The following is a 115,343-nucleotide window of genomic DNA, read 5'->3' on the forward strand; positions in this document are numbered from 1 at the left end:
CGGGATTGGAAAATCCACTTTCGTGAAGGTGCTTGCAGGAGAAATTAAGCCTGATGAAGGAGATCCCGGAATTGACGTTAAGATTTCGTACAAGCCCCAGTACATCAAGGCTGACATCCAGATGAACGTGCGGAGCTTCCTGCAGGGAATTTCCAGAAAGTTCGGGACCAGTTACTATGAAGTGGAGATTTCAAACCCCTTGCAGCTCGAAAAGATTTATGAGCGCATGCTGGATGACCTGAGTGGAGGAGAACTCCAGCGCGTGGCAATTGCGGCCTGTCTCTCCCGGGAAGCCGACCTCTATATTCTGGACGAGCCGAGCGCCCATCTGGACGTGGAACAGCGCTCCATGGTCACGAAGGTCATTAACCGCTTTGCCGAAAACAACCAGAAGACCGTCATGGTGGTTGACCATGATATCTATATGATCGATATGCTCTGTCACCGCCTCCTGGTCTTTGAAGGAAAACCCGTCGTTTACGGGGAGGCCCACGGGCCCTTCAGTATGCAAAACGGCATGAACAGGTTCCTGAAAAATCTGGGAATCACCTTCCGCCGGGATGAAGAAACCAAACGCCCCAGGGTGAACAAACAGTCTTCAAGGCTTGACAGGGAACAAAAGGAAAACGGCAACTACTATTACGCAGCTGCCGAGTGAAGCCCGCATTGCACTGCCCGAGTTGTAATGCCCGAATTCCGATTCGCCCGAATTCCGATTCGGGAGCTCGGGGTCCGTTTCGCTCGCTTCGCTCACTCAAGCGGACTATTAACGTATATTTAGCCTGGTTGCGATGAACTCTCAACAGCCCGGGGTCCTTCTCGCTTCGTTCGAGAGGACTTTTAGGAAGCATCGATTTTAGTTCCTTTAGTTCACTTCGTTCGAGGGGACTTTCAGGAAGTATCGGATTCAGTTCCCGAAGTTCGCTTCGTCTGGGAAGACTGTCCGCTTGCTTCCGATCTCTAATTACTTTTTTATCTGATGCGGGAGTTTCTGATTTTATGAAGATTGAGAGCCTCGACCTGCCGGAAGTTGTGAAGCGTTTTTATATTGAGTCCGGGATTGCGGAACTTTATCCGCCCCAGGCGGAGGCCGTTGAGAGGGGACTTTTGGAGGGGAAAAACCTCCTTGCGGCTATTCCTACGGCCTCGGGAAAGACTTTGCTGGCCGAGCTTGCGATGTTGAAGTCCATTCTTGGGGGAGGAAAGGCGCTCTATATAGTGCCCCTCCGGGCTCTGGCTTCCGAGAAGTTCAGGCATTTTCAGGAGTTTGCGGAACTCGGGGTAAAGGTTGGAATTTCCACGGGGGACTATGACCAAAGGGATGAGGGGCTCGGGTCAAACGATATTATTGTGGCAACTTCGGAGAAGACGGATTCTTTGCTCCGGAACGAGACTGCCTGGATGCAGAAAATTTCGGTGGTCGTGGCCGATGAGGTCCATTTGATTGATTCTCCCAACCGGGGGCCTACCCTGGAGGTCACACTTACAAAACTCAGAAGGATAAACCCGAAATGTCAGATCCTGGCCCTTTCGGCGACCATTGGAAACGCGAAGGAGCTTGCGGGCTGGCTGGAGGCGGAACTCGTCCTGAGCGAGTGGAGGCCCACGGAACTGCGGGAGGGGGTCTTCCTGGACGGGACCTATTATTGCAGGGACTTTGAAAGGCCTGTCCGGAAGGAGGACCCGGACGATGCGGTATCCCTTGTGCTTGACACCCTTCAGGAGGGAGGGCAGTGTCTGGTTTTTGAGAGCAGCAGGAAAAACTGTACGGGTTTTGCCAGGAAGGCTGCTCCCAGGGTTGGAAAGCTCCTATCTTCCGGGGACCGGAAAGCCCTTGCCCTGCTCGCGGAAGGGGTCCTGGACTCCAGTGAGACCGAAACCGGGGCTGAACTGGCCTCATGTATCCGTTCGGGGACGGCTTTCCACCACGCGGGCCTGAACACGGCTCTGCGGGATATTGTGGAAAGGGGATTTCGGGAGGGCAGGATAAAGCTGATTTCAAGTACCCCCACTCTGGCAGCGGGTCTGAACCTGCCGGCAAGGAGAGTTATTGTCCGGAATTACAGGCGCTATTCCCCGGGGGCCGGGATGCAGCCCATCCCTGTCCTGGAATACAAGCAGATGGCAGGAAGGGCAGGGAGACCCAGGCTTGACCCTTACGGGGAAGCTGTGTTGCTTGCAGGTTCGAATGAGGCGCTTGTGGACCTTTTTGGGCGCTATATAGAGGCCGGGCCTGAAGAGATCTGGTCCAAGCTCGGGACCGAAAACGCACTCCGGACGCATGTGCTGTCCACAATCGCAAACGGCTTTACCCGGACGAGGGAAGAGCTTATGGGCTTTCTGGAAGCGACCTTTTTTGCGTTCCAGTACTCGAATTTCGGGCTGGCCTCGGTTGTGGACGAGTGCCTATACTTTTTGAAGAATGAAGGGATGCTCGAGGACTCCGAAAGCCTCAGGGCAACCAGTTACGGGGTGCTGGTTTCAAGGCTCTACCTCGACCCCCTCTCCGCATCGATTTTAGTGAACGGGCTGAAAAAGGCGGGGCGTTTGACCGACCTGACCTTTCTCCACCTGGTCTGCAGCACCCCCGATATGCGGCAGCTCTATATGCGCCGGCCCGATTATGGGCCTGTAAATGACTTCGTGGTCTCCCACATTAAGGAGTTTGCGGAGGTCCCAAAGCCCTTCAAGAATGCGGAATACGAGTGGTTCCTGGCCGAAGTCAAGACCGCCCTTATGCTGACGGACTGGATTCGGGAAAGGCCTGAAAACGAGATATGCGATAAGTTCGGGATAGGAGAAGGGGACATCCGGGCAATTGCAGATATCGGGGAATGGATCATGCACGTCCTTTCTCAGCTTGCGGGCCTGCTGGACCTGGAAGGGGCGGAGAACGCAAAGGAACTTGAGAAGAGGCTCCATTACGGGGCAGGCCCTGAACTCATGGAACTGCTCGGCATAAAGGGCGTCGGACGGGTCAGGTCCCGGAAACTTTATTCCGCAGGTTTTACCACCCTTTCCGGTCTCCTTGAAGCGGACCCGAAAACGGTGGCTGCAGTCGTGGGGCCACGAGTCGCTGCAAGGATTTTCAGGCAGCTCGGCCGCCCTGAGAAAGCAGAGGAAGCATCCAGGAGCCGGGAAAAAACCGGGCCTGAAAAAAAGTTAGGAGAAGAACAGAAAAACATTAATGATTTCTGAAACGCCCGAGTTCCGCTTCGGCACCCGAGTTCCGCTTCGGGAGCACGGTGTCCGTTTCGCTCGCTGCGCGAGCTCAAGCGGACTATAAACCTTATTTTGGAGATCCTTTTTTCTTTTTCCATTCTCTTTTCTTTCAATTTTTCCTTTCTCTATTCTCTTTTCTTTTTTTTCGTTCTCTTTTCTCTTTCTCTTCCTCTTTTTTCTTTCAATTTTCCCAATTTATCCCATCTTTCCATCCATTTTTTTTAGAATTAAAGTCATGCAAACGGCCCGGAGTGAAAATATTAAATTGGATCAGGGGTTTTATGGTTGCAGTCAACATAACATCTAAAATAAAGATTAATCAAAAAATTAATTTTAAGCAGGAGACAATGGGCATGTTATTTAAAAAATTATCAGATGTATCGGAAGCTGAAATGCAGAACTTGCTCTGCCGGGAAGCGGGGCTTGCCGATGTGGGAGAAACGGTTGCAGGCGTCCTTGCGGATGTACGTACAAAGGGAGACGAGGCCCTGCGGGAGTATACGAAGAAATTCGATAGGGTGGAGCTTGAAAGCTTTGAGGTGAGTAAAGAGGAAATCGAAAAGGCTGTCCGGGAAATTGACGCGAAACTTCTGGGACACCTTGAGAAGGCAGCAGCTAACATCCGGGCCTTCCACGAGGCGCAGCTTCCTGAAAAGATCTGGTTCATGGAGTTTTCCCCCGGGATTGAACTGGGACAGAAGGCGACTCCTCTGGAAAGTGTCGGGGCTTACGCTCCCGGAGGCCGGGCTTCTTACCCATCAACCGTGCTCATGACCGTGATTCCGGCCAGGGTGGCAGGAGTTGAAGAGCTTATTGTCTGCACTCCCCCACGGGCTGACGGGTCTATCCTTCCCCTGACGCTTGCTGCGGCGAAGGTGGCGGGAGCCAATAAGGTCTTCAAGCTCGGTGGAGTCCAGGCCATCGGAGCCATGGCCTACGGGACAGAGTCCGTTCCGAAAGTCCAGAAGATTGTGGGACCTGGAAATGTCTTTGTAACGGCCGCCAAGATGCAGGTCAGAGACGTTGTGGAAATCGATTTTCCAGCTGGTCCGAGCGAGGTTTTGATTATTGCGGACGACACAGCGGAACCTGTAATGGCGGCTGCGGACATTATCGCCCAGGCCGAGCACGACCCTAACGCCGTATCCGTCCTGGTAACTCCCTCAGAAGCTCTCGCGGAAGCTGTTAAGAAAGAAGTCTTTTTACAGGCCGGAAAAACAAAAAGGAGTGAAATCGTAAAACTTTCCCTTGAAAATGCCGCAGTCCTTACACTTGAGTCTCTGGAGGCATGTATTGACTTCAGCAACAAATTCGGGCCGGAACACCTTGAAATAATGGTCGAAAATTCGGATTTCGTGCTTGACAGGATTAAAAATGCCGGATCTATCTTTGTGGGGAACTATGCTCCAGTTTCGGCGGGAGACTATGCGTCCGGTACCAATCACGTGCTGCCAACTGCAGGGTATGCGAAACTCTACTCGGGACTCAATATAAACCACTTTATAAAGTATTCAAGTATTCAGAAAATCAGCAAGGGGGGACTTGAAAGTCTGAAAGAAACTATAATCGCATTAGCCGAGGAAGAAGGCCTGCAGGCACACGCCGATGCTGTGAGAGTCCGGTTCGCCGAGCAACCTTATAAATAATGTTATCGCTAATCGATACTTATATAAGAGGTTAAACCGTAAGAAAATTTGTTATATTAATAAATAAGGAGTAGTGGGGATTGGTATGAAAATCAGAGTAGTTAGTTCAAGGGAAGAAATTCCGACCTTAAATCCAAATGAAAAGGTAGTACATCTTGCGTTTCGGCCTTCCAACAGAGACGTGTTCACGCTTGCGGAAACATGCCCGAAAATCGAAGCGATCCAGCTTCCGAAATCTTACCGCCGGACCGTCTCGAAGTCAATAGAAATGTTCCTGGACATGCAGAAAATCAACCTCCTCGAAGGGGATGTATGGGGACACAGGAAGGACATAAACGAGTACTACAATGTCTCTCAGAACGTGCTGGGAAAGCTTCAGGAACTGAAAGCTGAGCGCTTATCAAATGATCTGATCGCTGAAAAGATTTCAAGGGAGAGCAAACTCAATACGGACATGATTCTCTATATCCTGAGCAAGAAATCTATGGAATGATCCGGGGGAGGATTTACCTATATTTTAAGCGGTTTGTTCAGGGCCTGTTGTCTTCAACATTTCCTGTTGACTCAGGAGTGAGGCCTGAATGGCCTCAGGAGCGTACAGATTTTAAACCTGTCCGGCCTTCTTAAAAATACTTTTACCAGGGGGTTTCATTAAAAGGGGGAACCGAAGAAACCTGAGTAATCTGTTTTTTGGATTCGGCCCTTTTTTTATCGGAAGCCTGCAGCCAGTTCACACCCTGGAACCGGAAATCTCCGGAACCGGAAATAACCAGACACCCAACTCCATTAATTAACCCTTACTTAAAAGGCTGCAGTCTTTATAAAGTGTGTCGTTGATTGTAAACCAGTACTCAGTCAGGGGCGCCCATACTTCTTTTATTAATTATTTATTCAGGGCTTAAACCCACACTTAACCATAGAAAATTATTTAAAGATGGCCGCAGTATAAATTTTATTTGATTTAAAATAAGGCAGAAGATTGGGGGATTGTTATGAAAATAAGAGTTGTGAGTTCAAGAGATGAGATCATTTCTTTGAACCCAAACGAAAAGGTCGTTCACCTTGCGTTCAGGCCTTCCAACAAAGATATCTTTTTGTTAGCGGAGACCTGTCCGAGGCTTGAGGTAATTCAGCTTCCCAAGTCCTACAAGCGCACGATTTCCAGATCGATCGAAATGTTCCTGGATATGCAGAAAGTCCAGTTGGTGGAAGGAGATGTGTGGGGGCACAGGAAGGACATCAATGAATACTACACTGTACCATCTCAGGTAATCGAAAAGATCAAAGAAATGAAAGCTAAAGGCGTTCCTGCAGAGGAAATCTCGGAAAAAATACCGAGGGAAAGCAAGCTTAACTCGAAGATGGTCATGTACATTCTGAATAAAAAAGAAATCGAATAAGTTCATTTTTGATTTAAATGAGATGGGGAGGCCGGGAGGAGTTTAAAACTCCTCTAGCACCTGCTTTTCAGAACCTGGAAGGTCCTTTTTTAGAACCTGTAAGACCTGTTTCCAGCCTTATGCCCCATTCCTTTTCTCCTTTTTCAAGTCATTTCTTCAAAGTATATGTCATAGGCAGTCATGTCAAAGTGCCCGTGTCCGCTCAGGTTAAAGAGGATGGTCTTTTCTTCACCTGTCTTTTTGCACTTCAGGGCCTCGTCGATTGCACAGCGGATTGCGTGGGCAGACTCGGGAGCCGGGATAATTCCTTCCGTCCGGGCAAACTGCACCGCCGCATCGAAGATCACTTTCTGGTCGTATGAAACGGCTTCCATCAGGCCTTCGGCGTAGAGCTTACTGATGATTGGAGAATCTCCGTGGTAGCGTAGGCCTCCGGCATGGATTGCGGGCGGGACATGGGTGTGGCCCAGGGTGTACATCTTGAGCATGGGGGTCATTTCGGCCGTATCCCCGTAATCATACCTGAAATCGCCCTTTGTGAGGCTCGGACAGGACGAAGGCTCAACCGCAATGACCCTCGGGTCGTGCGTTCCTTCAAGCTTGTCCTTGATGTACTCAAGCCCTATACCACCCAGGTTACTTCCACCTCCGCAGCAACCGATCACGACGTCCGGATAGGTATCCTCCTGTTCAAGCTGTTTTTTGCTTTCCGACCCTATGATGGTCTGGTGCAGCACAACGTGATTTAAGACACTGCCGAGAGCATACTTTGTGTTATCATGGGTTACCGCATCCTCCACCGCCTCACTGATCGCAACGCCAAGAGTTCCCGGGGTGTCAGGCTGCTCTTTTAAGATCGTCCTCCCGAATTCCGTATCAGGGCTCGGAGATGGGACAACTTTTGCACCCCAGATATTCATCAGGGATTTCCGGTAAGGTTTCTGGTAGAAACTCGAGCGGACCATGTAGACCTTGCATTCCATATCGTAATAGTTACAGGCCAGGGCAAGGGCGCTTCCCCACTGTCCAGCTCCGGTTTCGGTGCTTATCCTCTCGGTTCCCTCTTTCATATTATAGTAAGCCTGGGCAATCGAAGTGTTGGATTTGTGACTGCCTGAAGGACTTACCCCCTCGTACTTGTAGTAGATTTTTGCAGGGGTCTTGAGGGCTTTTTCCAGCATGTGAGCCCTGTACAGGGGGCTTGGTCTCCAGAGCCTGTAAACCTCACGCACTTCTTCCGGGATGTCGATGTAGCGTTTGTCGCTCATTTCCTGTCTGATGAGCTCTTTAGGAAAAATGAGCTCAAGCGCCTTAGGGTTCAGTGGTTCCTTTGTCTGCGGGTCAAGAGGAGGGTCAAGCGGAGTCGGAAAGTCAGGCAGCACATTGTACCATTTCTTCGGCATTTCGTTTTCGTCAAGGATGATTTTTGTCTTTTCCATAAGTCAAATCCCCTAAAAACATTATGTATATATTTGTACTTTGATGTATTTAAATGTGACATATATGACATGGATGAGTATCACATAACGTATATGTACTTTACGGATTTTATCCACGAGATTATACAAATAACTGGCAAATAATATGAAAAAAAAACGGAAATGAATATGGAAAAATGAATGTGAAAAATGGAAAAAAAATGGAAAAAGTAGATGTGGAATTTTTAGCCCAACTTTTCCGCAAGCTTGAGAGCGGTTTTTGCGACCACCATTGCGCTTGAACCCAGAACCCGGACCATGGGTTCTTTTCCAACCCCGCCCCTGTCATAGATGATCTCCGGAACCCTTCCACAGGCCTTTATAGCTTCCGAAGTCCCCCAGTCCATACTGCTCACGGCCCCGGGTTCATCAGCCCTGTCAAAGGAAGATACGGAAAGTTCCAGGGCCATGCAGGCGGAAATGACCTCATCCGAGAATTTCACGTTTACGGCGCCCCTCATACCGGGATCATACCGAAGAGCCGCAAGGATTATCCCTGCCACATGCTGGCTGGCCCCAAACTCCACGCAGCCCACGGGCCTTGCCCTTCCCCTGTACCTGACAATCCTGCCCTCCACTGCGGCAACGTCTCCGTAAGCTCTGGCCCCGGGAATTGCCATGCCTATATTGCAGCCGACTTCCGGGATGAGTTCTGCGAACTTCGGGCTGGCCTCAAGGAGGGTCAGGGCTTTTCTGGTGTTTTTGAGGACCTCATAGCGGCTTTCCCTTTCCAGAGTCGCACCCAGGGGATTTACCGGAGAAACGCCGTGTCCCACGGGGATGCTGTGTCTTATTGCCTCTACCACAAAGCGTTTCGCCTCCCCTGCGGCCTCCTCGAGGCTCAGGCCCCGGGCCAGGCAGGCGGTCAGGGCCGAGGAATAGGTGCAGCCTGTGCCGTGGGTTCCCCCTTCCACAAACTCTCCGGAAATAACAGTAAACCTGTCCGGAGCAGCTTCGTATAAGAGGTCCGAAGCGTCCAGGTGCCCTCCGGTGACGATCACGGCTTCAACCCCCAGGTCTGCAATTTTCCGGGCGGCCTTTTTCGCGTCTTCCCTGTCATTGACAGGCAGGCCTGCCAGGGCCCCGGCCTCGATGGAGTTGGGGGTTGTGACCTTGCAGAGGGGGAGCAGCTCCCCCCTCAGCACCTGCAAAGCCTCCTTTCTCAAAAGCTCACCTCCGGCTTCTGCGGCCATAACCGGGTCTATCACGAGGGATAAACCGTATTTCCGGACCTGCTTTGCAACCTCCCTTACGATTTCAGGGCCCGCAAGCATCCCGGTCTTTGCCCACCTGACATCCATATCCGTGCAGACCGCCTCGATCTGCCTGGCAACGGCGGCCGGAGACAGGTCAAAACTGGCTTTCACTCCAGTGCTGTTCTGGGCTGTCACAGAAGTTATTGCACAGGTACCGTGGGCCCCGAAGGCCGCAAAGGTCTTCAGATCAGCCGCGAACCCTGCTCCTCCTCCCGAATCCGAACCTGCAATTGTCATTACGATAGGTTTCTCGATCATAATTATTAGCCCTATTTTTTAGTATTTCCTTATAACTGAATAATTCGGCCCGTTTTTCAGTATGAATATAATAAGGTTATTATGAGGTTTTCAACTCACTCAGCAGAAGAGGTCCCCTTTTTCAAAAATCTGAACTTTCAGGCGAAGGTTTTAGGAAGAAGTGCTTGATTCTTCGATAGCTTTATATATTGTTTTTACGACTTTGTTGCGTATAACATATATTGTGTTTACAGACCTTAGTACAAAAGATGTTACACAGAATATCATTATTAGCAGCGATTGATTTAACTCTGGATTAACTATTTATATTGATATAGAGAATGATTTGATTTATAATATTTTAAGGGGATTTCAAGGATGGCAAATCGACCTCTGGACATACTGAACAACGCACTGGATACGCCCGTTATTGTCAGGTTGAAAGGCGCACGCGAATTTAGAGGCGAACTGAAAGGTTACGATATTCATATGAACCTCGTACTTGACAATGCTGAAGAATTAAAAGAAGGAGAAATCGTAAACAAGTTTGGAAGTGTTGTCATACGCGGCGATAACGTGGTATATGTATCCCCGTAAGCTATATCAAGCACTTCATGTATTACTGTTAATCTCAGGTGCCTGAAGGGCCTTCCATAGGCCCTTGAAAACAGGTAGTTTCACTAATAAAAGCTGCTTTTCTCAAGGCAGGTTTTTCAGATTAAAAAGCAGGATACTCAAACCATTTTAATTTTTTATAAGCAGGAGACTTGAAAATGAGTAAAGGCACAGCATCAATGGGAAAGAAGCAGAAGCACACGCATATCAAATGCAGGAGATGCGGCAGCGTTTCTTTCAACATACACACAAAACAGTGCACATCATGTGGTTTTGGAAAGTCCACCCGCATGAGAAGTTACAAGTGGAAAGCAAAGTGCAAGTACTAATTGCAATTGAAAACCCTCAATTGCAATTTAACCTATTATTATAAATTAAAAAATGGGATTAGCCCTCAATTCACTATTTTTACTACACCGGAGGTCTATATTGAAAGAGGAATGCGGGGTTGCAGGCCTTGTTATCCCGGAATGCAAGCCTCAATCAAGTACTGTCGCTTTCAAACTTTATTACGCCCTTTATGCTCTCCAGCACCGGGGTCAGGAATCGACAGGTATAATAGTGTACGACGGCACGTCCCCCTATTCCATTAAGGGTATGGGGCTCGTAGCGGATGTATACTCAAAGGAGTCACTGGGCCGCCTGAAGGGAAACGTCGGGATAGGGCACGTACGCTATTCGACTACAGGCTCTTCCAGGATCGAGAACTGCCAGCCTTTTATCCTGAATTTCAAGGGTGGAGTTATCGCTCTTGCCCACAACGGGAACCTGGTAAACGCCACGGAACTAAGAGATGAACTTGAGTCCGAAGGCCGGATTTTCGTAAGCGACTCCGATACCGAGGTCATTGCTCATCTGCTCGTAAAGGAACTGATAAAGCATGAACCTGTGGAATCGGTCCGGAACGTCATGCACAGGCTCTCGGGTTCTTATTCCCTGGTAATTCAGATAGACGACGTCCTGATCGCAGTCAGAGACCCCCTGGGACTCAAGCCTCTCTGTTACGGAGAGGTGGACGGAGGATATGCCATTGTTTCGGAAAGTGTTGCAATTGACACCCTGAATGGGAAACTGATCAGGGACGTGAGACCCGGTGAGGTCCTGGTATTCAGGAAAGGTGAGATCGAAAGCCACCAGGTGGCAAACGAGCTGCGCCCGGCCCACTGCGTCTTCGAGTACATCTATTTCGCAAGACCCGATTCCATTATCGACGGCAAACTCGTCTACAAGGTAAGGAAAAGAATAGGCAGGGAACTTGCAAGAGAACACCCTGTGGATGCGGATATAGTGTCCCCTGTTCCTGACTCAGGGATTACCTCGGCCATCGGCTACGCCCGGGAATCCGGAACCGAATACCTTGAAAGCCTCATGAAAAACCGTTATATAGGCCGCACCTTTATCCTTCCGGGACAGGAGATGCGGGAAACAGCGGTCAGGCTCAAGATGAACACGATTCGGGAAAACATCGAGGGAAAGCGCGTGGTCCTTGTGGACGACAGCATCGTCCGGGGCACAACCTCAAGGCGGATCATAGACATGGTCCGGAAAGCCGGCGCATCCGAGGTGCACGCAAGGATAGGAAGCCCTGCGATCATAGCCCCCTGCTATCTTGGGATCGACATGGCCACCAGGAAGGAATTGATCGCTTCCGAAAGAAGCATACATGAAGTTACGGGCCTGATCAATGCCGATTCCCTGGGCTACCTGAGCATAGAAGGACTCATGAGAGCTCTGGGATGCGATAGAAATAATATGTGCGTGGGCTGCCTGACCGGCGAGTACCCGGTGGAAATTAAGGGAGAAAACTGCCGGAAGGGACAGTTGAAGTTGAAAGATTTTGAATGATTTGTAGAATAAGAGCCTGCGGCAAAAAACCTGCTAATAATTCTGGTTTATTAACAACTTTGTTGTTAATGTAAAGCCCCGCAGAGGCTCTTATTTCTTTTTTTTAGTGCTTCTTTTTTAGTGCGTATTTTTTAGACCTGTACTGTGCAAATTATTTTTTTACACATTCGGCCCCAAGCAGGGTAATGTTCACAACCCTTTCCCTCGGCCCGTCCATCTCTGCGAAAAACACACTCTGCCAGGTTCCGAGTTCAAGTTTCCCGTCTGTTATGGGCAGGGCTTCACTTGAGCCCAGGAGCAGAGCTTTCAGGTGAGCATCGGCATTGTTATCTGTCCGGTTGTGCAAGTAACCGGCCCCGTCCGGGACAAGCCTGTTAAGGAGAGCCAGGATATCTTTCCTGAGACCACTTTCGTTTTCGTTGATAATTATGCTCGCTGTGGTGTGGCGGGTACTGAGAATACAGATCCCATTTTCTATGCCACTTTTTCTGACTGCTTCCTCTACATCGGCCGTGATATCAATCAATTCGATACGTTCCGAGCTTCTTAGTTTCAGGTTTTTGCCTCCTGTTTATATTTATAATGTTTTTAAAACAGATAAAGTATCGGAATCAAACACATATAGAAAAGTAATGCTCAGAATTTATGATTTTCCGGGCCGGGAAGGCAATTTTAAAAGAATGTAAAAGGAGGTTATGCGGGGGCCAGAGAATAACCCCTGCTTTAATAAGGATTACGGACTCAGGTCTTAAAGGAATGCTGCTGGAGGAAATTCTGGGAGATTTTCGACAGAGAAACGCTCTCTCAGATATTCCGAAAACGACTGTTTCCGGTTTTCCGGGATCATGCTCTTGAAATTTTTAATATTTTCCGGAGCACTCCGAATTTTTCCATGATTATCACTTCTTTACGGGAAACAAAACGGCGGTCGCATAAGAGAAAGCCATGTAAAACAGGTCTTAAGGTTTCTTTTTGTGCTGGTTCGTGCATAAATTATTTCTCCTTCCTGAAGCGCGATTGTTAAAAGGTGTACGGAATCTTATTACCTATTCAATATTATTAATTGTTTCCTATTCTGGACCGATATAATCCTGGAAAATAGAAAAGTGAAGAAAGTTTAAAAAATTAAAAAAAAAAAAATTGGATTGAGCTGCGAAAAGCACGAAAGGTCGATTTCCCTTCAGGCCCCGCACTCCACCGACCTGACTACAGGCTCTGTTTTCAGAAGCCTGTTCAGGAAGAGCTTTGCCCAGACAAAGGCAACCATTGCTCCAATCCCGTTTCCTGCCACGAGTCCCCACCAGATGCCGACGGTCCCCATGTCGAACACAAAAGCGAAAAGGGCCGCAAAGAGGGGGGTCATCACAATGGTTCTGAGAATCGTTGCGGCAAGGGCGTTCATGCCTTTTCCCGCCCCCTGGAAGAGGGAAGACGAGAGCATCCCGAAAGAAACGGTCGGGTAGAAGATGCATATAATCCGCAGAAAGACTGTCAGGTCCCCTGCTATATGGGCCGCACCTTCGGCCTGGGTAAAGACCGAGGCAATCCAGGGGGCCAGGACAAAGGTCGCAAGGGCGAGTACAGTCTCGATCAGGAGCCCGAGTTTGATCGAGTAGGAATGGGCAGCTTTCGCTTTTTCAAAATCCCGGGCCCCGAAAGCGGCTCCTGAGACTGAGACCATCGCCATTGAAATTCCTATCAGGGGGGCGATTGCGATTGTTGCGACCCTCCAGCCCGTGGAATAGACCGCGACTCCGTCCGTATTGCTGACCACAACGATAATGAGGTTTATGATAAGGGCTGTCAAAGCCATGGTAATCTGCTGGACGGAAGCGGGAACTCCTACCTTGAAGATGTCCCGGACAATGCCCCTGTCAAAGCTGAAGTTTCCGAAATCGAAAGAGAGGTAACTGTCTTTTTTGACAAAGAACCAGTAGAGCATCATAATGCAGGAAAGCCCGAAGGAAATAAGCGTCGCCCAGGCAGCTCCCGCAATCCCCATATCCAGCCTGTAAATGAAGATCGGGTCAAGCACGATATTCAGGGCGGAGCCCATAACCATGGCCAGCATGGCCCGTTTTGAGTCTCCCTCGGCCCGGAGAATGGCATTTCCCACGTTTGCAAAGAAGACTATGAGGCTGCCTCCGAAAAGCACCTTCGAGTAGGCGACCGCAAGGGCTGTGGTCTTTCCGGCTCCACTTAGTATGAAGAGATCTTCCACAAAGGCAAGAGATAACACGGTAAAGACGGCCATGACCAGGAGCATTATGACAAGCGTATGCACGCCCACATTGTCGGCCCCGACCTTGTCCCTGGCCCCGATTCTCCGGGAGATTGCAGCTCCCCCCCCTACTCCCAGCCCGTTTGTGAGGGCCATCTGAATAAAAAAGAAGGGGAAGATGAAACCCATCGCAGCCAGGGCATCAGCTCCGAGCCCCGAGACCCAGAAGGTGTCCACCAGGGTGTAAATGGTCTGTATGGACATGGCCACTATCATGGGGATCGCCAGTTTCACTATGGCCTTTTTCGGGTCTCCCTGAAGGGTCTTTACGCCCTTTGTATCTTTATTTTCGGTTTTATCGGCCGAAACCGTATCCTTAAATGTTTTTTTAGTCATTTCCCTATCATCTCTTAATAAAAATCAGCGCTTGATTACGGTTTCCTTTCGTCAAGCTTCTTAAATACTTTCAAAAGGCTTTCCAGACTGGCCTGGTATTCAATTATATCCTCTTCATCAAGCCTGTTCAGAATTTCGGATACGCTTTCTTCAGTCTTTTCCATGAGCCAGGCCCTGTACTCCATCCCTTTTTCCGTAAGGGACACTAGAGTCTTTCTCCTGTCCCCGGGATCCCCATTCCTGTACACAAGCCCTTTTTCTTCGAGCGCATCAACCATGCTGGTGAGGCTTCCTTTTTGCAGGTCCAGATATTTTCCCAGCATTGAGGGCATGACCTCTCCTTTTCCCCCAATGATCATGACGGCCCGGTTCTGGTTTTTGTTCAGGCTGTAGGGGCTCTCCTTTATCTGGTGAAATATGCTTGCGAAATGTTTGTGAATGAGGTGAAGCACTTCAAATTGTAATCTTACGGCATCTTTTACCTTTTCGTCTTTCATTTTTTACACCCCTATCAGCGATTTTGGTGAATTGTTTAATTTAAAATAGTTTGATTCTTTATAATTCGTATATAATTTGTTAGATTTCTAACTAAATACCATGGTTTCTATTTATAGTTTCTTGTTTTGGAAGAGTGGGAAAAATAGCATTGTATTTTTTGTCTTTATCTCAGGCTGATCCGGATATCATATAAAAAATAGAAAAAGTCCGATAAAAAAATAGGAAAAGACAGATGTGAAGCCATCCGTATTTAACTTTAGGAAGTTTTTCAATCTTGCTTATTCCATGACTTCCTCATTTTCCACTGACCAGGCCGGCTGCTCTATGGCAAGGAAACAAAGGGATAAATTTCCAGTATTTTCGAGATACTGAACCTCATTTGCGGGGACATGGATAAGCTTTCCTTCGCGGAGGGGCACGGGCACATCATCGATAGTTTCAATCCTTGTTTTAGTGGATCTTGCCCGCGGACCTATCTAACCCTTTTCAAAAGCTGGTTGTCAAGTTGTTTCAATCCTTGTTTTAGTGGATCTTGCCCGCGGACTACTGACCCCGCTTTTTTCCGTGCTCTTTGCCTTGTTTCAATCCTTGTTTTAGTGGATCATGCCCGCGGACTACTGACCCCGCTTTTTTCCGTGCTCTTTGCCTTGTTTCAATCCTTGTTTTAGTGGATCTTGCCCGCGGACTTTGATGTACTCTCGTAGAATCGCAACGATACAACGTTTCAATCCTTGTTTTAGTGGATCTTGCCCGCGGACTATTTATAACCTCGTTGATTCATCTGCAACCGGGGGGTTTCAATCCTTGTTTTAGTGGATCTTGCCCGCGGACAGGTATTTCATCACTTACCACTGAAATAGCAGTTCCGTTTCAATCCTTGTTTTAGTGGATCTTGCCCGCGGACCGGAAGCTCTTGGACCTGGAGCCGCTGGAAATCCTGTTTCAATCCTTGTTTTAGTGGATCTTGCCCGCGGACTTCACGCGGTCCTTTTTCAGGTTGAAGTCCACGTTTGGTTTCAATCCTTGTTTTAGTGGATCTTGCCCGCGGACGCATGATTTATTTTCCGAAGGGTGGGAAATACTCGAAGTTTCAATCCTTGTTTTAGTGGATCTTGCCCGCGGACAAAATCCTTTTGATTTCATACACGCCATCGTGTTAGTTTCAATCCTTGTTTTAGTGGATCTTGCCCGCGGACGAGATCAGTGCAATAAATTCAATGATATGTTATAAGTTTCAATCCTTGTTTTAGTGGATCTTGCCCGCGGACACGGGACTAGGGGAGCCGTCAGAGTTGAACCTTCTAGTTTCAATCCTTGTTTTAGTGGATCTTGCCCGCGGACTTCCCCCAACCTCTTCCGGCCCGGATATTCCAGAGTTTCAATCCTTGTTTTAGTGGATCTTGCCCGCGGACGCGACCCTCATAAAAATGGGGATGTCAACCCGGCAGAGTTTCAATCCTTGTTTTAGTGGATCTTGCCCGCGGACAAGGTCGAGAAGAAAGAGATGGTAGAGGATGGATGCAGTTTCAATCCTTGTTTTAGTGGATCTTGCCCGCGGACCTAACTCAAGCGTGCGCTCGTCTCCAAGCTCACGAGTTTCAATCCTTGTTTTAGTGGATCTTGCCCGCGGACAAACGCACAAAAAAAGAGCTATTTGATACAAAACTGAAGTTTCAATCCTTGTTTTAGTGGATCTTGCCCGCGGACTTTCTCCGCTCACGATTTCGCCTCCAGGAGTTCGGGTTTCAATCCTTGTTTTAGTGGATCTTGCCCGCGGACAAACCCTGCTTTATCTACATCATTTCCGGTCTTGGGTTTCAATCCTTGTTTTAGTGGATCTTGCCCGCGGACTGGGTCGGGCGGAAGCGGGATTGTGCCCGTGACCAGTTTCAATCCTTGTTTTAGTGGATCTTGCCCGCGGACGAAAATTTATACAGATGGATCAACCACACTTATATGTTTCAATCCTTGTTTTAGTGGATCTTGCCCGCGGACAAGACTGCTCGAAGAGCAGAAGGGGCATTTGAAACGTTTCAATCCTTGTTTTAGTGGATCTTGCCCGCGGACGACACTCCCCCCGGTTTCTCCAGAAACGGGAATGATAGTTTCAATCCTTGTTTTAGTGGATCTTGCCCGCGGACGGCTCCTGCCATTCATGTGTTTTATTGTGATCAATGGTTTCAATCCTTGTTTTAGTGGATCTTGCCCGCGGACTCATTTCCAGCAGTAAGATCAACGGTAGCCGTTTTTGGTTTCAATCCTTGTTTTAGTGGATCTTGCCCGCGGACCCAGCAACCCCTCTCAGAAGCTTTGTAATAGTTCTCGTTTCAATCCTTGTTTTAGTGGATCTTGCCCGCGGACAGCAATACAAAGTGATTGAAGGGACTTCCCGCTTAAGTTTCAATCCTTGTTTTAGTGGATCTTGCCCGCGGACGTGCGGACACCGGAGGATATGGCAACCGTCTGTTTGTTTCAATCCTTGTTTTAGTGGATCTTGCCCGCGGACACGGTTAGGACTGATTGATTATGTTTGAGCACTCGAGTTTCAATCCTTGTTTTAGTGGATCTTGCCCGCGGACACTGGAAAACCACGAGGAATAATCATGAATAGATTGTTTCAATCCTTGTTTTAGTGGATCTTGCCCGCGGACAGCGAAGAAGATGCGGAAGAGTTCGAGAAATTCAGTTTCAATCCTTGTTTTAGTGGATCTTGCCTGCGGACTTAGATTTGTAAGAAATATATAGTTCCTATAATTCTGTTTCAATCCTTGTTTTAGTGGATCTTGCCCGCGGACACACGCTTATATCATTTAATACTTTTGGCATTATTAGTTTCAATCCTTGTTTTAGTGGATCTTGCCCGCGGACATATCAAGCCAAGACACGACACCTACCGGGATTGTTTTGTTTCAATCCTTGTTTTAGTGGATCTTGCCCGCGGACCATCAACATAGGGCTTTTGTTCAGTAGATGTCATTTATGTTTCAATCCTTGTTTTAGTGGATCTTGCCCGCGGACACTTCTGGCCGGGTATACGTTCCAAAGAGTTGGATAGGGTTTCAATCCTTGTTTTAGTGGATCTTGCCCGCGGACTAGTTATACTGTTACACGATGTTAATCCAACTACCGGTTTCAATCCTTGTTTTAGTGGATCTTGCCCGCGGACGTTCTGTTATCTCCCCAGATACCTCAGTGTCCTTGGTTTCAATCCTTGTTTTAGTGGATCTTGCCCGCGGACTGGTGAGTTTGTGGCACTGTTTATAATATAGCCCTCTGTTTCAATCCTTGTTTTAGTGGATCTTGCCCGCGGACTAATGATCTCCCGCCCGATACTACGGTGCTCCTCGTTTCAATCCTTGTTTTAGTGGATCTTGCCCGCGGACAAGTATATACTTTTCGGGGGCAGTGCGCTCCCAACCGTGTTTCAATCCTTGTTTTAGTGGATCTTGCCCGCGGACGGGTCAACCTGGACTCTCACAACATCCATTATATAAGTTTCAATCCTTGTTTTAGTGGATCTTGCCCGCGGACCTGCGCCAACTTCGAACATTTTAGACCCATCTCCATGTTTCAATCCTTGTTTTAGTGGATCTTGCCCGCGGACTCTTAATTTATCAAGTACCGCAGACCCAACAAAAGGGTTTCAATCCTTGTTTTAGTGGATCTTGCCCGCGGACATTGCGCGCGAATGTACAATTTACAAGCATTGCACGGGTTTCAATCCTTGTTTTAGTGGATCTTGCCCGCGGACATGACGCTGAAACCGTTAAAAATCATGTAGCCGAGTTTCAATCCTTGTTTTAGTGGATCTTGCCCGCGGACAAACCGGCGCGGCGTTACTGTGAGAAAAGTAACCAGTTTCAATCCTTGTTTTAGTGGATCTTGCCCGCGGACCAAAATCGGCACCAGCGAAGCCGTTATACGCTGGAAGTTTCAATCCTTGTTTTAGTGGATCTTGCCCGCGGACAGAGTATAAATTAGAGTATAAGTTAAATTGTTAATCGTTTCAATCCTTGTTTTAGTGGATCTTGCCCGCGGACGGGTCCTGGAGGAGTGACGCGGGCAGGTTGGGCTTTTGTTTCAATCCTTGTTTTAGTGGATCTTGCCCGCGGACCATTCTTATTTTATCGTTAGGTAGATGTTTACGAGTTTCAATCCTTGTTTTAGTGGATCTTGCCCGCGGACAATTGAGAAAGGGATCGAACTATTAAGAGGGATGTTTCAATCCTTGTTTTAGTGGATCTTGCCCGCGGACACAAGGTTCTTAGATATGTTTATAGATTAGCAATTGCGTTTCAATCCTTGTTTTAGTGGATCTTGCCCGCGGACTGGGACTGCGTGAATATAAGCCCACGGTCCACAGTATGTTTCAATCCTTGTTTTAGTGGATCTTGCCCGCGGACAACGCTTACGGCCTGGGAGGCTGCGCCCTGGGTAAGGTTTCAATCCTTGTTTTAGTGGATCTTGCCCGCGGACTATTATTAATTGCGGGAATGCAGTTTGGAGCTAAGGTTTCAATCCTTGTTTTAGTGGATCTTGCCCGCGGACTACTACGTTGTAGTATCCCAAATAAGAAACATTGTGTTTCAATCCTTGTTTTAGTGGATCTTGCCCGCGGACTTTTCCCTTACTTCATTTTCCCATATAGAACCGGGAAGTTTCAATCCTTGTTTTAGTGGATCTTGCCCGCGGACTAATGTACGGGGACTGTGAGATGTGCGGAAAGGAAAGTTTCAATCCTTGTTTTAGTGGATCTTGCCCGCGGACTCTTCGAGGCTGTGCGGGGTTGTTTTCGCCAAATTGAGTTTCAATCCTTGTTTTAGTGGATCTTGCCCGCGGACTCTGAAAAGTAATGAACTTTCAGTCCTTCTGTTGTTTCAATCCTTGTTTTAGTGGATCTTGCCCGCGGACTTCATTATATGACAGCTTCCGGCTTTACTCTCAAGTTTCAATCCTTGTTTTAGTGGATCTTGCCCGCGGACTCTTTAACGGACACCATTCAGGCACGTCAACATAGTTTCAATCCTTGTTTTAGTGGATCTTGCCCGCGGACCGTTCTTCTGTTTGTTTTGTCGGTGAAGTTGACCCGGGTTTCAATCCTTGTTTTAGTGGATCTTGCCCGCGGACATGAAGCTCCCGAAGCTGACGCACTACCTGACAGCGGTTTCAATCCTTGTTTTAGTGGATCTTGCCCGCGGACGATTAGATTGGGATATGAAGAAAACCAATCAGACAGTTTCAATCCTTGTTTTAGTGGATCTTGCCCGCGGACTTCAAAAACGATTCCCACAAAAACAAGAGAAAACAGTTTCAATCCTTGTTTTAGTGGATCTTGCCCGCGGACAATGGCGCGGGTATAGGTTGAGATATCCACGGACAAAGTTTCAATCCTTGTTTTAGTGGATCTTGCCCGCGGACGATAGTTTCTTCTAACCCTGTTTTTGAATATAAAAGGTTTCAATCCTTGTTTTAGTGGATCTTGCCCGCGGACCCCCAATAACACGAGCTCAGCAAGCACACCGAAAATAGTTTCAATCCTTGTTTTAGTGGATCTTGCCCGCGGACTCGGCCGGGTTTCGGCTGAGGATATGGCAGCAGGTATGTTTCAATCCTTGTTTTAGTGGATCTTGCCCGCGGACAGTTCTGCTCATTATTTCACACCCTTATTAATTTGTTTCAATCCTTGTTTTAGTGGATCTTGCCCGCGGACTGCTTAGGATGAAGGGGGAGAAGGGGGAAGAAAAGTTTCAATCCTTGTTTTAGTGGATCTTGCCCGCGGACCCGGACCATTCAGGGCAAGCCTGGAAGATCTATGTTTCAATCCTTGTTTTAGTGGATCTTGCCCGCGGACTACTACTGCGACATATGCGGGGCAAGATGTGGAATGTTTCAATCCTTGTTTTAGTGGATCTTGCCCGCGGACAGAGTGCAAAAACGAAGTAAAAGCATATTATATTTAGTTTCAATCCTTGTTTTAGTGGATCTTGCCCGCGGACAGGGGCTGGGGGAAGCCATCCTCCTGACGAACACCGGGTTTCAATCCTTGTTTTAGTGGATCTTGCCCGCGGACACGGATCAGTGTGGTCAGCCGGTGCAATCGGACCGACGTTTCAATCCTTGTTTTAGTGGATCTTGCCCGCGGACACGGTAGCCCTAAGGGAAGGCGCAGGATGAGAAAAAGTTTCAATCCTTGTTTTAGTGGATCTTGCCCGCGGACTCGCAAGTTCTCGAAGTGATACTCTGAGATACCGAACAGTTTCAATCCTTGTTTTAGTGGATCTTGCCCGCGGACATGATAACCTGTGAGAATCCAGAAGAGCAGAACCGAAGTTTCAATCCTTGTTTTAGTGGATCTTGCCCGCGGACTTGAATTTAGATATACACTTTGCAAAGCTCTCTGGGTGTTTCAATCCTTGTTTTAGTGGATCTTGCCCGCGGACCTGAAGCATACAGATGCCCCGAGTTGAGACTGAGAGTTTCAATCCTTGTTTTAGTGGATCTTGCCCGCGGACATGCGGAAGGAAAAGTATCAAGCGTAGAAAATCAAAGTTTCAATCCTTGTTTTAGTGGATCTTGCCCGCGGACATTTCTCCGCTCATTCCTTCGCCCCCTCGTAGCAAATGTTTCAATCCTTGTTTTAGTGGATCTTGCCCGCGGACTTTATAAGGAAGTATAATCATGAGTGAACACAAAAGTTTCAATCCTTGTTTTAGTGGATCTTGCCCGCGGACGGTTAATGCTCCAAATGATGCTCGGACGAGCGTTAGTTTCAATCCTTGTTTTAGTGGATCTTGCCCGCGGACTGGAATGTTTACATCATGCTTGTCTAAATCTACATGGTTTCAATCCTTGTTTTAGTGGATCTTGCCCGCGGACAGCAACCAGGGAAACCAGACCAGCCCGCTATTTCTGAGTTTCAATCCTTGTTTTAGTGGATCTTGCCCGCGGACTTAGAAAATTAATGTACCAAGGCCGAAGTAGAGGTAGTTTCAATCCTTGTTTTAGTGGATCTTGCCCGCGGACAACGGTTCTAGTTCGGTTGTAGACTGCACAAACCAGCAGAGTTTCAATCCTTGTTTTAGTGGATCTTGCCCGCGGACCAACAGGCCCGGAAAGCTCAATCATCCCTTCCATGTTTCAATCCTTGTTTTAGTGGATCTTGCCCGCGGACATTTGCTGTTCACATCCCGCAAAAGTGGACCTGTTTCAATCCTTGTTTTAGTGGATCTTGCCCGCGGACAATTGGTTAGGGAAATCTATTATAAGGACCCGTCTTTGTTTCAATCCTTGTTTTAGTGGATCTTGCCCGCGGACGAAGATCTCCTGAGCTTGAAGCCTGGACCTTGCAGGGTTTCAATCCTTGTTTTAGTGGATCTTGCCCGCGGACATGTTTTATTTGCTGAGTATGCCGGAGAGCTCTTAAGTTTCAATCCTTGTTTTAGTGGATCTTGCCCGCGGACATCCCCCCAGAGAAGCCGAGAAGGAAAGGTATAGTAAGTTTCAATCCTTGTTTTAGTGGATCTTGCCCGCGGACTGATCCCTTAATTTTGGAGAATGCATAATATCAAGTTTCAATCCTTGTTTTAGTGGATCTTGCCCGCGGACGTGTCTGAAGAGAGGGCATTAAACCGCCCCCAACGGTTTCAATCCTTGTTTTAGTGGATCTTGCCCGCGGACAGATCAAACTCAGCTTTCAAAGAAGAGCTATTTTTGCCTTGATTTGCCACAAAAATCAGTGGCAAGGAAGATCCGTTAAAAAAAATATTTGTAAGGCCTAAGTTCTAAATTACATTTAAAAAGCCTATTGTATCTGTTTTTTGAAGAAATATCTTTATATACGTAGAACCTAAATTTATATCATGGTTTTTTTAAAACAGAAAATAATCAACGGTAAAAAATACTGGTATATTATTAAAACTGGCAGAATTGATGGAAAAGTGAAAACTATATTTCAGATATATTTAGGCAATGCCGAAAAAATATTTGAAATGAAAAAACAGAGTGAATCATTGCCCTACATGAAACTGAAATCTTTTGAGTACGGCAAACTTGCCGCACTTCTTCATGTGAATGAAGAGCTTGGATTCGTTGACATAGTGAACAAGCACACTATGAAAAAATCAATCGATGGTTTAAGTGTCGGAGAGTATCTTTTACTTGATATAGTGGGGAAATCTCATGGAGTTTTAAGTGAAAACGGTATTGGGGAATGGTTCAAAAAATCGGCCTTATCTTTTAAGTGGAAATTCCCTCATAAATTAAATTGTCAGAATTTTTTGAATCATATGAATTACATTGATTCCGACACAATGAAAAATATTGAAGACGATTTGTGCCGAGTTCTCATCGAAAAAGGACTAACCCCTTCAGTACTGTTTGTGGATGAATCAAACTGGTTCACTTATGCTACCAATTATGATGAAAAAAGTGAATTGCTTCATAAAGGGTATAACAAAAAGCATCGTAAAGACAAAAATCAGGTATCTGTAGCGCTGGCTGCTAATGATTACAACTTACCTTTTATTCACGAGACATATCCAGGAAATGTGCATGATTCAGAGGAATTTTCAGGTCTGGTTGACAAAATAGTAAACCGTCTAACCGAATTGAATATTTGTTCGGAAGACCTTGTTCTTGTTTTTGATAAGGGAAACAATTCAAAGGACAACATTGAAAAAGCAACTTCAAAGATGAATCTTACATTTCGACCCACCCTTGATTTTTCCACTTAATATTGATCCAATAACCATACTTTCTGGTTAATCCAGTAGTTCAACTTATCAAAATAGTTATATTTTCGTCCTTCATTAACCAAATTGTCAGCAAAAAACGTATAGCTACCGCTACAAGTTTACTTAGGTTTAACCTTTTATCCCTTTTGATTTAATAAGATCATCCAGGTTCAAGATTCAATCCCAATAGCCGTAGCAACTTTTGCAAGTGATCGACTTTACCGTTTTTTGCAAAAACTATATGTTTCCCACCCATAGTGATAACATTATGAAAGGAAAGTAACCTCAATAATTTTTCAGCGGTAGGATTTTTCAGGATATTCCTGCCAAAATCGATACGAAGAGGGTCTTTTTCGGTTTTCAAATTATTTCTTGCAATAATCCTCATAAGTACCCTTACTAACAAGGAAACATGCAGCAGCATCAGCAATGCTTCAATACGCTCTGGTTTTTTCAGAAATATACTGTAAAACATAGAAGGTTTTTTCAATTCTTCAAAATTAGTCTCAACGACATATTGACCTTTATATAACTGAAAGATTTTTTTATCATTTTTTGTTTTGGGTAGAACATTTGTAATCAGTACTACCGTTTCCAATGATCGCTTGCGTTTTTCCACTTTTTCTTTGTTTTGTTCAAGGCTTTTGAGTTTTACATGGAATTTACTGATGATTTCAAATATTTCTTGACTCTTTGATGGCCTTCCCCTTGGTCTTTTTATAATTGTTTCTTCCTGGATTTCGAATTTGATATTGAATAATGAGTTTTTATATTTTTTAATGAACTCATCAATTTCTTTCTGTGCATCTGGTTCACAGGAATAAGGGTCTTTAAAATTCTTCTTTATATCTGCTTCAATTATTTCCCTTTGTTTTTTAATCTCATAAACTATCTTTTCATTGTCACCGATGTCCCTATAAACAATCACACGACACTCTTTTTCATGAGCAATTTTATTAAAACTCTGTGCTTCATACTCCATTGCTCTTTTTGATTCTTCATCTTCACAGCAGGCCCCTATGTATTTCCATTTATTCTGAGAATAAGCTTCATTTATTGTCTTTTCTGCAAGTCTTGCACTGAATTTTTCTGGACACCTGGAAATAAAAGTGATTGGATTTGTTTTATCATAAAGAATTTTAAAATTGTTTTTACTGATCAGCTTACAATCTGCTATGAATATTGATTCATCACACATTTTACCAAAGAATTTTCTAAAATTGCGTATTGCATTTGGGATCCAAACAATGTCAGCAGTATTTCCATCAAGTGCTTCTGTATAAAGAGGAAATCCTGAAGAATCTGTGATCATACCACTCATTATTTGTTTTTTATCAGAACGATGAGCTTTGCTATGGCCGTAAGTGACTTTCAGGCCTTCATAATTTTCCTGTTCACATGCCTTATAATCCCCATAGCAAACGTGGGAAGTAGTATCCGCATGAAATACATTATCAAAAGGAATTTTGAATTTTACAAAAGTTTGCAATACAATCATGCTGAAAAGGCTAGAACACCCTGCTTCGTGAATTCGATCCAACAGCAAGCCTAAACAATCATCATTGAAGTAAAAATTGGGATATTCCTTACCAAAAACGAGTTTAGAATCCATGAATTCAACAATTTCTTCGACACTGCACAAAGGATATCGTTTATCTGTTCGAAAAAAAGGAGTTAACACTATACTCAATGCAAGTGTTCCTGGAGAAATTCTCCACTGATCTTGATCCCATCGAATATTGTCATTGATAATGGATTCAAAATTCATTTTATCCAAATAATTTTTGGAGGCCATAACTGTAAATGGGGTCGTTTTTGTCTGTGGAAATTCATTTGCATTCAAGTGTTTTGAAATGTTATTACAGTTGTAGTCCACTTCCATAGAAGATATCGCTTGTATTTTATTAAGAAGTGGAAGTGATTTATTCATCATGTGAATATATATCAATCACGTTTTATAAAAATCGTTTCTTATTTAATAAATTGTTATGAAGGGGAGCTCAAAATACTTATTTAAAAAAGAAATTATGTTTTATTGAAGGGTGGGGTCGAAATACGAGTGAATTTTGTAGGGGCTGTAAAAGCAAATCAGGCAGATGATCTTCTTGAAGTGCCATTATCTAAATATCAATTTTTATATGAAAGCTCAGAAGGCCACAAAATTTATGGCTATCGGACAAAGCATCAGTTTTACGGGACAGAATTTACAACAGTAATTACTTTCAATGAAGGAACTCACAAACTTCAAAAAAGAACTTGTGAGTCAAATATGTCAAAAATAACTGAGAATCTGGAAGACCTACAGAGGAGACTGGAAAGCAACAGAGGAAAAGCAAGAAACAGGAGCAGTGTAGAAAAAGAGGTTGCAGACATTATTATCAAAAAATACAGAAGTATGGTGAAATATGAAATTACTGATGCTCCTGAAGGTAAGAAAAAACCTCAGTTAAAGTTCTGGATTGACGAAGAGAATAAAAATAAGCGCGAAAATTCATTAGGAAAAAATATACTATTTACAGATAAGCACCGTTGGCACACTAAAAAAATTGTGCAAACATACAACAATAAAGGCGCTATAGAGGATGATTTTAAGCTATTGAATGATCACCTGCTTGTCCCTGTGGGACCGGTGTACCACCACAAAGATGAAAATATCAAAGTTCACGTATTTCTGTCTATAATTGGCTTACTTTTCTACAGATATTTAGCCTGGGAGACAAAGAGATATGGTCTTTCTATGAGAAGACTAATTGAAAATTTGTCCGAAATTAGGCTGGCAGTTATCCAGGATAAAGAATCAAATAAGTGTAATATTATTCTGGAAGAGATGAGTACAAAGCAAGCATCATTATTTTCTTTCTTGAACTTGGGTAATTACCTGCCACCCCAATAAAAACGTCATCAGTAGGATTATTCATTCCTTAGGCCCACACAAACAAAGCCGCTTGATAACGGAAAAACATGCATCTTTGAAAGTAAAGTCAAAGTCTCGTTCCCCCCTGCGCCCGCCTTTGGTGTTTCAATCCTTGTTTTAGTGGATCTTGCCCGCGGACAATGCAGACTAAGCCCTGATAAGGAAGCGCTCATTATGTTTCAATCCTTGTTTTAGTGGATCTTGCCCGCGGACCATTCAACCTACTAAGCCCAACCCTTGAAGTAATTTAGTTTCAATCCTTGTTTTAGTGGATCTTGCCCGCGGACCTTTTACAGTTTTTACAATAATGTTTATCTTCGTGTTTCAATCCTTGTTTTAGTGGATCTTGCCCGCGGACTTCAATTGCCGGATACTGCTAAGCTAAGGGAGGAGTTTCAATCCTTGTTTTAGTGGATCTTGCCCGCGGACGTTGAGGTGCGCTATGCTACTCGGCAGCAATTGGAAGTTTCAATCCTTGTTTTAGTGGATCTTGCCCGCGGACTGGATCACTCCGACCAGACAGCAGACGACGGCCTGGAGTTTCAATCCTTGTTTTAGTGGATCTTGCCCGCGGACCCTCCCAGACCCTCAACTTTGAAGAAGTGGATTAGTTTCAATCCTTGTTTTAGTGGATCTTGCCCGCGGACAGTGCGGGCTGAGTTGTCCGGGCTGCGACTATATAAGTTTCAATCCTTGTTTTAGTGGATCTTGCCCGCGGACAACTCGCCCAAATTCTTACAACTGCCGTCACAGGTTTCAATCCTTGTTTTAGTGGATCTTGCCCGCGGACCGACATCATAATGAAACACAGCCGCACACATGGGATGTTTCAATCCTTGTTTTAGTGGATCTTGCCCGCGGACTCCGTATGATCAAAGGCAATGCTCTTGGCATGGTCACGTTTCAATCCTTGTTTTAGTGGATCTTGCCCGCGGACAGATTCGCCGGAGGGAACAACAGCATGATTATCGAGTTTCAATCCTTGTTTTAGTGGATCTTGCCCGCGGACAAGGCGTATAAGGACGCTTTGCGGCAATGGTGCAGTTTCAATCCTTGTTTTAGTGGATCTTGCCCGCGGACGCCCTGACGATGTGGCAAGAAAAGAGATTCTGAAAAGTTTCAATCCTTGTTTTAGTGGATCTTGCCCGCGGACAACTTGAAAAGGAAGTGTGCCTGGTTGACAACGAAAGTTTCAATCCTTGTTTTAGTGGATCTTGCCCGCGGACGCCGGAGAGGTAAACATACTCCCGGTGTTTGAGAGTTTCAATCCTTGTTTTAGTGGATCTTGCCCGCGGACAGGCCGCAAACAGGGCCGGGGCTCCAATATTCTTTATGTTTCAATCCTTGTTTTAGTGGATCTTGCCCGCGGACTAGGCCAGGAGTTCGTCAAGTGTGTCTTTGTCAATTTGGTTTCAATCCTTGTTTTAGTGGATCTTGCCCGCGGACACCTGAGCGACCTGGACCACTGGCTCAAAGAAGGTTTCAATCCTTGTTTTAGTGGATCTTGCCCGCGGACTATTAGATATGTCATCCGGGATCACAAAGCGCAGGTGTTTCAATCCTTGTTTTAGTGGATCTTGCCCGCGGACTTGTGGTAGAGCCCGCCGCCCCGTACTTTTTTTAAGTTTCAATCCTTGTTTTAGTGGATCTTGCCCGCGGACAAATCCTGTCATCTATCAATTCCCTCATTGAGCTCTAGTTTCAATCCTTGTTTTAGTGGATCTTGCCCGCGGACTCCTGCTCTTTGAGAAAGGAAGGAAAGAATCATTAGGTTTCAATCCTTGTTTTAGTGGATCTTGCCCGCGGACATAGCTGAGACGAGCAACCTCCAAACGGTGACTTTGTTTCAATCCTTGTTTTAGTGGATCTTGCCCGCGGACTTTTCCAAAAATGACTATAAGGCTATATATGGGTTTCAATCCTTGTTTTAGTGGATCTTGCCCGCGGACGGGGATAATCTGCAACGCAACCCGGTTATTATCCGGGTTTCAATCCTTGTTTTAGTGGATCTTGCCCGCGGACATGGTGGTTCAGCTCTTTTTATCGTGGGGGAAATCGGTTTCAATCCTTGTTTTAGTGGATCTTGCCCGCGGACACTGCAACTTTCTACCCCTATTTAGGAAAATAAGGTATATTAAACCTTCTTTTTTGGCACCCAAATTCTTGTTGCTTTTTTATCAAACCCTTTATAAAGGGAAGAAAATCGACGTCAAAAATAGCATCAAACACAGATATTTCTATAACAGCAATCTATACACTTTCTTGAGGATCTTGTCGCCTTTGGATACATGCCCTTTTGCATAACGTCCAGCACTTCCTGTACTATTTTCAGGGATTTGTCAAAATCAGATGGTTTGATATCAATTTCTTTGACCAGGTTGTTGCTCCGGGTAAAGCAGATGTATGCACGATTTACCTCTATATTATAATTCTCTCGGATCAGAAGTGCCTGTAAAATTAACTGGTTTTTATACGTTTTGAAGATCTTTTCTTTATACTCCGCAAACTTGTATTCCAGGGGTGCTGCGGTTCCGTCTTCGAGAAAAAGGATTTCATCAACGATGCCTTTTATGTGGTTGCTTTTGGAGGCTATAAATACTTCACTCTCTTTTCTTATACAGTTTAACTTTTTTCTTGTATAATCTCTGTTAGTGAGTTGTCGGGTTTCGTGTACATCCCGACCTTTCAGGACCTTGAAGCGTTTTTCTTCGTGCTGCGGGATGTCGAGACAATACATAAAAAATGTGAAGCGAGGGCAGAAAAGATATTCAAGTACATCTGAAATCGTGATAATTATTTTTTCATTATTTTCTTTTTGAACTTTCTCGGTGGGCTGCATAACTTCCTCAGAAAAATTTAGTAATGATTTCATCACTGACGAGATCTTTGTCAAAAGCCTGCCCAATTAGCTGGACTTTGCTAAATGATTGTTCATCCATTGGGAAAATATACACAGAATCTCGTTCGGTGTCAACAAGTTCTTCGCATTCAACGGCTAAAGAGTCCCTGTCATTGGAGTTCAGGTCTCCTAAAAACACACTTTTCTGAACCCTGTAAAGTCCATAGTTTTTGCAGCGGTCGCTTACCTTCTTACGAGGCTTGTTTTCCGTGATGTCGTATATCACCCAGACGAGCAGATTATCTCCTCCAATTTATGTTCTTGATCTTCTTGATAGATTATTTATTTTTTAATAAGGTCGTTTGCGATCCTATGGCAGTCAAACTGGATAGTGTTCCCAATTTTTATGTTTCTTCCATGATAGGTGATACTTTTCTCAAAAGTTTCGTTCACTGCCGTTATGAGTACGGCTTTTCCTTCTTTGTTAAGTGTCAGGCCACCCGGGATTTCATCAAAAAAGCTTTCTTTGACCTGCTTCTTTGAAAAAAGGTTGAATACACTCCTGTCCACATGGATACGGTACATCTCTATCAGGTCAAATACCAGGGATTTTTTGTTGTAGTTGTCCGTATGATTGAAGCCCACATAAGGGTCAAGTCCCGCTATGATACAGGCTTTTTCGACTTTTGAATAGAGGACCCCGTATCCATAATTCAAAAGACAGTTAAATGAGTCTTTTGCAGGATTTCGGCTTCTTCCCTCGAACCTCCATTTTTCAGGCATAAGGAAGTTAAGAGTTTCAAAATAGTACCTTGAAGCCATTCCCTCCAGTCCCATTATGTTGTTGCGTTTTTCATCAAGAGTACCTTCCAGGTCCTCAAGTTTGGTCTTCAGGGTTTCAACATCATCAATGTAAGCTTCGAGCTCGTCTTTTTGTTCCGGCCGATTCTTTTTAAGGTCCTTTAATAATTGGATCTGGTTCTCAACCTTCTGTATGATCCATCCCTTTGCCAGCTTGAAACCTTCCGGTTCACTTGAAATTTCAAGCTGCCTTCTCCTGATATAAGTCGTACTTCCCAGTTTCGAGTGCCAGACCCGGCCGTAGGGGTCTCCGAAGTTGTCCAGAAAAATAATCTCGACATTGTTGTCTACGGCGAATTTGATCGCATCGGTGCTTATGGTTGCCGAAGTCGTAATCAGTATGCTTTCAACTTTTTTTTCTGAGACTTCAAAGACTTTATCGTCGATTTTGACCAGGAAACAATTGTTTTTTTTCTTCAGGTAAGAACCACGGGTGTTGATTACAAGTTGCATCTTTTCACCGTTCCGAATCCACGAGAAACGGATTTACCAAGGCCGAAGTAGTCAGGAATCAGGAAATTTACCATGAATTCCCCCTTGAATGTGGCAATCTTAACCCCCTTCATTTTTCCAATCCCCGCCTGCACATTCGTTTCACATTTGATCTGTCCCGGGACCATGTATCCAAGGGACTTTGACATTGAGAGAATGTTTCCAACAAGGGTTCTTCTAAGAAGTTCCTTCTGTTCGACAGGGTCTGCTTTTTTATATTTGTTTGTGAAATTTTCCTGATTAAGGGCAAACCAGGGGGTTTCAAACCTGTAGGTGTAGAATTTGTCTGAAAGGCCGAATTCCTCTTCTTTTACGGATATTTTTTTCTCTAATATTTCATAACTGGTTTCAGCCAGCTTTATCCGGTCATATTTGGTATAAATTTCCTGAAGGACTTCTATCCCCTCATTGATCCCAATGACCAGGGGAATTCCCTTCAATATTTTATACTGAACTACTGGATATCTATAAATCACCTTGTCACAATTGTGCTGGTGCAACAGGATATATTCGTTAAACCTCGTAGCAAAAAAACCACGTAATTTTGAGGCATCCACACCTACTTTTTTGTCCGGGACGAGGGTTAAATTGAGTGTTTTTACCTTCATATTTTTCACAAAACCATGCTGGATTTTTGTTCAAAAACAAAGCCGGTATCAGGATCGTAATAATATTCGATCTGTTCAAAAGGAATGTACCCGATATCGAGGTCTTCAGGCTCTTCGCAGAAAAAGTCTTTTTTGGGAACGGAAATTATGTATTCATTATATTTTTTCCTGATTTTTAAATACCTCTCTTTTTTTTCGAAGGGATTTTTAAGGGATTTTATTATGAGGTATTGTTTCCATATTTCAACTGCTTCGGAGTCCATTTCAACATATACGTCTATCTTTTCGTACCCTTTTTTATCATCGATTAATCTGAAATCCGATGAAAGGGTTTTAAATTTAAGCTCGTTAATGTATGACAGTAACTCTTTTGATTCATCTTCACTGGAAGTCGTTTTTACTTTCCTGAAATAACTGTTATTCAGGTCCAGCAGGTCTTTTTCATAAATTACTGAGTCATATTCTTTTAAAACTTCCCTTGTTTTATCCATTAGAAAACTTGAATATATGTATTGATTGAATTCCTTCCGTTCATCCTGAAGGACCACAATCCTCACTTCTCCCCTCTCATTCTTTGAGGAATTCCTGTTACATCTTCCTGCTACCTGGTTTATTGAGTCGAGCGTGGCAAAGTCCCTGTAAACAATATCAACATCTATATCCACACCGGCTTCTATAAGTTGGGTGCTTACAATAATTTTCCGATTGTTTGATTTTTTCTTAATTTCCTTAATTTTATTAAGTCTCACTTTCGGGACTATGTTTGTAGATAAATAATAATAGTCGCTGTTTTCAAACTTCAAATCCTTTAAATGTTTATATACGTCAAGGGAGGTTTTGATGGTATTCAATACAATTAAAAAGTCCTTGTTTGGATTTTCATAAAGTTCCGCTTCAAGGATTACCTTAAACTCATCAAGGTACATCGGGTTCAGGTCAGTTTTCAATTTAATGCGATCAAATTCGCCAAAATATTTATCTTTGTTTTTCACCAGCTCAACAATATCTCCTTTTTCAGGATCAAAAATAAGCGGTTGAGTTGCTGTCACAAAAACAAAATATGTATTTAAGTACTCGGCAAAACCTGAAATAATCTGTTTCAGCATTAACCAGTATTTATGAGGAATAGACTGGACTTCATCAAGTATTACAATAGAATTTGCAATATTGTGAAACTTCCTGAGAGAGCGGTTTTTATTGGATACGATTGTATGAAAAAACTGGACAAAAGTCGTAACAATTATTTCTGAGTTCCAGCCTTCAATTAAAAACAGACTTTTAAGCCCTTCAAACTCTTCGTCCCCCTGCGTTTTGTAAAAAATATCTGCAAGGTGATGATGCTTAAGGAGTATGTCATCCGTAGGGTTTACATTTTCAACGGTTTTAAACACATCTTCGAATACATCGTAATTCTGATCTATTATGCTCAGAAAAGGTAGTGAATATATTATTTTTGCCTTAACTCCGTTTTCTTTTTTTAATCTTTCTTTCAGTTTTAAGGCAAATGAGAGAGAAGTAAGTGTTTTTCCGGAGCCGGTGGGAACATTTATCGAATATACTTTATTCTCAAGGTCCAGTGTTTCAACACTGTCTGTAACTTCCTGATATATGTCGTTGCGTATCTGATTAATTTTATTATCATTCCTGTGGAAACCTTTTATTTTTTTGTATTTGTCCACAAGTTCAGGTGAAATATCTATATCGCTGGAGATCTCAATAGAAGACGCATCAATTTTGTCGGAGTTTATAAGGATCGAATATAGAACCAGTGTAATGAGGTAGTAGCCGGTTAATTGATCATCCCTGACAACCTTTATGAATTTCCGCCGATCTTTTAAAATTTCCTTCATTACCGAATCATATTCATCACAAAAAGTATCTATGTCAGCAGAAAATCCATGTATGTCAGAGGAAAAGCCATAATCACTCAATAATTGTTTGTATATTTCCCCAAGTTCCTGTTTTTCCAGGGAGTCTATCTGAAGGCCGATAATCTTATGGGTATCTTCATCCATTAAATCTCTGATTTCGTCTTCAGCATCTTTCAAGTTCCCATGGTGCCTTTTTACTATAAGGTACCCTAATGTAGGTATAAATTTAAGATTATTTCCATTATTGAGAGTGTTCAAATATTTTTTCAATATGTAATACGTAAAAATCGCAGAAATAAGGCCGTGGTGATATTCTCTTTTATTTTTCAAACTTCGCTGTTTTACTGGATCTGTCTCAAAAAGATAGCTTTGAAAGTATCCGGTCCCTTTCCCAAAATCATGGCAGATCCCTATAAGATACGAAATTTTGACTCAGCTTTCAAAGAAGAGCTATTTTTGCCTTGATTTGCCACAAAAATCAGTGGCAAGGAAGATCCGTTAAAAAAAATATTTGTAAGGCCTAAGTTCTAAATTACATTTAAAAAGCCTATTGTATCTGTTTTTTGAAGAAATATCTTTATATACGTAGAACCTAAATTTATATCATGGTTTTTTTAAAACAGAAAATAATCAACGGTAAAAAATACTGGTATATTATTAAAACTGGCAGAATTGATGGAAAAGTGAAAACTATATTTCAGATATATTTAGGCAATGCCGAAAAAATATTTGAAATGAAAAAACAGAGTGAATCATTGCCCTACATGAAACTGAAATCTTTTGAGTACGGCAAACTTGCCGCACTTCTTCATGTGAATGAAGAGCTTGGATTCGTTGACATAGTGAACAAGCACACTATGAAAAAATCAATCGATGGTTTAAGTGTCGGAGAGTATCTTTTACTTGATATAGTGGGGAAATCTCATGGAGTTTTAAGTGAAAACGGTATTGGGGAATGGTTCAAAAAATCGGCCTTATCTTTTAAGTGGAAATTCCCTCATAAATTAAATTGTCAGAATTTTTTGAATCATATGAATTACATTGATTCCGACACAATGAAAAATATTGAAGACGATTTGTGCCGAGTTCTCATCGAAAAAGGACTAACCCCTTCAGTACTGTTTGTGGATGAATCAAACTGGTTCACTTATGCTACCAATTATGATGAAAAAAGTGAATTGCTTCATAAAGGGTATAACAAAAAGCATCGTAAAGACAAAAATCAGGTATCTGTAGCGCTGGCTGCTAATGATTACAACTTACCTTTTATTCACGAGACATATCCAGGAAATGTGCATGATTCAGAGGAATTTTCAGGTCTGGTTGACAAAATAGTAAACCGTCTAACCGAATTGAATATTTGTTCGGAAGACCTTGTTCTTGTTTTTGATAAGGGAAACAATTCAAAGGACAACATTGAAAAAGCAACTTCAAAGATGAATTTTGTAGGGGCTGTAAAAGCAAATCAGGCAGATGATCTTCTTGAAGTGCCATTATCTAAATATCAATTTTTATATGAAAGCTCAGAAGGCCACAAAATTTATGGCTATCGGACAAAGCATCAGTTTTACGGGACAGAATTTACAACAGTAATTACTTTCAATGAAGGAACTCACAAACTTCAAAAAAGAACTTGTGAGTCAAATATGTCAAAAATAACTGAGAATCTGGAAGACCTACAGAGGAGACTGGAAAGCAACAGAGGAAAAGCAAGAAACAGGAGCAGTGTAGAAAAAGAGGTTGCAGACATTATTATCAAAAAATACAGAAGTATGGTGAAATATGAAATTACTGATGCTCCTGAAGGTAAGAAAAAACCTCAGTTAAAGTTCTGGATTGACGAAGAGAATAAAAATAAGCGCGAAAATTCATTAGGAAAAAATATACTATTTACAGATAAGCACCGTTGGCACACTAAAAAAATTGTGCAAACATACAACAATAAAGGCGCTATAGAGGATGATTTTAAGCTATTGAATGATCACCTGCTTGTCCCTGTGGGACCGGTGTACCACCACAAAGATGAAAATATCAAAGTTCACGTATTTCTGTCTATAATTGGCTTACTTTTCTACAGATATTTAGCCTGGGAGACAAAGAGATATGGTCTTTCTATGAGAAGACTAATTGAAAATTTGTCCGAAATTAGGCTGGCAGTTATCCAGGATAAAGAATCAAATAAGTGTAATATTATTCTGGAAGAGATGAGTACAAAGCAAGCATCATTATTTTCTTTCTTGAACTTGGGTAATTACCTGCCACCCCAATAAAAACGTCATCAGTAGGATTATTCATTCCTTAGGCCCACACAAACAAAGCCGCTTGATAACGGAAAAACATGCATCTTTGAAAGTAAAGTTTGACAAAGATCCCATCATCAAACCCAAATTTGCTTACCGACAGGTTCTTTTCCCCGCCGGTTGATGCAGATTTCGTCCCCACATTGAGTAAATGCCTGTACAGTACCTTCTCTGGATGAGAATAAAGCAGGAAATCACATGAAGATGATTCCTTCTCCATTTTCAAGCCTCCAGACATTATTTACATTCGCAAGAATGCTTTTTGCATTTCTTTCAAACAAGACTTTTCCGTATTCCACAACTTCTCTATTTGAAAGCATCTCAATGGGAATTGTCTCTGAAAAATACTCTTTATCACTTTCGAAATTTATATTTACAAGTTCTCTTTCTGGAATTATTGAATGAATTTCAACTTCAGAATCTGCAAATTCACTTTCTGCTTCCATTTCTCCTATAAATTCATAATTTGCGATGTGTTCACTCAGACCAAGGCACAATGTATATACGGATTTGTGTTCTTTTAAGAACTGGTGAAGCTTATTGTATAGTTCTTCTGATGTGTGTGAAAAATAAATTCTATATTTCACATCTTTCAACACTTCAAATCTTATCTGAGTCCTGTTTTTGATTCTGCTCATCATCTGGGCTTTTTTGGTGTCGATGAGGTTTTCTGCAATTCTGGTCTTCTTGATAGGGTTGATTATTTTCACTGCAATATTTGCCTCATTTTTTGAAAAATGCTGCAGATATTCATCTTTTCCAAGCCCTATTATTGCTCCAACCATTCCGGTAATTGCAGTTCTTGGAGGTATGGAAAAGGAAAGGGGAGATGTTGTAGTATAGTGCTTTCGAAAATGTCCGAATTCTCCCCATACATCGAATACTAACACCTTCATGCTCTCGACTCACATTGTTAATTTCTCGGTGTCGATCCCGGCTTCGTTAAGGCATTTTTCAAGTTCAGTCTTTTCTCCATTATACATGAATACAAGAGAACTGTCTATACAGAACTGAACATTTTCGATTTTGCCACTGTTTTCAGCCAGTTTTTCAACCAGCCGCTGGAGATCTATTCTTACCTGAGTGATATCCCGAATTTCTTCGTCGATCAGGTCAGACTTCAGACTGATCAGGTTATTCAGGTCTCCAATATGATAATTGCCTTCTTTGTAGTTCACTTTAAGCAAGAAACGCGGAATTTGCCCCACCTTTGACCTTGAAATTAGATTTTTGGTCCCGTTCCACATTCCGTCAAGCAGAAGGTCCACATCTTTCTCTGAAAGTTTTGTGTCTTTTGCCGCATTTTCGTTTATTATTCCGTAAAAATTAATCAGAGAATAGGTATCTATTCAGGGTAAGGGTGGCACATTTTCAATCGCCGCATGAAGTGAACTTATAGTAGGTATATTATTCTTTATTAGTGTAGATATGTATCCCCTAATTCTAAAGAAAACATCTGCTCCATGGGGTTTCCTAAAATCTCCCGATATTTTTTGCTGAACTGTTATCATTCTGAGATCTCTTTCTGCTTGGTTGTTACTGAAAGGAACTCTTAGATCCGTAGCAAACCTCAAGATTTCTTTTTCATACTTTGAAAGTCTATCAAGGAGATTTTTTGCATCGCTCTGCGCTTTTCTTCCTCTTTTAACCCCATTGTCTTTCGAGATTTCAGGTGGAGGATTGTCCTCAAATCCTTTCATTAGTATTGACTGATACTTTTCTTTAAAGGTCTTGAGCGTATCTTCATCTATTTGTATGCCCTGTTTTCTGGCAAAGTCTGCGCATTTTTTAATTTCATATAGGAGATCAGACATCTCCTCAGCCCACACTTGCTTGAATATGTTATAAATGTCTTTAAGTTCTCTTTGAATGTGGACATTACATGCCGCATGTTCACATTTGTATTTAAAATAGGGTTTCCAGAAATCGTGGACTATAATTCCTCTATATTTAGGCAACACTCCCATTTTATTCATTGCTTTTGATCCTCGACTCCTATTATGGAAATAGTATGTATATTTTTTTGTAGAGATTAAATGGCAGTATTCCCCTTGACCACCAACGTCGATTCCAGTTTCATCACCATGGATGACATTTTCTTTTATCAGTTGCTTCTTGATGTGGTTTGTAGCACCTTTCAACTTGTGAAATAACTTATTTTCTGCCCTAATTATTGTACCAACGCTTATATCAAATCCAAAGGCATCTTTAAATAATTTCTTGATTCGGTCATAGGGAATCAATTGGTAGTTTCGGAGGTAAATTGCAATTGTTAAAACCATATTGCCATATTGGACAGGTTTTGTAATTGATTTCGGAAAAGCAGCTTTGTTTTTGCGGTTACAATAAGGACATTTTTTGATCTCAGCACGATGTTCGGTCACTTTACGCCTTACAATTATTTCAAATTCTTGTCTCTTCTCGTAATTTATAACTTCAATCTTCTCAATGTTACAACCACAATGTTCACATTTATGTAGCTTATAAATGATTGTTTTATCAGGATTTTTAATCATCCTTAATGTAGAACCAGGATGCCCTTTTTGGCCGCCAGGACGTCTAAAACTTCCTTTTTGTGAACCTTTTGATTGAGGTATTTTATCAGTAGAATTGTTAGTAGAGGGAAGTCGATTTCTTTTTTGGTTTTGGTTATTCTTTTTTAGGCGAGATTCTAACTCATTAAGTCTTTCTCGAAGTTCGGTGTTTTCGGATTCAAGATTTTCATATCGAGATTCAAGCTCTTCGTGTCGAGATCCAAGATCTTCATACCGAGATTCAAGCTCTTCGTGTCGAGATCCAAGATCTTCATACCGAGATCCAAGATCTTCATACCGAGACTCAAGATCCTCAATATATGAAACAATGGATTCAGGGTCTGAACGGCATTGAGTAAGAATCTCTTCACATTTCATAAACCTCATTCCAAAATCCGATGATTTTTATATTAATCTATATGAAAAAAGTAATTGTTGAGTTTATACGAAATATAAGTTAGAAACAGAGGTAGCTGAATAGATACGAGAATAGAGCAAAAAGTCCTCTTCACGGAAGGTCTTTTGGCTTGCTCCTTCTTTAGAAGCAAAAGCTCCGGTTCCCCGGAAATGTTTTACAGAAACCTTGTGCATCGATCTGCCTATCTTGAACTGTACCGGTCCCGTATGGGTTATCGACCCACTACCTTTATCTTTTTTACTCTTAACTTTAATATCAAGAGGCACGGTGCATCCAAACAAACGAACATCAATACAGCTGTTCAAAATGGCTTCATCAATATTCTTTTTTCCCGATTCAAAATTATCGAGAGGTTCATCGATGGTTAAAAAATCTTTGGCTCTCAGTTTTGCGTCCTGGATTGCTCCCTTGTCATCTGATATTTCTCTAACAAATATTTCCTCATTTTTAAATTTGTAGAGGAAATCTCTGATAGTTCGCTTGAGGCGAACATCGGTTACAAGGTTTATACCGGTTTCTTCGTCGATTCGCGGCTTGTTCTCGTCAAGAGGATCTCCATTAGGGTTCCCGTCCTTTATGTCATACAAAAATACGATTTCAGACCTTCTGCTTATTTCAGTCATCTTTTACCTCCTTGCTTTGATGAACCGGTTTCAGATTATTTGATAAATTCATTCCAAGAACAAAGTAGAAACTGATTTCATCATTTGACATTCTCCAGCCAGAACCCGATTGAACCATATATTTTGCGATAACGGATTCCAGTTCCCTGTAATAGTTTGAATCATACTCTTCAAGTTTATTCTGGATCTCTGGCAAAAGTTTTTTTACATAGCGTTCATCAAGCTTTAATCCTCTTAGCCTTGTTCTGAAAGGTGCATTATCACGCTGGTATTTCTGAACGTTTAGCAGGTATTGGGTAAGTACTCCTTCTAAAAAAAGAGCTTTCTTTTCATCACTGTTGAAAAAATCGTCAAACTCCGAAAAGATCAATTCTGCCCGTTTTTCGTAGCCATCAGTCTCTTTTGAATCGAGGTCACCAAATAAACTCGACAGATCCTTAGAATCTATACTCTTACCTCCTTTGTAATTCCCAAGTAAGCATAATTGATTTAAGAACCCCAGCATCTGAAGTCCCAGAAGCGTGGAATACCTTGTGGATTTATCATTCCTGAACTCCTTTCTTATATGCTGTATTACGTGCTTTAATAAAAAATTGTAATCAATCGATATCCCTGTAAATATCCCGTTTGTAATTTCCAAAAAATACTTATTCAAATCAGGATCGTCAAGGGTATTGGGGAAAAACCATCTTACGCTGCCCAATGTGAACTTTAGAGACTTTTTTTCGGTTTCAGTAATATAGTAATCACTGAATATTTTCTTATTGTCAACAATTTCTTTTGCCTGAAAAAGTTTTTTTAACCTTGACGGCAGGACATCTTCGATATACAAAAGGATTCGATAGGCAGCATTCGATTTTTCGTAAAATTGGATATTGAAATTAAGGTAGTTATCCTGTTCACTTAGAAGACCCAGAATATCCTCTTCGTTAGCCTGTAGAAAATTCCTGTATTCTTTGGATAATTTGAAGTTTTTATCTTTGAACGTTTCAAATACTTCAAAAATTTCATCTCGATTGCCTTTGCTAAGGAATTTTGGGATTAAAAGATAATTGAATCCATAGAGATTAAATGACATATGTTTCTCAATGTATTCTTTTCCGGCTATGATTTTCAAAGCACATTCAAGGCAAACTGGATTGTTTCTCCATGCCTTGGTCTGGTCAAATCCCCCACTTACAAATCCAGGTTTATCTACAGTATAAAATTCATACGGGGTAACAAAGCCATACACTTCTTTATTTCCTTTGCAAACGCTGCATGTTTTCCCATTTTCTTTAGAAGTGACTCCGTATTTTTTGTAAAACTTAGATGCTCCATTATTTTCCAGAATTTTCCTGAATTCCTGGAACTCTCCAATATATTTATTGCACTCCTCTTCTTCAAATATTATAGTAAGAATCGAGTTTTCTTTGGAATCAATGTGACTTATTTTATCTCCAAGTTCGGAAACTATTGCTTCTTTGTTATCCTTTATGCATTTTTCAATGCTCTTTAAAAACCTGAACTCTTCTTCGTCGAGTATGGCTTTTGCTTCCTTCAAGGGTTTTGAAAACCAGCCTTCTATTTTGTTATCAAATGTTTTTTTGATTTCTGTGACTCTGGTTGTAGGAGTTATATCAGGGCCGTTTGATGACCCTCTTTTATAAAGATACTTTGAAATTTTTTCTTTTGAATACTCCTGCTGTTCAATCCCCTTAAACTCGAAACCCTCTTTATTTTTACTTAGTTTGATTCCGAATACATGTTTATACGTATCATTACTTGCGGGATTCTCTGATAAAATGCCTACAATATCATTAAGATCTGTGTTTTCTCTTTCAAGTGTGTATTCGCCAATTTCTTTCATTGATTCAATCACAGAATTTACACCCTCACAAAACAATATATTTCTAATAGTACTTATTAATTTATAATAAATGATTTGATTTTGAAATAACATGCTTCTCTGTGAATACTAACTATTGATCAAACTACAGATTATATATACTTTTCTAATTAAATCTTGCACCAATATATACGTAGTACTAATAAATTAACATGTACTATGTATGGCAAAACATATATGAAAACCTAAAAACACTTATTGTATAATGTCAAATCTCACGCTCATCTCCACAATCTATTCACTTGAACCAGTAATTGTCTGTGTAACGAGACTTTCCCCTTCAAAAATAATACTTTTAACTGAAGAAGAGGCCAATGAAAAAAAAGTGCAGTCAGAAAAAACCATCGAACAAACATTTGGAAGAGCGCTCGGAGTCGAGAAAAAAATAACATCTCTCTACAATACGGTGCAGGTTGCACAGGACGTTGCGGATCTGATCGAAGAAGAACACTCAAAAGGCAATCAGGTAATTGTCAATGTTTCAGGTGGGAGGAAAACCCAGGCCTTCGGAGCTCTTTTCGGGGCTTATGCCAGAAACGATATGGTTCAAAGAATCGTGTACGTAACTGAAGAGGACAGTCTTATAATTGATTTTCCGGTCCTGAGCTTTAACATATCGAATACCAAAAAAATCATCCTGGAACAGATTCAGGAAAGGGTTCCCTCAGTTTCCAAAATTGCGGCAAATGTCGGTATTTCAAAAGGAATGACCTATAACCATTTGAGAGAACTCAAGGCAATGGGATATATCACTGATGGGGATTCCGGCTACATGATAACTGATGCAGGAAAAATTGCTATGATATGAATTTCGTTTTTCCTCTTTTTCCCTGCAAGACTCCCATTTTCATTTAAGTTATAAACAAATTCGATATATAGTCCTCACAGTAATAATTGATACTTCCTAAGTGAGAATAAACCACGGATGGACACAGATAAACATGGATGACCTAAATCCATGTCCATCCGTGGTTCTTTACCTTTGTACGAATATAATCTGTAATCACTATAAATACAATATCAAAGGGGCCTTTTTATAAAACGATATCATGTCCGTTTGCTGCGTTTAATGTGGGGCCTTTTCCTTTACTCGCTCGGGATCGTACTTACATTAAATGCCCATATAGGATACGCTCCCTGGGATATTTTCCATGCCGGACTTTCAAAAACCGAGGGGATAAGCTTTGGGAATGCTTCAATCATAGTTGGAGTGTTTATCGTGGCAATAACCCTTTTACTCGGGGAAAAACTCGGGATAGGTACCATTCTAAACATGGTAGTTATCGGGGTGTTTATTGACGTTATTCTTGAATTGCGTATAATACCGGTCATGGACAACTTCGTTTTTGGAATTATAATGCTCGTTTCGGGCCTGTTCGTAATATCTCTGGCCTCATACTTTTACATGGGGTCAGCTTTCGGGGCAGGGCCGAGGGATAGTTTGATGGTTGCACTTATCCGTAAAACAGGACTGCCGGTGGGGGTGTGCCGGGGGACAATCGAACTTTTAGCGGGTTTTGCCGGATGGAGACTCGGGGGCATGGTAGGTATCGGAACGATTATATCGGCTTTTTTAATAGGATTTTGTATTCAGACAACCTTTAACCTGCTTAAATTTGATGTAACGGCGGTTGAACACGAAACCCTGGGTGGGACATATAAAATGTTTTTTAGTGATAAAGAAGAGCAACAATTAGAAGAAAAAGTTCCTTTGGACCCCCAATAAGACACTCATTCTTTTGCAGATTTGTTAATCCTCAGGATATCTTACTGAAAACTTTTAGGATTTCTCCTGTTTGAGCAGGCAGTACCGCACCCATTTTAACTCAAGCAATCAAAGAAAAGTTTATAATACAAATTGTAATAGTTTGTGATATAATTGATACTTATCATATCAGATTCTAAAAGCTCTTATCCTAAAAGCACTTAACCTCCTCCATATTATACATATATTCAAAATAAAAAAGGAACCGTTTTCATATGTCACAAAAATACGGGAAAGTTTATCTTGTCGGATCGGGCCCGGGCGATCCCGAACTCCTTACTCTGAAGGCCCGCAGGCTTATCGACACGGCCGAAGTCATCATCTATGACCAGCTCCCCGGAAAAGCCATCCTGGAATCCATGCCGGAAAGTGCGGAGAAAATCGATGCCGGGAAATATTCGGGAAAGCACACCCTTGCCCAGGGCAGTATCAATGACGTGCTTGTCGAAAAGGCAAAGGAAGGCAAGATGATCGTCCGACTGAAAGGCGGGGACCCTTACGTCTTTGGAAGAGGCGGAGAGGAAGCCGAAGTCCTTGTAGGAGAAGGAATCGAATTCGAAATCGTTCCCGGTATCACCTCGGCAATCTCGGCTCCGGCCTATGCGGGAATTCCTGTTACTCACAGGGATGACACCTCCATGGTGACCTTCATCACAGGACACGAAGACCCAACAAAGGAAGATAGCGGACTTGACTGGGAAACCCTCGCAAAGTTCCAGGGAACAATCGTCGTCCTGATGGGTGTGAAGATGCTCAGAAGAAACACCAAAGCCCTGCTCAAATTCGGAAAGGACCCCAAAACCCCTGTAGCCTTAATCGAACGCGGCACCCGGCCGGACCAGAGAGTGACTGTGGGAACCCTTGAGGACATCGCGGACCTTGCGGAAGAAAGAGAGGTCAAGGCCCCGGCAATCACAGTCATTGGAAAGGTTGTCCGGCTACATGAAATCCTCGGGGAACAAATTGTTAATGCGGAGTTTTAAGGAGGAGACAGGATGGATGCTTCAAACCCCCCCCTGCTTGCCCTTATGAGACCCGCAAGCTACAGGGAAAAGTCCGAGAAAATTGCCCGGGATTTCGGCTTCGAGCCGGTATATGCCCCCATGATAAGGCTTGAAGGCATAAAAGATGAGGGCTTCGAGCCCTTTATCAAAAGAGTTATCGAAGGTAGCTCCGACTACGTGATCTTCACAAGTGCAAACGGGATCATTTTCACCCTGGACAAGCTTTCAGATTCTGAAAAGAAGAGCTTTACAGAGGCTCTCAAGCAGAAGAAGGTGCTTGCCATCGGGCCAAACACGCAGAGGGAACTTGAAAAAATCGGAATTCCCGACTCCTTCATGCCCGGAGACTACAGCTCCACCGGAATTGTGGAAATCCTCGGACCGGAAGTTAAGGGAAAGACCGTGGACATTGCCCGGAGCGCTTACGGAGCAAAGGTCCTTGTGGAAGGGCTCAAAGCCTGCGGAGCCACCGTCCACGAAACCCATGTCTACACCCTCGGTATGCCCGAAGGTCCCCTCCAGCAGGAACTGATCAAACGCACCCTTTCAGGCGAAGTCCGGGTTTTTGCCTTCACAAGTTCCATGATGGTCCGAAACTTCCTGAAACACGCGGAAAAAGCCGGGGCCGGAGAATCCATAAAGGAAAACCTTTCCAAAGCCCTTGTAGGAGCCATCGGGACCCCCACCGCGAACACATTAAGGAGTTACGGGGTTAAGGTGGACGTGGTCCCTGACGAGTTTACCTTTGACGCCCTCCTTGCGGTGTTGAAAAAGGAGTTATGAAGGCTCTAAAAGGCCCTGAAAAGATTTGAACATCTCTTAAGGAATGAGTCAATAACCCCCCACTAAAGTGGGAGGCTTGTTTCGGCAAGCCTTGATTGACCAGCCTAAGTCTTAATTGACTACGTTGGATATGTCAGTGCGACAAGAAAGCTATAATATGAATTGCGGTAACGCTATCCCTTCCATTTGGGATAATCCTACTATGACATGCGTTGATGGTAACGTCAAGGTGTGAAGCTCATATGACAATATGGAGAAGTTTAGAAATCTAATCTAAACCATCTGTTAGGATAAGAATTCTAAGAAGAACGTAATGTGAACCATTGTAAGAATCGTGACCAACAACAAGCGAAATTAGATTGATACGCTTGAACCAAAATGGTAATGAAATCAGACCAATAAGGCTTGACATACTTATTGGGAAATGGACATATGATTTTCGGTTTAAAGATGGCTTCTAAGGTATTCACAATTATTCATTTTATAGAACTTGGTAAGCCCTATATGTTCCCCTCGGGGTAGGAATCCTGCAAAGGATGACAATGACATAGAGGGTAAAGGAAAGGAGTAGAAAGCGAATGACAATTTGTAATGAACTGTATAGGGGTTCTAAATTTGCCCTAATCCAAAAGGATGCAGACTTACTCCGTGGTATCAAAACGTAAGAATGAAGGTATGACCTATGAATGTAAGTCATTCAAATACGCTGATCGAGAAATCAATCCGCGAGAAGCTTACAAACAAAACACATGTTAATAGGCTGCAAGTCATGACTTACGAAAGCAGTTATTAACCAAATAACTGCTGCCCTAACGGGTTAAGAGATGCTTGAGCTGTATGAGGTGAAAGTCTCACGTACAGTTCTTAGGCGAGAAAGAGGGAGTAATCCCTCCGACTTAGCCGACCGATACATTTGGATGCTTCCTCAGTCCAATTCCCTATCGTGTAGCATTAAAAGTCCTGAAAACCAGGAGCGGTGTGCTACATATAACAAGCATATTCAACATTGGCGAGGGGAGATAGTTTAAAAAACTACGTTACCTGCTACGAGAACTTGTTTCAAAAGCAGAGTGGAGAAATCCAAACATGGAACAGAATGCCTGAAAGTTGACGGCGTTCCTCCCACGACTAAAGTCGCAGGCATCCTGCTTGAGGAATCGTGAAATATAATATCAAGTATTTTTGTTTACCATTCCTTAACCACGGAAAAGCACGGAAGGACACGAAAACCGGCCTGAGAGCCGGCGAGTACGTCGGGACTTTAAATAATCGATCAAAATCCATTGTGAACAAAACGTCAGAGAAACCATAATTGGCATCTCCCTGCGTTCTTTTTTCCGTGCTTTTCCGTGACTTTCCGTGGTTTGAATGATACCCCTAACGTCTCCACCAACAAAAACACAATCTTATGAGTATAGAGCAATTCCCGAAATAAAATCTGAACTTATATTTTTTACCATTCCTTTAAACGGCTGATTACCATGATAGGCATTTCAAAACTGTACTGCGGAACTGTGGAACCTTCCGATGCCCTGCGCTACGGCCGGGAATCAAAGAGGCTTCCCTCTCATTTGCTGCAGTTCTCAATAGACAAAAAACCGGTGGTCGTCTGGAATATGACCCGCCGCTGCAACCTCAAGTGCGTCCACTGCTATGCCCAGGCAAAGGATCTTGAGTTCAAAAACGAGCTTACGACCGAAGAAGGAAAAACCTTAATCGACGACCTTTCTGAATTCGGAAGCCCGGTTATGCTCTTTTCCGGAGGAGAGCCCACAATGCGAAAGGACCTCCCCGAACTTGCGGCCTACGCAAGGGAAAAGGGCATGAGGGCCGTAATCTCGACAAACGGGACCCTTATTACCCCGGAACTAGCAAAAAAGTTCAAAGAAGTAGGGCTTTCCTACGTAGGAATCTCCTTTGACGGGGTCCGGGAGACCAATGATAAGTTCAGGGGAGTCAAAGGGGCCTATGATGCCGCCCTCGAAGGCCTCCATAACTGCCAGGCCGAAGGCATCAAGGTGGGCCTGCGCTTTACCATCAATAAACAAAACGTTCAGGACATCCCTGCCATCTTCGACCTGCTCGAAAAAGAAAATATCCCGAGGGTCTGCTTTTACCACCTGGTCTATGCGGGCCGGGGCTCGAAAATGGTTGAGGAAGACCTTACCCATGAAGAGTCCCGAAAAGCTGTGGACCTCATCATGGACAGGACAAAGGCCCTTCATGAAAAAGGCAACCTGGTGGAAGTCCTGACCGTGGACAACCACTGTGACGGCCCCTACGTCTATCTTCGGCTCCTCAAAGAAAACCCGGAAAGAGCGGCTCAGGTCTTCGAGCTCCTTTCCATGAATCAGGGTAACTCCACCGGTATTGGCATCGGCTGCGTCTCCTGGGACGGAAAGGTCCACGCCGACCAGTTCTGGAGACACCACTCCTTCGGAAACGTCCGGGATAGGCCCTTCAGTGAAATCTGGACCGACCTTTCCGATGAAATAATGGCAGGCCTCAAGGACCGCAAAACCCTTATTCGGGAACACGCCGACCGCTGTGCCCGCTGCAAATGGCTTGACATATGCAACGGAAACTTCAGGGTCAGGGCCGAAGCCGTAACAGGAAACGTCTGGGCCGATGACCCGGCCTGTTACCTTACGGATGAAGAGATAGGGTACGACGAATCGGAATAAAAAACTAAAAAAACAAAATAATATAAAAGTATAAAAAAGTAGAAAATCAGGAAGGGTAACAGAAATGTTATCCCGCCTCGATTATTTCATCTGGTCACTCTGTTTTTTCTTTCTTTTTTTGGTTTTACTCTTCTTCGGGGTGAACCGCCAGGTCGTTCAACCAGTAATAGATAATCTGCTGGAGTTCGGCCGTTGTGATCTTTGTCCCTCCATCAGATTCGGGATCGTCCCAGGAAATCCAGTTTCCACCGGATGATCCGCTTCCAGAAGAACTTCCACAACCTGCAAATGTCTTTTCAATGAAGGGATAGAATCTGAGGGTATTGTTGTCTGCAACCCTAAAATACATATATTCAGCGATCTCCACGGTATCGTCCATTTCGAGATTGAGGGGATTGATGTTTTCAAAGACCAGGCAATCGGATATACTTACTGCTTCAAGATTACCAAATTCATCACCTGATTCAATCGTGAAGGCGTTTTCATAATCAATTAGCCAGAGGGCACCAATTTCTACAAAATAGTAATCTCCATCATGGTAAACATTTTCAACGTTTACCTTCATTACTAGGACGTCATCTTCTCCTTCAATGTCATCAAGTTCCACATCCCAGCTGTCCTCATATGAAAGATCAATTACTTCATCATCAACAAATTCCCCGTCCTTTGTAAACTCAAGCCAGACCTTATAACCATCAACATCAACCTGCTTTACTTCAAGGCCGTACCCTGACCCCAGGTCAAGGGCATCTCCATTCTTTATCCGGTATTCTTCGTCGTCATCTAGAAGAAGATAAGCAAGTTTATCCGCATTTTGTGGGTCCAGAGTGACAAAAGGTTCTCCGAAAAGAACTTCCATGGGGTAGCCACCGATATACTGCCCCCCTTCATCATCATTATCGTAATTCCAGTTCCCGTATTCGTAGTCAACGAAAATTATTTCTGTCGTATATATGAGGCCTTCTTCGGGAATTGTCCGGGCTTCAAGTCCCTCTATAGAAAGGGTCTCTGAGTAGAGGTTTTCATCAATTTCATAGAAAAACGCCGGGAAATTCGAATAATCCCATTCAAATTCAGTAACGTTTTGGACAACTTCCCCCCGAATTTCGTAAGTTCCCGGCTCGTCGTATTTTCTCATAACATAAAAACGGAGCTGCTCCGGGTCATCTGCAACGACAAAAGCTAACTCTTCCGTAATTTCCTGTTCGGAATCCATTTCGAGGTATATGGAATCAGGGTTTGTGAACTCAAGAGAATCCCCCAGGAGACTTACTTCAAATTCTCCGTATTCCATATCATTTTCAAGGGATGTCGCATTTTCATAATCAATCAGCCAGAGTCCTTCAAGCTGGGCAATACTATCTACTGCACCCTGGAATACCTGGTTTACATGGACTCTCAGGACGATGACATCATTTTCTCCTTCAACATCGTCAACATCGACCTGCCAGACAGACTGAGAGGAATCACTGGAAATAAAAATGTTTTCATCGTCTACATATTCACCGTCCTTGCTGAATTCAAGCCAGACCCTATTACCATCAACATCGACCTGCTTGGCTTCAAGGCGGTACCCTTCTCCGAGGTCAATAATCTCGCCGGTCCTCAAAGTGTATTTGTCGTCATCATCCAGTAGAAGAGGGACGAGTTTGTCCGGACTGTTTGAATCCAAAGGGACATAAGGCTCCCCGAAAAGTGCGAGCAAAGGATAATTTGAAATGGTGTTTCCGTTTTCATCCGTCCAGGCCGCATCCTGATAGGCAAATTCAACAAAATTAATACAGGTGCTGTAGATTAAACTGTCCTCCCAGATTGTTCTGCCATTTCCATCACAGATTACAAGGCTTTCGGTTGAAATGTCATCATCGACGTCGTAATAGAATGCCGGAAAATTCAGGGCGTTCATTTCAAGCTGGCCACCTTCATTAACCAGAATTTCTTCCAGATTCATACCGGAGTAAACCGCCCCCCGGATTTCTAGCGAGTTTATTTCTTCAGCCTGCGCATTCAGGCATCCTGCTGAGAGCAGCAATAATAAGGCAACTGTCTCTAAAATAAGCTTATTGACTTTTGAAAAACGCATAATACATCTCCTATTTTAATACAGACATTGATTATTTTCTTAAGTATGTTTAATAACTATAAATGTTTGTATCTTATTAATTTTTGTTAAAATGGAAAGTAAAATATACTAAGAAACATACATCATATATTAAATATGTTAATATCTTTAATCTTAAAAAAATGAAAATGTGTTTTATGCTCTACTCTAAAATTAAAAAAAGAACTTTATGGTGTTTGGGATGGGATTTAAAATACAGGAGTGTATAAATATAAAAACAGGAATAAATACAAACTCGTTTTTTTTGCTCTTGTGTTTTTTCCTGTTTTCATCCATTTTATTGCCCATAGCCGGGGCCGTCTCAGATGGTTTCGTGGTAAGCCGCACGCTTTCCGGGGATGTGGTGAATCCAGGAGATACTTTTTCCGTAAATCTTGAGATTTCGGCCCGGGACAGGGTATATGCTCCGGCAATCACCGAAAAGTTTCCTGAGGGCTGGACTCCTGTGCCGGTAAAAAAAGCCGGGGCCATTTTTAAAGCTTCAACGAACGAATGGATCTGGCTGGGATGCCTGGGTCCAGAGGAGGACAGGGTACTCGTCTATAATGTAAAAGTGCCGCAAAATTCGTTGCCCGGAGTTTATACCCTCAAGGGCAGTTTTTCTGCAGGCAGAGGTTCTGAGGCCGGGGGTTTTGTGGGCCCGCTTGAGATTTCAGGGACCTGCAAAATTACGGTTGAATCCGGAGAGCTTCCGGTTAATTCTCCCGCTGAAAGCAAGTCATTTGACAGGTCACAAAGCTCTCAGACTAAAAAAGAAGGTCTCAATCAATCTCCTCTCTTTAAACTTGATTCCGGGTCTTTGAATGAGGAAGCTGAGATTTACAGAATTGATGCAGGTATTGATGCAGGGGTTGATATTGAGATTTCAGAAAATGGTACAGGTAGCGCAGGTTCTGATAACGATTCCTCTGAGATAGTTACTGCTCCCGGTTTTTGTTTCTCAGTTTCATTGATTTCTTTACTAATATATTTAATAGTTGTGAAAGGATATTATAGTTAAACTATTATGTAAGTATTCAAGAAAATATTAACAAATAATTTTATATGTTTGATGCTTAGTTTCTATAGTTATGTGAAATGTCTGAAATTTTTGTTTTCAGGGTGAACAGTTCCAAAGTTTAGTACTACATATAGATCTGTAATAAAACAAAGGAAGTTTGGATTTATGATATCCAGAAAAAGAAATACAAGGAATTTTACTTTTAGATTGCTATTATTTGGGCTAATCGCACTTTCGATTATAACGATTGCAGCACCTGCTGTTTCTGCAGTTAATGAGATCAGTGCGGAAAGGAATATTCTGCAGGATCAGCCTATCAAACCAGGTGAGAATTTCACCGTCGTTGTCAACATCTCTTCAAACCAGGAAGATTTGTGTGCCCTATCTCTTAACGAAGAGCTGCCGGATGGATGGACATTAAACCCTGTAGATGATGACGGAGCAGAATTTAACGGAACGTCTTTGTTTAAGGCCTCAACAAATGAATGGGTCTGGGCTGAAAACTTTTATGCAGGAAGTCAAAAGACCGTAACCTATGAAGTAAACGTTCCATCAAACACTGTGTTAGGGAATTATACAATTAACGGGGAAGTCTCGGCTTATGGAGTAGATTATATAGAAATCTCAGGAGATACCGTTGTTAGTGTAACAGATGACGGGGATGCCTGCATGGTTTCTTTCTCAGTCGAATCAGCTATGCTTATCCCTGGTTCTAGCGAGGACCTTCAGTTAATAGTAGATGAGTTGCCCACAGGCCTTGCGGGATACAATATAACAGTTTACGTTCAGGACCCTTCAATTGCTGAAATTAACGCCATCTCTTTCCCCTCCTGGGCAGTTTTGAACAGTAATTCTTCACTCCCATCGGATTCGTTATTGATTACAGCCGTGGACCTGATATCTGGTGTTAATGAAGGAGATTCAAATGTGGAACTGGCCACAATCTCTGTGGTTGGCAAGGAGATAGGGGCCACGGATGTAAAAATCATAGTAACCCAGATGGACGATGATGCTGGAAATATGGTTGTTCCGATAGTAATATCCTGCAAGGTGGAAGTTACAGTTACCATCTTTCCGGGATGCTCTAACTACCCAACCGACGTTGACGGAGACGGCCTCTACGAAGACATTAACGGAAACGGCAGAAAAGACTTCGACGACATTGTGAAGTATTACAAAAACATGAGTTGGATTCCAGCCAATGTCCCTGTAGCATTTTTCGATTATAATGGAAATGGTAGAATCGACTTCAATGATGTCGTAGAACTGTATGAACTGATGTGAAGGGAAATTTGAAAACCGAGATTTCTTAATCCCTTTTTTTATTTTTATAACCATTTCTACAAGATCTATTTCTGCGACCTAAATAAATGCAGATTATATATGTGTATTTAAGAGATGATTTTATGAAAAACATATGGAAAATTGCAGGTATTTTTTTGATTGTTCTTGGGTCCTTTATTCCCTGTGTATCAGCAACGGTTCTGTCATTAGATCCACAGGAAATTAAATTGGATCCAGGCTCTGTTCAGAAATTTCAGTTAACAGCAGATACTTTTCCAGATGGTCTGGCAGGATACCGGGTCACAGCCTCAATTGCGGATCCGGAAATTGCGGAGGTCACCAATGTGTCTTTTCCAGATTGGGCCGTATTGAACGATAAATCAGACCTTCCAGCAGGTTCTTGCCTTTTCAGTGCAGTCGACCTTCAAGATAATATCAAAGAAGGCGATTCCAATGTCCGGCTTGGAACGATTGAGGTCCGAGAAATAAAACCTGGGACAACGGAATTGAGCATCTTAATAGAGCAGGTCGATGCTGACAATGGAAATCTGATACCCTGTGAGGATATCAAGGCTAAAATTACCACTGAAGGATCCGGGGCAGAAACTGAAGAAAACACCGAGGAAAGATCGGAAGAAAATACTGAAACGAAATCAGAAACTTCATCCGAAGCAGGTGGTTTTGGTTGTTTTCTGGCAGTAGCAGTTTTAATTACATCAGTAGTTATAAAAAGAGGAAAACATTTATAAAAAATTACAGGGTATAGATATAACACTCATAAAAAACAAACAATAATTATTTATGTTATATGAGTGGAGAACAAACTGACTTCCCAAAGTTCTCCAATAGCACATGTGAATATATGTCAACTACCCCTCCCTAAAACCTTCGCCTAATGGCTCAGGTTTTTGAGGAAGGGGCTTGCTTCGGTAAGCCCTAGTTGAATAGCCTTTCGTTATACTGGTCATGATATTCGAGGATACTCCACACGTTCTCGGAGATATCGATTTGGATTAAACATCCCTGAGAGGTAGGGGAAGTGTTCAGGTCATTAACAAGCCAGTATAACAGTGGCGATGTGGACCCACTCCTGCAAAGGAGGACAGAACATAAGGTCACTGTCAAACAACATTAAGGTCTCCTGTTAAACAACATTAAGGTCTCCTGTTAAACAACATTAAGGTCTCCTGTTAAACAACATTAAGGTCTCCTGTTAAACAACATTAAGATCTCCTGTTAAACAAAAAATGGGGGCCTTAGTCTCGACGCATTCATCTCCCACCTGCCAGTTCCTCCAAAGTCGGAACTGTCGAGGAAGGAGTCTTCTGCTGTCTGAGATAAATACCCGAACATGAAATATTAAAAGGTGTTCCTATGAAAAATGTATCGAAATTAGTGCTTGGACTTACACTGTTTCTTATGCTTGGAATAAGCTGTGCATCAGCGGAAACGATTTCATTCGACCCCTCTAATATAACTGTTAACCCGGGCTCGACCCAGGAAGTAGACATTCTGATTGACGCTCTTCCATATGGCCTTTCAGGATATGCCATTGAAGTTACAGTTCAGGATTCATCAGCCGCAGAGATCACAGCAGTTTCATATCCAGGCTGGGCTGTGTTGAACGGGGGGACTCTTGCAAGTCCCGCAAGTTCTGTGGACCTTTCGGGTGTGGATCTGATGGACGGTGTCAAGTCAGGAGGAATTGTTCTTGCAACTATCACAATTTTGGGACTTGAGCCAGCAGAGACGGAGATAGGCATCACAGTGTTCCAGATGGACGACGATAACGGTGGCATTATTAACGCACCCGTTATTAACGCCACGGTTCTGGTACAGGATGAGCCTACTACAGTTGTCTTCGAACCGGACAATGATTCCATGATAATTGGCTGTTCTGTAGACTTTGAACTCATTGCCGATATGTTCCCAAGTGGTCTTGCAGGATATAATGCTACGATTTCAGTTGAGGATTCGACCATCGCCGAAATTACCGAGGTGTCCTTCCCAGGATGGGCAGTGTTAAACGACTTCAGTGACCTGCCTGCTGCTTCAGTCGACCTAAGTGCCGTGGATATGGGTAATCAGGTGGTTGCTGGAAATATGAACGTGTACCTTGGATTTGTCACTGTTGAAGGACTCCTGCCAGGAACTACCAACATCACCCTTCAAATAACACAGATGGACAGTGACAGCGGATGGGACATTACAACAATAGTGTTGCCGGCTACCATTGAAACGTACATGCCGATATTGCCGGGATGCACCGCATCTCCAACCGACCTTAACGGAGACGGAGTCTACGAAGACATCAACGGAAATGGAAGAATGGACTTCGCTGACATTGTGAAGTTCTATGAAAATATGAACTGGATTACAAACAACGTCCCCGCAGAGTTCTTCGACTATAATGGAAACGGAAGAATCGACTTCAATGATGTCGTAAATCTCTATGGACAGATGTAAACAGGATGAACAAAATTCCTGAGAAATACGGAGAACAGGGCCTGTCAATAACCCCCACCAAAGGGAAAGGCTTGCTTCGGCAAGCCCTTATTGACCAGCCTAAGTCTTAACTGGCTACGTTGGATATATCATTGATACATTTGGACGCTTCAACGGTCCAATTCCATATCTTCTGGCATTAAAAGTCCCGATGGATAGGGGCGAAATGCTATACATAATATCCAGCACTGGTGAGGGGATATAATTTCAAGAACTGCATTATCTGCCAGGGAAATTCTTTTCCGAAGGTGGAGATACAACATGAAAAGGAATGTCGAAAAGTTGGCAGCATTCCTTCAATAACCAGAGTCACGCATCCTGCCTGAAGAAGGAATGCGAATTAAAATAATTCCACATGCATACCCATTTTCTTCCGTGAATATTAAAGATAATTTTTATTGATCTAATTCTGGATATTCACGATTCTGAAATAATATAAAAAGGGAAAACAGGTGTTGATATGAAAAAAATATGTAAACTTTTACTTGCATTTACATTATTTCTTGTTTTTGGGATAAGTTGTGCATCAGCCGAGGAGATATCATTTGATCCCTCAGAAATATCAATTGACGTAGGTTCCACCCAGGAAGTAGACATTCTGGTTGATAGCCTTCCCAAGGGCCTTTCAGGATATGACATTACAGTTACAGTTGAAGATCCTTCTGTTGCTCAAATCACAGCAGTTTCATATCCTTCCTGGGCAGTATTACACGGTGAACTTCTTGCAAGTCCCGCGAGTTCTATAGTACTTTCAGGTGTCGACCTGATGTCCGGCGTTGGGATAGGAGATAAAACTGTTCTTGCGACCATCACAGTCGAGAGACTTAAGCTGGCAGCTACGGAGATAGACATTGAAGTAAACCAGGTGGACGACGATAACGGCAACGTTATAGATCCAACATTAAAGAACTTGAAAATTACCGTAGCAGACGCATTGGTGGCTGATTTCACAGCAAACGAGACCGAAGGGGAAGCACCATTCACTGTCCAGTTCACGGACGCCTCTTCAAATGCGGTTAAATGGGCCTGGGACTTTGACAACGACGGTACTGTGGATTCTACAGAACAGAATCCAAGTTTCAATTACGACACTGTTGGAACCTACACTGTGAACCTGACTGTTACTAACAAAGACGGTTCTGACACCGAAATTAAGGCTGACTACATTACCGCCAATTACGTTCCTGTATACCCTGTAGCCTACTTTTCAGCCGACGTTACTGAAGGAGATGCTCCGCTAACAGTTACCTTCACTGATGAATCAAGTGATGCAACTGGCTGGGCCTGGGACTTTGACAACGACGGTACTGTGGATTCAACAGAACAGAATCCAAGTTTCAACTACGACATTGTTGGAACCTACACTGTGAACCTGACTGTTACTAACAAAGACGGTTCTGACACCGAAATGAAGGCTGACTACATTACCGCCAATTATGTCCCTGTATACCCTGTAGCCGACTTCTCAGCCGACGTTACTGAAGGAGATGCTCCGCTAACAGTTACCTTCACTGATGAATCAAGTGATGCAACTGGCTGGGCCTGGGACTTTGACAACGACGGTACTGTGGATTCAACAGAACAGAATCCAGGTTTCAATTACGACATTGTTGGAACCTACACTGTGAACCTGACTGTTACTAACAGCGACGGTTCTAACACCAAAATTAAGGCTGACTACATTACCGCCAATTACGTTCCTGTATATCCGGTCGCAAACTTCTCAGCAGACGTTACTGAAGGAGATGCTCCGCTGACAGTTACCTTCACTGATGAATCAAGTGATGCAACTGGCTGGGCTTGGGACTTTGACAACGACGGTACTGTGGATTCAACAGAACAGAATCCAAGTTTCAATTACGACACTCTTGGAACCTACACTGTGAACCTGACTGTTACTAACAACGACGGTTCTGACACCGAAATTAAGGCTGACTACATTACCGCCAATTACGTTCCTGTATACCCTGTAGCCGACTTCTCAGCCGACGTTACTGAAGGAAATGCTCCGCTAACAGTTACCTTCACTGATGAATCAAGTGATGCAACTGGCTGGGCCTGGGACTTTGACAACGACGGTAATGTGGATTCCACAGAACAGAATCCAAGTTTCAATTACGACACTGTTGGAACCTACACTGTGAACCTGACTGTTACTAACAGCGACGGTTCTGACACCGAAATTAAGGCTGACTACATTACCGCCAATTATGTTCCTGTATATCCGGTCGCAAACTTCTCAGCAGACGTTACTGAAGGAAATGCTCCGCTAACAGTTACCTTCACTGATGAATCAAGTGATGCAACTGGCTGGGCCTGGGACTTTGACAACGACGGTACTGTGGATTCAACAGAACAGAATCCTAGTTTCAATTACGACACTCTTGGAACCTACACTGTGAACCTGACAGTAGAAAACGAGCTGGGGACCACAAACACAACAACGGAAACAATAACCGTTTACGGTCTTCCTGTTGCAAACTTTACGGTAGATGACAACAAAGGGGAAGCACCATTTACGATCCAGTTCACGGATGCCTCTGAAAATGCGGTTGCATGGTTCTGGGACTTTGGAGGAGAAGGCAGTTCAACAGACCCGAGTCCGGAATTCACATTTGAGACCCCAGGAGAATACACTGTAACCCTGACGGTCAAAAATGGGATGGAAACTGAAGACAATACCACAAAAACAATAACTATTTACGGTCTTCCAGTATCTGATTTCGAGGTAAACGCATCTTCAGGAATCGCGCCTCTTACCGTTAACTTCACAGATCTGTCCGAAAATGCAATTGAATGGTTCTGGGACTTCGGAGATGAAAGCACTTCCAATGACCAGAATCCAATACACCAATACACATCTCCCGGATGTTACGATGTTAACCTGACGGTAAGCAACGGCTGGTCAGATAATTTGTCCACATTGGAAATTGTGGTTACCAAAAAGATTGAATCCTCACTCAATATCAGTGCGGAAATAAACGAAACAAAACAGGAGATTACATTCAACGACAATGCTAATGTAACTGTTAGCAGAGATAACAAGACTGTTATTATAAAGAATGACGGAATAAACATTTCCATACACTCTGATGAGAAGGGTTTCAATAATACCGAAGGTTATAACTGGACAGGAAATTACAGCTCCGCAGAACTTGAAAAGGAGACTGAAAACTTCACTCTCGGAGGAGATCTCGGAGACATCAATGTTTCTTTCAACGCCAGCCTGGAAGAAAAATTATCAAACCTTAAGAATGCAAGCATTACGGTAACTGTAGTTCCAGGAGTTCCTGAAAACGTAAATGAATCCGACTTCCAGCTTGCAGCGCAGGACTTCGCCGAAGGAAACGTGGATATCATCTATTCCATGTCCATAGAAAAGGTAGGCCTGGAAGGGACTGAGGTAAAGGACGCCTGGATTGTCATGACTTTGCCCGCAGCTTATGTGAATAACAGCACAGGTGGACCAGATTCATTCACTATCATGAGCCGGAGTGATGACGGAAAGGTGACAGAACTGGATACCACATGGACCCTGGAAGGAGATGTCTATGTCTTTACCGCATACTCTCCGGAAGGTTTCTCTGTAAAGGCTCTGGTGCACTTCACCCTGAAAGATGACACAGTTAAGACATCTTCAAAAGGTGGAAGCGGAACAGGAAGCTGCACAATAATAAGCAAGACTGAAACACCTTCTGAACCTGAAGTAATTGGAGATGTATCTAACCCAACGTCCGGTGAAGAAGACGTTGCAGAGACCAACACAGGATCAAGCACAACTCAGATCATAACACCTAAGGAAACGGAAACCCCCGATGAGAATATACCTACATCCGAGGAAGAGACAGAAACTGAAAAACAGACCCCTGGATTCGGGCTCGTATTCGCCGCTTTCGGACTTGTTTCCATGCTGTGCCTGTTGAAAAGGAGTAAAAAAGAGTAAAGAAAAGTTAAAAAAGACAGAACGGAATTAAGGGTGTCGAAGGCTTCCTGTCTTCATACCCTTCTGATATCATTTTTCAAATATGTTTTTATTTTTTTATATTTTATATATGTATCAGATCATTATTTTTGAGACTTGTTTAACTCCTTCTTCTAATATATTTTTCCTTAGGAACGATTCAAATATAATATCAAGGATTTTTGCTAACAAGAATGATTATTAGGGAAATAAACAATTGCATCGATTCCAAAATTAAAGAATAAACCACGGATAAACACAGATGATTTTAATCCATGTCTATCCATGTCTATCCGTATCCATCCGTGGCTCTTAAACGGAAAACTCGTTGACCTACAGGCCGTCCTTAATATAGAGCAATCCCTGAACTGAAAAATTGAAAATATAGTTCGACCATTCCTAAAGCATTGGGACTTTTTGCTGCGTCCATGTAAGTATCAATTTGGGACGTTGGCTAATATGAGTCCATTTTAGCAAAAAAAACCGACCCAGAAAAAAAGTCCGCTTGAGCAAAAAGAAACCGATCCTAAAAAAGTCCGCTTGAGCAAAAAGAAACCGATCCCGAAAAATAGTCCGCTTGAGTGAGCGGAATTAGGGGTGGAAAAAAATACATGGAAAGGCTGCGAGAAACTCCCACTCCTTCCCATAAAAATTTAGAGTGCTTCTTCTACTCTTTTGTAGATGAGGTCTGCGACCAGCTCGTCGGCCCCAAGGGGTTTTGCATAGCAAAGTGGCACTTCTTTACCGTCGATTGTAAGGTTTCCGTGTCCGTTTTCGTCCAGGCCCAAGATTCCGGGGATGTCCTTTGTGATGTGGACTCCGGAAGCCAGGAAGACCGGCACCGCAGCGATTTTCGTAACCCCGGTCCCGGCGAATCCTGCAATGGCCTCGTCAAGAGTAGGCTTACTGTTCTCCATAAAACCGGCCCTGACAACAATGTCAGCGTGCTTTCCTGCAATGTAGTCCGCAATCTTTGTCACAACTTCCTTGTTAAAAGGCAGTTTACTTCCGTGGCCAATAGCTAAAATTCCGAGTTTTTCTGTCATTTTTAAAACCTCTCATTATAATCTTATTATTATAATTCTTGTTTGTGTTATTTAATAAAAAGTGTTCATAGTAAGAGATAATATAATATAATCTTTTTGAGCAAACTGGGTTAAAAAAAGTATATTTGAGAGGTTGAAATAGAACTATAGATTATTATTTTCAATCCCTGTTTCAGCTCAGGCAGCAGGAGCCCCCTTCCTCGATGTTTCTAATTGAAAATTAGAAACTCCTGTTAAACCTAAGGGTTTAACACGACAGTTCCGGCTTTGGCGAAACTGGCAGGTGGGGGAGGAATGCGTTCAAACATTCACAGCCTGAATTAAAGTTGTACCATGCGTCTTCGGTTAAGTGAAGAATCGTGACAAATTGCTTCCATTTCTTCAACAGTTATCATAAGTTTCAATGTATTGTGGACTGGAACAAGGTATCGATTTCATGCAGAGAGGCCAAATTTAAGGCAGGCTTCTGGTACAAAATCGATAGCTATCAGGCAAGAAAATTCCTTAACCGATGACCAATGAAAGTTGTACTGCTTGCTCTTAATCTAATGCAGTTTTTCTTAATATTGACACTTGTAGTTATCATGTTACCGAAAATATCACACAACGTGAAATATCCAGTTGATCTTTTGCCCCTGATAAAACCGGTCCCTTTTTCTGTTATTACAAGATCGAACTTCCTAAGGCCAAACACTTTTCCAGTAGGGATTTTTTTCTCTGATCGCTTACCCCTTGTTTGCTGGAAGTCCCCGGCAGAAACGTGTTTTTTGTGGTAAACCGTATTATCCAGCTTTACCGTTTGCCCGTCCTCGCAGCAGATAGCAACAGCATCATTATAGTGGGTTTTTGGAAGTTTTAAAAACTGTTCTCTCTTAAACTTGGTCTCAAAACCAAAATATTCCTCAAACTCCCAATCGGACTTTTTAAGCTGGCTTTTGATAATACCCATGTGGGTTGCATGTTTGGTTTTCGATCTTCTTTTCTTTAGCTCAAACTCTCCGGCATGGAGAGCCTGGTGGCAGGTTCGGCATAAAGTAATAAGGTTCTCTGGAGTATCGGGGCCTCCATCAGACCTGAAAATGATGTGGTGACACTGCAAATGCTTATCCTTTGATTTACCTTTGCAGTGCTGACATGTGTACCCGTCCCGGTCCAGTACGAAAGCCCTGGCGTTGTAGGCATCCTTCAGTGGACCTTCCTGATACTCAATACCTGAAACTCCGGATTCGTTATTTTGTGAATGTCAAAGGAAGCCGTTTCGACCTTCCACTTCGTAACCGGTAAGATGGATTCCACAAAGTTCTTTTCTCTGATGTGAAATTCCAACTTACTCCTGATTGAAGGCGCAAGCCTTCCTTCTCTCCTCAAAGCTGCCCTATTATTGAACCTTGCGGGCCTGTACCTTGTTTTCCGGCCTCTCCGGTTTCTTCGGTACATTCTCCGTTGATCCATCTTTTTAGAAACATCTTGCCTTAATTGAATTTCTGACTGATAAACTACCTTTCCGTTAGCAATAGCCGCACAGCCAACAACTTTCGAGCCTGAGTCTATGCCTGCTATCACGGGCTGAGTGTACCCCCCACTTCCGAAAATCATTTTAATCGTAAATGGTGTAGTTCTCAAAACCCTGGCCTTGCCTTCCCTCAAAAGCTTTCTGGCCTTTGAAGGTTTACAGGGCATTAGTGGTTTTCCGTTCTGGTTTTTAATGTAAACTAATATAGAGTTCACCTCCATTTTTTGGAGTTATGCGTATTGGGGGCTATGGAGTCAACCCACCAAATCCGGCTTCCTCTCGATCTGATACTGAAAGGTTTGTATGATGCAAGCACTGTCCCTACCTCTCAGGACTGTTTAACCAGCATCCTTAGAGCCTGAAACTGAGGCGGCATTCCAGGGTAACTATAATATTCTTTCGTATCGGCTGCCAGTATTACAAAGCTCCTTACTGGCGATCTGGTCAACCAGGGACTTGCCGAAACAAGCCCCTTACTCTAAAATCTTAGCCTGAAGGCTAAGATTTTAGGGAGGGGTAATTGACATTAATTAATCCAACTTCATATCAACCCGACAGCCTGAAAAATGCTTGTCCCGACCCAGACCACCATAAGGTTGCTGACAGTGAGCACAAGGCCTGCGAGTTCTATGAAGTGTTTTGTAAAAACCCATCTGGAAGGAGAATTTTTAATTATACTGGCGCAGAAAAAAAGAATGAATATGAAAAAAATTTTCAGGTACAGGAGGTGGAAGATCCCGTATTTTTCCAGAACCATGGCAGGTATGGGGTTTCCTTCATAAGCGTAGGGCATTGCATACCATGTGGTCAGCCAGTCCCCTAATACATAAAACAGAATAATAAAGCGAGCCTCGTACAAAAAATCCAGAAAAGAACTTAGCGAGTAATACCCAGAGCTTATTTTTGTTTCCATACCCAGCTTTCCCCTATATAAGGGACCTCCCAAAACTAAATTTATTTTATCTCATTATATACTTACAGGAAACAAAAATCTCAAAAAATAAGTTATAACTTAATAAATACCGTAACTTTATAGCCAGGTCGCAAAATTATAAACTAATCTCGACCGAAGATTTGAAACAAGGAAGTTCCATTCAGGAATGATTCAAATATAATATCAAGGATTTTTGTAACAAGAATGATTATTTAGGGAAATGGAACTATACTCACCCAGCTTTATCGTTTGAAGTTCTCGATCAAAAATCACTAACAAGAGGACTTTCAACCACGGAACACACGAAAGGACACGGAAACCGGCCTTCAGCACCCGAGTTCCGCTTCGGGATCACAGGAAATCAAAGATTTCCTGGGAGTTGCACTGCAAGTGCAACAGCAAGGTGTCCTTTTCGGGAGCTACGCTCCCTCAAGAGGACGAAGAAATACCAGCACAACCTTAAAATCGTCTACCTGCACTATTTTTTCCGTGTGTTCTGTGTGTTCCGTGGTTTGAGTGCACACACCAAACGTCTCCACCAACAAAAAAACAACATGTATGAGTATAGAGCAATTCCCGAAATAAAATCTGAAGTTATATTATCACAATTCTTCAACAGTTTTTCAATCGAAGCTCTACTCGCACTCAAAACCATCCACTCAAACAGGCCTGAAAAAAATGAACGAAAAAAACCCTTCCTGCCCCGAAACCTATCCTCTCCTCGAACTCAGAAACGTAAGCGTTGTAAAGGGCGGAAAAAAGATCCTGGACTCCGTATCCCTTTCCTTAAACCCCGGCGAAAACCTTGCCATCATAGGCCCGAACGGCTCGGGCAAGTCTTCCCTTATCAAGACCTTCACAAAAGAGTATCACCCCCTCGCAGGCGAGGAAGAAGCCGCCTTAAGGATCATGGGAAAATCGAGCTGGAACGTCTTTGAGCTTCGAAAATTCCTCGGAATCGTCTCCGGCGACCTTCAGCAAACCTGTGTGCGACCCATTCCGGTGCTCGACGTCGTACTCTCGGGCTTCTTCAGCAGTATAGGAATATACTATAACCACAAAATCACACAGGAGATGCGGGCCCGGGCCCTTGAGGTCCTGGACTTTCTGGAAATCCCCCGGCACTCCGGCAGGCTGATGAACGAAATCTCCTCGGGAGAGGCCAGGCGAGTCCTCATAGGCCGAGCTCTTGTACACGACCCGAAGGTCCTTGTCCTGGACGAACCCGCAAACAGTCTGGACCTTCGAGCTCTGCATTCCTTCAGGGAAAGTGTCCAAAAAATTGCAGCCTCGGGAAAAAGCATTATTCTCGTAACCCACAACCTCGAAGACATCATCCCCGAAATCGGGCGGGTCGTCCTCCTCAAAGATGGAAAAGTCCTCAAGGACGGGCCAAAAGAGGAAATCCTGACCGAAGAAAACCTCTCAGAACTATTTTCCCTTCCGGTCAGCGTCCGGGAAAAGGGCGGCTACTACAGGGCCTGGTCCTGAATATATTTCAGGTAAAATAGCCGATTTTTCCGAGAATAATTACCAGCGTGTTCCCCGCAAAAGCAAGAAAACCTATAGCTGTAACCATCCATTTGGTAAAGTTCCAGAAGGCCGGGTATTTCTTTATTGCCCGATACTCAAAAAAAAGCAGGCCCAGAGTCAACTACCCCTCCCTAAAACCTTCGCCTAATGGCTCAGGTTTTTGAGGAAGGGGCTTGCTTCGGTAAGCCCTAGTTGAATAGCCTTTCGTTATACTGGTCATGATATTCGAGGATACTCCACACGTTCTCGGAGATTTCGATCTGGATTAAACATCCCTGAGAGGAAGGGGAAGTGTTCAGGTCATTAACAAGCCAGTATAACAGTGGCGATGTGGACCCACTCCAATCAAGGAGGACAAATCTATGAAAATATTTGTCATCAATATACACAACGAACCATTAATGCCCACGACCCCTAGGAAAGCAAGAATATTACTTAAATCAGGTGGGGCAAAAGTGGTACAAAGGAATCCATTCACTATCAAACTTTTTTATCCTTCGGGAAAAAATACTCAGGAAATAACCCTGGGAATCGATAATGGGTTCCTTAACATAGGATTTTCGGCAGTTTCCGAAAAAGAAGAACTTATTTCAGGAGAGGTAAAACTTCTTGCTGGAATGCCAGAGCGAAACGATGAACGGAGAATGTACCGAAGAAACCGAAGAAACCAGATAAGACACAGGAAACCGGGGTACAACAAAAACACCAACAAAGAAGATTGGTTGGCTCCATCTATCAAACATAAGCTTGAAAGCCATATCAGATTAATAGAGGATCTTGCCGAAATCTTGCCCATAACAAAAATCGTTGTCGAGGTTGCGAACTTCGACATTCAAAAAATCAAAAATCCGGAAATTGAAGGCAAACAGTATCAGGAAGGGGAACAGGCAGGCTACGATAACGTTCGGGCCTATATTTTGCACAGAGACGGATACTCTTGCCAGAACCCGGACTGCAAAAACACATCAAAACAGCCTTTGCTCCAGGTGCATCATATCCAGTACAGAAGTAACAGTGGTTCTGATCGGCCTGATAACCTGATCACACTTTGTAATAAGTGTCATACTCAAAAAAACCACAAAGGGTTCCTTTTAACATGGAAACCAAAGGTAAGAGGCTTCAAAGATGCTACATTCATGAATATAGTACGCTGGAAGCTCATTGATATTATAAAAGAAAAGTATGATGTTGAGCACACTTTCGGATATGTCACAAAAGCGAAAAGGTACGAGCTTAATCTTGAGAAAACTCATTCAACCGATGCCTTCTGTATTGCTGGAGGGGGAACTCAGGTTCGATGTGCTCCCCATGAAATACGACAAATAAGAAGAAATAACAGAAGCCTCTCGAAGTTTTACGATGCGAAGTATATTGATTTGAGGGACGGCACTCAAAAAACCGGACAGGACTTAAATTCTGGAAGAACTACCAGAAACAAAAATCTTAACGGGGAAAATTTGAGAGTGTATAGGGGTAGGAAAACAAAGAAAGGAAGATACAGCATAAGGAAAAATCATTATCCAATTCAGCCAATGGATTTACTTGAGTACGAAGGAGAGTTATATTATGTAGCTGGAGCACAAAATTACGGAAAGTATGTGAAACTTCGTGCCTCAGAAATTAAATCATCCAAAGTAGTAAATATTCAAAAAGTTAAAATTGTAAAGTACGGCAAAGGATTCTGTTGGATTGACCAATCAGTACCACGTTAAAAAAAATATAGAATCCGGCCCCCGTAGTCTATACGCATTCATCTCCCACCTGCCAGTTCCGGCAAAGCCGGAACTGTCGAGGAAGGAGTCTTCTGCTGTTTGAGATAAAAAGCTTAAGAAAAATTATGTAAAAGGCCCCGTATTTATCAATCACGAAGCGTAGCAGGACGTTCACCTCACACCCGTATTCCAGGGCATACATAGTGCTGATCCAATCCCCGAGGACATAAAAAAGGATAAGGTACCGTGTTTCGTGTATGAACTCGCTTATATCCTGCCTTCGAAGCCCCAGCCATAATATCCTCATAATATTCCTCTCAACCATTAAGATGGAGCCAGTCCTGGAGCAGGTATTTTACCGTGCCTGCGGACCCTTCCTCCGTTATCTCATATCAAAATTATTCTATTCTAAAACCCTGATTTTTTTATAAAACTTATTGAATTTTGTTGGCAGACTTACCCCCCAACATATATATGATTTTTCGTATCAATTTTCCGGATAGTTTTTTAAGGAATGGTAAAAATATAACTTTAGATTTTATTTTGGGAATTGCTTTATACTCATACATGTTGTGTTTTTGTGTGAGGGGTGTTTGGTGTGTGTGCATTCAAACTTTACTTTCAAAGATGCATGTTTTTCCGTTATCAAGCGGCTTTGTTTGTGTGGGCCTAAGGAATGAATAATCCTACTGATGACGTTTTTATTGGGGTGGCAGGTAATTACCCAAGTTCAAGAAAGAAAATAATGATGCTTGCTTTGTACTCATCTCTTCCAGAATAATATTACACTTATTTGATTCTTTATCCTGGATAACTGCCAGCCTAATTTCGGACAAATTTTCAATTAGTCTTCTCATAGAAAGACCATATCTCTTTGTCTCCCAGGCTAAATATCTGTAGAAAAGTAAGCCAATTATAGACAGAAATACGTGAACTTTGATATTTTCATCTTTGTGGTGGTACACCGGTCCCACAGGGACAAGCAGGTGATCATTCAATAGCTTAAAATCATCCTCTATAGCGCCTTTATTGTTGTATGTTTGCACAATTTTTTTAGTGTGCCAACGGTGCTTATCTGTAAATAGTATATTTTTTCCTAATGAATTTTCGCGCTTATTTTTATTCTCTTCGTCAATCCAGAACTTTAACTGAGGTTTTTTCTTACCTTCAGGAGCATCAGTAATTTCATATTTCACCATACTTCTGTATTTTTTGATAATAATGTCTGCAACCTCTTTTTCTACACTGCTCCTGTTTCTTGCTTTTCCTCTGTTGCTTTCCAGTCTCCTCTGTAGGTCTTCCAGATTCTCAGTTATTTTTGACATATTTGACTCACAAGTTCTTTTTTGAAGTTTGTGAGTTCCTTCATTGAAAGTAATTACTGTTGTAAATTCTGTCCCGTAAAACTGATGCTTTGTCCGATAGCCATAAATTTTGTGGCCTTCTGAGCTTTCATATAAAAATTGATATTTAGATAATGGCACTTCAAGAAGATCATCTGCCTGATTTGCTTTTACAGCCCCTACAAAATTCATCTTTGAAGTTGCTTTTTCAATGTTGTCCTTTGAATTGTTTCCCTTATCAAAAACAAGAACAAGGTCTTCCGAACAAATATTCAATTCGGTTAGACGGTTTACTATTTTGTCAACCAGACCTGAAAATTCCTCTGAATCATGCACATTTCCTGGATATGTCTCGTGAATAAAAGGTAAGTTGTAATCATTAGCAGCCAGCGCTACAGATACCTGATTTTTGTCTTTACGATGCTTTTTGTTATACCCTTTATGAAGCAATTCACTTTTTTCATCATAATTGGTAGCATAAGTGAACCAGTTTGATTCATCCACAAACAGTACTGAAGGGGTTAGTCCTTTTTCGATGAGAACTCGGCACAAATCGTCTTCAATATTTTTCATTGTGTCGGAATCAATGTAATTCATATGATTCAAAAAATTCTGACAATTTAATTTATGAGGGAATTTCCACTTAAAAGATAAGGCCGATTTTTTGAACCATTCCCCAATACCGTTTTCACTTAAAACTCCATGAGATTTCCCCACTATATCAAGTAAAAGATACTCTCCGACACTTAAACCATCGATTGATTTTTTCATAGTGTGCTTGTTCACTATGTCAACGAATCCAAGCTCTTCATTCACATGAAGAAGTGCGGCAAGTTTGCCGTACTCAAAAGATTTCAGTTTCATGTAGGGCAATGATTCACTCTGTTTTTTCATTTCAAATATTTTTTCGGCATTGCCTAAATATATCTGAAATATAGTTTTCACTTTTCCATCAATTCTGCCAGTTTTAATAATATACCAGTATTTTTTACCGTTGATTATTTTCTGTTTTAAAAAAACCATGATATAAATTTAGGTTCTACGTATATAAAGATATTTCTTCAAAAAACAGATACAATAGGCTTTTTAAATGTAATTTAGAACTTAGGCCTTACAAATATTTTTTTTAACGGATCTTCCTTGCCACTGATTTTTGTGGCAAATCAAGGCAAAAATAGCTCTTCTTTGAAAGCTGAGTCAAACCACGGAACACACGGAATACACGGAAAAAGAACGCAGGAAGATGATAATTACGGTTTCTCGGGCATTTTTTAGTCCTCTTGAGGGGGCGTAGCTCCCGAAAAGGACCCCGTGCTGTTGCGATTTCATCGCAACTCCCAGGAAATCTTTGATTTCCTGTGATCCCGAAACGGAACTCGGGTAGTGCAACTCGGGTAGTGCACAATTATCCGAAAGTATATTATTAACCGTGTCCTTTTGAGTACTGCAAAAGCTTTTTGCGTTGCTGACAGGAGGGCAATTTTGTATTTTGTCCACGGCGCAGTTGACGTTTAACATTTACCAAAAGATCTCAATTCGAATCTGGCAGGCCTCTCTGGCCGGCTAACATTATACCGGATATGTCACTGAGTATAATGTTATACATCGTTTATTCTTTTAGAATCTGGTGATTTATCATGAAAACACGTGAATACATGCTTGGAAATGTGGCAATCGCCCGGGGCCTCCTTGAAGGAGGGGTTCAGGTTGTGTCCGGTTACCCCGGAACTCCTTCCTCGGAGATTGTTGACACGCTTGCAGCCCGGAAAGAACGGGACTACTATATAGAGTGGTCCGTCAACGAAAAGGTGGCAATGGAAGTAGCGGTCGGAGCGGCCTGGGCCGGGGTCCGGTCGGCCGTAACCATGAAACACGTAGGCTTAAACGTGGCAGCCGACCCCTTCATGACCCTTGCCTATGCGGGAGTCAAGGGCGGCATGATCATAATCGTTGGCGACGACCCTTCCTGCCACTCCTCCCAGAACGAACAGGACACCCGACGCTATGCTCAATTTGCCCTCGTGCCCTGCTTTGACCCCTCAACTCCCCAGGAAGCCAAGGACATGATCCCCTATGCTTTCGAGTTTTCCGAAAAGTTCGAGACCTCTGTTATTTTCAGGGCCACTACCCGGATCTCCCACGGAAAGGCCGACATCGAACTCGGAGACATTCCGACGGAAAAACCCTGCTGCAATTTCGAAAAAAGGCTCGAACGCTGGGTTATGCTCCCCAAACATGCCAGGCCAAATCATACCCGGATCCTCGCGGCCCAGGCCGGCATCGAAGAAGCCCTCGCCGGAGCCCCCTGGAACTCCCTTGAAATCAAAGAGGGAGCAAAATTCGGAGTTATCGGGGCGGGAATCGCCTCAGTCTACGCCAGAGAGGCCCTTGAGGAACTCGGGATTGAAGCGTCTTTCCTGAAAATCGGGGCCTACCCTATCCCTAAAAAGCTTGTCAGAGAACTCCTTGAGACCGTGGACACCGTGCTGATCTTCGAGGAACTCGAGCCTGTAGTTGAAGAACAGGTCAAAATGATCGTCCAGGAAACCTGGCTCCCTGTCCGGATTTTCGGGAAAATGGACGGGACTGTCTCCCGGGAAGGGGAGCTGAACGTAAGTGCCTTCCTGGAATCTCTCAAAAAAGTCTTTGACCTGCCCGAGGTCGCTGAAAGCGGAGAAGGAGTAGAGGAGGCCGAGGAAGCAGAAGAAGGAATCAGACAGCTCGAACTTGCCTCCAGACCACCTGCGCTCTGTGCCGGCTGCTCGCACAGGGCGACCTTCTATTCCATGAAGAAGGTCTTTGGAAAGGATGCCGTCTACCCGAGCGACATCGGCTGTTACACCCTGGGAATTCAGAACGGGACCGTTGAGACCACACTCTGCATGGGAGGTAGCATTAGTGTCGCCTCAGGGATCTACCATGCCGGGGAAAAGCGGCCCATTTGCTGCTCCATAGGAGATTCTACCTTCTTCCACACAGGGATGAACTCCCTCTTAAACGCCATCTACAATAAAGCCAACATCACGGTCGCAATCCTGGACAACCGCATAACCGGTATGACCGGGCACCAGCCAAACCCTGGCATGGGCCTGACGGCAACCGGAGAACCAACGGTGGAAGTCTCCCTGGCTGAAATTTGTAAAGCCATGAAAGCCGGATTCGTAACCGTTGTTGACCCATACGACCCAGCCGAGACCCAGGAAGCTTTCAGAGCCGCAAAGGATTTCGAAGGGACCGCCGTGGTCATCGCAAAACAGCCCTGTGTGATTTCTGCAAAACGGGCAGGAGTCAGACGCATGCCCTTTGTCGTTGACCCCGAAAAGTGCGAAGGCTGCAAGCAGTGCGTGAAGTTCGGCTGTCCTGCAATCGAGTTTGACGAGGAGAAAAAGGTCGCGCTAATCACTACCCTTTGCAGTGGTTGCGGGGTCTGTGCCCAGATATGTACGTTTGATGCCATCCAGGAGGTGAAGAGATGAGCGAAAATGTGGCTGAAAATGTGGCTGAAAATGCGGCCAGGAAGCAGAAGCAGAAATTCGACCTCCTGATTACGGGAGTCGGGGGACAGGGGGCCATTCTGGCCTCGGACATTATCGGAAAAGCTGCGGTTTCCGCAGGTCTTCCCATCCGGGCGGCCGAAACCCACGGCATGGCCCAGCGTGGAGGTTCCGTGGAAAACCATATCAGAATAGGGACGAAACTCGGGCCCATGATCCCGAAAAAAGGTGCTGACCTGCTGCTGGCCCTGGAGCCCATGGAAGCTGTCCGCTACCTGGACTACCTCAAGGACGGAGGAGTCATAATCGTAAACACCGAGACCATCATCCCGATAACCGTAACCTCCGGCCAGGCAAAATACCCCGAGGTCTCGGAAATCCTCAAAGCCCTGGAAAAGAAGTATGATGTAAAGGCATTCAATGCGGACGACGTGGCGGTTGAGGCCGGAAACAGGCTTGCCATGAACGTGGTGATGGTGGGAGCGGTTTCGAATTACCTGCCTATCCCGTTCAAGGTCCTGCTTGAAAGCGTGAAGGGACTCGTGCCTCCGAAAACCGTTGAGGTCAATGTGAAAGCCTTTGAACTGGGAAGAGAAAAAATAGAGAAAAATTAAATAAGGTCAATAATCCCCCACTGAAGAGGCTGTCCGACAACTCAATCAGTCCCCTTCCTCGACGCCGAAGGCTGGCAGGTGGGGGTTTTCTGCTGCCGGAGATAAACACCGGGATTTCCTACAAGAAAAAATTAGAAGAACAGGTTCCGGGAGTTTTCCAAACTCTTCGATTTTGAAATCGATGTCCTCGACGGAACTTCGTAACTTGTTAAAAATTGATATATAAAAGCAAAGAAGGAAACCCTCAGATATCTTAACTAAAACCTTTTTTTTTCACTTTTTCCTTTTTCAGTTTCTTCTCTATTTTTCCTTTTTCAGTTCCCCTTTTTTCCGTTTGCATCTGTTTCATGCCTGATTTATCTTTTCTGGACGCACATGTTTTTTGCCCCTTCCAGACATATTTCTAGGATAGGTACGTACTGGTAGATGGTAAAGGTGATAGAATTGAGTCCTGAGTTGAGTCCCAATCCGAATTTTAAAGTAAATAATGAAAAGAGTTATATTGTGATCGCAGGGGAAGAAGGGGGGCCCCGCTCGAACAAGATGGGCGGGATCTGGAACGTAATCGATGCCGAAGCCCAGACCCTTGCGTCCCTCTCAGGTTCCGGGAAATTTGATGATTGTCCCGTCCCTCAAATCCTGGTCGCAGGTCCTTATTACGGGTACAGGGGAGCTGACTGGAATAAGGGCCTAAACCGGATTACCGGGATGGAGGAATTTGAGCCCTTCCAGCCGGACGAAGCCGTATCCACAGCCCTTAAAGCCCTCTCGGAGGAGGGAATCAATGTTTTTACGGGGGAAAAAAGGGTAGGGGACGTAAAAATAGGCTACCTGATGTTTCAAACGGATAATTTCGGAAGGGTCCGAACAAGCTACAAAAACGCCGGAATCACGCTCGAAAACCGGGTCAAGGGCGAGGCCTATGAGCTCCTGGACCTCGACTCTATGAAATACGAAATGATGGGAAACGGACCCGAATACACCCATTACCTTTCCCTCTCTTATGCCATCTCCGAATTTATTAGGGCCCTTATCGGGACGAATGGAGAAATCATGGCCGTGGATAAAGCCAGTCCCTCTTCCGGGCCGGACCGGGCCATTCCCTGTACGAAGGTTGCCCTACACTGCCACGAGTTCGGGACATTTCATGCAATCGCAAGGCTGAAAAAACTGGGTGTCCCCGTAAATACAGTTGCGACCTTTCATGCCACTCTTCCGGGCCGGACCGCGGGCAGCGGGGCCATCACAAAACTCCGGAACAACGACAGCACCTGGCCTTCGGGAGTTTCCGAAAACATGGCAGCCCTCGAAGCCCTGGCCTCCTGTGCCGACGTGGTCACAGCGGTCGGGGAGTCCACAAGGCAGGAAGCCAAGCTCTTTTACGGGATTGACGGAATCGTTGTCCGAAACGGGATTTCCATCGATTCCGAAAGAATCGATTGGGGACGCAAAGAACGCTGCCTTGAAAAAATCCAGACCTTCCTTTCGGAAAAGCTGTACACGCACTACAGAGGGGAAAAAATCGAGCCTGAGAAGGTCATCCCCATTTTTACAATCTCTCGCATAGAACTGGATAACAAGGGCTATCCGGACTTGCTTGATGCCCTTGTGGGCCTTGAGCACATCATAAAAAACAGCGTCCTTGAAGGGCACCTTGAAGAAGGGATCAGGGTCGTATGTTTCCTTGTGACAGCCGAGGGCCCCAAGTCCAACCTGCCCGAAGGTTTTCCCGTCAACCTGCCCAGGGACATTCTCGTAGGAAACGAACTCCTCCTCCAGAACATGATTGAGGAGAAAGGGCTGGAATGTTCCAGGCTTGCCAGGGGCAGGCATTACGTGGCGGCCGTCCTCTACCCCCAGATCATTTCGGCTCAGGCCGGGGGGCTCGAAATGGAGGTTGGGGATTTTATGGCCGGCTGCTGTGCCGGGATTTTTCCTTCCCGCTATGACCCCTTCCTGCTTACGGGGCTCGAGGCTGGAAGGGAGGTTACTCCCTGCGTGGTCAGCCGGGTCTGCGGGTTCAGTGATGCGGTCAGAACCAACGAGTCTCTGATTGAGGGACTGGGCGGGGTGATAATTGTTGATAATATTGACCTTTCTTACTATGAAACGGTCCTTGAGTATGCCCTGGCGATGAGTTACTTTATCCGCAATTTTATGGATGACCGGGTTAAGTACAAGTTGCTCTGCAGGGAGGCTTACCTCCTGGCAAAGGACATGGACTGGAAAAAGCCCGTGGAACAGTACTATGAACTCCTGACAGCGAGGAGGTTCAGTAGACAGGTGGGGCCAGGCGGCAAAAAATCATAATTTACACGGGGTTTTTCTAAAATGTCAGAAATTCGAAAACACTATTTTCTCTCCGATTACTGCATCATCGCCGAGGATAGGGCAAAGAGACCCTTTGAGTTTGTTTCTGAACCGCAGGAGACGGATACGCGGACTTCTTCTCCCGGACCGGAGTCTAAGTTGAATTCTGATTCTGGTTTGGATTCTGATTTGGAAGCTTCCTCTCTCCTTTCTTCCTCCTGTGTTTTTTGCGCAGGAAATGAAGGCAGGACCCCTCCGGCCTCCGCGATATATAAAAATGGGGCTCTTTTTGAAAAAGGCGCTGAAAGGGTACAGGGCTGGGATATAAGGTGTTTCCCTAACCTTTTTCCGGCCCTTTCTCCGTCTCCCACCCTCTCTTCGTCCCCATCCTTCTCTCCGTCCCTTTCCCAGGGCCCTGCTTTTTCCGGGCTTCCGGGTTTCGGGTGCGAAGCTGTTCCCGGTTTTGGTTTTCATGAGGTGATTGTCGAGTCTCCTGTCCACGGCAGGAACCTTGAGGATTTTTCCGATGAGGAGTTAAGGCTGCTCATGCAGGTTTACAGGGACCGGGTGGCCCACTACCGGCGGCATGATAAAATCCGTTACGTCTCTTTGTTCAAAAACTTTGGAAAAGCCGCCGGGGCCTCTCTTGATCACTCTCACAGTCAGCTTCTTGCCCTGCCCCTGCTCCCTCCCCTGTTTGAAAAGGAACTGCGGGCAATCCGGGAACTGGATAGTTGTCCTTATTGCGCTATTCTTGAAAAGGAAATCCGGTCTGAGCGCCTTATCCTGGAGAACAGGGACTGCATAGCCTTTGCCCCTTACTGTTCCAGAGTCCCCTTTGAAGTCTGGGTCCTTCCGAAAAAACACGTATGTGGACTTGAGGCCTGTTCCGAAGATCTCCTTTTTTCTCTTGGGGATATGCTCAGGGCCGTTGTTTCAAAATATAGGGAAAAACTCGGGGGACCGGCCTATAATTGTATGTTCCACATCTCCGAAGCTCAGGAGTATCACCTTTCCCTCAGACTTGTGCCCCGGCTTTCTCTCCCCGCGGGCTTCGAGCTGAACACTGAAATCTATATAAATACCGTTTCTCCGGAGAAGGCTGCTTCCTTTCTGAGGGTGAAATGAGTCCCGGACATTATTCAAAAAACAGGGAATTTTTTTACAGATATGTTTATCTATTATTAACAAGAGAATAAAATTATGGGATGTGTGTATTGGTGGTAAATGAGTAATACTTTAAGCAGGTTAATTAACAAGATATTTTTGCAGGATATAATCTTTTGAGGTCCACGTCTGTCTGGAATTTATAATAATTACCGGTATTGTGTGGGATTCTTTCGGTTAAACGGCTTTTCAGGCCCTGCATGGATCTACTTTCATGCAGAAACTATTTGAGCAGGGTTAATAAAGGCCCGGGTTTAACTATATCCTGATTTATATGCCAACTCTTTAAAATTAAAGGTTATGTGAGTTTATGAAAAAGCTTCGTATCGGAATGTTTGCATGGGAAAGTCTGTATTCTATCAGGGTCGGAGGGATTTCGCCGCATGTCTCCGAATTATCTGAAGCTCTTGCGGCGAAGGGCCAGGAGGTCCACCTTTTTACCCGAGACCTTGAAAACGGGGAGGAAGTGATTGAGGGGGTTCATTACCATAAGGTAACTTTTGACCACTCCGGAGGGGTCGTGGAGCAGATGAACCGTATGTGTGATGCCATGTACTGCCGGTTTCTGGAGGTGCAGGAAAGTTTCGGAAAGTTCGATGTCCTGCACGGGCATGACTGGCACCCCGTGAATGTGCTATGCAGGATAAAAACCAGGTTCGTACTACCTTTCTTGCTCACCTACCACAGTACGGAATGGGGGAGAAACGGGAACCGCCACGCGGACTGGTGGGAAGCCCGGGAGATTTCGCATAGGGAATGGCTCGGAGGCTATGAATCAGCTGAGGTGATTGCAACCTCTGATATACTCAGGGATGAGATCCAGCATATCTACGGGGTCCCTGACTACAAGGTCTCGAAAATCCCTAACGGACTCTGGGTTGGAAAAATCATGAAAAAACTTGACCCCGGGGCCGTTAAAAAGAGTTTCGGAATACACCCCTGCGTTCCGGTCGTGCTTTTTACGGGCCGTATGAGCTACCAGAAAGGCCCAGACCTCCTGGTCGAAGCTGCGGCTCGGGTCCTGAAAAAACGCCATGTGCATTTCGTCTTCATCGGGGAAGGGGAACTCCGTTCCGGCTGTGAACGCCGGGTCCATGAACTCGGGATTACGGAGGCCTGCACTTTCTTAGGCTATGCCCCCGACGGGACGGTGATTGACTGGTTCAATGCCTGCGACCTTGTCTGTGTGCCGAGCAGAAACGAACCCTTCGGAATAGTGGTGCTCGAAGCCTGGGATGCGAAAAAACCCGTGGTTGTGACCGATGCGGTTGCCCTTGTGGACAATTTCAAGACAGGGGTCGTTGCCTACAAGAGTCCGGAATCAATTGCCTGGGCCCTCGATTACGTGCTCGATGGATTTGGCCGGAACCGGATGGGAGAAAAGGGATTTTCTCTCATGAAATCAAAATATAACTGGGACTTGATAGCCTCGGACACCCTTAAAGTATACGAAAAAGCTATCGGAAAGTAATCCCAAATCAAAAAATAGTTTGTATCACAAAAATAAGAAAAGAAAAGAAAAGAAAAACCCCGGGGGTTTCCGGAAACCTGATTTTAGAGTCCTTTTATCCCCGGGTCCGGTAGATAAAGAATCAATCGTCTCCTTTTTCGTCAAATTGTTTGTAGCTGTCCGTACCTACCATGGCCGCTGCTATGGAGTCAATCCCGTCAAGCCATTCTGTGACGAGTCCGAAGGGCAGTTCGGCCATTATTTCATCGGGCAGGCTCTCTCCTTTGATAATGGATGCCCCGCAGCGAGCGGTAAACTCCAGAGCTATCTGGAGTTCTTCATCTTCCTCGGCTTCCAGAGCTGCTTTTATGAGGTCGGTGAGGTTTTCACCCGCCTCATAATCTCCCAGGACAAAGCACTCGAAGGCAGCAAGTGTGCCCACAAGGGAGTTTTGTACGGAGTCAATCATAAGGTCGATATCATCGGAAATCGGATCAATCTTTGAAAGCACGATCTCCCTTATTTGTTCAAAGATTTCCAGGGCCCCCTCATCGGAGATTGCGCCTTTTTCAAACCGGGCTATGACCTTCAGGCAGGCGAGGATAACATCGTCTACCATGTTCACGAATATTGCGCTTTCTTTCCCGGGCTGGTCCTCTGATTCCGATTCCTTTATCTCAAAGCCGCTGTTCTTTGCCTGGGCAAGCCAGTTATCCCAGCGTTTCTGAGTATAAAATTCGTAAGGGGATTGATTTAGTTCCTTCACAGGCACGAGTAACACCACATATAACATTTTTTACTTATTTATCAATCATTCTTTTTATTACTAAAAGGTGTTGTTGAGCTTACCAGGCTAGTTTCACTTTTTTTAGTGAGTGGCCGGCCGTGCATTCCGTATCGATGTTTTCCAGGACCTCTACGATTTTGCACTTGTCATCTTTTAAAAGCTCTTCGGGGTGGCAGGTCTTATATTCTTTACAGTCCCTGTTGTCGCATTTCGGGGGTTCGTACACGAATGTTGCCCCTTCGATGGCTTTTCTGGACTCCACAGTTGCCGGAATAGGGGCCCTGCTGACATCCACGGCCACAACCCCGCCGTCGTGGAGGAAACACTGGTGAATTTCATTGTTTCTGATCCTTTCAATCCGATACCTGCGCCCGGATTCAAGGTTTAGACAGGTGTTTCTCAACCGGCATCTCTCACATTCCGGCATCTCTCCCTTGAATATGAACTCCAGGCCCTCTCTTGCAAGACGTGATCCGATAAGAGTTATTTTTGTATCGCTTTCTGCCATGGTATTTCCTTCCATTGGTCATCGGTTAAGGAATTTTCTTGCCTGTATGCTATCGATTTTGGAACCGAAATTAATTCATAATTTGGACTCCAAACCTAAAATCGATACCTTGTTCCACCCCCGCATCAACGTATATTATATACAATTGTTGCAAAGATGGATGCAATTTATCACGATTCCTCACTTAACCGAAGACGCATGTATTTCCTTCTGATGTATTTTTGGGATTTTCTTTATTGTAAATTCCTGATTTACGGAAATCCCTGAATCGATAAATCCAGATGATTGTGATAGTTGTATAATGTTGAACATTGAAAACTATGATATGCAATCCCTGTTTATACAGGTCTCTTCTATTTTCGGAAAACCGGTTTCCCGAATACTTCCGGACTGCACTTTTTGAATCCCGGCGGGGTTTAGTTTACCCTATGACCTTCGTGACTTTTGCGACCTTTTCCGCAGCGGAAGGGGTAAGCCCGCTTCCCAAGATGGTATAACGGTCCGGACGGATTGTATGTGCCTGTAACAGGGCTTCTACTATATATTTATCCTCTATTCCCAGCTCTTCCGCACTTGTGGGGGCCCCAATCGTCTTCAGGGCGTTTCTGATCTCCTGCCAGTCCCCTCCATGCAGGTACATCATCATGATGGTTCCCACTCCACACTGCTCTCCGTGCAGGGCCGGTTTCGGGGCCAGCCTATCAAGAACGTGGCTAAACATGTGCTCTGAGCCGGAAGCAGGTCTTGAAGAACCTGCAATACTCATGGCAACCCCGTTTGAGACAAGAGCTTTTACCACCAGGCGGGCCGAGGTCTCCAGTTCGGGTTTGATGGAGCCTGCAGACTCGATGATTACCCTGGCTGCCATGCGGGAAAGAGCCGCCGCGTATTCTCCGAAGTACTCGTTCCTGAGCCTGCCCGCAAGTTCCCAGTCCAGGACCGCCGTGTAGTTCGATATAATGTCCCCGCAGCCCGCTGCAAGGAAACGGTAAGGGGCCTCCGAGATAATTTCGGTATCCGCAACAACGGCCATCGGGGCGTTTGCTTCGGCCGAGGCTTTCCTCCCGTTGTCCAGGATCGAGGCCCGGGAAGATGCAATCCCGTCATGAGACGCAGCCGTGGGCACACTGATATAGGGGAGCTGTAGCCGGGTGGACGCAAGCTTGGCAATATCAATGGACCTGCCACTACCAACTCCCAGGAGGTAAGACGCGTCTATTTCCAGGGCTATTTCCCGGACACTTTCCACCTCTTCTATTGTGGGACTGCTGGTAAGCACCATTTCGGCATTGTTTCCGGAGTCTTTCAGAAGGTCCATGACCTTTTTACCCGCAACGTCCTTTGTGGTTTTGCCAGTTACTATAAGGGCATTTCCCCGCAGTTTCAGGTCTTCGCAAACTCTTCCAATACTTTCGATGACCCCGTGCCCTATCAGCACGTCTCTTGGCAACTGCATCCATTTCTCACTGTTTTTGCTTCCGCTCAATTTAATACCCGCATAAATTTATATTTGTGACCCCGGTTTTCTCTGTATTATTTAAACCCCAGGTATTTATACATATGATATATATAAAATAACACTTATAAATAGGACTGGTCAACTTATAAATATAACTCATCAATTTATACAGGAACCTTCAAGTGAACTGCCCCCAGCTGTCAGCCTTCAGCTGTCGTGTTAAACCATAGGTTTAACAGGAGTTTCTAATTATCAATTAGAAACATCGAGGAAGGGATCTTCTGCTGTCTGAGATAAATGTTCTTGAAGATGGATAATTTCCGAAAAAGGTATTTCCGGAAAATGAATTTTTTAATTCCGAAAATCGGTTTTCTCGAAATCGGTTTTTTCGAAACCGGTTTCTCTGTTTAAATACAGTAGGTATTAATTGTATTAGGATATTGCTATTCTGAACAAGTGATAAGGATGGACTCTCTTATAGATAAAATTTCGCAGTTTATTCATGTTTATTATCTGGACCCGATAATGAATGATTCAGGTTACAACGTGGTAAACACTCTTACCTGGGCTTTGATTCTGGGAATCTGTATCTTCGGAGTCTACAGGCTCCTGAACACCCTTAAAGTGAGGGTAAACCCCCGCTTTATCGCTTCTGTCCTGCCCTTTGTGCTTGCGGGCTCCTCTCTCAGGGTTCTTGAGGATTCCCCGGCCGGGATTTTCGATGCTCCCTGGAGCTACCTCTTAATAACCCCCAATATTTACTTTTTGGTCTTCGCGGTTACAGTGGTCTGCCTCTGGCTTTCACTACGCTTACACAATGCCGGATTCATCAACTTCCATGTTGCCTTTGCGGGTTTTGGGCTTCTCTGGTTCCTGGGAAACCTGGCCACCCTGCTTTATTTTGAAGATGTGGTCCTGGCCTACGTGCCCTTCTTCGTGCTCGGAGCAGGGGGTGGGATGACTCTTGTTTTCTTAGGAGTGGCCCGGGTCCTGGGATCAAGGATCTTTACCAATCCCCTGAACCTCTCGATCCTCATGGCCCACCTTCTCGACGCTTCCTCCACGGTAATCGGGATCGAGAAGCTGGGTTACTACGAAAAGCATGTGCTACCCGCCTACTTAATTAAGCTGACAGGCACCGCGCTGGTTATGTACCCTTTGAAGCTTATAATCTTCATAGGAGTCCTTTACGTGCTCGACACCCAGTTTGAAGACGACGAGGAGACTTCGAGGCTCAGGATGCTGATCAAAATGGTGATCCTTATCCTGGGCCTTTCCCCCGCTTGCCGGAATACCATCCGGATGACGCTGGGGATTTAAGAAAATGTCGGGATTTTTTAGGGAGTGAAATATGTCTATGAAAAGTGACGAAGCCTCTAATAAAACCGGTCCTGAGCTCCCAAATGAAACCAGTCCTGAGTTCCTAAATGAAACTGGTCTTGAACCCCTGAGTGGGCCCGATATTAATTTCCCTGATAAAACCGGTCCCGACTCGGCATCTTTTCCCTCCGGTGGAGAAAATGCTGCTTTTCCTCCTGCAAGCCCCGGTGGATACGGTAATAAAGGATGCTGTAAGCAATCGGAGGCTCTGGACTACCTGCGGCTTATCCGCCCTTACGTCCTGTTCATGTTCCTTATTTTTATCCTCTCGGCCTTTGCAGGATATGTCTCTTTATCTTATTTCCCGGAACTGGCCGATATGATCACTGAAAGCTTCGAAGCCAGTTTCGGCTCGATCCTGGACATGCACCCGGTTTACATAATGTTCTTCATCTTTTTGAACAACTCCTTTGTGGGCCTGCTTTTAGTGATCCTGGGGCTGGTCCTGGGAATTGCTCCACTCCTGATTATCGTCTTCAACGGTTTTGTGGTGGGTGTAATTTCGCGTGTCGTGGCCGATGAAATAGGGATTTTCCGCGTTCTGCTGGCCCTCCTGCCTCATGGAATCGTGGAACTCCCCATGATCTTTTTAGCGGGAGGAATCGGGCTTCGCCTGGGGCACCAGGTGCTCCTCTCCCTTATCGGGAAGCAGGCCGGGGTGAAAAAAGAAATCAGGCGGGGAATTATTTTCTATTTCCGCTGGGTCGTGCCCCTCCTCTTTGTGGCAGCCGTAATTGAAACATTTATAACTCCCCTCATTTTCCAACTCTTTCGGAGTTGAGAGCTTTCGGAGTTGAGAGGGATTTACTCGCCTGTGATGGGAATAGCCAGATGGAGCGCAGGCTGGATTGAAGACCGCAGGCTTTTTAAGGCTATTTCTGATAATGAGCGTTTTCATTAAGGCTAGTCTTATAAATGATCGCTTTTATTAGTCAAAGAAATATCCGGAATTTAACGTTTAATTTGTTGTCCAGGGCTCCTCAGTTAAGGTCTTAGGAATGGGTCAAATATAATATCAAGTATTTTTGTTTACCATTTATTAACCACAGAAAACACAGAACAGACACGGAAACTGGCCTGTGGCCGGTGAGTAAATTGGATATTAATGCAATCGAATTCAAAAACGACCCTGGATTCATTAAAAATGACTGAAAAATGCCGGAAAAACCGTAATTGCCGTCTTCCCCGAGTTTCGCTTCGGCACCCGAGTTTCGCTTCGGGAGCACGAGGTCCTTTTCGGGAGCTACGCTCCCTCAAGAGGACTAAACAACACCAAAGCAGCCTTCAATGGCGTCTTCCTGCCGTCTTTTTCCGTGTATTCCGTGTGTTCCGTGGTTTGAATGCACACACCAAACATCCCCTCACACAAAAACACAACATGTATGAGTATGAAGCAACTCCCAAAATAAAACCTGAAGTTATATATTCATCATTCTTAATTTGAGATTTAAAACTTATTTATTCAGAAAAATTGATTCCGAAATTTGAGGGCATTATACATGATTGACCGAAAAGAAATACAGGAAATTACCGAAAAATATTACGAAAACGCTGACCAGATCAAGGTGGGAGCCGTGGCCTCTCACTCCGGACTCGACATCTGTGACGGGGCCGTTGAGGAAAACTTCAAGACTCTCGCCATCTGCCAGGCTGGCAGAGAAAAGACCTACACGGAATATTTCAGGGCAAAGCGGGACTCCTACGGGAGAATTGTAAGAGGGGTTGTGGACGAAGCTCTGGTCTTCAACAAGTTCAACGAAATCCTGCTCCCGGAAAACCAGCAGAAACTGGTCGATGAAAACGTGCTTTTTATCCCGAACCGCTCCTTTACCTCCTACTGCAGCATTGATGAAATCGAAGACTCCTTCAGAGTCCCGATGGTGGGATCCCGGAGCCTGCTTCGGAGTGAGGAAAGAAGCGAGGAGCAGAGCTACTACTGGATTTTAGAAAAGGCAGGCCTTCCTTTCCCGGAAAAAATTGAAAACCCGGAAGACATCGACGAACTGGTCATGGTAAAGCTCCCTCATGCTGTAAAGAAACTGGAAAGAGGATTTTTCACGGCCGGGACTTATAAAGAATACCAGGAAAAATCCGAAGCCCTTATCAGACAGGGAGTAATCACCAGGGAAGCCCTTGAAACCGCCCGGATCGAGCGCTACATCATAGGCCCTGTCTTTAACTTTGATATGTTTTACTCTCCTCTCGAGACCGAGATGAGCCCTCTGGAAATTCTCGGGGTGGACTGGCGTTTCGAGACCAGCCTGGACGGGCATGTCAGGCTTTCGGCCCCGCAGCAGATGACCCTTTCCGAGCAGCAGCTCACCCCTGAATACACGGTCTGCGGGCACAACTCGGCAACCCTTCGGGAATCTCTCCTCGAAGAGGTCTTCGAGATGGGCGAAAAATTCGTGGAAGCTACAAAGAAACACTATGCTCCCGGGATTATCGGTCCCTTCTGCCTCCAGACCTGCATTGACAAGGACCTGAACTTTTATATCTATGATGTGGCCCCCCGGGTGGGCGGCGGGACCAACGTGCACATGTCGGTCGGGCATTCCTACGGAAACACTTTATGGAGGAAACCAATGAGTACGGGCAGGAGAGTTGCCTTAGAGATCAGGCGCGCTCTGGAAATGGAAAAGCTCGACATGATCGTCACATAAGTTTATTAAGCCTTTCCGGCATTAGTAGATATGAATATTGCAGTTCACCGCAAACTTTAAAAAACATGGCTGGAATCTGCAACCTTTATATCACTATCTAAAATTTATATCAAGCTCTTTCCCGGCAGCCAGATCCGGGCCCTTAATGAGCCAGGCCTGCTTTCCTTTATTAGGGATTCGGGATTTTCCCTGTTCATACCTGGTTACATCTTAATATCTTTATCATCATTTTAGTGGAGGAAATCATAACTTGAGTCAGCCCTGCGTTAATATCGGCATGGTAGGTCATGTCGATCATGGAAAAACCACGCTTGTCAAGGCCCTTTCAGGCGTGTGGACGGATACACACAGCGAAGAAGTAAAAAGAGGTATTTCAATCCGCTTAGGGTATGCGGATTCCGTATTCAGGAAGTGTCCCAAATGTCCTGAACCTCAGGGTTACACGGTTGAAAAGACCTGTCCTAACTGTGGGGAGAAAACGGAAGAACACAGGACCGTGTCCTTTGTGGACGCTCCGGGGCACGAGACCCTGATGGCCACCATGCTTTCCGGGGCTGCGATTATGGACGGAGCGGTGCTGGTAATAGCCGCAAATGAGGACTGTCCCCAGCCGCAGACCAAGGAACACCTGATGGCTCTTGACATTATCGGGATCGAGAACATCGTTATTGTGCAGAACAAGATCGACCTTGTCCCAAGGGAGAGACTGATCGAGCATTACAAGCAGATTAAGGAGTTCGTGAAGGGCACAGTTGCGGAAAATGCGCCAATTGTCCCGATTTCGGCCCAGCAGAACGTTAACATCGACGCTCTGATCGACATGCTGGAAACCAGGGTCCCCACTCCGGTCCACAAGGTGGACAAACCGGCCCATATGCTGGTCGCCAGGTCCTTTGACATCAACAAACCCGGGACAGATATCGAGGGTATCCACGGGGGAGTTATAGGAGGCACGCTTACGGAAGGAGCGTTACACGCCGGAGACGAACTTGAAATCCGGCCCGGGCTTAAGGTAACGAGCGAGGGCAGCACGAAATGGGTCCCAATCCTCACAAAGATTTCTTCCGTACATGCAGGAGCCTCAAAGGTCGATGAAGCAACCCCCGGAGGACTGCTGGCCGTAGGAACTCTCCTCGACCCGGCCCTTACAAAAGGTGACTCTCTAACCGGTCAGGTCGCTGGCGTTCCGGGTACCCTTCCCGACACCAGGCACCAGTTCACAATGGAACTGCACCTGCTTGAAAGGGTGGTGGGCGTAACCAAAGACGAAATTGAGATCAATGAGATCAAGACCAGCGAACCCCTTATGCTGAATATCGGGACTGCTACCACCGTGGGAATCGTCACAAGCGCAAGGACAAAAGACGCCAAGGTAGTGCTCAAGCGTCCGATCTGCGCAGCTCTCGGGGCAATGGTCGCAATAAGCCGGAGGATCGATTCTCGCTGGAGGCTTATCGGAGTAGGGGTTATCAAGAGTTGAAGGTCATTCTCGATACAAACGGGCTCATGATCCCCGTCCAGTTCGGGGTGGATATTTTCGAGGAACTGAAACGGCTCGGTCTCTACGAGTTTTTTGTTCCGGAAGCGGTATTGAAAGAGCTTGAGATGCTGGTAAAGCGGGCAAAGGGTTCGGACAAAAGGGCTGCAAAAGTCGCCCTTTCCATGGCAGGGCGCTGCGTCCTGCTCGATGGCACCGGCCCTGCAGATGACGTTATCCTCAGGCTTGCGGAAGATACGGGTGCGGCTGTCCTTACCAATGACATTGAATTAAAGCGCAGGCTGAAAGCGAAAGGAATTTCCGTGCTTTCTTTGCGGCAAAAAAACCGGCTGGACTTTGATTAAGGAAGTCGGTTTTTTAAGTCTGGCGTTTTTAATAAACGTCAGTTTAAAAATCCGGCGTTTTTTAATAAACGTCTTTTTGAAAATTTGTCGTTTCCTTACAGACATTGGTTTAAAAAATCCACCGTTTCCGGGTACCATTTTGAATATCGTGCTTTACGGGTCAATAACCCACCTCGAAAGTGGGGGATTTGCTTCGGAAAGCCCTGATTGACCAGCCTGAGTCTTAATTGACTACATTGGACATGTCATGATAACTGCAAATGATTCAAATGCTTCTTCAATTTGTAGCTCTATCGTGCAATATTAAAAGTCCTGAGAGCCAGGGGCGGTGTGCTGTGCTTGACTAAGCATATTCAACATTGGCGAGGGGAGATCGTTAAAAACTGCGTTACCTGCTACGGGAACTTGTTTCAAAAGCAGAGTGGAGAAATCCAAAAGTGGAATGGAATGCTTAAAAGTGTACGGCATTCCTCCCACGACTAAAGTCGCAGGCATCCTGCCTGAGGGGTCGTGATTAATAGATGTATAAAATGATGAGGCTTATTGATACGATCCGCATCCCCCCTACTCAGCTCGGGGAAGATGTGGTCTTTACTGTGAAAAATTTGCTTCGAGAAAAGCTTGAGGGGCAAATTGATAAAAAACTTGGTGTCCTGGTCGCCATATACAAGATTGACGAAATAGGAGAAGGGCACATCCTGATAGGAGACGGGGCCGTTTTCTATGACGTGACTTTTGAGGCCATTATGTTCTTGCCCGAACTTCAGGAGATTATCGAGGGTGAAATCGTCGAAACCGTAAGTTTCGGGGCTTTTATCGGGATCGGACCTATGGACGGGCTTCTGCACGTCAGCCAGATTACGGATGACTTTATTTCCTACGACGCCAAGAACGCAAGACTTGTTACAAAAGGCGGAGGCAATTCTCTCGGGGAAGGAGACCATGTAAGGGCCAGGATCGTTGCGGTAAGCATTAACGAGAGGGAACCCAAAGAAAGCAAGGTCGGGCTTACCATGCGCCAGACTGCGCTTGGGAAACTTCAGTGGCTTGAAGAGACCCGCAAGAAAAAACAGGCTCTTTCCGAAGATATCTGAGTTGCTAATGCCTGTAAATCATGATTTAAATATATTAAAAGAAAAGAGGATTGGCCATGGCAGATAAAGCATGTCGGCACTGTTTGAGGATCCTGGAAGGACTTAATTGCCCTATCTGCGGGACCTCGGACCTGAGCGAAGAATGGACTGGGCTTGTGATTATCCTGGACCCTTCACGTTCGGAAATCGCTAAAAAACTCGGGGTTGACATCCCGGATAAATTCGCTCTGAAGGTGCGCTGAATTGAGCATTGGGTTCGAACTTCCTGAGGAGCTTCGCCCCCTCATGAAAAAACCCCTCGGAACCCTATATAGGGGAAAGGGAAAAGACACTATAGAGAAGTTCGTCGGGCGGCTTGAAAACCCCACAAAACTTATATCCGTGGGGGATGTTACTACCTTTCACCTGCTCGAAGCCGGGATTATTCCGGACATCTGCATTGTGGACGACCGGACCAAAAGGCTACCGGTTTCAGATGACGTCTTGATTCGGACAAAGGACCGGCTGTACAGCGAGGTTCTGGTGGATAACCCTGCCGGGCTCATCACCGATGAGCTTATCAGCACTATTGCAAAGGCCGTCAGGGCTCAAACCCCGACCCGGATCTTCGTCCGCGGGGAAGAAGACCTTGCTACCCTTCCCGTGATAGTTATGGCCCCTCTGGGCACGGTGGTCCTTTACGGACAACCCGATGAAGGAGTGGTCTTTGTGGAAGTCACGGAGGAGACAAAGGCCTTTATCCTGAAGCTTTTCGAGAAGATTATCCCGGGAGAACCCCGGAATACTGAAATAAACCATATATGGAGAATTTTAAATGGATATATTGATTCGTGAAGATAAAAACAACCCGCTTTTAAATAGAAGGGAACTGGATTTCGTTGTGAAATATGAAGGTTCGACCCCCTCCAGAAGCGATGTCAGAAATAAGCTCGCAGCAATGTTGAACGCACCCCTTAAACTGCTGGTCATCCAGAGAATGACTCCTATTTTCGGAATGCAGGAAACTAAAGGGTATGCCAAGCTCTATGAAGAAGAAAGCTACATGAAGAAGATTGAGCTCGAGCACGTCCTGAAGAGAAACCCGGACCCCACCTCCGCAGAGAATGCTGAGGGAGAAGAAAGCACAACTGAAGAGTGAGGTGAAAAAATATGGCAGTCAAAAATTACTACAAGGTCGAGGGCGATTCCGTAACCAGACTCAAACAGTTCTGTCCGAGATGCGGTCCCGGGGTATTCTTAGCTGATCACAAAACCCGTCTGACCTGCGGCAAGTGCGGCTACACAGAATTCAAGAAATAATCTTCACCCTGATATTTATCAATCTTTTTTTCAAACGGGCTACAGCTTTCTGTGGCCCCCGTTCACTCTTTTTACAATTTATTACTTTTTTTGTCTGTTTCTGTTTTTTCTCCGATACAGGAGCTTAGGGATAGGGATGGTAAAAAGAGAGTGAATATTTAACGATAGTCCGTTTTTAAAATAGGATATTTGATAGTCAAATTGCGTGCGGCCACCCCGCCCTAAAGAAGCTGTCCGACAATTCAATTTCAGGACAAAAATAGGTAAAAAAAAGGCATATAAAACCTTTAAATCGAAAAACACGGAATTCAGATATTACTGATAGTAATTGTCGGACAGCCTGTAAAGGACGGGGTATTCATGACCCTCCGCGCTCCCAAAGTAATAAAATAAGGTAAAAAGGAAATCAGGCAGAGGAAAGTGCCACAATGGCTTCTGCCAGATCTCCATTTGAATTTTTAAGGGCTTTAAGGGCCGCTTCTTTGGAAACGCCGGTCTGCTCCATGACAAGCTGAACGTCCTCTTCGGGAATTTCAACTTCCTTAGGGACTACCTTTACATCACCCACGATCTGGTAGGTGTCGGAGCCCTGGGCCCTCATGATCGTGACGTTTGCATTTTCGATGATTATATTGGAATCGGCGGTTTTTATAATGACTTCTTCAACGTCATTGACTTCTTTAATATTGATTCCCATCTGTTTCATCATCTGTTTCATTTTGGTCGGGTTCATTCCCCGGCCTCCCATTCCTGGAAGCATAAGATTCCCACCTCCTATTTGTCAGTATTCTTGTGAACTACCGCTCGGCTAAAGACCTACCGGCTTCCTGCTTCATACCCCGGAGTAACCTCCATGAGTCCACAGGCTCTTCCCGCCGTCCCGGCGGTGTATCTTTAAATAGTTCTCTTTCGCTTGGTTATTTTCCAGTTACACTGGAAATCCCACAAATTTTCAATTTGTGCGATCGCAAAAGTGAATATTTATAAATAGTTCTGTTAATATCTAAATGTTTTGTTATTAAATATTATATCGGAAAGTGGACGCTTATATCCCCTGAGCTAAGACTCAGGGGTTTTACGCTTCTCCAGATAAAAATGTAATAGAAAACCCCAGAGTCTTTAACTCAGGGGTATTTAACATGCATTCCGGCAGGCTTAATGGCAACTACCGCAGGTTCCGCAGCCACCCGCATTGGGGTTGCGTATCAGGAATCCTTTTCCGTTTTCGTCCTCAACGAAGTCGATCTTGCCCTCGGCCAATCCCTCTTCGACGTCCTTTGTCATCACGAGTTTGATGCCGTTACTCTCCATCTTTATGTCACCTTCTTTTTCTTCTTCATCAAGGGCAAGCCCATACTGAACTCCACTGCAGGCCACTCCTGCAATATAGATCCTGAGGGCTACGTCTTTTTCGTTTTGTTCGTCGCTTTCAAGTATGGCTTTCAGTTCTGCAGCGGCTTTGTCTGTTACTTCAATCATTAAATTACCTCTTTATTTTTTTGAATTAAAGATTAACTAATTAATTAAGATTAATAAGCTTGATTAAGGATTATTTAAAGAGTATTTTTTGCCTTATCAGGCACGTTTCACGATGTTAACCCTAAATGTTGATATAGTCTTGCATTTAATACATTATAACGCTTATGCGGGATTGACATCTTTTTTTCGATTTGAGATATATTCTCTTTAAATATAATATATTAAGATATGCCTCTTCCCGGGAGATTATTTTGGAAATCTTCCTCTTCTCTATCGGAAATCCGCGTAATCATAATTATTTCTTATCATTTATATATTTTTCCACTCATAAAAATAATTATATAGGGAAGATAGTTTCTCCTTTATCGCTCCCCTCTACCTCATCTGCCTGTCGGAAAATAACAGTCGCAGCTGTGATTCACAGGAATTCAGCGTCTTCATCCATGGGTTCTTCCAGGATCTGGGCGGTACAGGCATTGATCTCAAGGGAGTTTCGCTTGCCCTTTACTTCCCAGATCGGGACATACACAAGCTCCATTTGCAATTCAATGTCTTCAGGGCGTGGTTTTATGCACCTCTGTTCATAGATGATAGTCTGTCCAGTGGTGTTGTTGAAGCGCATCTCCCGGGTGTTTTCTTCAATTATCAAATCTATAAGTAACTATTCAGCCTACTGATAAAAAAAGCATAGTTTCAGCTAATGTTGCAACTATCGGATAATAGCGGCGCTCCATTGAGCGCCGCTCGAATAGCATCCATGACATTCAAGCTATTCTTTCTAATAGTGGATATGTATCCCCGAATTCTGCAGAAAGCTACCGCTCCTTCGATGCTTCGGAAAGTTCCCGAAATCTTCTGTTGTAGCTTCATCATTCTGATGTCTCGCTCTGCTTGATTATTATCAAATGGAACTCTCAGGTCATTGAGGAATTTCAGAATCCTATCCTTGTATTTTATGAACCTATCAAGGAGATTCTTTGCTTTTGTTTGTGCTGGTCTTCCTCTTTTTTTAACCTGTTTTGAGAGGTCAGGAGGTGGATTTTCTTCAATTCCCTCTTTAATTATTTTATCGTATATTTCCTCGAATGCCCTGACTTTTATTGGATCTATTGGAATTTCCATTTCTCTGCATTCGTCGGTATATTTTTTTACTTCACTCAGAAGTTCATTTACTTTTTTAGCCCATTGCTGCTCAAAATTCTCTTCAACTCCAGTGAGGTCCCTCTTAAGATGAGCATTGCAGAGAGCATGTTCACATCCATATTTGTTGTATGATGCCCAACCATCATGAACTACTACCCCCTTGTATTCTGGAAGAAAACCCAAAGCATTCATTGCCTCTGATCCTCTTTTTGGATGTACAAAATAGTATGTCCACAGACTGTTTGAAACAACATGGAGCCACCATTTTGTCCCTAAAACCCTCATTCCTGTTTCATCACAATGTACAGAATAGGCTACCCGTAGATGTTCGAAAACAGCTTTTTCGAAAGGTTCCAATTTCTGGAATAATTCCTTTTCAGCTCTTTTTATGGTAGCAGGGCTGATACGTATTCCATAAAAGTCCTCTGACAAATCACAAATCCGTTTATAAGGAATCAATTGAAAGTTCCTTAAATATACAAGAGAGGATAAAAGGCGAGGTCCATATTGAATAGGGAATTTTATAGAGTCTGGAAAAGTACCTTTGTTTATTTTCCCACAGTGAGGGCATTTCTTGGACTCAGCACGATGTTCGGTAAATATGATGTTCACAGGAGGAATATCAGCTTCTTGCCTGCGTTCACAGTCCCGAACTTCAGTATCTTCAAGATCATGACCACAATTTTCACAGCAGTGAGGGGAATGAAATATTATATGGTCAGGATCCCCAACCATTTCGAAAGTACTTCCAGAATGACCTTTTTGACCACCAGGTTTTTTCCCACTTCTTGTGCGGCTACTCTTAGGTTTAGGTTTTTCATTCACAAAAACGTCAGTAGAAGGAGGTTTACTGCTGTTTTGGCTGTTTTGATTTAGACGAGCCTCTAAAACCCTTACACGTTCCTCAAGTTCAGCAATTTGAGAAGCCTGTTTCTCTATGATAGTCTCAAGTCTCTGAATTACAGCAACGACTGCTTCAGGGCCTTCTTCATAGATTTCAAGAATCTCTTCACGTGTAAGCATGATACTGAAGAGATAGAGTTATTTTATATGCAATTTTTCCTCGAAACGAGGAAAAATTGCCTTTGTTCAAAGTATGGCTGAATAGTTACATCTATAATATGTCTTCTTGCCTCTTTTTTATCAACCATGGGCCTTTTAATCTCATATACAACAGGCGGGACCCGGGTGGGGTTTTCCATCTTTTCAAATTCCATCTCTTCCTTTCTCTTGTTCAGAGCATTAAGGTAGCCTTCTCCGTCCCCCACAATGCTCAGGACCTTGGACTTAATCCGTTTTTCAGCTTCGACGCTATACCCATACTTCCAGAAAGGCACAAACTTCAGGATTGCGTCTTTTGGATTGCTCAGATGAGCCTTTGCAAGGTTAATAGCCTGTTGTTTTGAAACACTCGGTTCAACCGATTTTATATTCAAAACTTCACAGGACTCTTCGGAAGACCTTTCGACATTTGCCGGTATTTTATGTTCATTCTCGTCCTTTACCTCCCACCTGATTCCCGGTGTATCCTTATCCACTGCGCTTTTCAACTCTGGCCTCTCTCTCCCGGAGTCCATATTTTCCAGCGGCGTAAGCCCGGTCCCGAAATCAGCCTGCAATTTTTCTCCACTTATCGCGTATCTCATTTTCCCGTCAGGGGAGGCCGGGATGTTCCTATCCTTTTCCTCAGGAATTTCGGACCCCTGAAGTTTACCTGCCTTTTTTTCCATGTTTTGCAGAAAAGCCTTTCCTATTTGCAGGGACAATTCGTCCCGATCCCATATCTGTATATGGAGATCATTTGCATATTCGTTCAGTTCTTTCGTGGCCTTCCGGGTTATTACATAGATTCCTGTGTTTTCTTCAATTTTTCGAGAAAAGGTCTTTATTTCCTCGTAGTCAGGTTGCAGGGAACACCTTACAAAGGCCCGGTACCCGTTTTTCTCAACAACGATGTCACATGGGCCGGATTTTGTGACGTTGAATTCGGATGATTTGAAAATGTACTCAAGGAGTTTTAGAAGGTCTTCTTTCATAATTCTCATTTGCTTATATCTTACAAAACTAAAATACTTTATGTTTGAGACCCCGCTTTCCGGAAATTTTGGGATCTATTCCGAAAGTTTTGGAATATTTGGAATATTCGATTTTTGAAAGTCCTTTTTCCATGTACTTGAGAGTATGTCAGACCTGTGGATGACAGGTATATAAGAAATCAGTACATAATCTGATAAATATGAGCGGGAATCGGTTGGGGTCTGAGGCCTTTTCCAATTATGAAAAGGGAATTGAAAAGGAGTGGCTTGTAGGAAACGGGCTCGGTGGGTATGCCTCCTCCTCTATTATAGGAGCCAATTCCAGGACCTACCACGGCCTGCTCGTTGCCGGTTTCAGGGAACCTCTGGGAAGAACCCTTCTATTTTCCTCTCTTGATGAAGACCTTTCCCAGGAAAAAGAGGTCTTCCATCTGGCGGCTCACAGGTATCCCGGCACGGTTTACCCCACAGGCTTTCAATACCTTGAAAAGTTCACCCTCGCTCCATTTCCAGCCTGGACCTTTCAGGCAGGGGCCTTTACGGTCAAAAAAAAGCTTTTCCTGGTCCACGGCAAAAACACGACAATACTTCTCTATGAAATCAAAGACAGAAGATGTGAAAATGCAAGGGAGGAGAGAAAGGGGGGGGAGTCCCCCCGTTCCCGTATAAGGCTTAATCCTCTCGTAAACGCCCGGAGCTTTCACCGTACAACCCGTTCGAAAGACCTAACTTTTTCCGAAAAGCCTCTGAAAAACGGGGTAAAACTGGAAAGTTCAAACGGTTTTTCCTTTATGCTTTTTTCCAGCCTTGATTTTCACCCGGACCCTAAATGGTACTACGACTTTGAGTACGATATGGAGCGGAAAAGAGGCCTCTCTTTTCAGGAAGACAACTATATCCCGGGCTTTTTTGAAACTGAACTCAAAGCAGGAACTTTACGTTTTTTCGTTGCAGCATCCACGGAAGACATCTCCTCCCTTTCCCTCGAAAAGGCCGAAGACCTCTACACAAAAGCGGTCTACCGGAAAAACCTCCTGGCCTTCAATTCGAAGCTTTCAGACCCTTTTGCGCTCTCCCTTCTCAGGGCCACGGACCCCTTTATCGTGAGGCGGCCGGCAATCGACCGAAAAACTGTGATTGCAGGCTACCCCTGGTTTTCCGACTGGGGCCGGGACGCTATGATTGCCCTTCCCGGCCTCTGCCTTATCCCCCGCCGCTTCGAGGACGCGAAAGCAATCCTTGCGACCTTTGCCGCTTACAGTAAAAACGGGCTTATTCCGAACCGTTTCCCTGATTTTGATGTGGAACCGGACTACAACACCGTGGACGCTTCCCTCTGGTTTGTCCATGCACTCGGCCGCTATTATGCCTATACGAAGGATGTCGAATTTCTCAAAGAGGTCTGGAAAAGCCTGGAAGCAGTCATAGAGCACTACCGGAAAGGCACGGATTTCGGAATCAAAATGGACTCTGACTGCCTGATCCGGCAAGGCCCGCAACTTACCTGGATGGATGCGAAAATAGGTGACCTGGTGGTAACTCCGAGGGCCGGCAAGACCTGTGAGATCAATGCCCTCTGGTACAACGCCTTAAAGACCGCCTCAACTCTCGGGAAACTGCTCGGGAAGGATTCCGACGTTTTCGATTCACTTGCCAAAAAGGCCGCCGAAAACTTCGAGGACCTTTTCTGGAACCCGGAGGAAAACTGTCTCTTTGACTGTGTATTCGAGGACGAAGAGGGCAGGCTTATCAAAGACCCCGCCATTCGCCCGAACCAGGTCCTGGCAGTCTCCCTTCCCCATACCATGCTCCCTTCTGAAAAAGAAAAGGCCATCGTGGACCGGGTGGAACGCGAGCTTTTGACCCCGTTCGGACTCCGGACCCTTTCCAGAGCTCACCCTGACTACAGGGGCCGCTACCACGATGGCCCGGAGGAAAGGGACCTTGCATACCACAACGGCACGGTCTGGCCCTGGCTGCTCGGCCCCTTCGTTAGCGCTTACATGAAGGTCAACAATTACTCTAAAAAAAGCAGGGAAGACATGAGGGCCCTTCTTCTGGGCTTTGACAAACACCTGGAAGAAGCCGGAGTCGGCAGTATTTCCGAGGTCTTTGACGGGGATTTTCCTTACACCCCCGGAGGCTGCATTGCCCAGGCCTGGAGTATTTCGGAAGTTTTGCGGGCCTATGTGGAAGATGTACTCGGAACCAAACCCTGATTTTGATCTTTCAGGCATTTTTTCTGGCTCACTCTCTTTTTTTCTCTTCCCCTATTATTTTTATACTACAGCACTAATCTAAGGCACATGATCGACTTTGACAGCCTGAAGTACGAAAACGGCCTTATCCAGGCCATAGTCCAAGACCACGTAAACAAAGAGGTGTTGATGTGCGCCTATATGGACCGGGAAGCCCTTGAAAAGACCATTGAGACAGGGCTTGCCCATTTCTGGAGCCGGAGTCGGCAGAAGCTCTGGAAAAAAGGTGAAAGCTCGGGGCATGTACAGAAAGTAAAGGAAATCCGGATCGACTGTGACCTGGATTCCGTGCTTCTCCTGGTCGAACAGGTGGGAGGAGCCTGCCACATGGGGTACAGGTCCTGCTTCTTCCGGACCCTGGAAGGGGTTGTTGTCGGGGAGAAAGTCTTTGAGCCCGATGATGTCTACTGAGCCTGATAAGGCCTACTGAATCGGATAAATAGATTGAATCGGACAGGGATACCTAACTTTTTTTAAAAATATTGGGTTTTACCGGGACTTTGAAGGGCTAAAGTCTCATCTTCCCGGCTTTCAACGCCGGGAATATTGATAATAATCTCTTTTTCTACTCCTATCCTCAAAAAAATTGTCCCAGAAGTTTTATTATATACTTCCCGGCTCAATATCCCTTTATATGACTGATGAAAAGCAAATAGAGATAATCGTTCCGGATACCAGTGTCATCATTGACGGCCGGATATCCGTGAAAATAAGGAGTGGAGAATTCCGGGGAGCGGAAATTATCATTCCGGAAGCGGTTGTCTCGGAACTGGAGGCCCAGGCTAACAAGGGCAAGGAAATAGGGTTCAAGGGACTGGATGAACTTTCTGAATTACGCAGACTGGCAGACAGAGGTGAGATTAGCCTGAGTTTCAGGGGGGTTGAGCCCACCCTTGAGGAAATCAAGCTTTCAAAAGAGGGCAGGGTCGATGCCCTGATTCGGAGGACTGCCCTTGAGGTGGGGGGACTCTTCGTAAGTGAAGACAGGATCCAGTCCATTATTGCAGGGGCAAAGGGGCTTGAGGTCATGTATATACCCCCGAAGGTCGTGAACCCTTTGGAACTGGGCCCTCTCAGGATCGAAGAGTTCTTTACCGAGGATACCATGTCCGTGCACCTGAAAAACGGGGTTTCTCCAATGGCTAAAAAAGGGCCTATAGGGAATGTGCGCTATGTAAAAATCAGGGATGCTACCGCCACCTTTTCGGAGCTCCAGAGTATTTCGAGGGGGCTTATTGAGAGGGCCAGGGTCGATCCCGAGTCCTTTATCGAGATGTCTTCCAACGGGGCGACGGTTTTGCAGATCCGGAATATGCGGATTGCAATCACGCACCAGCCTTTTTCCGACGACCTGGAGATTACGGCGGTCAGGCCCACCGTTATCGTGGACCTCGAACAGTACCACCTGAGTGACAAACTCGAAGAGCGTATCCTGAGCCAGCGGGGCGTCCTCATTGCAGGTCCACCGGGCGCAGGCAAGTCCACCTTTGCGGCCGGAGTCGCACGTTACCTGAATGACCATGAGCAGGTGGTCAAGACCATGGAGTCCCCCCGGGACCTGCAGGTGCCTCCCGAGATTACCCAGTACGCCCCCTTAAACGGGCGGATGGAGGATACGGCCGACCTTTTGCTCCTGGTCAGGCCTGACTACACCATCTATGACGAGGTCCGGAAGACCGCGGACTTCCTGATTTTTGCGGACATGCGTCTGGCAGGAGTCGGGATGATCGGGGTAGTACACTCCACCCGGGCCGTGGACGCAATCCAGCGCCTGATCGGAAGGGTCGAACTCGGGGTAATCCCCCAGGTCGTGGATACGGTCATCTTCATTGACGGGGGAGAGGTCGCAAAGGTCCTCATCCTCGCGTTTACGGTCAAGGTGCCCCACGGGATGATAGAGCAAGACCTTGCCCGCCCTGTGATCACGATTTCGGACTTCGGGACCGGAAAAGTCGAACACGAGATCTACACCTACGGGGAGCAGGTTGTTGTCATGCCCATAGGGGTCGAGCGTGAGGCCCGGAAACCTGCCTGGAGGCTTGCGGAAGAAGAGGTGAAAAATACCATTTCAAAGTACGCCAAAGGACCCGTTAAGGTCGAAATGACCTCAGACGACAGTGCAATCGTCAAGGTGCTGGCCCCGGAGATGCGCAAGGTTATAGGCAAAGGCGGAAGCGTCATTGACCGGATAGAAAAGACGCTCGGGATCCATATTGATGTCCGGGAGCTTGAAGCTGAGAGCCCGAAGAAGGGCACCAGGTACGAGGACAGGTACGAGCCGGACAGATACGAAGCCGGGGAAGCCGGAGAAGTTGGAGCTAAAGGGGCCGAAAGCTCTGTTTCCGGACATCCCATGCTGGAAAAGACCCGCAAACACCTGATCATGAAGACCCCGGACCTTGCCGGAGAAGATGTGGAGGTCTATGTTGAAGAGGAATACCTCTTCAGCGCGACCGTCAGCCGGCACGGAGATATAAAGGTCCGGATAAATTCCGATCTTGCCCAGGCTATTGGAAATGCCGTGGAGAATGGAAAACTCCTTGAGATACGGAAGATGTCAGCTACCTCTTCCTAAACTCTTCCTAAAACACTGGTTTTTGAGTAAAAAGGGGGTTCCTGCTGAATGGACTGAATTGGCTGAATTGGCTTAAAGCCTGGAAGTCCTGAAGCTCTGGAGCCCTGAAAATCTTGAAAGCTCCAGGACTTCCATTTTTTTCTTTTTACGGCCTGAAGGATCAGAATTGTCTGTTTTGCTTTTTTTCCTATTTTTCTTGCTTTTTATCTTCCTTTATTTTTTAATATTTTTGTTATATATCCAAAATTTTATATTCTGTCTTTGCCTGATTCTATGTAAGGAATTTTTGGGGATTTCAATTTAATTTAAATAACTTTATTTTTGGGGTATTGGGGGTATGTACAGGTGAGCAGATTTAATCTGAATGGGACCGGTCGGGAAGACCAGGAAATAAAAGAAGACCTTTGCGGACGAATCGAGCTTTTTGACCAGAATGTCCGGAGTTTTGAGATGCGGCTGCGGGCAGTGGAGCGGAGGATTTCCCTTGAGACTCCTCCCAGTTCCGGGGCGGGCTTTTCCAGTTATTCAGATCCTTTTTGTGAGGCCGGGGGTCAGGGAGTTTCCTCTTTATTGTCTCCCGAGGGGCCTTCGGTTTCCCCTGTCGATGTCCTGGATTCCGGGGTCGGGACTTTGGGTTCGAATTTAACTTCTCTGGAGGGTTCTGAAGTCTCTCCTCTTCTTTCCCTTTCGTCTTCCAGCAATCCTGTGGTTTCCTCCTCTGCTTTTCCGGGCGTCCAGGCCGGCGGCGGCGGAGGTCTTTCTTACTCCCAGGCAAGTGCTGAAAAAATAAAGGAAATGAACGCCCTCATTGAAGGCTTTTCAGAAAGCCTGCAGGTTCTTGAAGCGGCCCTGATCGAACTCTCGGATTTTGTGCATAATCAGCAGGCCCCCGAAATACAGCGGCTTGACGCGGAACTTGAAGAAAGAACAGCGGTCGGGAAGGATGCGGCCTCAAAACTTGAAATACGTCTTGGAGAAGTTGAAAACCAGAGCAGACTGACCTTTGGTTCCATAAAAGTCCCGGTAGAGGTCTCGGGAATTGCGGGGGCTCTGGTCCTTTTCCTTACAGGCTCCCTTGTCTGGCTTGGTCGATGGGACATTATAAGGTCTCCTTTTTTTCCCACAGGCCTTGCGGTCCTGATGGCCCTGACCGTGCTTTTCAAATTTTACATGATTAACCGAAAAAAAGAGAATTCAGGGCCGGAAGCTTCCTGAAAAAGAATACAGGTTTTTGAAAAACAGTGTCTGAAATTTAGGAGGGAAAAAGATCCCTCCCAACTCAGACCCCGGTAATTTTTACAAAATATTCGTCCGTATAGTCCCGGTGATCTTCTTTCATAACCTTAAGTGCAAGGTAACCCTCGTTTTTTCCCGCAGGCAGGGAAAGGTTCAGGAGTTCTATCCGTAGCTCTCCCGCTGCATTTGTAACTCCTGAAAAAGCGGCTTTTCGGTCCGGGCTCCGTATAATTACGTTCGCGTTCTCTATTCCCAGGTTTTCCCGATCAAGCACCGTAATTAAGAGGCCTGCCGGGACGGAAGAAAGGGGCAACTCGCTTATGTTTGCCATTGCGTACATTGGTTCCGGAGGGGCCGGAGTTTCGGAGACTGCCGCAAGGGTTGCGGCAAAGCCCGCCATTCCGACAATGGTCAGGACCACAATCCTCAGAGGAAGGCCCGCCGTCCCCTTTTCATTTTCCAGAAGTTTTTTTGAAAACATAGTTTGAAACCTTATCTACTTTCGAAGTCGTAACAGGTCTTTGCAGATCCAAAATCAGCGGGTCTTGATGATCATGACCGCGTCTGCCCTTTCGTAGTCATAGAAACCTTCTGCGCTTACCGTCAGGTCCAGGGTTCCTTCGTTCTGGTTCGGGCTAAGCCTTAACTGGGCCCCTTCGCTGTTTTCAAGGACCGAGTACCCGGTTATGTTCGTTATATTCGAGGCAACTCCCCCAAGCCCCCTCAGGACAACGTTCGCGTCCCTGACAGGGTTTCCATCCCCGTCGGTTGCCTTTATTTTTACCATTATGTCAAAATTATCTGCGTCAGTGGCGTCCACTATTATGGAATTTCCTGGGCTAAGGGTAGCACTGTCCAGCCCCGCTTCTTCTATAAATACGGACATCTCTTTCGTTGGTGTCGGAATTATTGAAATAAGGGTCGCCAGGGCCACCATCCCTACCACAAGCATCACCACAATGTTTATGGGAAGTTCCATGGCCGCCTCATCTCTCTTGAAAGCTTTCATTCTGTACTTATACCCCCAAAATATATTAATTAATTTTTAAAAAAACTTTATGATGTTTCTGTTTTCTGGTTAATCTTATATATACTTATTTACTTTTTTCTCCGCAGGCTGGAAGACCCCTTCCTCAATGTTTCTAATTGAAAATTCAAAACTCCTGTAAAACCTATGATTTAACAAGATTCCGAAAGAGGCAGAAGGGATAGTTCACTAAATGATGTCTCAAATTGCAGGACGAAACTGCAACTCTTATATATTCTCACGATGATAACTAAAATACTACATCATTAATCATTACTTTTCAGGGGAAACAGCTTTTTGAAGCAAAACATCTCGGAAACTCGATCCGAAGCGGTTGATAAAAAGAATTTTTTGTGTTTTTTAGGATTGCACAAATGGAAACGAAAGGGCGGAGCAATTTGTTTTTTTGGGAATATGCTTGAAAAACACTACGAATGCGAACACTGCGGGAAATCAAAAGTCTCTTTTGAGCACATCTCTAAAAAATAAATGCTCTAAAATTCGTTACGTAACATTAATCTATTTTAACATTATTTTTTAGGACTATGGCAAAAATCGTGATTATCGATTATGGGCTCGGGAATCTCCGAAGCGTGCAGAAAGGGATCGAGCACGTGGGAGCCAGCCCCGTTATCTCAGGGGATCCTGAAGAAATCCTTTCCGCCGACGGCTTGATCCTGCCCGGTGTAGGGGCTTTCGGGGACGCAATGAAGCACCTGAACCCCATGAAAGAGACCATCTATGAATACGCGAAGTCAGGAAGGCCCATGCTCGGGATCTGCCTGGGCCAGCAGGTCCTCATGAGTAACTCAGAGGAAGGTGGGCTTGCCGATGGGCTTGACCTGATTCCGGGAAGAGTACTCCGTTTTCCCAGGTCCGAACTCAAAGTCCCCCACATAGGCTGGAACAACGTAAAAATCAGGCAGGACCACCCCCTCTTCGAAGGGCTTCCGGAAAATGCCTTTGTGTACTTCGTCCACTCCTATTACGTGGACACGGCCCCGGAACACACCCTCTTGAGTTGTGAATACGGACTTGAATTTGCAGCTTCCGTTGTGAACGCCGGAGGCAACGTAATGGGGACACAGTTCCACCCTGAAAAAAGCGGAGATGTGGGCCTTCGGATTTTGAAAAACTTTGTCGGAATGTGCTGAAAAAATTGAAAAGATTACCTTCGTTTTTCCCTTTTTTCGCAGGCAGTCCAGAGGCGGCAGGTACATGTCCTGCCGGGCTTTCTGTAAGAAAACTGTTTCTTTGAGATCAATCACACACTTTGAAATAGCTTAGATATAATTTCCTTATACCGAATTTCCTTATACCGAATTTCCTTATACCGAATTTCCTTATACCGAATTTCCTTATACCGAATTTCCTTATACCGAATTTCCTTATACCGAATTTCCTTATACCGAATTTCCTTATACCGAATTTCCTTATACCGAATTTCCTTATACCGAATTTCCTTATACCGAATTTCCTTATATCGAATTTCCTTATACTTAATTCATTATCGTTTAGTTCTGTAAGAAGATGATATTATGGATATAGAAGGCTATGCAAAACGGGCTCTCCGGAAAGACCCTGAAAACGAATCCAAAATCGAAGCAAAACTGGTCGAGAGGATACTTGAAATCAAGGACATAAGCCCCGAGAGGGCCAGGCAAATAGCGGGGGCCGTCGTCACCGAAGCAAAAGCGACCCTGAACGTGAAAGGAGAAGTACTGGAATCCACCCTGTCGGGAGTTTCCATGGGCCAGTTCGGGGTAGGCTCCCGGGGCACAGGAGACTTTTATGTGCACTCCAAACTGGGAGAAGTCATAGGCAAAACCGGGGCCGTGGTGGACAGTTCCCAGCTTGACGATTCCGGGGTTGTGCAACTGGAAGACGGTACATTTCTTGTTCTCACCAACGACGGAATACATTCCCGTTTAAGTGATTATCCATTCCTTTCGGGGTTCCATGTGGCCAGGGCTGCGCTTCGGGATGTCTATGCCATGGGGGCCCGACCCCTTGCAATGCTTTCTGACATCCACGTCGCAGACGACGGGGACATTGCCAGGATCTTTGACCACATAGCGGGCATCACCACGGTCTCCGACCTCATGGACATTCCTCTCATCACGGGCAGTACTCTAAGGATCGGCGGGGACATGGTCATAGGCGACCGGATGACCGGAGGGGTTGGGGCCGTAGGGGTTACGACTTCCCTTACCTCCCGGAACCGGACAAGAGCCGGCGACCTGATCCTCATGACCGAAGGAGCAGGCGGGGGCACGGTCTCCACGACAGCCCTTTACTATGGAATGCATGAAGTCGTGGAAGAGACCATCAATATCAGATTCTTGGAGGCCTGTGAGGCCCTGCTGGAGTCCGGACTCCACGAGAAAGTCCATTCCATGACCGATGTGACAAACGGGGGAATCCGCGGGGACGCAAAAGAAATCTCCGGGACCGCAGGAGTAAAACTCGTCTTTGAAGAAAAAAAGATGCGGGCCCTTGTAAACCCGAAGGTCCTTTCCATGCTCGAAACCCTGAAAATCGATTATCTGGGTGTCTCCATTGACGCACTCCTGGTAATCACGCCTCCGGAGTTTGCGGAGGCTATCATGGAAACCATCCGGGCTGTAGATGTCGAAATCGATATCATAGGACATGTCGAGGAAGGCAGTGGAGCTGAAATTCTGATTAACGGGGAACTCCGGGACTTCTCTCCGAGGTTCAGGGAATCGGCCTACACTCCCGTAAAGAAGGTGCACGGAGAAGAGATGCCCCGGGACTTTGAGGAAATGCGGGCCGCCGTTGACCGGGCCGCGGCCGAAGCCATCGAGAAAAAGCAAAAAGTCCTCGAAGCAATCCGGAAGAAGCAAAAAAGCTGAAGGATTCAAAAAACGTTTTTTAAAAAATAGAAGTTGTGGGCAGGTTTCAGGTTTTATCCAGAACACAGGCCCACATTCTTCTTTTTAATTTCCAGAACTTTTTTCTTCCTCTTCTTCTTTTCTTTTTACCAGAAGGAACTCCTCTTCCTTTCCCGTAATTTCCACAGTTTCCCCTTTTTCTATCTCTTCATTGGCCCGGGCTTTCCAGTACTCACCCCTATAGCGGACAAAGCCCGGTTTTTCAGGCCCTATCGGGTCTATTGTATGGGCCGTATCCCCTGTGAAAGCTCCGATTACCGGCTTTTTATTCCTTGACTCGGCCACCTTGTAGATGGCAAAGACCAGGAAGAGCCCGAAAACAATTGTCGGGGTGACGATGGTCAGGGTCAAAAGCCTCCGGAACTCGGGGGTGTATATGTTTTCCGCGCCCAGGGGCACCAGAAATATACTTCCCAGCACAAGGCTGACAAGCCCCGTAATTCCAAAAATCCCGAAGCCCGGGGACTGCAGTTCCAGAATCATCAACCCTATGCCCAGTATCATCAGGAAGAAGGCCCCTATGCTGATGTCAAAGCCCGTCCCGATAAGCCCGAGCACTATGGCAATAACCCCGAAAATCTCTGCCCCTGCTCCGGGGTTTGAGATCCCGAAGATAATTCCGTAAAGCCCGATTGTCAGGAGCAGGGAAGAAAGGACCGGGTTTGAGATTAACCTGAGAAAACTCAGGGGAAGCGGAGGGTTGTAAGGCTCGGTTTTTGCGCTTTCAGTCCGGAGGGTATTTCCCTTGACCTTCTCTCCGTCTGCCTGAGAGAGGAGCTCGGGAATCGAAGAGGCCACGTATTCGATTACCCCGGCTTCCAGAGCTTCTTCGGCGTCAAGGTTTTTGTTTTTCGTAATAACCTCTTCCGCGAAGGTCTCATTTCTCCCGTGTTTTCTGGCGGTCGAGACCGAAAACTTGACAAGGGCGTTTATGATCTTGTCATCTTCCACGGGTTCGGTCCCTGACGCGGAGATCCGGACCGGCTGGGCCGAGCCAAGCACGGTAAAGGGGGCCATGCCTGCAATGTCCGTGCCGAGCAAAATGAGAGTCCCGGCCGACCAGGCTTTCCCACTTTCGGGCACGTAGCCTATCACGGGCACGCTCGTGTTTTCCATTTCTTTAATGATTACCTGAGTCTCTTCCAGGCCTCCTCCGGGGGTGTCGATGCTTATCAAAAGGGCTTCAAAACCTTCGGATTCAGCTTTGTCTATGGCATCGGCCACAAGGTTATCGGAGGCAGGTGTTATGGCTTCGGAGATTTCCAGAACCAGAACCCTCTCTTCCGGCCCTGCTCCCGCGGGAGTCGCAAGCATGGAGAAAAGGATGCAGCCCAGAAGAAAAAAGGAGAGCAGGATTCCTTCTCTCCCGCTCCTTTCTTTCGTCCTCCTTTTCTGGCCTCTTTTTTCGACCTTCTTTTCTTCCCCTTTTTCCTTCATCCCTTTCTTTCCCCTCTTTTCCTCATTCCTCTCTTTCCCAGGGTTTTACTCCTGCTTATTTTTTTTAACAAAGGCCTGGGACATTGCGGCTATATCGGCGGTTCCCGAGGTCTGGCCGGTCTGCGTGACCACAATCAGGTTTCTTTCCCTTGCAATTTCGGCAAGGGTCTGGAGTTCCCTGAGCTTGATTGCAGTCGGGACTCCTTCGTAGAGGGAAGCTGCTTCTTTCATCTTTTGCGCGGCCTGGAATTCCCCTTCTGCGAGAATGATCCTGGCTCGCTTTTCCCTTTCGGCTTCCGCCTGCTTTGCAATCGCCCGCTTCATGTTCTCGGGCAGGACAACATCCCGGATAGTGACTCCGGTGACTTTGATTCCCCAGGGATCGGTGTAGGCATCCAGCAGTTCCTGAATTTCCTTGTTGATGTTTTCCCGCTCCGAAAGCAGTTCGTCAAGCTCCATCTGTCCGAGCACATCCCGGAGGGTGGTCTGGGAGAGGGTCGAGGTTGCGAACATGAAGTTTTCTACCTGAGTAATGGCAGCTCCAGGCTCCACGACCTTGTAGTAAACAACTGCGTCAACTTCTACCGTGACGTTATCCCGTGTGATTACGCCCTGTTTCGGGACGTCGATTGTAACTATCCTCAGGTCAATTTTTATGGCCTTATCGATGAAGGGGATGATCAGGAAAAGCCCGGGTCCTTTTACTCCACTCAAGCGGCCCAGCCTGAAAATAACAACCCTCTCATATTCATTAACCATTTTTATGGCCTGTGAGAGTATTAATATCAGAACTATCAATACAGGAACCAGTAATTCGCCAAATAAAGCATTCATAATAGCTACCCCTCTTATTTCGTTATATTAAATTCAAACTTATAGTTTAATAATTAACTTTCTTATTTAATAATCATTCTTTATCCGGGAGTTTATACCTTAAAACTACTCTTTAGAAATTTCCGGGTTTAAAGGTTTTCTGCAGGTTCTATTCTTTTGAACCGACAAACCCATGTATAATTTGTTTATGTAGCTATATTTTTGCATTGGGTTGTCAGAAAGAGCTAATTATGCTACTATAACTACTGGCTCTTTTTATAATTCTGTAAAGACCAGTTATAATATAAGGGCAATAAGCATTAGAATACGGGAAAAGCTTAAAAAAGAGAAAACAATTACCTTTTAAGTTTTTTCTGAATATGGTTGACCACAATAAATGTATGCTGAAGGGAACCCTTCCATTTCCGGGTTTTGTTTCCCGGGGTCGGAGGATAATTTGTGTATATGTGTTATTGACAAATGTTTCCCGGATCATACATAATGAAATATATAAATAATTCAGGGTGGAAAACCAGGCAAAACGCAGGTTCGGATGAACCAATTTGGTGTTGGTATTTATGAGTAAGGAATGTCCAGATTGCCACGGTAGTGGCTATAAAATTATTGCAACCGAGGTCTGTCCCCAGTGTAAGGGTCAGGGGAATACAAAGTCGGTCGATTTCATGAAAATGTCGGAAAAAAATCTTGATGATTTTCTGAAGAACGGTGCAGAATGTGATAAATGTAATAGTACAGGAAAAATCGAAATAACCGAACCCTGTAAAACCTGTGGGGGTCTTGGGAAACTCTATACCTGTAAGGTTTGCGGAGCCAGTATCTCAACTCCGGAAGAAGTCGAGGAAGGGCTCTGCGCAGCATGTTCCAATACCCAGTACGTCTATTCCTTGGAAGCCTCCTGTGATATCAGAGATGTCGAGACCGGAAATTACTATCACGGTGTTGTGGGCAGCAAAGCCTCTTTCGGGGTCTTTGTGGATATGAACTCCCACATAAGGGGCCTTATGCATTCGAGTAATATCGATGTTGAGCCTGAGGTAGGAGATGCCGTAATCGTCTATGTGAAGGGCATTAAGCCAGGTGGAAAACTCGACCTGATCCCGAAAACCCTCACAAAGTACGAGACCGTCGAGCTTGAAAAGAACCTGCCGCTTGAAAACTCCTCCAGACTCGATGCCAACATGAAAGGCAGTCTTGTCCGGCTTGAAGGAGAGGTCATCCAGGTAAAGCAGACCAGCGGCCCCACCATCTTTACGATCAGTGACGAAGGCGGTTTTATCCCCTGCGCGGCTTTTGAAAGTGCGGGTAAGAGGTCCTATCCCCTTATTGACGTGAACATGGTTGTTTCCATTACAGGGGAAGTGACCATGCGGGACAGTCAGGTCCAGATTGAAGTTATGAGCATGAAACGGCTCACCGGGGAACGGGCAGACAGAGTGCTTGCCAGGGTCGAGCAGGTCATCGAGGAAAAAGCAACTCCTGCTGAAATTCCTTTCATGATCGAGAGTGAGATCCTGGAAATGCTCAAGCCCAAAATGCAGCACGTCGCAAGGGAAATTAAAAAGGCCATCCTCCACTCCAAACCAATTGTGCTCAGGCACCACGCTGACGCCGACGGGATCACCTCGGCCATCGCAATCGAGCGGGCGATTATTCCCCTAATCAAGGAAATCGGGGGTATGGATGCCGAGTATTACTACTATAAGCGTGCTCCCTCCAAGGCTCCTTTCTACGAGCTTCCCGATATAACAAGGGATATATCGTATGCACTCGAAGACGCGGCCCGGCACGGGCAGAAGATGCCCCTTGTGATCCTTGTGGACAACGGGTCCACGGAAGAGGATGTCCCCGCCATGCGGCAGGCCCAGGTCTATGGCATCGATATGCTGGTAATTGACCATCACCATCCGGATGATGTCGTGGACCAGTACCTGATAGGACACGTTAACCCGGCCCATGTGGGAGGAGACTTCGGAGTCACCGCAGGCATGCTCTGTGCCGAGGTTGCTCGTATGATCAACCCTGACATCACCGACATGATCAAACACCTGCCCGGAGTCTCGGCTGTTGGGGACAGATCCGAAGCCCCGGAGGCGGAACGCTACATTAACCTTGTTTCGGACCGCTACTCTCTTGAGGAACTGAAGGAAATGGCCCTTGCCCTGGACTACGAACAGTTCTGGCTGAAATTCAGCAGTGGTAAAGGAATCGTTGACGACATTCTGGACCTCGGGGACAACACGATCCACAAAAACCTTGTTTCCCTCCTCTGTGAGCAGGCAAACGGCATGATAAATGAACAGCTCGATACCTGTCTTCCCAACATCAAGTCTCAGGATCTTGCTAACGGGGCCATGCTGAACGTGCTGGATGTCGAAAACTATGCCCATAAGTTCACCTTCCCTCCACCGGGAAAGACCTCAGGGGAAGTACACGATGTCTACTGTAAAAGGAACCCTGAAAGGCCCATGATCACCCTTGGGTTAGGACCTGACTTTGCGGTTATCCGCTCAAGGGGCGTGCTCATGAACATTCCTCAGATGGTCCGGGACCTCAGGGAAGAACTGAAAGGGGCCGGAGTTAACGGAGGCGGACATCTTGTTGTGGGCAGCATCAAGTTCGTCGAAGGGATGAAGACCGAGGTGCTCTCCAAGCTGATCGAAAAGATCGAGGCTTATGATGTTGAAGATCTTTCAATATCCAAATAAGCCAGACTGAATAACCCTAGATATCTAAAAAAATTGGATGAGTGGAGCTGTCAGTTTTCTGACATTGTCCTCTCTATTTCATCCCTCTGCTGTCTTCCGGTTTTATCAGGAAAGGCGGCTGTAATAACTCTTTTTTTCCGATTTTTTTCAGAACAAAGCTGGCAAAAACCAGAACTAAAGAATTAGTAAAAATTAAAAAAAGTTAAATAAAATTAAAAAAAAGTCTGGTTCCATGAAATCCCCCAGGGGGTGACTTTTCACGGAACAAAAGATTCTATGACAAAACTGATTTTTTTTAAAACTGAATATTTTTATCAGTCCACCCTTACGATCCTGACCAGGGGGTTTATGGGTACGTTGGCAATGGCGTCCGCACCTTTTTTGTCTACCAGGACGGCGACAACTTTTGGTTTGGCATCCATCTCTCTCAGTTGCTCCACAACTTCCATTATGGTCGTACCCGTGGTGATCACATCGTCCACAATCACGCAGTTTTTGCCTGCAACGCTTCCGAAGTTCCGGCTGAAGGTCCCTTTATGTCCGGGCTGGACCTCATGCTGGCTTTTGGAGGAATGATAGAGGGCAAAGTCTGCTCCCAGTTCATCTGCCATCATGCTCGCAAGAGGGATCCCGCTTACGGCGACTCCCACAACAACATCCACTTCACCGTTTGTCTTGTCCAGAGTTTCGAGTACCATATCGCAAAGGGCAAGGGCGATATAATGGAGCCTTGTGGCACTTTTGCCGATGCTGCTCCAGTTTACGGAAATGTCCTTGGGGGCGGGGACGCCAGCGTCCTTTTTTGAGCGGGTCAGAAGCCAGGTCACCGTTTCCCTTGACACGTTCAGTTCGTCGGCGATCTGCCCGGTTACAAGCCCGTCGCTCTGCAGTTCCACAGCTTTCTGGATCAAATCGTCTATGTTGTTCATTTTCCTCCATCCCACCTGAATGATGTTTTTTGTTTTTTGTGCAGTTTTTCCAGCTGTTTTTTGTGAATTCCTGCACAAACACGCCTAAAAAATGAATTAAGGTCTGTAAATAAGCAAGTTTACGAATATTATTATTCTTCCAAACGTTATGCTATGAAAAGTTCTAATTAGTATCACAAACAATCATGAATTTGTGATATAAACTGTTCTTTGTATAGTGGATTAACACTAACAGGGTGAAGCACAACACCCTCTATCCCCTCTGCAAAGGCATTAGGGACTGCTTTTCTTATCATGTTGTATGCTGCATTTACATCAGCATTAAGGAAAACTCCGGCAGCACTCCGGAAAAGTCCTCTTTTTACCCGTTTTCCAAGATATTTGTCCCGGTGCTCCATTGGTTCATTATCAAGGAAAGAGCATTTGCTTGTATAGGACTCTTCGATCCTTTCAACTGAAATTCCAACTTCCTCGGCCTTGTACTCGACCATTGAAATAAGAGTACTGTGGGGAATCTGAGCAAACTTCTGGTTATTTTTTTTGCCCATGTTGGATTTTTGTTTCCAGAACGGGTTACTCCCTATGACAATTTTTTCCACTTTCATCCCCTGAGCATAGTCTATTATTGCCCTGCTCAGTTTGTGAAGTGTGTCTTTAATCCTTGAGTTTCGTTTGTGGGTAAGGACTTCTATTTTCTTACCGGTTTTGAACCCGTGGGACTCATAAATGCTCTGGAGCTTTGCTCTTTCTTTGTTGTAAAACTGGTTTACGGACTTGGCAACTCCGCCCTTAACAATAATTGGAACTTCACCAAAATTGTTTCCAATGGTTACGAGGTTGACAACTCCCAGGTCAATTCCCAGGACTCTTCCAGAATTAATGGGTTCAGGTTCTTCTATTTCGGTTTCAAAAACGATTTCACAGGTGTACCCTACGTGTTTTGGAATGATCCTGACTTCTCTTAAATTTATATCATCAGAAAGTCTTGTCCGGATGGACAATGGAACTACTCTGGGAAACTTGAGTTTTCCGTCTTTAATCCTGACCTGCTGATTGGTAAAAACTAACAGGAACTCTCCATCTTTTTCTTTGTAATAAGGGGGTTTCGGCTTTCCTGTGAAAAGTTCGGGATTCTTTTTGAAAGCTTTCATAGCTTCAAAAAAAGATTTCCAGTTACTGTCAAGCACTTTTAGAGTCTGTTGAGCAGTTTGGGCCGGAAGCTCTTTGTAAGGCTCCGAATCCTTTACGAGTTTGTAGAGTTTCTTGTACCTTATCCATTTCTTGTTTTTGAAAAACTCCTGTCTAACTATGTAGCTTGCAAAGTTATACAGGTTTTTGGATTTATGGCACAAATCACCAATTTCATCGGAACGAAATTGTATTTGCTCAACACGCTTAACCATCACTTTGATTCGACCCCAACTTTATACTATATTCTCCTCTTTTGCTATAATGCTTGTGGAATAGCAGTGAAGCATTGAAATTATCTCGTCAAATTTAACTCTGATTTCTCCTTGTTTTACGTACATGGTGTAACGTTATCCTTGTGATTTTAAGAAAGCTTAGAACTCACTCAGCTTATATGTGACACAATATATAATATTACTTATATATTATATATGATTATTATATGGAATTGGGCACTATATCCTTTTCTTCCTCTTCTTTATATATTTACTCAGTGAGTTTCAAATAAACTATTTTATATTTTTCTTTTTCTCTTCTTCTTAAGGGGGGAACCGCAGATGGGGCATATCTCTCCGCTGTCAAAGCTCCGTTTGCAGCCAATACACTTCTTTCCCCAGATGATCAAGTCCCTTATTTTTTTCTGAGCAATCGGTTTTACCTCGATCCCGAGCTGTACGGCAACGTTCTGGACCGCGTAGTCGTCTGTCAGGAGGATAGCATTGTCTTTATGTTCCAGGGCCTTTCCAAGGATTTCAAGGTCGGTCTTAGAAAGCTCTTCCAGGTCCCGCGTGTAGGCTGCCATCTCCTTTACTTTTTTCACCATTTCAGGTTCGGGCCACTCCACCCGGAGTCCCCCTTCTTTGGCAAGGTCAAGGCGAAGCCTAGCGGCTTCCGCCCGGATTTCGTCCACAACCCCGGGTATGGTTATGAGGAGGGAACTGTCCACATCGCAATTTCCCATTATGAAAACTGCTGAATCAGCTATGTAAAAAGTCATTTGCTTTCTCTTCCCCTTTTTCCTATTTAATTTAACCCTTGGGTGGGAATAAAAAGAGAGTCCCGTCTTGACAGCCAAAGGTGGAAGGTAGGGGCAGTTCACGCGCCGGATGCAGGTCCTTCTGGTAGACCCCTGCGCTTTCAGGAGATTTATCGGCCGGGGCGTGGCTCTGTAAGCAAATTATTTCACTTCCTTCTTTCTTTTTATTACACGAAAGTTTTAAAGCCCCCGGAAGGTGGAGGAAATATAATTGAACAGTCAAAAGACAATTTATCTTGCAGGTCCGCTTTTCACTCATGCAGAACTTGAGTTCAACCGCAAATTAAGGGACCTTCTAGAAGAACAGGGGTTTTCGGTTTTTTTCCCACAGGAAGATGCCGAAGACGCAAAAATAGAGCACAACCGCCTGAATCAGGCTATGATTTTCAAACGTTGTGTGGGAGGCGTGGACAGCTCGGACCTGGTTGTGGCAGTCCTTGACGGTGTGGACGTGGACTCTGGCACGGCCTGGGAAATAGGCTATGCCTATGCTAAAGGCAAACCGGTCCTGGGGCTTCGGACCGATTTCAGAGAACTTTCGGACGGGATCGTAAATTTGATGATAGAGTTTGCGGTCGAGACTCTTGCCCGGGACAAGGAAGAACTTTTGAGGGGGCTTGAAAAATATCGTTAATTATAGTTTCCCTTCCTCCGAGAATGGATCCGCAAGAAATTTTGTATGAAGGCCAATTTCATCCTCTCAAATCCCCCTTTCAACGACTAGGACTGGAAAGGCGAATTTCTGGCTGAAGATACCCGCTGGAAATACAGAGTCCCTCCTAGAGGGTTTCCTCAGAAAAATTGGTTCGGCAAGAGGAGACCACCGGGAAGTCACCAAAAAATGAAATGCCGGAAAAATATAAATTGAACCCAGAGAAATACTATCCAAAACCTGGAGAATTATTTTATGAACACTGATGAAAAAAATGTTTTAACTGATGAATCTGAAGCTACAATAGCCCTGTATCTGGAACCCGACACCCCGGAAATACTGGAGATCAAAAGCCTGTTCAATTTGGAATATGATTACAGTGAGTATCTGGGCACGATTGAATACGCAATTGCCGATTATTATTATGACACTGACAGGGAATTACTGGATAAAGATATCATATTGGCCTTAAAGAATATCAAGCAAAACTACGACAAAGATATTACTTTCTTCAAAAGCGACCTTGAAAAATTGATTGTTGAAGACCTGCTTGAAGTCCTTGAAGATAACCCGCTTACTCACCACGAGTTCAAACTGGTCATCGACTATGTTTTATGGGTCATTGACAACCGGTCCTGGGTGGAAGACGATCAGGCCTATGTAAAGTGGACCACATACGTCCTGAACTTATTTTCAAAAGAAGAAGAGGAAAAATATGAAAAGGAGTTCAAAAAGTCCGCCAGTGAACTGGGCCTGAACGATGCTCAGATCGATATGCTCCTTATGAAAAAAGACGCGGATGATTTCTTTGAAGAAGGGGGCTTATTCGAAGGCCGGGACGCAGGCGATATGTTCGATGATGACACCATAACGAGCGATCTTGAAACCGGTTTCTTTTTAATGAACGACGATGAAAAGTCCGATTTCCTGCTCGAACAGGGCCTGAATTACCTCGAACTTGTGCAGTCCTATGTCTCCGAGCTTGCGGAAAAAGAAGATTTTGAAAAACTCCAGGCCTTTTACAAAAAGTTCACTGAAAAGGAAAAAGACTTTTTCCCCATTCACCTCATGATGGGAGCCCTCTATCTCAACATTGACCCGGCCTTTGCAAAGACCTGTTTCGAAAAGACTTTAAAAATGGCCTCTGAATCAGAAGGAATCCCGGAAGAACTGCTGGAAGAACTGAGACAAAGTGTAGATATTATGAACAAATATCTTAAGGGAGAATCCCCGGAGAATCCCTGAAAGAAAACCGGAACCGGCAAAAAAGGCCAACCCTGAGGCTGGCCTTCGACAAACTGATTCCGTAAACGAAACCGGGTTTGAGAATTGAATAGATCATTAGAAACGGGCTTCAGGCCGTTTTCCCTGAAGATTTTTGAAAAACGGGGCGGCCGGAAATCGCCGTCTTTTGGCCTGCACCTGCCTGTTTTATCGTGAATTCCGGAGGATGTAGAGAGGAAATAATTGTTCTGGAGAATAATACAAATGTCGGACTCGAAAGATAAGAATGATTATGTCACAAAAACCGGATTGAAAGAACGAGGATGGACTGATTCAATAATTAAGAAAATGGGTGTTGTGCCTGACAGGGAAGCTCCAAATCCCCATTATCGAAGCGCGGCCCCTACAAAGTTATACCTCATTTCAAAAATCGAAAAATTAGAGAATACCCCCGAATTCAAAGAGCTGATTGAAAAAAGTCAAAAGAGAAAACTTGGGGCTCAAAAAGCCGTGGAAACAAAGAAACAAAACCTTCTGAAGCAGGTTGAAGATCTGGCTATCGAAGTCGCCTATATTCCGGAACCGGATTTAACCGATCTGGCTATTTTTTCATATAACGAATGGCAGACCAACAGGCCAAGTGTCATTAACGGTAATAACGATTTTTTAATGGCAACAAGAGACTCCGATGCTGCGTTTTTACATAGGATCAGGCAGAATTTTATCCGGCATAACCTTACGAACTATGACGAATTGCTCAGAGTTATCAAAGGAAAGGTAGGCGTTACGGATGCATACATTGCCCTGAAAGGAAAGGTTCTCTTCAGGATAAGGGCCGAATGGGAGCGAAAAAAAGGAATTTATTACCTGGAGGAATCTAATGCAGGAGAATGAGTTCCTTAATATTATTTGATTTGAGACTAATCCAGATTGACATATTTTGCAGTTTTATGCTAATCTCAATCAGCATATTTTGCAGTTTTATGCTAATCTCAATCAGCATATTTTGCAGTTTTATGCTAATCTCAATCAGCATATTTTGCAATATTTCATTAGTCTTTGTAAGTTCCAGATCCGAAAACTGCCAACAACTTTATTAAATTCTGAAACTTATAATAATCTCCGAAATCTTCTTCATGGGCCTGTACCATTTTTTCCGCTTATCTGATGAAAACGTGGGGTCTGGCTGAAAAAAGTTGAAACCGCCAGGCCATTTTCCACGAAGATTTCTGAAAAACGGGGCGTCCGGAAAATTACAACAAAAACTTTCAAACAGATTCAAATAATTGTACCACCTAAATCAATCATCGAATCCTTCGAAAATATTAGAGGGAATGTCATGAACAAAATATTTTTCAACCTTGAAGAAGTTCAAAATCTTAGTTCAATTCGTGATTCTCTTCTTCCAAAACTAATGTCTGGAAAAATTCGTGTTCATATTTAAATATCAAGGAGATTTCAAGTGTGAATGTTCAAACATACAAGATGATTGCAATTCAAATAGGAGATTGTTTGAAGTACTCTACTTCTCTGAATGAAATCGATAGGGCTGCAAAATCTGTTTTTTCATTTAACTGTGAACATTTTCCGAATGATTCTATCACTTCTGAAAGAGCGCAGAAAATACACGATTGGATATTAACTTTAGCAAAACAGAAGCTAACACTAGATGAGCGCAATAAACTACTATGTAATTTTCTGGATCTGATTGTCCCTGATGAAAATAAAGAATACATAAATGCTCTTTTAATGAAAGCAGGTGTTTCAAATATCAGCAATAAACAGTCAAATGAATTCATTAACAGGAATTTTCATTCAGAAATTGTGAAAAATTGTAGTAAGCTTTATTTTAATGGTCACTTCTTTCATGCAGTTTTTGAAGCGGCTAAAATATATCACCAACTCGTTCAGAATAAATCTCAGAGTATAAAGGAAGGTCAGGATCTGATGCTTCATGTATGGAATCCTAACAAAGGAACATTGAAAGTGACAAAATGTTTTTCAAGTACTGATAAAAACGTTCAGGAAGGCATAGCTTTTTTGTCTGCGGGTCTTATGAGGGCCATCAGAAATCCAACTGCTCATGAGCCTGCACATCTATGGCCAATTACAAGGGAAGAGTGTCTGGATATACTGAGCTTCATTTCTTTTTTGATGAAAAAGCTGGATGATGCAGTGTATTCCAATCTGAAATAATGGAAATTATGCATTTTATATAAATAGTTACACAAAAAACTGCATTTCCTTTTTACCTCTTTTTATAATTTTCATGGAAAAAGCCGCTCGCCCTCGGCGAGCGTGACAAGATACCCTAAAGACACCTAATACACCTGCCCGATTTGTGACAGAAAATCTTCGAAAAAAGCGGCGGCCAGTTCTTAATTCAGATCAGCAAATCAGACGGTTCCGGTTTTTTCTGCTTTTCTAAAATGTTTGCTGGGGCCGTCAAAAACCTTCTTTGTCTGTAAAAATAGCTCAAATTATATATTTTTATAAAAAAATCGCTGCAAAAAAGATAACAACCAGACATGTAAAAGTAAAGGCAAGCGCAAGAATTGTTCTTCTTTCTTCTTCCTTAGACAAGTGTGCTGGCATTCCATTTACATGTGAACTACCCCCACCTGTCAGCCTTCGGCTGCCGAGGAAGGGGCTTCCTGTTTCGTTCCCCGGAGTAATCTCCACGAGTCCACAGGCTCTTCCCGATGTCCCATCGGTGTATCTTTAATTTAGATCGCAAGTGCAAACTTTTTAATATTTATAGCTGCGTTTATGTCCCTATCGTGTTCTGTTCCACATTCTGGACATTTCCAGTTTCTAACATCTAATGTTATTTCCTTATTGTGGAACCCGCAGACACTACAATTTTTAGTAGAAGGTTCCCACTGGCCTATACGGATTACTGTTTTCCCTATCTTTTTGGCCTTGTACTCCAACTTACTCACAAAACCCCCCCAAGCAGCGTCACTTATAGCCTGTGCAAGTTTATGGTTCTTCTTCATGCCAGCAATGTTTAACGATTGTCGGCTAAGTCGGAGGGATTGCTCCCTCTTTCTCGCCTAAGAACTGTACGTGAGACTTTCACCTCATACAGCTCAAGCATCTCAAAACCCTGTAGGGGCAGTCGTTATAAAGTTGCATGGTGTTGTCTATGGCAATGAGCGTGTGTATATATCAGATTGGTCTGTCTGTTGTCCTTGTGATTTCCGTTTATGTGGTGTAGAGGTCTTTCCTCAGCATCATTGTTAATGTTTATCGGGAGTTCACAAAATGGACATATACCTGCCTGTTTTTTCCAAATTGTATTAAATATGCCTGACAGTCTTTTCGAGCCTTGATCTCTTTGACGTTTTATAAAGTAGTCTTTGTCAAGGTAAGGGTTTTTATCAATGGATAGGTTGGTATTTCTTACTATCCTTTTGTCGGATAGTCGTTTGAGCGTGTTATATTTGGTAGAGAATATCCAAGATCTGGTTTCGTAGGTATGCCAGTACTTATGGCGTATCCATTCTTTGTTTTTATACGGGTGTCTTCTTTTAGCCCATTTCCATAGCATCTTCCAGATTAAGTGGTCTATTGTGCTGAATGTTGCTTTTGCCACGATTCCTTGGTGGTAGTTCGACCATCCACTTATAATAGGGTTGAGGGTTTTGATTAGGGCTTCTTGTGGCCATGTTTTACCCTTTTTAATTGTGTTGCTGATTTTATCGACCACTTTCTGGATAGATTTCTTGGAGGGCTTGATAATAAGTTTCCCTTTATATTTTCTAAAGTTCCAGCCTAGGAAGTCAAAACCATCGTCAATGTGGGTGATTGTAGTTTTATCATCTGATAGTTCCAGACCTTTATCCTTTAGGAATCCTTTAATCAGTTCCTTCGCCTCTTCTGCTATTTCCTTTGTGTTTGCAGTAATTATAAAGTCATCAGCGTATCTTACAAAGTTTACTTTGTATTTTCTACGTTGATGATCAGTTATCCTTCCAGTTTTGCCCCTGTGGTATTTGTCTTCTAGGAGTTTTTCAATTCCGTCTAACGTCATGTTGGCTAGAATTGGGGAAATGATACCTCCTTGTGGGGTTCCTGCAACTGTTGGAAATAGGGTTTTGTTGAACACGTAACCTGACTTTAGGAATTGTTTTAGAACAGATTTGTCCATTGGGATATTTTCAAGTAACCACTGATGACTAATGTTGTCGAAACAGCCTTTAATATCCCCTTCTAGAATCCATTTAGCTGATCTTTTGGTGCTAAGATTTCCGAATATTATTGAACATGCATCGTGTGTGCTTCTGAATTTTCTAAACCCGAATGATCTTGCGTCTGCTATTGCTTCTGCTATAGGGTTTAGAGCCAGAGCATATAGGGATTGCATGGCTCGGTCGTGCATTGTAGGGATTCCTAGGGGTCGTTTCTTGTTTTTCCCATATTTTTCGATGTAAACACGCTTTAAGGGTTTGGATTTGTACCTTTTATCCGTTAATTAGAGAACCGCTTCCATCTTGGCTTTAGGTGTGTTCCACTG

90 protein-coding genes, 4 pseudogenes and 2 CRISPR repeat arrays (2 of these 96 only partly in view) are annotated in these 115,343 nt (G+C 44.5%); of the genes and pseudogenes, 50 read left to right on the top strand and 44 right to left on the bottom strand.

The window, feature by feature from the left end:
- From ACZ5QV_RS02795 to ACZ5QV_RS02815, 5 genes are all read left to right on the top strand, one after another.
- A protein-coding gene (locus tag ACZ5QV_RS02795) for a ribosome biogenesis/translation initiation ATPase RLI (protein ID WP_464601125.1) crosses the window boundary here: on the top strand, positions 1-658 show its 3' portion. 1,109 nt of this gene lie to the left of the window's left edge; the window shows 658 of its 1,767 coding nt (coding positions 1,110-1,767); the start codon falls outside the window, past its left edge; the stop codon is at positions 656-658.
- Between the two features lie 341 nt (positions 659-999).
- The gene (locus ACZ5QV_RS02800; RefSeq protein WP_464601126.1) at positions 1,000-3,198 is read left to right on the top strand and encodes an ATP-dependent DNA helicase; all 2,199 of its coding nucleotides are present in this window, start codon (positions 1,000-1,002) and stop codon (positions 3,196-3,198) included.
- A 377-nt stretch (positions 3,199-3,575) separates the two neighbouring features.
- Entirely contained in the window at positions 3,576-4,868 is a 1,293-nt protein-coding gene (gene hisD, locus ACZ5QV_RS02805) for a histidinol dehydrogenase (RefSeq protein WP_464601127.1), read from the top strand.
- 85 nt (positions 4,869-4,953) lie between these two features.
- Positions 4,954-5,361: a DUF1699 family protein gene (locus tag ACZ5QV_RS02810; protein ID WP_464601128.1), complete on the top strand. Its 408-nt coding sequence runs from the start codon at positions 4,954-4,956 to the stop codon at positions 5,359-5,361.
- A 499-nt stretch (positions 5,362-5,860) separates the two neighbouring features.
- The gene (locus ACZ5QV_RS02815; protein ID WP_464601129.1) at positions 5,861-6,268 is read left to right on the top strand and encodes a DUF1699 family protein; all 408 of its coding nucleotides are present in this window, start codon (positions 5,861-5,863) and stop codon (positions 6,266-6,268) included.
- Positions 6,269-6,411: 143 nt separating this feature from the next.
- On the opposite strand, the gene ACZ5QV_RS02820 is transcribed toward ACZ5QV_RS02815, so the two are convergent.
- Both ACZ5QV_RS02820 and thiD read right to left on the bottom strand, forming a co-directional pair.
- Entirely contained in the window at positions 6,412-7,707 is a 1,296-nt protein-coding gene (locus ACZ5QV_RS02820) for a TrpB-like pyridoxal phosphate-dependent enzyme (protein ID WP_464601130.1), read from the bottom strand.
- 224 nt (positions 7,708-7,931) lie between these two features.
- Positions 7,932-9,260, bottom strand: coding sequence for a bifunctional hydroxymethylpyrimidine kinase/phosphomethylpyrimidine kinase (gene thiD, locus ACZ5QV_RS02825; protein ID WP_464601131.1), 1,329 nt, complete (start codon positions 9,258-9,260; stop codon positions 7,932-7,934).
- A gap of 357 nt (positions 9,261-9,617) precedes the next feature.
- Here thiD and ACZ5QV_RS02830 point away from each other — a divergent pair, with 357 nt between their 5' ends.
- From ACZ5QV_RS02830 to purF, 3 genes are all read left to right on the top strand, one after another.
- The gene (locus ACZ5QV_RS02830; RefSeq protein WP_464601132.1) at positions 9,618-9,836 is read left to right on the top strand and encodes an LSm family protein; all 219 of its coding nucleotides are present in this window, start codon (positions 9,618-9,620) and stop codon (positions 9,834-9,836) included.
- Positions 9,837-10,012: 176 nt separating this feature from the next.
- The gene (locus ACZ5QV_RS02835; RefSeq protein WP_464601133.1) at positions 10,013-10,183 is read left to right on the top strand and encodes a 50S ribosomal protein L37e; all 171 of its coding nucleotides are present in this window, start codon (positions 10,013-10,015) and stop codon (positions 10,181-10,183) included.
- Between the two features lie 100 nt (positions 10,184-10,283).
- Positions 10,284-11,699, top strand: coding sequence for an amidophosphoribosyltransferase (gene purF / locus ACZ5QV_RS02840; protein ID WP_464601134.1), 1,416 nt, complete (start codon positions 10,284-10,286; stop codon positions 11,697-11,699).
- Positions 11,700-11,850: 151 nt separating this feature from the next.
- Here the strand turns inward: purF and ACZ5QV_RS02845 are convergent, their stop codons facing one another.
- From ACZ5QV_RS02845 to ACZ5QV_RS02855, 3 genes are all read right to left on the bottom strand, one after another.
- Complete coding sequence (locus ACZ5QV_RS02845) at positions 11,851-12,255, bottom strand: secondary thiamine-phosphate synthase enzyme YjbQ (protein WP_464602015.1); 405 nt, start codon at positions 12,253-12,255, stop codon at positions 11,851-11,853.
- A gap of 624 nt (positions 12,256-12,879) precedes the next feature.
- On the bottom strand, positions 12,880-14,316 hold the full coding sequence (locus ACZ5QV_RS02850; protein ID WP_464601135.1) for an MATE family efflux transporter: 1,437 nt from the start codon (positions 14,314-14,316) through the stop codon (positions 12,880-12,882).
- A gap of 35 nt (positions 14,317-14,351) precedes the next feature.
- Positions 14,352-14,813, bottom strand: coding sequence for a MarR family winged helix-turn-helix transcriptional regulator (locus ACZ5QV_RS02855; protein WP_464601136.1), 462 nt, complete (start codon positions 14,811-14,813; stop codon positions 14,352-14,354).
- A 436-nt stretch (positions 14,814-15,249) separates the two neighbouring features.
- A CRISPR array of direct repeats spans positions 15,250-22,491; the repeat unit is 37 nt; unit sequence GTTTCAATCCTTGTTTTAGTGGATCTTGCCCGCGGAC.
- 182 nt (positions 22,492-22,673) lie between these two features.
- Between ACZ5QV_RS02855 and ACZ5QV_RS02860 the strand changes: the two are divergent.
- Positions 22,674-23,510: pseudogene (locus tag ACZ5QV_RS02860) on the top strand (IS1634 family transposase); the annotation flags it as partial.
- A 196-nt stretch (positions 23,511-23,706) separates the two neighbouring features.
- On the opposite strand, the gene ACZ5QV_RS02865 reads toward ACZ5QV_RS02860, so the two are convergent.
- The gene (locus tag ACZ5QV_RS02865; protein WP_464600267.1) at positions 23,707-25,479 is read right to left on the bottom strand and encodes an IS1634 family transposase; all 1,773 of its coding nucleotides are present in this window, start codon (positions 25,477-25,479) and stop codon (positions 23,707-23,709) included.
- Positions 25,480-25,593: 114 nt separating this feature from the next.
- Here ACZ5QV_RS02865 and ACZ5QV_RS02870 point away from each other — a divergent pair.
- Positions 25,594-26,439 (top strand): annotated as a pseudogene (locus ACZ5QV_RS02870) (IS1634 family transposase); the annotation flags it as partial.
- A gap of 123 nt (positions 26,440-26,562) precedes the next feature.
- Positions 26,563-28,555: direct repeats of the CRISPR family, unit length 37 nt; unit sequence GTTTCAATCCTTGTTTTAGTGGATCTTGCCCGCGGAC.
- Positions 28,556-28,681: 126 nt separating this feature from the next.
- Here ACZ5QV_RS02870 and cas4 read toward each other — a convergent pair.
- The 5 genes from cas4 to cas3 are packed head-to-tail and all read right to left on the bottom strand — an operon-like array spanning position 28,682 to position 33,557.
- Positions 28,682-29,299, bottom strand: a complete 618-nt coding sequence (gene cas4 / locus ACZ5QV_RS02875; protein ID WP_464601137.1) for a CRISPR-associated protein Cas4 — start codon at positions 29,297-29,299, stop codon at positions 28,682-28,684.
- A gap of 7 nt (positions 29,300-29,306) precedes the next feature.
- Positions 29,307-29,585 carry a CRISPR-associated endonuclease Cas2 gene (gene cas2, locus ACZ5QV_RS02880; protein ID WP_464601138.1) on the bottom strand — a complete coding sequence of 93 codons (279 nt, stop codon included), beginning with the start codon at positions 29,583-29,585 and terminating at the stop codon, positions 29,307-29,309.
- A 56-nt stretch (positions 29,586-29,641) separates the two neighbouring features.
- Positions 29,642-30,613, bottom strand: coding sequence for a CRISPR-associated endonuclease Cas1 (gene cas1, locus ACZ5QV_RS02885; RefSeq protein ID WP_464601139.1), 972 nt, complete (start codon positions 30,611-30,613; stop codon positions 29,642-29,644).
- Complete coding sequence (locus ACZ5QV_RS02890; protein ID WP_464601140.1) at positions 30,601-31,260, bottom strand: CRISPR-associated endonuclease Cas6; 660 nt, start codon at positions 31,258-31,260, stop codon at positions 30,601-30,603. The genes cas1 and ACZ5QV_RS02890 overlap by 13 nt, the downstream gene beginning before the upstream one ends.
- Before the next feature lie 5 nt (positions 31,261-31,265).
- Complete coding sequence (gene cas3, locus ACZ5QV_RS02895) at positions 31,266-33,557, bottom strand: CRISPR-associated helicase Cas3' (protein WP_464602016.1); 2,292 nt, start codon at positions 33,555-33,557, stop codon at positions 31,266-31,268.
- 179 nt (positions 33,558-33,736) lie between these two features.
- On the opposite strand from cas3, the gene ACZ5QV_RS02900 reads away from it, so the two are divergent.
- Positions 33,737-35,401, top strand: a complete 1,665-nt coding sequence (locus ACZ5QV_RS02900; protein ID WP_464599431.1) for an IS1634 family transposase — start codon at positions 33,737-33,739, stop codon at positions 35,399-35,401.
- A 28-nt stretch (positions 35,402-35,429) separates the two neighbouring features.
- On the opposite strand, the gene ACZ5QV_RS02905 is transcribed toward ACZ5QV_RS02900, so the two are convergent.
- The 6 genes from ACZ5QV_RS02905 to ACZ5QV_RS02930 all read right to left on the bottom strand — a co-directional run bounded on the left by ACZ5QV_RS02905 (position 35,430) and on the right by ACZ5QV_RS02930 (position 40,867).
- A complete protein-coding gene (locus ACZ5QV_RS02905; protein WP_464601141.1) occupies positions 35,430-35,651 on the bottom strand; it encodes a hypothetical protein in 222 nt (73 codons plus the stop codon).
- The gene (cas5b, locus tag ACZ5QV_RS02910) at positions 35,626-36,327 is read right to left on the bottom strand and encodes a type I-B CRISPR-associated protein Cas5b (protein WP_464601142.1); all 702 of its coding nucleotides are present in this window, start codon (positions 36,325-36,327) and stop codon (positions 35,626-35,628) included. Before cas5b ends, ACZ5QV_RS02905 begins: the two co-directional genes overlap by 26 nt.
- A 9-nt stretch (positions 36,328-36,336) precedes the next feature.
- The gene (locus ACZ5QV_RS02915; protein WP_464602017.1) at positions 36,337-36,780 is read right to left on the bottom strand and encodes a type I CRISPR-associated protein Cas7; all 444 of its coding nucleotides are present in this window, start codon (positions 36,778-36,780) and stop codon (positions 36,337-36,339) included.
- Positions 36,781-38,343, bottom strand: a complete 1,563-nt coding sequence (tnpC, locus tag ACZ5QV_RS02920) for an IS66 family transposase (RefSeq protein WP_464599444.1) — start codon at positions 38,341-38,343, stop codon at positions 36,781-36,783.
- 63 nt (positions 38,344-38,406) lie between these two features.
- On the bottom strand, positions 38,407-39,006 hold the full coding sequence (locus ACZ5QV_RS02925) for a CRISPR-associated protein (protein ID WP_464601143.1): 600 nt from the start codon (positions 39,004-39,006) through the stop codon (positions 38,407-38,409).
- Positions 38,999-40,867: a TIGR02556 family CRISPR-associated protein gene (locus ACZ5QV_RS02930; protein WP_464601144.1), complete on the bottom strand. Its 1,869-nt coding sequence runs from the start codon at positions 40,865-40,867 to the stop codon at positions 38,999-39,001. The genes ACZ5QV_RS02925 and ACZ5QV_RS02930 overlap by 8 nt, the downstream gene beginning before the upstream one ends.
- Before the next feature lie 232 nt (positions 40,868-41,099).
- Between ACZ5QV_RS02930 and csa3 the strand changes: the two genes are divergently transcribed.
- From csa3 to ahbC, 5 genes are all read left to right on the top strand, one after another.
- Complete coding sequence (gene csa3, locus ACZ5QV_RS02935; RefSeq protein ID WP_464601145.1) at positions 41,100-41,702, top strand: CRISPR-associated CARF protein Csa3; 603 nt, start codon at positions 41,100-41,102, stop codon at positions 41,700-41,702.
- A gap of 249 nt (positions 41,703-41,951) precedes the next feature.
- Positions 41,952-42,620 (top strand): YczE/YyaS/YitT family protein, encoded by a 669-nt coding sequence (locus ACZ5QV_RS02940; RefSeq protein ID WP_464601146.1) that lies wholly within the window; start codon positions 41,952-41,954, stop codon positions 42,618-42,620.
- A 254-nt stretch (positions 42,621-42,874) separates the two neighbouring features.
- Entirely contained in the window at positions 42,875-43,642 is a 768-nt protein-coding gene (gene cobA / locus ACZ5QV_RS02945; RefSeq protein ID WP_464601147.1) for a uroporphyrinogen-III C-methyltransferase, read from the top strand.
- Between the two features lie 12 nt (positions 43,643-43,654).
- The gene (locus tag ACZ5QV_RS02950) at positions 43,655-44,446 is read left to right on the top strand and encodes a uroporphyrinogen-III synthase (RefSeq protein WP_464601148.1); all 792 of its coding nucleotides are present in this window, start codon (positions 43,655-43,657) and stop codon (positions 44,444-44,446) included.
- A 1,481-nt stretch (positions 44,447-45,927) separates the two neighbouring features.
- On the top strand, positions 45,928-47,130 hold the full coding sequence (gene ahbC / locus ACZ5QV_RS02955; protein WP_464601149.1) for a 12,18-didecarboxysiroheme deacetylase: 1,203 nt from the start codon (positions 45,928-45,930) through the stop codon (positions 47,128-47,130).
- A 124-nt stretch (positions 47,131-47,254) separates the two neighbouring features.
- Here ahbC and ACZ5QV_RS02960 read toward each other — a convergent pair whose 3' ends face one another.
- On the bottom strand, positions 47,255-49,081 hold the full coding sequence (locus ACZ5QV_RS02960; RefSeq protein WP_464601150.1) for an S-layer protein domain-containing protein: 1,827 nt from the start codon (positions 49,079-49,081) through the stop codon (positions 47,255-47,257).
- A gap of 484 nt (positions 49,082-49,565) precedes the next feature.
- Here ACZ5QV_RS02960 and ACZ5QV_RS02965 point away from each other — a divergent pair, with 484 nt between their 5' ends.
- The 5 genes from ACZ5QV_RS02965 (at position 49,566) to ACZ5QV_RS02985 (ending at position 57,984) form a co-directional block, all read left to right on the top strand.
- Positions 49,566-50,252: a hypothetical protein gene (locus ACZ5QV_RS02965; protein WP_464601151.1), complete on the top strand. Its 687-nt coding sequence runs from the start codon at positions 49,566-49,568 to the stop codon at positions 50,250-50,252.
- A 165-nt stretch (positions 50,253-50,417) separates the two neighbouring features.
- Positions 50,418-51,536 (top strand): hypothetical protein, encoded by a 1,119-nt coding sequence (locus ACZ5QV_RS02970; RefSeq protein ID WP_464601152.1) that lies wholly within the window; start codon positions 50,418-50,420, stop codon positions 51,534-51,536.
- Positions 51,537-51,658: 122 nt separating this feature from the next.
- On the top strand, positions 51,659-52,285 hold the full coding sequence (locus ACZ5QV_RS02975) for a hypothetical protein (RefSeq protein ID WP_464601153.1): 627 nt from the start codon (positions 51,659-51,661) through the stop codon (positions 52,283-52,285).
- Between the two features lie 625 nt (positions 52,286-52,910).
- Positions 52,911-54,002 (top strand): hypothetical protein, encoded by a 1,092-nt coding sequence (locus tag ACZ5QV_RS02980; RefSeq protein ID WP_464601154.1) that lies wholly within the window; start codon positions 52,911-52,913, stop codon positions 54,000-54,002.
- 499 nt (positions 54,003-54,501) lie between these two features.
- Complete coding sequence (locus tag ACZ5QV_RS02985; RefSeq protein ID WP_464601155.1) at positions 54,502-57,984, top strand: PKD domain-containing protein; 3,483 nt, start codon at positions 54,502-54,504, stop codon at positions 57,982-57,984.
- Positions 57,985-58,655: 671 nt separating this feature from the next.
- Here the strand turns inward: ACZ5QV_RS02985 and cfbA are convergent.
- The 4 genes from cfbA to ACZ5QV_RS03005 all read right to left on the bottom strand — a co-directional run bounded on the left by cfbA (position 58,656) and on the right by ACZ5QV_RS03005 (position 61,474).
- Entirely contained in the window at positions 58,656-59,048 is a 393-nt protein-coding gene (cfbA, locus tag ACZ5QV_RS02990) for a sirohydrochlorin nickelochelatase (protein ID WP_464601156.1), read from the bottom strand.
- Positions 59,049-59,535: 487 nt separating this feature from the next.
- The gene (locus tag ACZ5QV_RS02995; protein WP_464601157.1) at positions 59,536-60,147 is read right to left on the bottom strand and encodes an HNH endonuclease; all 612 of its coding nucleotides are present in this window, start codon (positions 60,145-60,147) and stop codon (positions 59,536-59,538) included.
- A gap of 86 nt (positions 60,148-60,233) precedes the next feature.
- Complete coding sequence (gene iscB, locus ACZ5QV_RS03000; RefSeq protein ID WP_464601158.1) at positions 60,234-60,776, bottom strand: RNA-guided endonuclease IscB; 543 nt, start codon at positions 60,774-60,776, stop codon at positions 60,234-60,236.
- A 326-nt stretch (positions 60,777-61,102) separates the two neighbouring features.
- Positions 61,103-61,474 carry a DUF5658 family protein gene (locus ACZ5QV_RS03005; protein ID WP_464601159.1) on the bottom strand — a complete coding sequence of 124 codons (372 nt, stop codon included), beginning with the start codon at positions 61,472-61,474 and terminating at the stop codon, positions 61,103-61,105.
- A gap of 699 nt (positions 61,475-62,173) precedes the next feature.
- On the opposite strand from ACZ5QV_RS03005, the gene ACZ5QV_RS03010 reads away from it, so the two are divergent.
- Positions 62,174-62,986, top strand: a complete 813-nt coding sequence (locus ACZ5QV_RS03010) for an ABC transporter ATP-binding protein (RefSeq protein WP_464601160.1) — start codon at positions 62,174-62,176, stop codon at positions 62,984-62,986.
- Positions 62,987-62,993: 7 nt separating this feature from the next.
- Here the strand turns inward: ACZ5QV_RS03010 and ACZ5QV_RS03015 are convergent, their stop codons facing one another.
- Positions 62,994-63,149 carry a hypothetical protein gene (locus ACZ5QV_RS03015; RefSeq protein ID WP_464601161.1) on the bottom strand — a complete coding sequence of 52 codons (156 nt, stop codon included), beginning with the start codon at positions 63,147-63,149 and terminating at the stop codon, positions 62,994-62,996.
- A gap of 241 nt (positions 63,150-63,390) precedes the next feature.
- Between ACZ5QV_RS03015 and iscB (ACZ5QV_RS03020) the strand changes: the two genes are divergently transcribed.
- On the top strand, positions 63,391-64,740 hold the full coding sequence (iscB, locus tag ACZ5QV_RS03020) for an RNA-guided endonuclease IscB (protein ID WP_464601162.1): 1,350 nt from the start codon (positions 63,391-63,393) through the stop codon (positions 64,738-64,740).
- Between the two features lie 28 nt (positions 64,741-64,768).
- Here the strand turns inward: iscB (ACZ5QV_RS03020) and ACZ5QV_RS03025 are convergent, their stop codons facing one another.
- The 3 genes from ACZ5QV_RS03025 to ACZ5QV_RS03035 form a co-directional block, all read right to left on the bottom strand.
- The gene (locus tag ACZ5QV_RS03025) at positions 64,769-65,047 is read right to left on the bottom strand and encodes a hypothetical protein (RefSeq protein ID WP_464601163.1); all 279 of its coding nucleotides are present in this window, start codon (positions 65,045-65,047) and stop codon (positions 64,769-64,771) included.
- A gap of 394 nt (positions 65,048-65,441) precedes the next feature.
- Positions 65,442-67,106: an IS1634 family transposase gene (locus tag ACZ5QV_RS03030; RefSeq protein ID WP_464599431.1), complete on the bottom strand. Its 1,665-nt coding sequence runs from the start codon at positions 67,104-67,106 to the stop codon at positions 65,442-65,444.
- Between the two features lie 174 nt (positions 67,107-67,280).
- Positions 67,281-67,601, bottom strand: a complete 321-nt coding sequence (locus ACZ5QV_RS03035; protein ID WP_464601164.1) for a hypothetical protein — start codon at positions 67,599-67,601, stop codon at positions 67,281-67,283.
- 119 nt (positions 67,602-67,720) lie between these two features.
- Between ACZ5QV_RS03035 and iorA the strand changes: the two genes are divergently transcribed.
- The 5 genes from iorA (at position 67,721) to ACZ5QV_RS03060 (ending at position 75,139) form a co-directional block, all read left to right on the top strand.
- Positions 67,721-69,559, top strand: coding sequence for an indolepyruvate ferredoxin oxidoreductase subunit alpha (gene iorA, locus ACZ5QV_RS03040; RefSeq protein WP_464601165.1), 1,839 nt, complete (start codon positions 67,721-67,723; stop codon positions 69,557-69,559).
- On the top strand, positions 69,556-70,191 hold the full coding sequence (locus tag ACZ5QV_RS03045; RefSeq protein ID WP_464601166.1) for an indolepyruvate oxidoreductase subunit beta: 636 nt from the start codon (positions 69,556-69,558) through the stop codon (positions 70,189-70,191). The genes iorA and ACZ5QV_RS03045 overlap by 4 nt, the downstream gene beginning before the upstream one ends.
- A 543-nt stretch (positions 70,192-70,734) precedes the next feature.
- Complete coding sequence (locus ACZ5QV_RS03050; protein ID WP_464602018.1) at positions 70,735-72,501, top strand: glycogen synthase; 1,767 nt, start codon at positions 70,735-70,737, stop codon at positions 72,499-72,501.
- 21 nt (positions 72,502-72,522) lie between these two features.
- Positions 72,523-73,629 (top strand): galactose-1-phosphate uridylyltransferase, encoded by a 1,107-nt coding sequence (locus ACZ5QV_RS03055; protein WP_464601167.1) that lies wholly within the window; start codon positions 72,523-72,525, stop codon positions 73,627-73,629.
- A 349-nt stretch (positions 73,630-73,978) separates the two neighbouring features.
- Positions 73,979-75,139 carry a glycosyltransferase family 4 protein gene (locus ACZ5QV_RS03060; protein WP_464601168.1) on the top strand — a complete coding sequence of 387 codons (1,161 nt, stop codon included), beginning with the start codon at positions 73,979-73,981 and terminating at the stop codon, positions 75,137-75,139.
- A gap of 121 nt (positions 75,140-75,260) precedes the next feature.
- Here ACZ5QV_RS03060 and ACZ5QV_RS03065 read toward each other — a convergent pair whose 3' ends face one another.
- The 3 genes from ACZ5QV_RS03065 to ACZ5QV_RS03075 form a co-directional block, all read right to left on the bottom strand.
- On the bottom strand, positions 75,261-75,884 hold the full coding sequence (locus ACZ5QV_RS03065) for a DUF2150 family protein (protein ID WP_464601169.1): 624 nt from the start codon (positions 75,882-75,884) through the stop codon (positions 75,261-75,263).
- A gap of 79 nt (positions 75,885-75,963) precedes the next feature.
- A complete protein-coding gene (locus tag ACZ5QV_RS03070; protein ID WP_464601170.1) occupies positions 75,964-76,413 on the bottom strand; it encodes a UPF0179 family protein in 450 nt (149 codons plus the stop codon).
- Positions 76,414-76,834: 421 nt separating this feature from the next.
- Positions 76,835-77,905, bottom strand: coding sequence for an NAD(P)-dependent glycerol-1-phosphate dehydrogenase (locus ACZ5QV_RS03075; protein ID WP_464602019.1), 1,071 nt, complete (start codon positions 77,903-77,905; stop codon positions 76,835-76,837).
- 432 nt (positions 77,906-78,337) lie between these two features.
- Between ACZ5QV_RS03075 and ACZ5QV_RS03080 the strand changes: the two genes are divergently transcribed.
- From ACZ5QV_RS03080 to ACZ5QV_RS03125, 10 genes are all read left to right on the top strand, one after another.
- Positions 78,338-79,192 carry a DUF63 family protein gene (locus ACZ5QV_RS03080; RefSeq protein ID WP_464601171.1) on the top strand — a complete coding sequence of 285 codons (855 nt, stop codon included), beginning with the start codon at positions 78,338-78,340 and terminating at the stop codon, positions 79,190-79,192.
- A 37-nt stretch (positions 79,193-79,229) separates the two neighbouring features.
- Entirely contained in the window at positions 79,230-80,033 is an 804-nt protein-coding gene (locus ACZ5QV_RS03085; RefSeq protein WP_464601172.1) for a stage II sporulation protein M, read from the top strand.
- Between the two features lie 718 nt (positions 80,034-80,751).
- On the top strand, positions 80,752-81,915 hold the full coding sequence (locus ACZ5QV_RS03090) for a formate--phosphoribosylaminoimidazolecarboxamide ligase family protein (protein WP_464601173.1): 1,164 nt from the start codon (positions 80,752-80,754) through the stop codon (positions 81,913-81,915).
- 250 nt (positions 81,916-82,165) lie between these two features.
- On the top strand, positions 82,166-83,395 hold the full coding sequence (locus tag ACZ5QV_RS03095) for a translation initiation factor IF-2 subunit gamma (protein ID WP_464601174.1): 1,230 nt from the start codon (positions 82,166-82,168) through the stop codon (positions 83,393-83,395).
- Positions 83,392-83,757 carry a type II toxin-antitoxin system VapC family toxin gene (locus ACZ5QV_RS03100; protein WP_464601175.1) on the top strand — a complete coding sequence of 122 codons (366 nt, stop codon included), beginning with the start codon at positions 83,392-83,394 and terminating at the stop codon, positions 83,755-83,757. Before ACZ5QV_RS03095 ends, ACZ5QV_RS03100 begins: the two co-directional genes overlap by 4 nt.
- Before the next feature lie 521 nt (positions 83,758-84,278).
- On the top strand, positions 84,279-84,851 hold the full coding sequence (locus ACZ5QV_RS03105) for a DNA-directed RNA polymerase (protein WP_464601176.1): 573 nt from the start codon (positions 84,279-84,281) through the stop codon (positions 84,849-84,851).
- Between the two features lie 56 nt (positions 84,852-84,907).
- Positions 84,908-85,093: a transcription elongation factor subunit Spt4 gene (gene spt4 / locus ACZ5QV_RS03110; RefSeq protein WP_464601177.1), complete on the top strand. Its 186-nt coding sequence runs from the start codon at positions 84,908-84,910 to the stop codon at positions 85,091-85,093.
- A gap of 1 nt (position 85,094) precedes the next feature.
- A complete protein-coding gene (locus ACZ5QV_RS03115) occupies positions 85,095-85,685 on the top strand; it encodes a GTP-dependent dephospho-CoA kinase family protein (RefSeq protein ID WP_464601178.1) in 591 nt (196 codons plus the stop codon).
- Positions 85,666-85,989, top strand: coding sequence for a 30S ribosomal protein S24e (locus ACZ5QV_RS03120; protein ID WP_464601179.1), 324 nt, complete (start codon positions 85,666-85,668; stop codon positions 85,987-85,989). The genes ACZ5QV_RS03115 and ACZ5QV_RS03120 overlap by 20 nt, the downstream gene beginning before the upstream one ends.
- A gap of 11 nt (positions 85,990-86,000) precedes the next feature.
- Positions 86,001-86,150, top strand: coding sequence for a 30S ribosomal protein S27ae (locus ACZ5QV_RS03125; RefSeq protein WP_464601180.1), 150 nt, complete (start codon positions 86,001-86,003; stop codon positions 86,148-86,150).
- Between the two features lie 406 nt (positions 86,151-86,556).
- Here ACZ5QV_RS03125 and ACZ5QV_RS03130 read toward each other — a convergent pair whose 3' ends face one another.
- From ACZ5QV_RS03130 to ACZ5QV_RS03150, 5 genes are all read right to left on the bottom strand, one after another.
- Positions 86,557-86,910 carry a nascent polypeptide-associated complex protein gene (locus ACZ5QV_RS03130; protein ID WP_464601181.1) on the bottom strand — a complete coding sequence of 118 codons (354 nt, stop codon included), beginning with the start codon at positions 86,908-86,910 and terminating at the stop codon, positions 86,557-86,559.
- A 395-nt stretch (positions 86,911-87,305) separates the two neighbouring features.
- Entirely contained in the window at positions 87,306-87,629 is a 324-nt protein-coding gene (locus ACZ5QV_RS03135; protein WP_464601182.1) for a HesB/IscA family protein, read from the bottom strand.
- Positions 87,630-88,047: 418 nt separating this feature from the next.
- A complete protein-coding gene (locus ACZ5QV_RS03140) occupies positions 88,048-88,278 on the bottom strand; it encodes a hypothetical protein (protein WP_464601183.1) in 231 nt (76 codons plus the stop codon).
- A gap of 44 nt (positions 88,279-88,322) precedes the next feature.
- Positions 88,323-89,795, bottom strand: coding sequence for an IS66 family transposase (gene tnpC / locus ACZ5QV_RS03145; protein ID WP_464599339.1), 1,473 nt, complete (start codon positions 89,793-89,795; stop codon positions 88,323-88,325).
- A 23-nt stretch (positions 89,796-89,818) separates the two neighbouring features.
- Positions 89,819-90,808 (bottom strand): hypothetical protein, encoded by a 990-nt coding sequence (locus ACZ5QV_RS03150; RefSeq protein ID WP_464601184.1) that lies wholly within the window; start codon positions 90,806-90,808, stop codon positions 89,819-89,821.
- Positions 90,809-91,008: 200 nt separating this feature from the next.
- On the opposite strand from ACZ5QV_RS03150, the gene ACZ5QV_RS03155 reads away from it, so the two are divergent.
- The 4 genes from ACZ5QV_RS03155 to ACZ5QV_RS03170 all read left to right on the top strand — a co-directional run bounded on the left by ACZ5QV_RS03155 (position 91,009) and on the right by ACZ5QV_RS03170 (position 96,856).
- Positions 91,009-93,027, top strand: a complete 2,019-nt coding sequence (locus ACZ5QV_RS03155; protein ID WP_464601185.1) for an amylo-alpha-1,6-glucosidase — start codon at positions 91,009-91,011, stop codon at positions 93,025-93,027.
- Between the two features lie 87 nt (positions 93,028-93,114).
- Positions 93,115-93,477: a phosphoribosyl-AMP cyclohydrolase gene (gene hisI / locus ACZ5QV_RS03160; protein WP_464601186.1), complete on the top strand. Its 363-nt coding sequence runs from the start codon at positions 93,115-93,117 to the stop codon at positions 93,475-93,477.
- Positions 93,478-93,700: 223 nt separating this feature from the next.
- Positions 93,701-95,641 carry an ATPase, T2SS/T4P/T4SS family gene (locus ACZ5QV_RS03165; protein WP_464601187.1) on the top strand — a complete coding sequence of 647 codons (1,941 nt, stop codon included), beginning with the start codon at positions 93,701-93,703 and terminating at the stop codon, positions 95,639-95,641.
- A 345-nt stretch (positions 95,642-95,986) separates the two neighbouring features.
- Positions 95,987-96,856 carry a hypothetical protein gene (locus tag ACZ5QV_RS03170; RefSeq protein WP_464601188.1) on the top strand — a complete coding sequence of 290 codons (870 nt, stop codon included), beginning with the start codon at positions 95,987-95,989 and terminating at the stop codon, positions 96,854-96,856.
- A gap of 64 nt (positions 96,857-96,920) precedes the next feature.
- On the opposite strand, the gene ACZ5QV_RS03175 is transcribed toward ACZ5QV_RS03170, so the two are convergent.
- Positions 96,921-97,358, bottom strand: a complete 438-nt coding sequence (locus tag ACZ5QV_RS03175) for a peptidase associated/transthyretin-like domain-containing protein (RefSeq protein WP_464601189.1) — start codon at positions 97,356-97,358, stop codon at positions 96,921-96,923.
- Between the two features lie 54 nt (positions 97,359-97,412).
- Complete coding sequence (locus ACZ5QV_RS03180) at positions 97,413-97,886, bottom strand: carboxypeptidase regulatory-like domain-containing protein (protein ID WP_464601190.1); 474 nt, start codon at positions 97,884-97,886, stop codon at positions 97,413-97,415.
- Between the two features lie 563 nt (positions 97,887-98,449).
- On the opposite strand from ACZ5QV_RS03180, the gene hisH reads away from it, so the two are divergent.
- Both hisH and ACZ5QV_RS03190 read left to right on the top strand, forming a co-directional pair.
- The gene (hisH, locus tag ACZ5QV_RS03185; protein WP_464601191.1) at positions 98,450-99,058 is read left to right on the top strand and encodes an imidazole glycerol phosphate synthase subunit HisH; all 609 of its coding nucleotides are present in this window, start codon (positions 98,450-98,452) and stop codon (positions 99,056-99,058) included.
- Between the two features lie 384 nt (positions 99,059-99,442).
- Positions 99,443-100,780, top strand: a complete 1,338-nt coding sequence (locus ACZ5QV_RS03190; protein ID WP_464601192.1) for an AIR synthase-related protein — start codon at positions 99,443-99,445, stop codon at positions 100,778-100,780.
- An 84-nt stretch (positions 100,781-100,864) separates the two neighbouring features.
- On the opposite strand, the gene ACZ5QV_RS03195 is transcribed toward ACZ5QV_RS03190, so the two are convergent.
- Both ACZ5QV_RS03195 and ACZ5QV_RS03200 read right to left on the bottom strand, forming a co-directional pair.
- Positions 100,865-102,133, bottom strand: a complete 1,269-nt coding sequence (locus tag ACZ5QV_RS03195; protein WP_464602020.1) for an NfeD family protein — start codon at positions 102,131-102,133, stop codon at positions 100,865-100,867.
- A gap of 168 nt (positions 102,134-102,301) precedes the next feature.
- Positions 102,302-103,015, bottom strand: coding sequence for a slipin family protein (locus tag ACZ5QV_RS03200; RefSeq protein ID WP_464601193.1), 714 nt, complete (start codon positions 103,013-103,015; stop codon positions 102,302-102,304).
- Positions 103,016-103,647: 632 nt separating this feature from the next.
- Here ACZ5QV_RS03200 and ACZ5QV_RS03205 point away from each other — a divergent pair.
- Positions 103,648-105,795 carry a DHH family phosphoesterase gene (locus ACZ5QV_RS03205; RefSeq protein ID WP_464601194.1) on the top strand — a complete coding sequence of 716 codons (2,148 nt, stop codon included), beginning with the start codon at positions 103,648-103,650 and terminating at the stop codon, positions 105,793-105,795.
- 314 nt (positions 105,796-106,109) lie between these two features.
- Here the strand turns inward: ACZ5QV_RS03205 and ACZ5QV_RS03210 are convergent, their stop codons facing one another.
- The 3 genes from ACZ5QV_RS03210 to ACZ5QV_RS03220 all read right to left on the bottom strand — a co-directional run bounded on the left by ACZ5QV_RS03210 (position 106,110) and on the right by ACZ5QV_RS03220 (position 108,909).
- The gene (locus ACZ5QV_RS03210) at positions 106,110-106,724 is read right to left on the bottom strand and encodes an orotate phosphoribosyltransferase-like protein (protein WP_464601195.1); all 615 of its coding nucleotides are present in this window, start codon (positions 106,722-106,724) and stop codon (positions 106,110-106,112) included.
- A 173-nt stretch (positions 106,725-106,897) separates the two neighbouring features.
- Positions 106,898-108,127 carry an RNA-guided endonuclease InsQ/TnpB family protein gene (locus ACZ5QV_RS03215; protein WP_464601196.1) on the bottom strand — a complete coding sequence of 410 codons (1,230 nt, stop codon included), beginning with the start codon at positions 108,125-108,127 and terminating at the stop codon, positions 106,898-106,900.
- A gap of 299 nt (positions 108,128-108,426) precedes the next feature.
- Entirely contained in the window at positions 108,427-108,909 is a 483-nt protein-coding gene (locus ACZ5QV_RS03220) for an NOB1 family endonuclease (protein ID WP_464601197.1), read from the bottom strand.
- Between the two features lie 250 nt (positions 108,910-109,159).
- Here ACZ5QV_RS03220 and ACZ5QV_RS03225 point away from each other — a divergent pair, with 250 nt between their 5' ends.
- The 5 genes from ACZ5QV_RS03225 (at position 109,160) to ACZ5QV_RS03245 (ending at position 113,549) form a co-directional block, all read left to right on the top strand.
- Positions 109,160-109,582 (top strand): nucleoside 2-deoxyribosyltransferase, encoded by a 423-nt coding sequence (locus ACZ5QV_RS03225; RefSeq protein WP_464601198.1) that lies wholly within the window; start codon positions 109,160-109,162, stop codon positions 109,580-109,582.
- A 273-nt stretch (positions 109,583-109,855) separates the two neighbouring features.
- The gene (locus ACZ5QV_RS03230) at positions 109,856-110,845 is read left to right on the top strand and encodes a hypothetical protein (protein WP_464601199.1); all 990 of its coding nucleotides are present in this window, start codon (positions 109,856-109,858) and stop codon (positions 110,843-110,845) included.
- Between the two features lie 222 nt (positions 110,846-111,067).
- Positions 111,068-111,718: a hypothetical protein gene (locus ACZ5QV_RS03235; RefSeq protein ID WP_464601200.1), complete on the top strand. Its 651-nt coding sequence runs from the start codon at positions 111,068-111,070 to the stop codon at positions 111,716-111,718.
- Positions 111,719-112,288: 570 nt separating this feature from the next.
- Positions 112,289-113,020: a TIGR02391 family protein gene (locus tag ACZ5QV_RS03240; protein WP_464601201.1), complete on the top strand. Its 732-nt coding sequence runs from the start codon at positions 112,289-112,291 to the stop codon at positions 113,018-113,020.
- 262 nt (positions 113,021-113,282) lie between these two features.
- Positions 113,283-113,549: a hypothetical protein gene (locus tag ACZ5QV_RS03245; RefSeq protein ID WP_464601202.1), complete on the top strand. Its 267-nt coding sequence runs from the start codon at positions 113,283-113,285 to the stop codon at positions 113,547-113,549.
- A gap of 1 nt (position 113,550) precedes the next feature.
- Here the strand turns inward: ACZ5QV_RS03245 and ACZ5QV_RS03250 are convergent.
- The 3 genes and pseudogenes from ACZ5QV_RS03250 to ACZ5QV_RS03260 form a co-directional block, all read right to left on the bottom strand.
- Positions 113,551-113,844: pseudogene (locus ACZ5QV_RS03250) on the bottom strand (RNA-guided endonuclease TnpB family protein); the annotation flags it as partial.
- A 104-nt stretch (positions 113,845-113,948) separates the two neighbouring features.
- Positions 113,949-115,289: pseudogene (ltrA, locus tag ACZ5QV_RS03255) on the bottom strand (group II intron reverse transcriptase/maturase); the annotation flags it as partial.
- Positions 115,290-115,301: 12 nt separating this feature from the next.
- A protein-coding gene (locus ACZ5QV_RS03260) for a reverse transcriptase N-terminal domain-containing protein (protein ID WP_464599831.1) crosses the window boundary here: on the bottom strand, positions 115,302-115,343 show its 3' portion. It continues 354 nt past the right edge of the window; only the last 42 of its 396 coding nucleotides appear in the window; its start codon lies beyond the right edge, outside the window — the gene reads right to left on this strand; its stop codon occupies positions 115,302-115,304.

Source organism: Methanosarcina baltica (assembly GCF_055394095.1).

What these genes read in the sequence shown, in the direction of transcription:
- ACZ5QV_RS03005 (WP_464601159.1), bottom strand. Translation starts at nt 61,474, where the DNA reads ATGGAAACAAAAATAAGCTCTGGGTATTACTCGCTAAGTTCTTTTCTG.
- ACZ5QV_RS02850 (WP_464601135.1), bottom strand. Translation starts at nt 14,316, where the DNA reads ATGACTAAAAAAACATTTAAGGATACGGTTTCGGCCGATAAAACCGAA.
- ACZ5QV_RS02985 (WP_464601155.1), top strand. Translation starts at nt 54,502, where the DNA reads ATGAAAAAAATATGTAAACTTTTACTTGCATTTACATTATTTCTTGTT.
- ACZ5QV_RS02835 (WP_464601133.1), top strand. Translation starts at nt 10,013, where the DNA reads ATGAGTAAAGGCACAGCATCAATGGGAAAGAAGCAGAAGCACACGCAT.
- tnpC (WP_464599444.1), bottom strand. Translation starts at nt 38,343, where the DNA reads ATGAAATGTGAAGAGATTCTTACTCAATGCCGTTCAGACCCTGAATCC.
- ACZ5QV_RS03155 (WP_464601185.1), top strand. Translation starts at nt 91,009, where the DNA reads ATGAGCGGGAATCGGTTGGGGTCTGAGGCCTTTTCCAATTATGAAAAG.
- thiD (WP_464601131.1), bottom strand. Translation starts at nt 9,260, where the DNA reads ATGATCGAGAAACCTATCGTAATGACAATTGCAGGTTCGGATTCGGGA.
- ahbC (WP_464601149.1), top strand. Translation starts at nt 45,928, where the DNA reads ATGATAGGCATTTCAAAACTGTACTGCGGAACTGTGGAACCTTCCGAT.
- ACZ5QV_RS02925 (WP_464601143.1), bottom strand. Translation starts at nt 39,006, where the DNA reads ATGACTGAAATAAGCAGAAGGTCTGAAATCGTATTTTTGTATGACATA.
- csa3 (WP_464601145.1), top strand. Translation starts at nt 41,100, where the DNA reads ATGTCAAATCTCACGCTCATCTCCACAATCTATTCACTTGAACCAGTA.
- ACZ5QV_RS03205 (WP_464601194.1), top strand. Translation starts at nt 103,648, where the DNA reads ATGAGTAAGGAATGTCCAGATTGCCACGGTAGTGGCTATAAAATTATT.
- ACZ5QV_RS03130 (WP_464601181.1), bottom strand. Translation starts at nt 86,910, where the DNA reads ATGCTTCCAGGAATGGGAGGCCGGGGAATGAACCCGACCAAAATGAAA.
- ACZ5QV_RS03090 (WP_464601173.1), top strand. Translation starts at nt 80,752, where the DNA reads ATGATTGACCGAAAAGAAATACAGGAAATTACCGAAAAATATTACGAA.
- ACZ5QV_RS03085 (WP_464601172.1), top strand. Translation starts at nt 79,230, where the DNA reads ATGAAAAGTGACGAAGCCTCTAATAAAACCGGTCCTGAGCTCCCAAAT.
- ACZ5QV_RS03105 (WP_464601176.1), top strand. Translation starts at nt 84,279, where the DNA reads ATGTATAAAATGATGAGGCTTATTGATACGATCCGCATCCCCCCTACT.
- ACZ5QV_RS02890 (WP_464601140.1), bottom strand. Translation starts at nt 31,260, where the DNA reads ATGAAGGTAAAAACACTCAATTTAACCCTCGTCCCGGACAAAAAAGTA.
- cfbA (WP_464601156.1), bottom strand. Translation starts at nt 59,048, where the DNA reads ATGACAGAAAAACTCGGAATTTTAGCTATTGGCCACGGAAGTAAACTG.
- ACZ5QV_RS03060 (WP_464601168.1), top strand. Translation starts at nt 73,979, where the DNA reads ATGAAAAAGCTTCGTATCGGAATGTTTGCATGGGAAAGTCTGTATTCT.
- ACZ5QV_RS02950 (WP_464601148.1), top strand. Translation starts at nt 43,655, where the DNA reads ATGGATGCTTCAAACCCCCCCCTGCTTGCCCTTATGAGACCCGCAAGC.
- ACZ5QV_RS03025 (WP_464601163.1), bottom strand. Translation starts at nt 65,047, where the DNA reads ATGAGGATATTATGGCTGGGGCTTCGAAGGCAGGATATAAGCGAGTTC.
- ACZ5QV_RS03215 (WP_464601196.1), bottom strand. Translation starts at nt 108,127, where the DNA reads ATGGTTAAGCGTGTTGAGCAAATACAATTTCGTTCCGATGAAATTGGT.
- ACZ5QV_RS02810 (WP_464601128.1), top strand. Translation starts at nt 4,954, where the DNA reads ATGAAAATCAGAGTAGTTAGTTCAAGGGAAGAAATTCCGACCTTAAAT.
- ACZ5QV_RS03125 (WP_464601180.1), top strand. Translation starts at nt 86,001, where the DNA reads ATGGCAGTCAAAAATTACTACAAGGTCGAGGGCGATTCCGTAACCAGA.
- tnpC (WP_464599339.1), bottom strand. Translation starts at nt 89,795, where the DNA reads ATGCTTACACGTGAAGAGATTCTTGAAATCTATGAAGAAGGCCCTGAA.
- hisH (WP_464601191.1), top strand. Translation starts at nt 98,450, where the DNA reads ATGGCAAAAATCGTGATTATCGATTATGGGCTCGGGAATCTCCGAAGC.
- ACZ5QV_RS03135 (WP_464601182.1), bottom strand. Translation starts at nt 87,629, where the DNA reads ATGATTGAAGTAACAGACAAAGCCGCTGCAGAACTGAAAGCCATACTT.
- ACZ5QV_RS03010 (WP_464601160.1), top strand. Translation starts at nt 62,174, where the DNA reads ATGAACGAAAAAAACCCTTCCTGCCCCGAAACCTATCCTCTCCTCGAA.
- ACZ5QV_RS03220 (WP_464601197.1), bottom strand. Translation starts at nt 108,909, where the DNA reads ATGACTTTTTACATAGCTGATTCAGCAGTTTTCATAATGGGAAATTGC.
- hisD (WP_464601127.1), top strand. Translation starts at nt 3,576, where the DNA reads ATGTTATTTAAAAAATTATCAGATGTATCGGAAGCTGAAATGCAGAAC.
- ACZ5QV_RS03055 (WP_464601167.1), top strand. Translation starts at nt 72,523, where the DNA reads ATGTCAGAAATTCGAAAACACTATTTTCTCTCCGATTACTGCATCATC.
- iscB (WP_464601162.1), top strand. Translation starts at nt 63,391, where the DNA reads ATGAAAATATTTGTCATCAATATACACAACGAACCATTAATGCCCACG.
- spt4 (WP_464601177.1), top strand. Translation starts at nt 84,908, where the DNA reads ATGGCAGATAAAGCATGTCGGCACTGTTTGAGGATCCTGGAAGGACTT.
- ACZ5QV_RS03175 (WP_464601189.1), bottom strand. Translation starts at nt 97,358, where the DNA reads ATGTTTTCAAAAAAACTTCTGGAAAATGAAAAGGGGACGGCGGGCCTT.
- ACZ5QV_RS03230 (WP_464601199.1), top strand. Translation starts at nt 109,856, where the DNA reads ATGAACACTGATGAAAAAAATGTTTTAACTGATGAATCTGAAGCTACA.
- ACZ5QV_RS02975 (WP_464601153.1), top strand. Translation starts at nt 51,659, where the DNA reads ATGAAAAACATATGGAAAATTGCAGGTATTTTTTTGATTGTTCTTGGG.
- ACZ5QV_RS02865 (WP_464600267.1), bottom strand. Translation starts at nt 25,479, where the DNA reads ATGATGAATAAATCACTTCCACTTCTTAATAAAATACAAGCGATATCT.
- ACZ5QV_RS03120 (WP_464601179.1), top strand. Translation starts at nt 85,666, where the DNA reads ATGGATATATTGATTCGTGAAGATAAAAACAACCCGCTTTTAAATAGA.
- ACZ5QV_RS03190 (WP_464601192.1), top strand. Translation starts at nt 99,443, where the DNA reads ATGGATATAGAAGGCTATGCAAAACGGGCTCTCCGGAAAGACCCTGAA.
- ACZ5QV_RS03035 (WP_464601164.1), bottom strand. Translation starts at nt 67,601, where the DNA reads ATGTTAAACGTCAACTGCGCCGTGGACAAAATACAAAATTGCCCTCCT.
- ACZ5QV_RS03210 (WP_464601195.1), bottom strand. Translation starts at nt 106,724, where the DNA reads ATGAACAACATAGACGATTTGATCCAGAAAGCTGTGGAACTGCAGAGC.
- ACZ5QV_RS03080 (WP_464601171.1), top strand. Translation starts at nt 78,338, where the DNA reads ATGGACTCTCTTATAGATAAAATTTCGCAGTTTATTCATGTTTATTAT.
- cas1 (WP_464601139.1), bottom strand. Translation starts at nt 30,613, where the DNA reads ATGCAACTTGTAATCAACACCCGTGGTTCTTACCTGAAGAAAAAAAAC.
- ACZ5QV_RS03070 (WP_464601170.1), bottom strand. Translation starts at nt 76,413, where the DNA reads ATGGCAGAAAGCGATACAAAAATAACTCTTATCGGATCACGTCTTGCA.
- ACZ5QV_RS03195 (WP_464602020.1), bottom strand. Translation starts at nt 102,133, where the DNA reads ATGCTTGCGACTCCCGCGGGAGCAGGGCCGGAAGAGAGGGTTCTGGTT.
- ACZ5QV_RS03050 (WP_464602018.1), top strand. Translation starts at nt 70,735, where the DNA reads ATGGGCGGGATCTGGAACGTAATCGATGCCGAAGCCCAGACCCTTGCG.
- ACZ5QV_RS03180 (WP_464601190.1), bottom strand. Translation starts at nt 97,886, where the DNA reads ATGAAAGCTTTCAAGAGAGATGAGGCGGCCATGGAACTTCCCATAAAC.
- ACZ5QV_RS03045 (WP_464601166.1), top strand. Translation starts at nt 69,556, where the DNA reads ATGAGCGAAAATGTGGCTGAAAATGTGGCTGAAAATGCGGCCAGGAAG.
- ACZ5QV_RS02980 (WP_464601154.1), top strand. Translation starts at nt 52,911, where the DNA reads ATGAAAAATGTATCGAAATTAGTGCTTGGACTTACACTGTTTCTTATG.
- ACZ5QV_RS02815 (WP_464601129.1), top strand. Translation starts at nt 5,861, where the DNA reads ATGAAAATAAGAGTTGTGAGTTCAAGAGATGAGATCATTTCTTTGAAC.
- ACZ5QV_RS02820 (WP_464601130.1), bottom strand. Translation starts at nt 7,707, where the DNA reads ATGGAAAAGACAAAAATCATCCTTGACGAAAACGAAATGCCGAAGAAA.
- ACZ5QV_RS03150 (WP_464601184.1), bottom strand. Translation starts at nt 90,808, where the DNA reads ATGAAAGAAGACCTTCTAAAACTCCTTGAGTACATTTTCAAATCATCC.
- ACZ5QV_RS02900 (WP_464599431.1), top strand. Translation starts at nt 33,737, where the DNA reads ATGGTTTTTTTAAAACAGAAAATAATCAACGGTAAAAAATACTGGTAT.
- ACZ5QV_RS02970 (WP_464601152.1), top strand. Translation starts at nt 50,418, where the DNA reads ATGATATCCAGAAAAAGAAATACAAGGAATTTTACTTTTAGATTGCTA.
- cas4 (WP_464601137.1), bottom strand. Translation starts at nt 29,299, where the DNA reads ATGCAGCCCACCGAGAAAGTTCAAAAAGAAAATAATGAAAAAATAATT.
- ACZ5QV_RS02905 (WP_464601141.1), bottom strand. Translation starts at nt 35,651, where the DNA reads ATGGAGAAGGAATCATCTTCATGTGATTTCCTGCTTTATTCTCATCCA.
- ACZ5QV_RS02800 (WP_464601126.1), top strand. Translation starts at nt 1,000, where the DNA reads ATGAAGATTGAGAGCCTCGACCTGCCGGAAGTTGTGAAGCGTTTTTAT.
- ACZ5QV_RS03030 (WP_464599431.1), bottom strand. Translation starts at nt 67,106, where the DNA reads ATGGTTTTTTTAAAACAGAAAATAATCAACGGTAAAAAATACTGGTAT.
- ACZ5QV_RS03200 (WP_464601193.1), bottom strand. Translation starts at nt 103,015, where the DNA reads ATGGTTAATGAATATGAGAGGGTTGTTATTTTCAGGCTGGGCCGCTTG.
- ACZ5QV_RS03165 (WP_464601187.1), top strand. Translation starts at nt 93,701, where the DNA reads ATGACTGATGAAAAGCAAATAGAGATAATCGTTCCGGATACCAGTGTC.
- ACZ5QV_RS02960 (WP_464601150.1), bottom strand. Translation starts at nt 49,081, where the DNA reads ATGAATCTGGAAGAAATTCTGGTTAATGAAGGTGGCCAGCTTGAAATG.
- cas5b (WP_464601142.1), bottom strand. Translation starts at nt 36,327, where the DNA reads ATGAAGGTGTTAGTATTCGATGTATGGGGAGAATTCGGACATTTTCGA.
- hisI (WP_464601186.1), top strand. Translation starts at nt 93,115, where the DNA reads ATGATCGACTTTGACAGCCTGAAGTACGAAAACGGCCTTATCCAGGCC.
- ACZ5QV_RS02830 (WP_464601132.1), top strand. Translation starts at nt 9,618, where the DNA reads ATGGCAAATCGACCTCTGGACATACTGAACAACGCACTGGATACGCCC.
- cobA (WP_464601147.1), top strand. Translation starts at nt 42,875, where the DNA reads ATGTCACAAAAATACGGGAAAGTTTATCTTGTCGGATCGGGCCCGGGC.
- iorA (WP_464601165.1), top strand. Translation starts at nt 67,721, where the DNA reads ATGAAAACACGTGAATACATGCTTGGAAATGTGGCAATCGCCCGGGGC.
- ACZ5QV_RS02855 (WP_464601136.1), bottom strand. Translation starts at nt 14,813, where the DNA reads ATGAAAGACGAAAAGGTAAAAGATGCCGTAAGATTACAATTTGAAGTG.